A 115,343-nucleotide genomic window follows, 5' to 3' on the forward strand; every position below is an offset into this window, starting at 1 on the left:
CCCCTCACGCTCGGCGAGCACGAACGCAAACGCCGACAACACGCAGTTGGTCTGTCCCTCAACGCCTTCCCGACCCGGATTCACCTCTTTCAACCACGGATAACGCGCATCGAGCGACTCTGCGGTGTGCCCACCCCACAGCAGCGGACCTTCCGACTGAGCCGACTCCGCACCGAACCGTTCGCCACGAAGGAACTGCCATCCCGCCTCGAACGCTGTGGAGAGCCGATTGCTCGACCGCGCCCGCGGCTCTTGGTCCAACTCCTGGCCACTGGGTTCGACACCGTCGTCGCTGTCGGCGTCGGCGTCGGCATGCGGGGGTGCTGTGAAGCTCAGGCCGGGCAGTTCCCGCTCGACCACCTCGGGCCCCCGAGGACCCAGCGGGGCGAACGGCACCGCGTTGGGCAAGTCCGGATCGAAGTTCGGGTTCATCATTCCGGCAGACGGGGACTGCTCGACCCCGGCGGCGGAGGTCTCCGAATTCGCCCACCCGCCAACGATGTTCGCGCTTCGGACACCGCCTGCGAACAAGATGCCGCCATCGACGGTCTCGATCCCACCCGGGGCATCGACGCGGTAGACGAAGCGGCCTGGACCAGACACGTCCAACTGCGACAACGCGGCGTCCAGATCGCGCTCTCGGACGGCCGTCACGAACGAGGGCACTTCGTCGGCCCCGGTGGCGGTCTGCGGCGCGAGTCCCTGCTCGAAGACGACGCCGGGACCACGCTCGTCGACGACGAAGAGAGGTTCGTCGTCGATGCGGAAGGAGGTGGCCTTGCCACTGACGTCGCTGTGATGATTCGAGACCTGCGTGAGGCCGACGCTCAGATCCAACTGAGCGCTCGGACGCAGCGTCGACGGAGCCTTGGACATCACGGCTCGCAACTCAACCCACTTGGCCGCCAGACCGGGATGCAAGTTCAATTCGGCTACTTCGTCCACCGGGATCCAGCGCATGTCCGAATGCTGGCCGTCGCTGGGCCAGACGTCGAGCAGGTATGGAGCGTCGGCGATGACCGTGGTGTGAATCCATCCGCTGGCCCGGTGGCCAGCGGTGACCATTTCATTGCGCTCCGTGATCTGGTCAGCGGTCACACCCGCTTGCTCGTCCGCCGCGCGCTTGACGGCCTCCATGACGCTCTCATCGCCCGATCGGCTGCCACCGGGCAGGCGCCAGGTGCCCGAATCAGGCAGAAGGTCCCGAGGGTGCTCCAGCAGTACGAATTCCGATCCGTCGGGCCCCAGGGCACGCAAGAGAAGTCCAACTCCGTCACCACCATCAGAGCGATAGTGCGCACCGTCGTCGGCCATCAGCCAGTGTTCGGCCGCTTGTGCATCGCCGACGATGGGCGCATCCTGCGCACGGCCACCATCTACGCGCAACGTCTCGTCGGCCGAATCGAGGTCTACGTGATCGCGAACTTCGATGGGACGGGCAGACCCCTGGGTGCCTTCGCCGAAGTCGAGTCCTCCAGCGAAGGACGGATCCCTGAGCCGTTCGCGGGCCGCAACCCGACGCAACCCGCGGCCTCCACCGTTGCCCGCAGCATGCGTGGTCTCTGGCCCGGCGGAACTTGAAGCGTCGGTGGTCTCCCTGGTCTGTTCCGGGGGTGCCCCACCCGGTAGCCGACCCACCTGCCCGGTCTGGATGAACTCCGCGATCCGCCGCGACAACGCCGTCACCCCCTCACCGCGCCACGACGCCAACTCCCCATCGCGGGCCGCCACGATCCGCGCCGCCGACGTCGGCCGATGCACCGCCCGCAGCAACCGGCCCACTTCGGCGACCAACTCAACGTCAGCCGCATCGAGCACCGGCGCCGGCGCCCCCTCGAGGACCTGCACACCCACCGTGCCCATCCCAGCCACCCCCGCAGACCGGCGCACCACGCGCACACTGAACCGATCTGCCGAGATTCCCCGCGCCGCCAACCCCGCCACCACACGGGGCACCAGCACCTCCAACACCGCCCCCGCGTCCCGCGCCCCGCCAGGCTGACCATCCACGGTCACCACCACCTCCGCCGGCCCAGCACCGCCAGCCCTATCCACCACCTGCCCCACCAATTGATCCGACACCACACCCGCCCACGACCCGCCCAGCTCACTGGGCACCGCCAACTCCACCGCACGCGGGTGCGAAAGGTACTCCTGCCCCGACAACCCGGCCGGCTCCACCACGGCCCCTGATTGCGGAGCCTCGACACCACCCCGCCCGATCTCACCCAAACCGGTGCCACCGAACTCCGAGACCGAACCCACCTCGGACACCCCTCCGGAATCGAACGACGACTCCACCACCGACCCCGCGTCCGCATCGGTGCGAGCGTCCGAGCGAGACACCAGCTCCGGTGTCACCGCCACGGACCCGCCGTCACCCACACCGGCAGGTTGCTGCGCGGACACCCGGGCCGGCGCCGCACCCTCGCCGGGCAACCCCTGCAAGACAGTTCGCCGCGGCCGGGAAACCGATACCTCATCCACCTCAGGCCCCGACGAACCCGCGTCCCTCAGCGCGCCCGAGCCAGAGACGGGTTGCGCCAACGAAACATCAGCCCCCTGCGGTGCGCCGGAAACCGACCGATCCCCATAAATGGCAGTACCGACAAACCACGCCTGCACACGATTGCCCGCGTGACCCAAACTCGGCGGCCACATCTCGATCGTGTTCTTCTGCCCATCCACGCCATACACCGCGCGCCCGTCATAGACGACGTTGAACGCATGAGCCTGACCATCCTCGAAGCGCACCGCCACCACACTGTGAGCCCCCGGCCCCTGACCAACCAGGTAATCCGCAATGCCCTCAACGGTGTTGGGGACCAACGCCAACCCCGTAGCCGAGCCGACATCGTCCGGACTCAGCAACTCACCCCCCAACACCGCCGCATCCACCGACCCCGACAACCGCTGAAACACCGCCAATGTCGCGGCGCCACAACCGATCAACCCGCCGGCACCCCCAGCATCGCGAGCATCGCGATCGATCTCACCCAGCCAACCACGGACAGACTCGATGCTCGCACCGGTATGCGGCACCACCGCCAACACCTGCCCATCGACCGGCACCACGGGCAACGGCCGCCGCGCACCCGCCCCCCGCGCCGACGACCCACCCGCAGAAACCTCCCCCCTAACACCCCGAATCGCCGACACCCCAGAAAGCCTGGTGTCCGACTCTGGCACCGCCGAGCTCGCTTCCGCCCCCGCTTGCGCGACCGGCTCGCTAGTCGCGGCACGCCGACCGGCCAGTCGGGCTTTGATGAGCCGTGCCCGGTCGGGCAAGACGCGCCACCGGTCGAAGGGCTCCAACTCCCGTTCCAACTCGATCGCGAGATTCCAATCACGCGCGCCCCAACCCAGCTCGAGCAGTAAAGCCTCCACCTGATTGTCGTTCAAGGGCGGGGCAAGAACAGGGTGTGGGCCCTCGGCTGGCACCGGCCCCCCGAAGGCCTCGTACATCGTGTCCAGCGATGCCGTCGTGGCAGCATCGTGCCGACGGCCTAAGAGTTGACTGGTCGCGTACTCCGCGACGAACTCCAACGGATTCGTCGCGGCGTACTCGCTGACCTCACCCGCATTCGACGCTGGCCCAGACTGGAAGATCGTGCCGTTCAGATGGACAAACATGGGCGTCTGCTGTTGGTAATGCAGCCAGTGCATGACCTCGTGAACGGTGTTAGCGAGTGCGCCTTCCTGCAGGGTGGAACTTAAAACACGAGGGTTGCGAGGAACATTGCCGACAGTCCACTGCGGGGCGACGAAGATGTGGTGCGGCGCAGCGAAAAGGGCCCAAGCATGGCTCGGCAGCTCGCTGACTTGATCTGATCGAAACTTGAGCGTTTGTTGCCCGTCTTTCTCGATTACGCGCCGCACGGTGACGGAGCGGACATACCGTGGCAGGTGCACCTCGAGGGTGTCGGGCAGCGCGAAACCTGCGTCGGACACCACGGACAGCGCCCGCAACAGCGTCTCTCGGCTGTTGCGGATCGACTCGTGGCTGCCCCAGGAGTGGAAGGTGACCTGCACGCCGGCGTGAAAGACGGTCTCGACGATTGGTGCCTCGTTGCGATCGGTCTTCGCTTGCGTGTCGGCACGCTCGAAGTAGGAGTCGAGCTCCGGGTACAACTTAGTAATACGGTCGTCATCGTAAAACCGAGCTGCCAAATCAACATCGTCGAGCGCCTCGTCAACGGTGACCCCGGCTTTGGTGAAGATAGGGTCGAGATATTGCGCCAACCGCCGTTGCCAATACGCGGAGAACTCCGCCTGCGCTGCCTCTGACGCAGTACCGTCCGGTGCATGCGGCAGATGTAATCGATGCCACCTACTCCGTCGATCGATCAGCTCCGACACCACGCGCGGCTCTCGGATCGCGAATTCGCGAACTTTCGGCGCCAGCTCATTGAAAGCAGTGGACATCCGGTGGTCACCCTCTTCCAAGACGATCGCGATCGCCTTGGCTTGCGAACCCAGATCGAGCCACCGCTGCGCCGGGACCAACTGCTGCTCGGCCTGCATCACCTGTTCGACGGTGGCGTCGGAGCGAAGCGGAGTCTTGCGGACCTCGCTCACCAGCGCGTCGAGCTCCGCCTGGCTCGGCGACGGCGCACGCAACACCGGCACGTCCCGGTCGGCCATGGGCCCACCCAGAGTCCGATACAGCTCGTCCAACGCGGACTGCTGATCGTCATCGAACTTCTTGCCCAACAACCGGATGACACCGTATTCGGCGACGAATGCATACGGGTCCCGCGCCGCGAATTCACTGACCAGCCGAGCCACCTCAGCCGCTTCCTCGGTGAATGTCGTGCCCACCAGGTCTGCGAACCACTTTGGGTTGTGCTGATAGTGACTCACGTGGACGAGGTCGCGAAGCATCCTGACGAGGTGCGGCTGCTCCGTCGAGTCGGAGACCTCACGATATCTTTCGTCGTCGCTGGCACGCTGCGCCGCGGGCCTAGACGTCACGTCGAGGCCATGGGGTGGAAGGAATCTCGTGAACCCGGTGTCCGCCACGTCGAGGTACAGCCCGCCGTGAAGCTCGGACAAGTCGATCAGTTCCCCCTCGACGGTGGAAGGTTCGATCATCAAAGACCGAGGCACAAGGTTGACCGTTAGTCTCGCGGGAAGCCGATAGCCGGCACTCGACAATGCCGCCACAGCGTGCAGCAACAACTTTCGGCTTCGTGGCGCCAGCGGATCATCAGCCATGTGCCGGAACTGCACCCGCACACCGGACTCGACTTCCTCGGAAACCGCAACAACCCCGTCGTCTGGGTCGGCCGACGTGCCGCCGTCGGCGCGCGCCAGATAGCGGCGAAGCTCGGGCACCGCCTCGTCTACGAGTGGGTTGTGCGCCAAGACCTGGCGCACCGTCTCGTCGTCGATGCCCTCAGCCTTGACGCGGCTTGGCTCGTCGAATCGTTTCAGGCGGATCTCGCGGTCGCGTTCAGCCCCCGCCAGATACCGTTGCAACGCATCGTCTGACAACCCACCGTCACTCGATCGCGCCTCGGAGAGAAACTCATAAGCCGGGGCGTCGAGCCGCTGGGTCGGCAACGGACTGCGCCGGAGAAATTTCGCCAACGCACTCGGAACGTGCGAATACGTCGACCACCGATCTTCGGTGATCGACCCTATCGGCGAGGGCACCGGCGATGCCGGCGGCGGCGTGACCTCCCGAGCACCCTCGCGCCCCGTCTCCGCGCGCCCCGTCGGAGCATTACGCGCCCCCAACCCTGCCCCATCGGAGGCGTCGTCATCGCCGACCGCGGGTTCGTCGCGTCGATCGGCGACCACCGAGGTGGACCTCGCCGAACCGGGCTGCACGTCAAGGGACGTCAACGCACCGGTGCCGTCGAAATGATCGCGCCCGTTATAGGACACCGCGATCACAGGGCCGCCCTCGGGCCCGGCGATCCGCATCCCACCGAGGTCCACGTTGCGCAGCTGCGCACCCAACGCGTGAGCCACCAAACCGGGAAACATCTCCCCGTAGGCGGTGTTCCAACCGGCACTGGCCGACTGCCAGTTGTCGATCGCCTCGATCAGCGATCGGTGCTCCTCGGCGGTGAGTGGCCGCTCGGCGTTGCTGTCTGCGACAGCCGTGCGCAGGTCGTCGATATCGAGTTCGGCCAAACCCGGCAACAGTCCACGGCGCTGCAGATACTCGAACTGCTCACGCGTGCTCAGCACGGCGTCCACCCCGGACCCACCACTTCCCGCAGACGGCCCATTCTGGGCGTAGAGCCCGGCGATCATCGGTACGGGCAGCCAGTGCGGTTCTCGCACCGTGCTCACTCCGGCCTCTTCCAGCCGAGCCAACAGCGCCTCGTGATCGGCGTTGTCCAAGAACGTACGCAGCTGACCCATCTGGGACTCGCTGCGGCGGAACTGCGCGACCACATCATCGGGCAACCGATCACGGCCGGCCACCCACTGCCGCACCACATCCCGCAAGGCCACCGCCGCCCGACGCAACAGCGGCGACGCCTGCGGCGACCCGCCGACGGCTCGAGCACCCAGACGCGCCGGCCCCGACAACTGCGCCAGGATCGCCGCACGCTCAGCGCCCGCATCCGACCACACCTCCGACGGCAACAGCTGCGGCGGCGCGCTCACCAACACCGAATACAACAAACACCAACCATCAGCGGGCACCCGCACCCGCCCGTAATCCGCAAGATCCTCACCCACCACCGAATCCGCCGAATCGGCCAACCCGGTATCGGGCGCGGCGTCCGCGAGACCGTCTGTGCGCCCGCGCAACGGCATCTCCTCGGTCGGGACGGACGTCGGCGAGGCGCTCGGCACACGGGAGTACGTCGACGATGGATCGTCGGTGATCGGCGACGGCACGGGCAACGTCACCGGCGATACCGGTGGCGTGACCTCCCGAGCACCCTCGTGCCCGACGTCGGCGCGCCCCGCCGAGGCATCGCCCTCATCGGCCGGCTGCGACGTCACCGGCGGTCGAGGCACGCGGGGTGCATCCACACCCCCAACGGGCGTGGTATCACCGGCGATCTCCGACGGTGTGCGGCGATCGCCGGGCTGGGCGTCAGGACCGCCGTCGTCGTTGCGGTGTTGCTCGGCTACATCGGGCAGAACTGCACGCCCGTCCTGGAACCGGATCACCACCATTCGCCGGGCCGACGCGTTCGTCGGTTCGTCGGCGGAGCGGGCAACCCCGTCCGGGATCTCACGCGCCCGCGACTGCGCGCCGGCGAATTCCACGATCTCGGGGGAAAGCCCACGCTCGTCGAGGAGCTTGCGGACTTCCCTAGCCAGGGTGTCGCGGGTGATGTCGGCGCGCGTCAAACCGACACCCCGAGCCCGCGACCGCATGAACGGCCTGCCGTTCCCACCGCCCTCGACTCGAACGAGCAGAACGCGTCCGCCATCGGCGAACCGACGCTGCGCGTCGTCGGCCACCACGGCGGCCAGATCCCGGATCTGCCGTTCCTGTTCGAAATCCAACGACTTGGCTTCCTCGTCGAACCCGACGGCCGCGTCCCACGGCACGAGCTGCACGTCGATCCGCTCACTCGTCGGTGCCAGCAACCGCTTCAACACCGTTGTCCTGTGGGGGTTTTCGACAAGATAGTTGGTAATGGCGGTTCGCAGGGAGGCGATGTGGGTGTGATTCGGGTCGATCTCCATGGCCGTCAGGGCGTCGATGACCGCCCTACCCAGCGGATCACGATCCATCGCATCGACCACGGCGGCATCACGGTCGATGTCGCGCGCCGTGTCGACGATGTGATCGGCTGCCGCCTGCAGCATCCGCTGATCGCTGTAGGAGCCCACCACCGACCCCATCTCTTCCCCAGAACCCTCGCCGATACCACGTCCCCCACCGGGCGCACCACCATCCGCAACCACAGGCGCCGCGACCGGGACGGTCGACGTGCCGAGCGCGGCGGTACTCGCCGGGGCGGAAGCGCGATGGTCCGCACTCGTCTCGCCGCCCTCGGAGTCAGCGTCCTGGACGTGCGGTCGATCCGTGATGTGGTGGGCAAGGGCCAGCACGGCGAGCATCGTCGACCCGGTGCGATGCCGATCCGTCAACGCCGCGTACGCCTCTTTGACCTCGCCGCCGAGACTGCTCCCGCGGCCGGGCAGCATCCTCGCCAGCCTGTCGAGGATCTGCTCGGCGCGGCCGGGGTTCCGAACCGTGAAGGCGTCCCAAGCATGATCGGGCGATGAGCCGCCGGTGAGCGCATCGGCGATCAGCGCCGCCCGGTCCTCGACACGGCGTTGCCGGTCGAACACGGGCAGCCGCCGCTCGGCGTCCGCGATCGCCGCCGCACTGAACTCGACCGTTCCAGACCGCTGACGAACGGCGGCGACCAGCCTGTCCAACCGGTCCGCCGTCGGCGTCGGCGGCGACACCGGCCCGGCCCCAACCCCAAACTCCGCGAATTGATCGCCTTGGTCTGCGATCTCGCCGTCGAACCGTGCCATCTGGAGGGGTGTCCCGGCAGTGGTATCGCCTACCGGCCGCTCGACGGAGTCATCGGATTCGTGGTACTCGGACTGAGCGCCCACCAGCGGCTCCGCGCTCACCGCAGGCTCGTCGGCCAACCGAGCTTCAACGAGTAGAGCGCGGTCGGGCAGGAAACGCCACCGGTCGAACGGCTCCAACTTCGCTTCCAACTCGGCTGCCAGAGCCCGATCCCGGTCGTCCCAGCCCAGCGCCAGGACCAGTGCATCCAGGTGCTCATCGTCCAGGGGCGGGGCGACGAGCGGCCGCGAGCCCTCGGCGGGCATCGGGCCGCCGAAGGCTTCGTACATCGCGTGAACCGACGTCGCCGTCTCGGAATCGTATCGACGACCGAACAGTTGACCCATCCCGTACTCGGCGACGAACTCCCGCGGATTAGTCGCGGCATAGTCACTGACCTGACCCGCCGTCGACTTCGCCGCAGGCAAGAAGTCCGTCAATTCGGAATCTAGGTACTGACCTCCGCGGTGCTGGAAGTGCAGCCAGTGCATCAGCTCGTGGACCGTGTACCCGAGGGCAAAGTCCTCCATCGCGGAAGTTACTGACCCATCACCCTGCGGGGGATTGCCGACCTTCCGACGTGGGAAGACGAAGACGTGGTGCGGCGGCCAGAATTCGGCGATCAGGCCCTGCTGAGCACCGAGTTCCCTTATCTCGACGTCGAGTTTCGTCCGCCCGGCGTCATCGAGCACGCGTCGCCCCTCCTCGTCGAGGACGGGCCGCAGAGTGAGGGAGCGGACGTAGCGCGGCAGGTAGACGTCGAGGGTCTTGGGCAGCGCATAGCCTCCCTCGACCAACGCGGACAAGGCAGTCAACAGAGTCGTTTGACTTCTGCGTATCGAATCGTCGTGACCGCCCAGGTGCATTCTGACCTGCACACCGTCGTGGAGGACTGTCTCGACGATTGGTGGATCGTTGCGGTCTGTATGTGCACTATCGTCGGCACGATCGAGGTAAGACTCCACCTCCGGATACTTCCGCCGGAACTCGGCATCTGCCCGGAAGAGTGCAGCCAGTTCGACGTCGTCGAGATCGCCATCGACGGTGACTCCGGCAGTTGCAAAAATGGGGTGTAAGAACAAATTCATGTGCCGTTGCCCAGTCTTGGCATACTCTTTCCGGGCCGCCTGGGACACTGTGCCGTCAGGCGTACGAGCGAAGTCAATGAGCTCCACGGGGTACTCATACCCGGTGAGTTCTGCTGTCGTGAGCTGCTTCCGAACGATGAATTCGCGAAGGGCCGGGTCCAGGTCCTGGTAGGCGGTCGACACCCGGTGATCGTCCTCTTCGAGTGCGATTGCAATTGCCTTTGCCCGCGGCACGACATCGAGCCACCGCAGCGCGGGGGCCAGTGCCTCGTCGGCCTGCTTCACCTGCTCGGCGGTGACATCGGAACGCAGCGGGGTCTTGCGGACCTCGCCAACCAAGGCATCGAGTTGCTCGTCGGTCAGTGGCGGCGCAGGCAACGCCGGCACGTCGACGTCGGCGAGCGGCCCACCCAGTTTCTCGTACAGCCGATCCAGCTCGACTCGTCGAGAATCGTCGGTGTGTTGACCGAGCAACTTGATCACGCCGTATTCGGCGACGAAGGCATAGGGATCTCGGGCGGCGAACTTACCGACCTGCTTGGCCACCGTGGCGGCCTGCTCGGTGAACGTGGTCCCGAGCAGGTCCGCGAACACCTCCGGGCTGTGCTGGTAGTGACTCACGTGAATTAAGTCACCAAGCATCCCGACGAAGTCCGCGTCCATCATCGCCTCGGCTACACCACCATGCCACCCGTTGTCGCTGGCACGTTGCGCCGCCGGACTGGACGTCACGTCGAGGCCATTGGGGGGAAGGAACCCCGTGAACCCCGTGTCCGCAACGTCTTGGTACTGCCAGGCATGCGCCTCGGAGATCTCAAGCAGCTCGCCCTCGGCGGTGGAGGGCTCGATGTTAAACGACCGGGGCACCAGGTTGACCTCCAGCCTCGCGGGGAACGGATACCCCGCGCTGGACAATGCCGACAAAGCGCGCAGCAACGTTGCGCGACGTCGCGGGGCAGTCGGATCGTCGGCCAGCTGCCGAAACTGCACCCGCACCCCAGACTCGACGACCTCGGAGACCGTGACGACCGACCGGCCGTCTTGGTCGGTGGCCCCACCGCCGTCAGCGCGCGCCAGATGAGTGTGAAGCTCGGGCGCCACTTCACCGTAGAAGGGGTCCTGCTCCAACACCTGGCGCAATGCGTTGTCGTCGATGCCCTCGCTGATGACGTATCTCGCCTCGTCGAACCGTTTCAGGCGATGCGGTCGTTCGAGCTCCGCCCCCACCGAATATTGTTGCAGCGCAACGTCAGACAACCCGCCTTCACTCGAACGAGCGTGCCCCAGGAATTGGTAACCGGGAGTTTCGAGGTCCTGACTCGGCAGCGGGTTGCGCGTGAGGGTGTCAGACAGCGCAGTCGGTACGCGGGAGTAGGTCGACCACAGGTCACCCGAAGCGGTCGGCGGCACCGGACGCTCCAGCGAGGGCGACGCCGTAGGCGTGGACGTAGCCGATGGCGCTTGCGGATCGTCTGCGGAGCCAATCGCCTGAGGTGACTCTGCGTCGGGCTCGGAGCTCAACCCCGCCCGGCTCGTTCCCGAGGGCCCTGCCTCCAGCGTGGACTCCGGCACCACAGGACTGTGGGCGCCGAATTCGTGGTTCTCCGGCGCGTCGAGTAGCGCTTCGTGCGTGGAAACCGCCGCCGACGACCACATCTCCGGAGACACCACCCGCCCACCCGCATCCAGCACCACCGCCGACAACTCCACCCCCGCCGGAAACTCCCTCTCCAACCCCGCCTCATCCAACTCACCCTCAGCGAACACCCGACTCCCCGAACGCTGCGGATCCACCCACCACAACCCCTGCCCTGCAGTGGAATACAACGCCTGCACATGCCCCACCCGACCCCCACCACGGCTGAACATCACCACCGCCGACGAACCCGGCTCATCAGCCAGGGTCTGCTTCAACGCCGCCACATCACGAACCCGACCCCACTCGCCGTTGGCCAACACCCGCTTCCGGGCACCCGCCACCCCACCACGACCCACCACCGAGTCATCCACCGTGCCACCCCGCACACCCTCGGGATGCAACACACCGATCAACCACCCCGCCAACGACTCACACTGCACCTCGGACAACTCACCCCGACCATCCACAAACGCCGGCAACGAATCCGACGCCACCAACCCCTCCAACTCCGACACCGACAACGCACCCCGATGCGACGGCCCCAACCCCCACCGCACCCGCGCCCCACCCGCACGATCGAACACACCACCACGGCCCGACAACCGGGTAACGCCGTCATCCGCTGTCGCACTGCGTTCTTCACCACCACCGGACGACGGCTCCGTGGTCGCCGTGCTTCCGTCTGGTGCGGTGACGGTGATGATCGGGATGGGCGCGGTGGCGGTGTCCCCGGTGTGGGGCTGTGCGGGTTGTGGGGGCGGGGGCTGACCGGTGGTCGCGGCGGGCGGTGCTGCCGGCCGGTCGGTGGCGTCGAGTGTTGCGCGCAGGGTTCGGGCGTGGCCGGCTGTTCGTTGATGTTCGGCGAGGGTTTGGGAGCCGCGCTGGCCTGCGCGTTCGGCTTCGTTGTCCTCCTTGATGAGCAGGTATCCGGCGCGCATGCCTTCGCTGAGTTGTCGGGGCACGCTGTAGGGCGGCTTGACCTCTTTGTTGTTGTTCTTTTGTACGGCGCTCTTGTACTGGGTGGCCGCGCCGATGTAGGCGAACAAGCCCGAGACGACAGCAAGGGCCCCCGTCACGGGTCTGGGGGTGTGGGAGGAGCCGCCGAAGTGGGCCGTTATCCCGCGGGGAAGCAGCACCGATCCCGCTCCTCCGAACATCGCGCCGTGAAAGGTCTGGCTGGTGCGTTGGACGTGCTGCGCCTGTATCTCCGACGCCGTGTACTTGCTCCACGATTCGCGCCCAACCAAGTTCAGCCAGCGTTGCGGGCTACTGGCGGCGAGCATGGCCTCGGCGATGGGGTGGTCGGGGTCCAACTGGTCGAAGCGATGAGCCTTGAGCAGGTCGAGTTGGGCTTGTAAGGCGTCTTTCTGCGCATCGGCCACACTGGCGAGTTGGGACGTGAAGAGCTTGTGGACCACCTTGCCGATCGCTTCCGGCGGTGAGGAGAACAGTTTGCGGACCTGCTTGGGGTCGATGTCGTCCTCGGTGATCTCCTTCCCCTGCTCCCAGTGTTCGCGGCCCTCGTCGTTGAACAGATCGGCGTACATGATGTTCAGCCGGACCTTGAACTTGACCTTGCTGTACTCGTCGCGGGCAGCGGAGTAGTGACCAACCCCCTGCAGTATCAGATTGAGCGCGACAGCAGATCCATACAGCTGAGTCGACGTCAGAATCTGCGTGCGTAACCCCGTGGTGGCGGCCACCTGCGGCGACACCCCCGATAGGAGGCCCCACAGCGTGGACAAGGGGGACCGCAACACCCGCACCGGCAACTGGTTACTGGTGCCTTCCTTCTGTCGCTGCAGTCCGCCCTGAGTGGTGAGCAGCTGCTCTTGTTTGGTGTGCAGGTCAGCCCTGGCGTCGATGACGGCGGTGCTGAGCTGCCGCAGTAGCTCACGCTCTTCGATCGGCAAGGCCGACAAGTATTCCGTCCGCTGCGCCTCCGACATGGCCGCCAAGTGGCCGGTGTGCTTGTTGAACTCCGCCGCGGTGGCCGCGTAGTGCTGACTGGCCGCGTTGGCTTCCGCAGAGGCCTGCGACAACCGCGTCTCATAGTGGATCTTGGACTTGTCGACCTCGATGAACGGGCCGTTGCCCTTGGCGAGATGTTCGGACAGGGTGATCACCGACGTCTGAGCCATCGCGGCGGTGGGGATCGAGAACAATACTGCCGCCGCACTGGCTCCCAGCCCCGCGAACGAGCCGTACGCCGAACTGACGTAAGGGGCCACGACGTATTGCAGGAGGGTGCCTGGAAGCGTCGCGCCCGGATACACCAGACCGGACTTGTAGGTCGTTGCCTTGATCTTGTCGATGTCGGGTTGACTCAGCCCTGCAGCGTGCATGAAGAGGTCGACGTCGGCGTCGGTGAACGCCTCGGCCACCTCGGCGTGGCTGCTGGCCACCCGCCCTGACAGCTCGGCGCGCGGCCCGTAACGGCGCTTGTTGATCAGGCTGGCGACCGTGGCGCGGTCGATGCGGCGTTCACGCGACTCCTCGGCCACCTTGGCCATCCCGGCCAGATCGGAGGGGAATCGGGCGATCGACACCGGCTCTTGAGCACGAGCTTCCACATCCACACCGGTGTCGGGTTGCGGAAAGGCGCCGGGCACGACCGGGTCGGGCGAGACCGACGGATCCGGGGACGCGACCGCAACGGGGTTCGGCATCGACCCGCCCTGGTGCACGTGCTCGTCGCCGGCGGTGTCGACGGGTCGCGAAGGCCCCGAATCTGCGTCGACGCGCGTCGCGCGGCGCTCGACAACCGGATCGGAATCCACTGCAGCACTTCGACCCTCGTCGATCGACCCATCGCGGGGCGGGGTGCCCACCGGTGCGGCGTCGTCATCGCCGATGGACGTCAACGCACCGGTGCCGTCGAAATGATCGCGCCCGTTATAGGACACCGCGATCACAGGGCCGCCCTCGGGCCCGGCGATCCGCATCCCACCGAGGTCCACGTTGCGCAGCTGCGCACCCAACGCGTGAGCCACCAAACCGGGAAACATCTCCCCGTAGGCGGTGTTCCAACCGGCACTGGCCGACTGCCAGTTGTCGATCGCCTCGATCAGCGATCGGTGCTCCTCGGCGGTGAGTGGCCGCTCGGCGTTGCTGTCTGCGACAGCCGTGCGCAGGTCGTCGATATCGAGTTCGGCCAAACCCGGCAACAGTCCACGGCGCTGCAGATACTCGAACTGCTCACGCGTGCTCAGCACGGCGTCCACCCCGGACCCACCACTTCCCGCAGACGGCCCATTCTGGGCGTAGAGCCCGGCGATCATCGGTACGGGCAGCCAGTGCGGTTCTCGCACCGTGCTCACTCCGGCCTCTTCCAGCCGAGCCAACAGCGCCTCGTGATCGGCGTTGTCCAGAACGTACGCAGCTGACCCATCTGGGACTCGCTGCGGCGGAACTGCGCGACCACATCATCGGGCAACCGATCACGGCCGGCCACCCACTGCCGCACCACATCCCGCAAGGCCACCGCCGCCCGACGCAACAGCGGCGACGCCTGCGGCGACCCGCCGACGGCTCGAGCACCCAGACGCGCCGGCCCCGACAACTGCGCCAGGATCGCCGCACGCTCAGCGCCCGCATCCGACCACACCTCCGACGGCAACAGCTGCGGCGGCGCGCTCACCAACACCGAATACAACAAACACCAACCATCAGCGGGCACCCGCACCCGCCCGTAATCCGCAAGATCCTCACCCACCACCGAATCCGCCGAATCGGCCAACCCGGTATCGGGCGCGGCGTCCGCGAGACCGTCTGTGCGCCCGCGCAACGGCATCTCCTCGGTCGGGACGGACGTCGGCGAGGCGCTCGGCACACGGGAGTACGTCGACGATGGATCGTCGGTGATCGGCGACGGCACGGGCAACGTCACCGGCGATACCGGTGGCGTGACCTCCCGAGCACCCTCGTGCCCGACATCGGCGCGCCCCGCCGAAGCATCGCCCTCATCGGCCGGCGCGGGTTCGGGCGCGGCGTCCGCGGGGCGGTCTGTGTGCCCGGGCGACGGCATCCCCTCGATCGGGGCGGACGTGGGTGGGGTGGTCGACTGCGGCGGCTCTGTCGCCGCCCGCCGGCAACCTCGGGTGCGTCGCCGGAGGGTTGTCCTTCGACGGCATCCTCGCCAGCGCGCGGTGGGCGGTGGGTGTCGGCTTCCCGCGCAGTGTCGACCGGGTCACCGTGGTCGTCGATGTCGGTGTCCGCGCGCTCGTCGACCGACGCCGCTTCGGGCGTCGCCGGCGGATAGGGGATGGGAGGATAACCGGCCCCCTCGCCGGGGAGCACCGGATCATCGTGCTGGTCGGCACCAGCGCCGGGGTTCGCCGGTGGCGGGGATGCGTTGTCGTCGTCCCACGCCGAGCTCTCCGTCGGCAACGATGGCGAATCTCCTCCGGAACCTCGCGTGGCCGGGGTGGGCCCGAGCATGGCGTATGTGCCCTGGCCGCCGAATTCGTCGTGATTCGGTGGCCAGGCGGACACCCGCCCCGTCAGCCCGTCGATAACGCGCACGGTGTCACCGTCGTAGAACACGTTGAAGGCGCGAGTTGGCGTGCTACCCATTGCGATTGGAGCGTCTTGAGTGCAGTACATGACGACGTTGTGCGAGCCCGGTCCGTGCTTCTTGATAACACCCTCGATATCGTCGACGCCCTGGTGGATTTCGAACAGGTTCAGCTGCGATGCCCAGTCCGCCAAGGTCATTCGTGATGACAGCGGCGCAACACCGTCAAGGGTCTGGTCACCCGACAGCCAACCGAAGACCGTCAGTGCAACGACATCGGAACCATCACCGCCACGATCCGAATCACGATCGAGTCCCGCCGACACCCGGGCGGCGACGTCAGCAAGATCGGCCATCGACTTCGGAAGATCAGTCCGATCCGAGACGGGCCCGCCGCCAGACCGCGACTTCCACTTCTCGTCTTCCATCCGGACGTTCCGCGCCCCGGGATCGTAATGGGGATTCTCGATCTCGTCCTCATCGCGAACGTCGAATACATAGTCTCCGCGAGTCTGCCGAGCCGCGCTGATGATGTTCTCGCGCCGAATCCCACCCGGGAACGCAACCTCGTGCTCATGCGTATACCGGCTCAAGATGGCGTCGACGATGGGAAGAGTGTTGGCATCGACGCCAGTAAGGGTGGCGTTGACGTCGACGCCACCAGGCGCGTCGATGCGGTAACGATAGGTCGTGCCGCCGTCCTCGACGAAGTTGTCGAGCCTTTCGTGACGGGTGGTGGATACCAAACCACTCTCGCGTTGGGTGACGTGTGTGACGAGGTCCAGATCGTGCGAATAACTGGGAAGACCGGTTTCGAAAACACCATCGCGGCCGTGCGGAGGCCGCTCATCGAATCTGAACAACGCATTGCTGTCCGTACGAAACTGCGGTGGGATACCTCCGGGTGTCACGACCTGACCAGCATCCACGCTTGGATCGAGTTGAGACGTAGGTCTGTCGTCAGTGAAAGTCGGAGGATGCGGACTCGTCGTGCCGAGCTCCGCAGGGTCAGTCGGCTCACCCGAGAACATTGCATCGAGGCCGTCGGGGAGATTGCCGGCCAGCCCGTCCCACAGGTCCATGGGATCCTGCTCCCCTTGACCATCGTCGAGATGGTCGGTCGTTGAGAGGCCGCCGACCTGGGACCCCGACGCCGCTGCAGGCGTCCCGGCTCGCTCCGGTGTCAGTTGACCCGACGACGAGACCCCGGCACTCGAACTGCCGGCCTCCGAGCCGGCCGAGACCGGCCTGGCCCCCCCGCGCCCTCGAATCTTCGACTCCCCGAAGCGGATGACCCTCTCCAACGTCGCAGCCAAAGAGACGGCGTGTTCCTTGCGCTCCACCTCGGTCAGCGAACCGAAAGCCGCCTTGACGTTCTTCTTCACCGCCTCCGTACTACCGAACTCCGGACCCAAACTCGTAGTCACCAAGTCCATTACGTGCTCGGCTCGACCCGCCTCCAGCCCATTCCAGGCATCGAACGGAGACGACGAACCCACCAACGCACCCCCACCACCGACCACGTCATCGAGCACCGTGGGGTCGGGGTGATCGGTGGTTGCGCCGACCAGGCCGGGCTGGTGTGCAGGACTGCCGGCGGTCGCGGCGGCGGGAACCCCGGCGTTGGGCGGTGAGACGCTTTGGACGGCGTCGCGAATGGAGTCGTCTCCTGCAGCCGATGCAGCCGCCGCCCGGAGAGGGTCCGCGGGACCCCAATCCGCCTCAACCTGCTCTTCGTGCAATGCCAGAGCATGTTCGGCGCGGTCGAGCTCCTCCTGCGTCGCCTTCCTGTTGTCCCCGTCTGCCACCGATTCGCTGAGATCCCGATGGTGGCGCCGCAACGCCTCCAGCTGCTGGCGGGCCTGCTGCTCCTGCTCCCGCTCCGACATCGGCGCCTTGCCCCTGCCCCCCGACGACGCCGACCGCGCGGTCTGCCCACCAGGCTCCACCCACGGCCCGCGAGCCCCGGCACCCTGCTCGACGACGGAATCATTGCCCACCACCCGGGAGGGCCCGGCATCCGCCGAGTCCGAGCGATGCCCGTCGACCTCGCCGGGCGCACCGTGCCCCGCCTCGAGACTTGAGGTATCCGATCCGGCGGCTTGACCGGTGCCTCGGTTGGTTCGCGCACCACTGACACCGGACGTACGCACGACAGGATCGTGGTTCAGCACCTGGTGGTGGAGCATGTCGCGCAGCTCGGGGGTGTTCCCGGCCTCGCCCAGCCGCTCCTCGCCGGTCAGCTTTGTGGGGGCCGCCCGAACTTCGCCCGGCACGTCGTCCACCCCCGTGCCGTCCAGCAACTTCTCCACCGACCCCAACCCGGCCTCGCGATAGGTCTCCTGTTCGAGGATCGCCTCGCCCGGGCTCTCACTGAGGGGCACGTCATCAGAGCCCGCACCCACCGCATCACGCGACCCCGCCACGGCTGAGCCCGTCTCACCGGAGCCGATCCGGGGCCGGTCGGTGCCCGTCGACGCACCCGCACCGATGTCCGTCCCGATGTCGGTACCCGATGCAGTCACCGTGGCGCTAACAGTCGGCATCGACGCCGGCGTCGGCGTCTCCAGCCCCGTCAGCGCGGTGTAGAGCTCGTGGACTTCGGCGCCTCCGTCCCCGGCGAAAGTACGGCCCTGCAACAACGCCAGTTCGTACTCGACGATGAAGGCGATCGGACTCGTCGCGGCCTTGACGCTGACCCGCCGCGCCACCGGTTTCACGTCGTCGGCGAGCTCGGCGAACAGCAGGTCGACGTACGCCCCACCGGACCGGTGAAAGTGCATCCACTGCAACATCTGGGACATCACCACACCCAAACCGGGATTCTTCGTCACCGAGCCGGAGTCGCTGGAGGCGGGGTCCGTGGTGTCCAGCGCCACGCTGAATCCGCGCTCCTGCTCTCCGAACGGCGCGGGCGACACCACCAGCGGCAGGATGACCAGGGTTTGGGGTACGGCGAAGTACGCCGCCAACGCGGCGCCGAACCGGGTGTTGAGCGGTTCGGCGGTGACGTCCAACGCCGCCTGACCGGTCTCATCGACCGTGTCGGCGATCCTCAACCGCCGACCGTAGGGCACCAGGATCACCGTCAGCGTCGAGGGAAGCACGTACCCCGCGACGCGCAGCCAGCCCAACGCCTTCGAGACCAGCTCCCGACGGACATAGGCCGACCCGTCAGCCCCGACCGACACGAACGTCACCTTCACCCCGGATTCCCACCGGACCGTCCGCTCGGCCTCCGACGGTCCACCCCCGTGCGCGGTGTAGGTGAACAACTCCGGAAAACCGCGTCCATACCGCTCGGGAGCGCGTCGGAAGCGTTCGCGCACCTCCTCCTCGCTCACACCCGACAGCGATACCGCCTGCTCGCCCGAGGTGTGCATGGCCTCCTGCAGCAACGGGCGGTCCAAGGCCCTCGTCGCTTCGGTGAACTCCTTGACCGCCTCGGGCGCCAGTCCACCGTCGGGCAGACGACCGTGGGCCAGGAACCCCCACGAGGATCCGTCCAGCTCCACCGTCGACACCGCGGGTCGCACCAACCGCCTCGCCCAACCCGGGGTGGCGAGCCGCATGAAACGGCTTCGCCGCTCGGTGAGCGCTTTGGGGACCGGATCGACACTCCACCACACACGCACCTCACGACGGGCGCCCGGACCGCGAACCGACCCCGCATACGGCGACGCACTGGACCCGACCCCGCGATCGCGCACCTCATAGACGATCCTGTCCCGAACCCTCTTGGCCGACACACCTTTCAAGGCATCCCCGACCGCCCCCGCCAAGGCATCCCTGACCGCCTCCGCCCTGACCGAACCCGACGAGCTGCCGTTCCTCGAGCCACCCCCCTCGATGCTCACCCGTACACGATGACCAGCCCTGACCAGATCACTCAACGTCTTCGCCAGCTGCGACACCTCCCCGAGCTGATCGGTCGTCAGAGCACGAACCCTCTCGGCGAAGCCGTACGACACCCCCGCGCCGGCAGACCCCCCCTCCTCGACATCACCGCCCTCACTCAACCGCTGATACCCTGCGACCCGACGGCTCCCGCTGCCCTGCCCGACCTTCGCCTCCTTCCTGCCGGAGCCGAGCGTCTCGACGTGCAATCGCCCGGCCATCAGGAGATTGGCCATCATGTCGTGATGAGCCGTGGTGATGTCCTGCTCCCGCACCGGTGGATCCGGCAGCAACCCGAACGCGATCCGCAGGGACCCATTGGACACCCCCTGCAGCGCTTGGGGCAGCTTGCTGCGAACCGCGGCCAGTAGCTTCCTCGCGTGCACGTCGTCGCCACCGGGGAACACCGCCCGCCAGGCCCGCACCGCCCGCGCACGCAGCACCCCCAACGCCCGATCGGCCACCGTAGGTCCACCATCGACCAACCCGAACTCCTCGGCGTCGGCGTCGGCGTCGGCGTCGGCGTCCACCGCATCCCCGCCGAACCGCCCGGCCAACCACGGCGCCAACTCCTCCAGCACCGCCACCACCTCCCCGCGCTGGGCAACAGTCCAGTCCGCCACCGGCCCCGCCGGCCCCGTCCCACCCCAGTACGCGGGCACCTCCACCGGATCGACGCCGCGGTCGGCCTCCTGGAATCGGTTCCGACGCAGCCGGGTCCGCAACAATCGAGCCGCCTCCTCGCGACGCGCCGCCACCGCTGCAGCACGCACATGAGGATCTTGGGTCAGCACCTGATCGTCGAACTCGACCTCGCCGACGCTCCCCTCCCCACCCGAAGGCGACGGCAGTCCCTCGTCGTCGACGTGTCCGGCGGTCGCGGCGCCCGGCACCTCGGCCGCGGACCGCTGCTGCTCGACGCGCACATCGCCGCCGTCGACGTCGCTGTGCTGGTGGACCGCGCCGAGGTGAAGCGTTCCCTCACCGACGAGATGCTCGCCGGCGTCGACTCCCCCGACAGCCCGGGCCGATGCCCTCGACGAGTTCGTCCCCATCAGACCCTCGCCGCCATCGACGCCGTGGCCCGGATCGGCCGGATGGGACTGACCGCTGACCGGGCCGCCGGCATCCCGTTGCGGTCCGGTGCCACTCGTGACTGGCCCATCGTCGTTGCCGGAGATCGCATCCGGGTTCTGGTTCGTCGTCGGTGGTGGCCGGCGCTCCGGTACCGGTCGATCGCCACGGTCGAGGGTGTCGGTGGAGGTGGCGTGCGAGGGCGGGGCCCGCGGCGGCGGGCCTGTGCGGATCCCCATCCGCGCTGCGGCGTCGTCTTGGGACACCGGTACCGCATCACGCAACCCCTGCCGCGACTGAGCCCGACTCACCTCGGTGCCGGTCTGCACCGCGGTCCGGTACTGGATCACCGCGAGCTGCACCTGCGGATTGTGCGACAACCGGAACAGGTCGTCATCGGGAGACACGTAGAACTTCACACTGCCGCGGTCCCCACTGCGCGCCGCACGGTTCTCGGCCTGAACGTCGATGTCGGCGGACACCTCCGAATGCCCGGTCACCACCACGTGCAGACCGCCCAACGCCTTGGCCGCATCATCGAGGGGAATGTCCACCCCCCGCGCGCCCTGCATGTTGATCACCAACACCGCCCCCGGCGTGCCGGCTCGGGCGACCACCTCCTTGAACGCCTCGTCGCGATCCGCGCCCTGCTTGAGGAACCACTTCGCGTCGATGCTGACGTGGGCGACGTTGCGCTCGTCGAGCTGCGCGGAGAGCTGTTTGACCAGATCGTTGCGGTGAGTCAACACCAACTGCGGGCGCGCGGTGTCCCCCAACCCCTGCATCCGGGCGACGTCGTCGGCGATCGCAGTCAACTTCTCCTTCAGATTGGCGCTCACCCCCATCTCCTCGGTGGCCAACCCCGAGGCGTAGTACCGCGGAACATCGGCGATCTTCGAGGACAAACCCTGCTCGGCGAACACCTCGTTCTTCCCGTTGGCCGTCCCCGACGCGCCGACGACCTTCCCGTACTTCTGATACAGACCCCGTGCGGTCACCTTCTTGTCGCCATCGGAGTCATGGCGCACCGCCAGCCCGTGCTTGGCCTCCAACGCCTGGGCCAACCCGCCGTTCCACCGACTCTCCGAAGACGTCCGCGGGTCGTACAGCACCTGATGGGTGGCCTGATCGATGATGTAGAGCTTCCCGGTCTCGTCGTCGATCACGTAGTGCACGTCCTCGACGTACTCCCAATGGGCCGCCGCCGCCATCCCCAACGCATCCAACCGGGCCTCGACCTGCGCGGGCGCCAACTCCCCGCGCGGATCCAACAGCGCAGTCGCCTTGACGATCCCGGCCTCGGTCAACCGGGCGGGCCCACCCACGGTGTCGGGTTCGCGCCCGAAGTCCGCCTCGGTCAACTCCCCACTGCCGAGCTTGTCGGACAAGAACGTGCGCATCCCCCTGATCGGGTCGGCGACCACCGGTGCCGCGTCACCGGCGGTGCCCTCCGACAGGATGTAGTGCCCGTTGGAATACACCAACGCCTCGTCGATCTCGTCGATCTCGGCGTGAAACCCGAGCCCCTGCGCCCCACGCCCGCCCACCGACCCGTGCTTGAGCAACGTGAACGCCGCATCCTGACTGGTCCCCAGGTACACCGTGGGCTGCCCCGGCTTCGGCGGCGGTGGCGGATCATCGGAATTCAACCGGTGCACCGCGAACCCCAACGGCCCCAACACCGCCCGAAAATCCGGTTCCAACTGCTCGGCCAACACGTCGCGGGTGGTGTGCATGTGCACCGCCCCACCCTGCCCGGCCTTGGCCAACACCGCCGCCTCCAGCGCGTTGCTCATCAGGAACAGATACGACTTGCCCTCCCCGGCAGCCATGTTCACCACATCACCGCGCTCCAACGCACCGCCGGCCGACAGCTGCGTCCACCGCAACGCCACCCCCTTGGTCCGCCGCACCGCCTCATACAGCGCGGCCTTCATGTCATCGGACGTACCACCCAACAACTCCTTGAGCCCGTCGTCGCTCAGCTGCGTCAACCGCGCCGATTCGGGAAGCCGCGCATCCGAACGCCCGGCGATGTCGAACAACGTGCGCGCGGTGTCATGAGCCTGGTTCGCCCCCGCCAGCCACGCCTCATAACGGACCGGGTCCACCGGTGCCGCGGTTTCCTTCCACCCGCCCGACCCGTCCGGAAGCAACACCGCGGGCTGCGCCAACCGCTTCCCGTCGTCGTCCCTGATCCGACGGTAGGCGATCACCTCTGCGGTCTCGGTGTCGACCACCTTCTCGTTGTCAGGGCCCACAACGTCACCACGAGCCGTCTTGACCACCTGGACCTCACCCGGATGCTGCCGGGCCCGCGACCACGTCCCGTCCAGTCCGCGGTCACGACTGCTGCCGTCACCGAGCACGACGTGTTGCAACACGCCGTTGCCGTCGAACACCCCCCGAGCCCCGGCGGGAAGCTCGGCGAACCGATCACCCGAGCCGGGCCCCAGATCGATCCGACCACCCCGCCCAGCACGCAACCAACCCCCGGCATCCCGATGCCAGACCGTCCCCTCGGCGAACCGATCACCACCGCCCACACCACGACGCCCGACACCCCCACCACCGGCCCCCGACCCACCGACCACACCACCGGCCTGCGACCCACCGACCACACCACCGGCCTGCGACGACACACCCCCGGCGACCGGACCCCCCGCCAACCCGGCCACCACCCCACCCTCACCGCGCCCCACCGTCCGGGCCGTCCCGGCCTTCGCCGACGACCCCCCCTCGACGGCCTCACCATCCGACGCACCCGGAGACCCGGAACGAGTTGTCCGCGTAGCCGATTCACCCGAGGACCCGGAACCGGTCGTCCCCCCGACCGATTCACCCGAGGACCCCGACCGAATCGACGCACCCGAGGAACCGGAACGGGTCGTCCCCCCGACCGATTCACTCGAGGACCCCGACCGAATCGACGCCCCAGCCGACGAACCCGAGGCCGACGGCGGCGTCGACGGACCACCGGGCCCCGTCGTCGACGACGGAACAACCGACGCAGCCGGTGCAGAAGCCGCGGCCCCAGCCGCCTCCGACACCCCACCGGCGGTAACCCGCCCCGACCCCGAACCACCACCGACACCCCCCCCGGCACCACCACCGACCGGATCACCCCCGCGGACCGACCCCGACACCGCACCGGCCACCCCCGACGGAGACGACGCCTGCATCGGCGAACCCGACGCCCGCGTCGACGTGGCCGACGAAGAGGAAGCCGGCACAGCCCCGGTCGAGGATGACGGCGGCACAGCACCGGTCGAGGAGGACGGCGCGGTGGGCGGCGCAGCGATCGCGGCCCGGCCCGCATCGGGTACACCCCCACCAGCAGCCGACCCCGACACCGCACCGGCACCCGAACCGACCGACGGGGGCGCCGACCCCGACAAAGTCGGCTCCGAGATCACACCCACCGCGTTTCCGGTCCCCACTGCCGGACCACCGGGCCCCGCCACCCGATCACCACCGGAAACCACCGGACCAGACCCACCCGACACCCGAGCCGAACCCGACCCCGAAGCACCCCCCGAACCCGCACGCGAACCCGACGAACCCGAACCCGAGCCGACGTCGGTGGCCGGCGGTGTCGTCGACCCGGCACCCGCCGGCGTCTCCGCACCCGGAACCCCGCTCACAGCACCGCCACCCACCGCCGGCGACCCGGTGTCCCCCGCCACGCCGCCACCGGGGTCGGCACCGACGCCGCGGCCCGCACCGATGCCGTTGCCGGGGTCCGAGCCCGAGTCGGAGCCCGAACGGATATCGGGGCCCTTGCCCGCGGTCGGGCCGCCGCCGGTGGCCACCAGGACCGGGCCGGCCCCGACCGGAATGGGGTCGGGGTCGGGGTCACCGAACTCCGAGACCGAGTCGGCCACCGAGACCCCGTCGGCATCGAACAGCGAATCCACCACCGACTCCGCATCCGAATCCGTGCCGGAATCCGAATCCGCGGCCGAGTCGGAGCCGGAGCCGGTGCCCGGCGGCGGCACCGCGACCGGATCACCACCCCCGACACCGGGCACCACCGGGTCACCGCCCGGCCCGCCATCGGGCCCGACGCCCGGGGCGGCGGCGGCGTTCACCTCCACATCCCCCACCGACACCGGCGGCGGGGTGTGCCCACCGGCCCCCGGAATCGCCCCCGTCACCACCCCCGTGCCCGCACCCCCCAACACCGACACCGCCGACAGATCCTGACCACCCGACCCCGTCACACCCCCCACCACACCCACCCCGTAATCGGTGAACACCCCCTTCAGAACATGCCCGCCCTTACTCGAGGGATCCCCCACCAGATGACGCAACGGCCCGTGCGCCACCCCACCACCCGCACCACCACCGGCCCCCTGCCCCCCCGCGGTGAAGATCTGCCGCACCGACAAACCACCATGCCCCTCGGCGGCCATGATCCCCTCCACCACCAACTCCTGCGCCAACGCGAACCCCGTCTCCTGAGCCACCTCCACCCCCACCCGACGCGCCAACGCCTTCACCCCCACCACCGACACCGCCTCGGCCAACGCCGCCGCCAACCGCCGCGCCGCCGCCACCGCGATCTGACGCACCACCGCCACCGTCACCGCCTCGATCACCGGAATCCACGACAACGACCCCCCGAACGTCCAATCCGCCATCAACAACGCGTACTGAATCTCCAACAACGCCTCACCCAACGTCACCAGGATCTGCAACTTCGTCGACTCGATCACCACCCCCGCCGAGAACAACACATCCCCCAACCCCGACACCGCCCCCGACAACCCCTCCAACGACGCCTCCCCCGCGAACATCCGCCCGAACTGCCCATCCACTCACCCCGAAACCCTCCCGCGCCCCACCACCCACCCCGGCCCCCCACCGCGGCCACCATCACACTCACACCCACCACCACCGGGCAACCACACCACCACCACACCCACACCACGACCCACCACCACCACGGAGACGCCCCCGACGCCAACCGACCACACCTCTCCCGAACACCCCACAACCGCCGACCAAGCTACCAATTCACCCCACACCCCCCACACCACATGCACACAACGAACACCACCACACCAAAACCCGAATACACCCCGGCCCCACCCACAACCATTCCCGAATGACTGTCACTCGACCGCCCTCAACAGCCAAGTGTTGACGCGGGATCACACGATCCCTCCGGAATTGCGGGACTACAGAACACGTCCCGATGCGGACATCACACACGCAGAATCACAACAGCTCTCGAGCCAACAGTTCGAGTGTGGACTCGTTTGTCGGTGCCGTCGCCGGATCCGTTCCACGCCGCTCCGATGCGACGGGGCACACCATCACCTCGTCGATTTGGAATCGCGCCGCCAAGTCACGCAGTTGTTCGGCCGCCTCCTTGGGTGTGCCGACAACGGCGTGGGCGTTGAACTGCTCGAGCGCAGCGGAATTCGTCAACGGGAGACGGACGTCGTGGTCATCGACGAGTTCCACGCGTCCCAATGGCTGACCCGCGGCCTGCCTCGCGAAGAGCAACAACACGGGGACCATCGCCGCCCGGGCGTCAGCTCGGTTGGGTGCGACACTCACCATCGCCGTCAGAACAGCGGTAGGCCGCGCAAGCGGCGTTCGTGCTGTGAAGTGCTGGCGGTAGCGGGAAAGCGCCTCGTGGGTGCCCCCTCTGCCGAAGTGGTGTGCGTAGACGTAGGGCAGGCCCTTGTCTGCGGCCAGCAGCGCCGACGACGGGGAGGACCCCAGTACCCAGATCGGGGGCGTGTTCGTCGCAGCCGGGGTGGCCCTCAGTCGGCCGCGTTCGTCGCCCGCCTCGTGTTCCATGCCGTCCGCGGTCATTATCGTGGCGACGTCGTCGATGTGCTGCCCCAGCGTATCCGCGGCGCCGTCATCTCTTCGGCCACCTCGCAACGCGGCTGTCGCGAGCAGATCCCGCCCGCCGGGCGCTCTGCCGACGCCGAGGTCGATGCGGCCGGGAGCCAATGACTCCAACAACGCGAACTGCTCGGCGACGACCAACGGTGGGTGATTGGGCAGCATGACCCCGCCGGAGCCCAATCGTATTCTCGACGTCCTGGCAGCGAGGTGGGCGATCATCACCGCCGGACTGGTCGAGGCCAGCGCAGACGTGTTGTGATGCTCGGCCGTCCAGAATCGGGTGTAGCCGAGCCTGTCGGCGGTATCGGCGAGACGAACCGTAACGGACAACGCGTCCCGGCTGGACTGATCGGTACGGACGAATGTCAGATCGAGTACGGACAGCCGCATTTCACCATTGTGCCCTGCGCTCGGTGACCCCGTGTCGATCGGAATTCGTTGCGCAACAGGTCTGTTGCCACAACAACAGCCGACGCCGCCGACTGCGACACACGTCCTGACCGCGCCACAGTGGAATACACCGCATCGAGGTCAGAGGTCACTACTCGCGCACGGTGGGAAAGCGCGAGTCCTCACCGAAGTCACGGTCGCCCGGCTGAGCGCTCGTCGGCGGATGCGCTGACATGGCCTGCCTAGCCTTGGCAAAGATGTCTGCGAATTCGGGCACCGCATTGATTCCCGCCGTGAAGGACGTCGACTCCCGGCGTTCACTCAACGGCGCGATCAACTCGGCGGTTTGAGCGTCGACACGTTCCACAGCGGCGCGCGCAGCTTTAGTGACGTGTTGGGCTAGATCCTCGAATTCGAACTCCTCGAGGTAACGCTCGTCGATCACGGTGTCGGTGACGGCCCGCTGAGCGTCGACGGTCACCTCGACCAGTCCATCAGCCGAGGTTCCCGTCGCGGACAGCGCCGCTCGCTTCGCTTGGACGGCCGCAATCTCGCGCATCTGGTCTTCGACCATTGCGGTGATCTCGGTGACGTCATGCCTTAATGCGTCGTTGTCCATCTCGCGATACCACTCCTCGTTGTGATTCCCCGGTCCGGTCATGCGTCGTCGAGGGCTACGAAGGACGCACGAGATGCCACCGTCTGCTCACCGATGGCGGCGTGTGCGCCGGCCACCATCAGCCCGCTTGCCAGATTGTTCGTTTGCGCCGGAGCGTACGCCACCAGATACGGTGCTCCAATCGGGCCGACTGCTGCGGCAACCGCACCCAACATCGCCGCAGCATCAGCGCTGCTGGCGCTCGAAATCTGCTCTGCTGCAGCCTGGTTAGCGGCGGCGAACGCGTCCAATCCTGCGGGAACGACTGACAACATCATTGACACCTTTCTCCATCTCCATTATCTCGCGAGGGCGGTTTCCCACCGTCTGCTGACATCTACAGCACACCGCGAAATCAACTACTACTGAGGTCGACTGCCTCGACCCCCCGGGCGTGCCGCAGGTGTATCGATTGGCGCGGAGGGCACCGTGTCGTCCTGCGCTGCGAACTGCTTGCCCGCCGTGCCGGCCATCTTTGCCAGTTGGTCGAAGAACTCCTTATCGGCACTGAAGGTTCTGTCTACGAATTCAAACAGTTCCTTGTACTGCTCCAGAAATTCGTGCTGCTCGTTTCCAATTGCGTCCTCCGGCGAACCATAAGCGCGGATCTCGTCTTTCGTGGAACTCCACGTGCCTGCGAACACATCGCCGTATTCCTCGAGACTCTGCTGCAACACTCTGAATTCATCGGTTGCGCCACCGAACGATCCCGTCATAGTCCATCTCCTCCTTCGTTGAGCCAATTCGTCGTCGACGCCGCGGATCGGCGTCGCGGGTCAGTAATCGCGGTACTCGCGCAGAGCTTCGATGTCATCGGCGATGAGTGCGTCGATCCTCTCGCGCAGCAGCCGTCTCGTCATCGGAGTCGCGTGCGACTGGTCGTCGGCGTACACGTAATCGCCATCGCCGTCCACGCCGACCCAGATGAGCGCTGGCTTGCTCGGATCCCGTCCCCACTTCTTCGCGGGCTGCCAGTGACTCTGAATCATCGAGTAGACCACGACCTCAGCCGCCGGTACCAGCACCTCCGTCGACGTAGCGCGCCTGTCGCCGATCACGAACTCGTCACTGTCGAAGACATCCTCAGTCCGCGGTGCGTATTCGGGTACCACGATGGCATGGTGCCCACCCGGCTCGGCCAACGGAACCGCCTCCGCGATGGCGGCACCGAGGTCGTACGGTGACACCGTGTACACGTCGACCACGTCCTGCTCGGGTTGCTGCGTGACTAAGAAGCCGAGTTGCTCTGCCCGGTAGGCGAGTACACGTCCGCACGGGATGTCCGCCGGTATGTGCTGGACATGGCACTCCACCCGGATGTCGGCCGTCGAATACGCGGTGACGCACTGCGTGAACGTCCTCAAGTCGCCGTGCCGGAAGCGATCCGATACCGAGGCGGCGTGGGCCTCCGCTTCGTTCGCGCTCGCGAAGCGACCGGGTCTGGTGAACCTCAGCGGAAAGGGTAGGAAGCCTCCACCGTGCAACTTGTTGAGCGCATCGAGGTCGACGAGATCGAGACTTCCCACTTCCTCCACCAATACCGAGCTCACCTACACCACCGCCACCATCCGCCGAATGCGTACCGCGTCGCCGCATTCGGCGCGCCGCCGACTGGTCATGTCACACTCCGCCCGTGACTTGGCCCTGGGGCACCCGCGTGAGTGGCCGGGAAGCGGCCCGTTGCGGTACCCGCGGAGTCGTCTGAGCCGAGGGGGCCGGAGTGCTAGCCGGTTCGGGCCCGTTTTCGGTGCCGTCGTCCCCGATAACGGGAACAACCGGATCGACATCACCGATGAGCTCCTCACCGTTGGCTTTGCGCCGCAACGCCTTATTGGCCTTGTGCTCCTTGCCGGTCGGGCCGCGCTGGCCCCCGCCACCGCCCCCTCCCAAGGGTGCACCACCCGACTGGGCTCCGCTCGCGCCTCCACCGAGTGGGCCCCCTGCCCCGTTGATCGGTTGCGCGGCCGCTCCGGCGGTGGGAGTCGCCACTGGCACCCCGGCCGGTCGTGCCAGATCGTTGGCCCCGTGCGGACCGATTCCGGCACCCGCGCCGCCTCCTCCGCCGTGCGGTCCGATCGCGCTGGCGTCCGGTAGCCCGCTCGGATGTTTGCCGGCGAAGTCCGGCATACCGGGCGGAGTACCGGACGGTGTGTGCCCGCCGCCGAGGGCCTGTTTGAGGGCATCGCCAACCGAACCCAGCCCGGACGAGGCCTGATTGGCCAGTCCCGCTGCGGGATTGGAGACCCCTGGAGAACCGCCGAGACCGGCACCGTGGTTCGCGAGGAGGTTTCCGGGGTCGCCGCCGAGACCGGCCAGCGGACCCGTCTGGGGATCGGAGATCCCTGCGGGCAGGCCCGTTCGCGGGTCGATGACTCCAGGGGGGAGATCGCCGGAGAGATCCGCGTCGGGGTTCACCGACCCTGGTCCGCCGGGTGGCTTGAGGCTCCCCGTGCCGCCCTTGCCGGGCAGGCTCTTGCTTGGATCGCCCAGTCCGGCGGGCAGTCCCGTGTTCGGATCGATCAGTCCGGGGGGCAGACCAGCCGGCGGAATCGCCGACCCGCCATTGCCGGTGGTCCCGGACAACAGGTCATTCGGAACACCACCCGGAAGCCCTGCCAGCGACGGGTCGTCCGGCCCTCCGGGCAAACCTGGTAGCAGGCCGGGGGGCAACGGCGTGTTCAAGCCCCCGTCGGGCCCGCCCGGCGATCCTGCCAGCGACGGGTCGTCCGGTCCGCCGGGCCCATCGGCCAGGTCGGCCAACGAATCACCGAGGCCATCCGGCAAGCCGCCGGATGACGGATCGTTCGGGCCCCCTGGCCCTTCGGGCAGGTCGGCCAACGGATCGCCGAGCCCACCCGGCAAGCCGCCAGGAGAAGGATCGTTCGGTCCGCCGGACAGATCGAGACCGTTGAGGTTCTTCCCCGGATCTCCCAGTGCTGGTAGTCCACCGAGATCGGGACCACCTCCCGGCGGCCCGGCGATGTCGTTGTTGGGCGCCATGTCGGGCAGCGGACCGATGTTCGGCGGCGCTCCCGAGATGGACGGTGGTGGCGGGTCGATCTTCGGCGGCGGATCGATCTTCAGGTCCGGTTGCGGAATGTCCTTCGGGTCTGGTTTCGGAATGTCCTTCGGGTCTGGTTGCGGCCCGGAATTCGTCGGTGGCGGTTTGGGACCATCCGACGGTGTGGTGATTTTCTGCGCGGAGCTGAAGGCTGGGTTGGCGTCCGCGATGGCCTGGGTGTTGGGTTTGTAGATCTTGTTCATCACGGCGGTAGCCAAATCGTCGAACGCAGCGTCGATGACGTCCCAGGAATGCGGGAACTGCAGCCGCATCCACCACTTGTCGAAGTTGTTGTGGTCGGAGAAGTACCACTTGGTCTGAAACATCGTCTTGTCGAACGCCTCCAACAGGATCCCCAGGGTGTCCGAGCCCTTGGACATGGCGTCCAACTCGACGAGTGACTGAGTCAGATTGGCCATTGCTGCGTCATGGGTCTTGCCTTCCCACTGGTTTACGGTTTCGCCCTTCAGACCCGCCAGCCAGTTGGTCATGTCCTCGTGCACGCCGTTCAGTTCCTTCGCAACGTCACGAAACAGCGCACCACGCGCTGAGGCCACATCACCGTCGACATCCTGAAAGTGGGTGTACATCTCGTCCCATGAGACGGTGCTGAAGTCCTCCATGAAGAGATTTACCGGATTCGGTGCACCCGAGCTGGCCTTCAGATCGTGGGCGCTCGACTCGAAATCCTTAATGTCGTCCCCGTGCCACGTGCCGGTCCAGTCCGTACCCGTGACCCCGCCGGCTCCGGTGGCGTCGTTGCCGGCTCTCTTGTTGTCGGCTTTTCTGTCGGCTCCGAACCGCTTGTCACCACCCATAACCCGTTTCCTTCAGCGCCTGGCAGCCGACGAGGCTGATTCAGCTGTTTTTGATGATTCGGTCAGCGGCCGCGTTCACCGTATTGACGAAGGCGTCCAAATAGTTTAGGTAGTTGGTCATGGTTTTCTGAATTCCGTCGTGACCAGTCACGTCGTTCTCGAGGTTCTTGGCGGTTTGGATCGCCGAACCCAGACTTCCGACTCGCCCCACCTCCGGGGGGTGGGAGATCCGCTGATGCTGAGTTTCGACTAGACCTCTGTAGTAATTGATCGTATCGACGTACCACTTTCTGGTGGCCTCGTTGAGCTTCACGTCCGGCTTGCCGTGCTTCGCCAAGTCGTTGATCACGGTGCCTAGGTCGTCGATATTCGACGGGGCGCCCGGCGGTTTCTGGCCACCTCCCGCGCCCGGCTGCGGCGTGCCGACGCCGGGGGCTGGCGTCCCAGTACCCGGAGGCGGAGTGCTATTGCCGGAGTTGTCGGAATCGGGCTTGTCATCGCTTCCGGAGGAGGTGTCGCTCACGTGATCTCTCTCGTCGTGGTGGCGATCGTAGGTTGGGCCCGGCACTGAGCCGGGCCCAGCCTCCGATCAGAATGCTGCGGCGTTGGCCCGGTCCAGGGACTGCATGGCGTCCTGCTGGTCCTGCGCGAACTTCTGAGTGTTGGACACGTCGTTCAAGGCGTCGTCGAGCATTGCACTGACCTTCTGGTGTGCCTGATTCAGTGCGGTTGCGCCGTCACCTTCGTACACCGTCAGCAGCGTGGTGAACACGTTGTCGATGTCGGTCCGCACCTCCTGAATGGCGTTGATGTTGTGCGCGACGTCACCGATTGACTGATGGTTCTGGGCGAAGTTGTACTGGATCTCGGTCATGAGGGGCGGGCTCCTTAGTTGTTGTCTTGGTTGGAGATCGAACGGATGTGGGTCGAACCCTTTTCGACGACGTCGTTGAGGGTGTTGATGATCTGGTTGAAGTCCTCGTGCTGTTGGGCCGAGGTCTTGCCGTAGTTGGTGGCGCTGTGGCCCATCCAGGCCGCCGCCAGCATGGCCTGCTGCGTGTCCTCGATCTGGCGCATCTTCGCGACGGCCTGATCGCGCGCGTCGGTGATCTGGGAGATCTTGGCGTCGGCGTCCGCTGGGGTGAGTGAAACGGTCATCTTGGTGTCGCTCTTCCTTTCCTGGTGGTGGCCAGACCGGGACGTTCCCGGTCTAATTCCACGTTGTTGTTCCGATGGACGGAGTCCAACGTTGAGGGGACAGCTCGACCAGCTGCTCGATCGCCTGGGTGAAGGCGTGATCCGTTCCCGCTTTCAGCGTCGCCCACAACTCACCGCTCGGGGATGCACTGGGCGACGATATGATTCGACCCCGCCTGGTGTAGAAGACGGCGACGGCACCGGGGCAGCGCGCCATCCTGTCCTCGAAGTCGGTGATCGCGTGGTAGACGACTTCGGCGAACGCCTCGCGAGCTCCCAGCGCGGCGCCCAAGGTCATCGCGGTGGCCGGCTCCACTCCCATGGCGCGGATGGAATCCGCCAACTCGAGCGAGTCGTGGGTTCCGGATAGGCGCTCGGCCATCTCGGTCAGCGGCGCACCCACCGAGGCGACGAGAGCGGCCCGTGCCTTCGGCAATTGGGCCAGCAGTAACGATGCCGCCTTGGTCGCGCCGACGTCCGAGCCGACTGCTCGAAGGACGACGTCGTCGCCGATTCGTCGTCCGAGTGCACACGCGTCGCCGCGACGGGCGACGGTGATGCGGACGAAGCCATCGGGCGTCACGAACCGCATCGCCAACTCGCGGTCCGGCCGGCGAAGTGTCTGCAGGATGCCTGCCAGATCGGGATGAACCGCGTCACCGTCGAGGAGCTTGGCCGTCCGCAGAGCTCGGCACGCGCGGTCGACGACCACCGGCTGTCGCCGACCTCTCGGAATCGCCAGTACCACCGGAAGCGTGTCCACACCGACCAGTGTTGCGGCGGCGGCACACTCATCCACGGTGAGGGTGAACTCGGGCGCAAGGGCGGTTGTCACAACGTCAGCTCCCTGTCTGCGCCGATGACCGCCGGGGCCGCCCAGTGATCCGACACCTGCTCCAGCGTCGAGCCCTGCTGGTGGGCGAACTGGTCCACGTCGGGTCCGCCGGCGGCGAGGCCGTCGTCGAATCCCGTGGCATCCCAACTCACGTTCACGAACGGCGCGTCATGGGACGACGTGACCGGTATCCACGACGCGTCGGATGACGACAACGAGGATCCCGACTCTGCACCACCGTCGGCCGGTCCGCCCACGATCGACGAATGGTGTTCGCGGTCAGCGGAGCCTCGGGCCATGGCCCCCATCGGTCCGTATCCACCGCCGAGGCCCGCTCCGCCGGACGTGGCGCCACTGGCGGCGGTGCTGGAGGTGACGGCTTTGGTGGAGGTGCCCGCCACAGCTTGAGAGCGAAAGGGGGCCAGCGGGATTGGTGCTGGCGCGGGCATTCCCGACGTACCGCCTGCACCACCGCCGGCGGCGGCGTCTTCCGCGTTCGTGTCCGATGCGCGCTCCGCATCCAACGCTCTACTGGTGCACACGTCGGGCGGCGGGGGCTGCAACCAGGGCGCGGCCAGCGCGCTGTTCGCATCCTCGTACTGATACATCACGGCGGCCGCATTGGCCTGCGTCCGCGTTGCGGCTTCGTCGAATTCGGCGAAGCGTCCGTCGAGAACGGCACCGTTGTAAGCCGCGAGTGAACCCATGATATCGCTGACCGTCCTGGCCTGAACGGCCTCGGAAACGCTCGGCATCGCCAACACCGCGACGCTGTAGGCCACCGCGGACTGCTCGGCCTGCTCGCCGTTGCCCGCCGCACTGAGACTCGCGGCCGCAAGCCACTGACCGAAGTCGTCGAGCTTTCGCGCTACGGCGTCTCCGCCCTGGGAAACGAACGCGCTCTTGATCTTTGCGACGGTTGCGACGTAATCGTTGTGAATGGCTGCCAATTCGTCGGCCACGCGCACCCAGGCTGCGCCGGTTTGCCCGATCGACGTCGGGCCCGAGCCCTCGGTCAAGTCCCGAGCCAGTACTTCGGCGCTACGCGACTCCCACGAAACACTGGTGAATGCCATGTCGTTACCTCCTTCCGGCGCCTGGTCGTCCCTTGTCGAGCCGTCTCTCAGACGGCGAAGCCCTCTTCGGCCGCCATCACGGAATCGGTGTGGGCACGCAGTGTCGCCGCCACCTGTCGTAGCTCGACGATGCCTTGGTCGATCGATTCTCCGAACGACGTCGACACGGCCTCGAGGGTCGTCGCCGCGTGCGTCGACACTTCGTCGCGACCCGCCGGCGTCGTAGCCAGGTTGGACCGTTCGGTAGCCATCAGGTCGTCGATGCGATTGGCCAAGTCGTCGAGTTGCCTGGCCGCGTCCGACACCTCCGTCGGCTGCATCTGAAGTCCATCGTTGTTCGCCATCTTCGAACTCCCTTCGTGTTGTTTAAATCCGCAAATCAACATCTGGTCGAGACTTGACCGCCTCGCCGACGACGGCAGGGCCCACCTCGGCGGTGTCGTCGCCGACCAGCGCGTCGCCCTGGTCGGTGGTGTGCAGGAACGACGCGGCGTTGTGGTTGGTGTCCTTGCCCCCGGACGTGCGCTGTCCCATCGGCATTCCGCCCATCGGCATTCCGCCCAGCCCGGCCGATTCCACCGCCGTGGCACCGCGGGTGACATGCGGGCTGGTGCTGTCGCCGTGGGGCGCGGACAACGACGTCGACCGCGCGGGGGTGATCTCGGCACCGCGATGCCCGAGTCCGGGACCGGCCCCGATCCCGCGCGGTGGGATCGCCGCTGCGCCGTCGACTTTGGGCGGCGGAGGTTGACCACCGTCGGGCGGACGCGCCGCCGCACCACCGCTTCGAGTGGCGTCGGTCGCGGCGCCCACCCCTTGCATGATCGGCGAAATCATTCCGGTGGCGGCTTGCATCATCGGCCCCAACGCCCCGGATAGCCCCTGGCCGGCGATCGCACCGGTTGGAGCCGCCAGCGCGGACCGCGCCCCCGTCATCGAGGCTTCACCTGCGCCGTTCGCCACGGCGTTCACCGGCACCTGGTTGCCCACGCCGGCCACGTGTGCGGCGTGGGTGGCGACGGTGCCCTGCGTTTCGGTGATCACCTCGTCGGTCTCGGTGACGGCCTCGTTAGCCGCCTGGATCGCTGCCGCCATGCCCCACGGGAAGACGATGTTCGGGCCGATGGCTGCGATCTTCGCCGTGAACTCGGAGATGATGGTCATCAGGCGCATTCGGGCCTGGGCCACCGTCGCCGCCACGGCCGTAACGCTCTGGCTCAGCTGACCGGATTGGCTGGCCACCTTGGCGCCGTCTTCCATCGCGGTCACCGCCTTGCCGGTGGCGGCCGTTCCGGCGGCGCCCTGCCACACCGAAGCCAACTGTGAGACGGCCGGTCCGATCGACTGTGCCGCCGACTGCAGAGCCTGCGAGAGACCGCCGAAGATCTGCGTCGGGTCCATGCCGCCCAGCTGACCCGAGCCCAGGGTGCCGAGCGCGTCGGTAACCGGTTGGATCAACTGCATGGGGTCGAACGGGGTCTGGGCGCCACCAGCGGGTGGGGGGACGTCGGTATTGCTCGCACCCTGCTCGGGGGCCGGCGGCGGAGCAGCCGGTGACGGCGCAGCGCCGGACGCGGGTAATCCCAGACGTGAAAGGATGTCGCTGACCGGCCGATTCAGATAGTCACCGAGAATCGCTTCGTGTGCGTTGATGAGTGGGTGGGGATCGGGCGCGGGCGCTGCCGCGGGGATGCTCGCGTGCTTGGTGGGACTCAGCGCGTGCGCGTTAGCCGGGGATGACACATCAGCCATGGCGAACACCTGCGCGAGCGGGCCCCGCCGCCGCGAACACGACGACGTCTTTTCTTTGCGGACAACACGTTGTCGCGTTCACGTTGCGTACCAGCAATTCTCGCTGCGCACAGGACACTCCATTCACCTGGTGGCTCACGGACTTCAGATCGAGGAGCAAGGACGAATAGCCCTCCCCCGCTTCGTTGCTCCCCATGTTAGGTCGCGGGAGGACCCGACACAGCCTCCGACATATGCGAATTGTTTCCCTTTGGAATAGACAGATCGAATGTCACCGTATTGACGTCCGTACCGCGGGGCTTCAGAAGACAGTCGCACGACGGCGGTCACTCAGAGCGCGACGCTTTCGATAACTCCCTGCGGAGGACTGTCGTTGGATACCGAGATACGTTGCAGACCAGCCCTTTTCAACAGTTCGTCGTACTCGGTGATGGAACGCTCCCTGCCGCCGGTGACGACCAGCATGTTGAGGTCCATCAGCGCTGCGACGCCGGGATCGTTGCTCTCCCCGACGATCATCTCGATGATCACGACTCGAGCGCCGGGCCGCATCGCCTCACGACAACGGGAGAGGATCTGAACGCACCGGTCGTCGTCCCAGTCATGCAGAATGAACTTCAGCAGATAGAGATCGCCGGCGGGCACACCCTCGAAGAAGTCGCCTCCGATGACCTGGATGTGGTCGCTCTCCCCTGACTCCGCGACCACCGGCGCCACGGCGGTTGCGACGTCAGGACGGTCGAAGACGACGCCGCGCAGGCCGGGGTTGGCGACTCGAAGCTCCCGAAGCAGAGCGCCGTTGGCACCCCCCACGTCGATGGCCAGCCCGACTCCTTCGGTGTCGATGACGCGCGCGAGGTCGATGGCCCACAGACCGGTCAAACTCTCCATGTAGGCAGTGAACTCCTCGGCCTCCACGGGATTCTGCGCCAGGTAGTCGAAACTGGGCATCCCCAGCTTCGCCTCACTTTGGCACTGTCCTGTTCGCGCCGCACCGGGGAGGCCCGACCACGGCGTCCAGTGAGAGTTGTTGGTGGCTCCGAGCGCCATCCCGCGCAGAGATCGCGGTGCTGAAGACTGCAGGGTCTCCGTCAACGGAGTCCCATGATGACGCCCGTCAGCGTCGACCTCGATGAGCCCGTAGACGATTCCCGTCCGCAGCAAACGCGCGACGACCACCGGCTCGGCGCCGGTCCGCTCGGCGATCTCGTCGGTGCTCCGCGGGCCGTCCGCGAGGTGATCGGCGATGCTCAGTTCCACGAAGGTGCGGACGATCTGACTGGCGAAGTAACCGTAGATCATGTCGGCCATCTGTTGATGCGACTCGCGTGACTTCGCCCAACGCCACGGCTTGTTACCCGTAACCTGCTGCACGACTGCGCCTTTCTCGAACGGAGGGTGGGGATCAACCTACGCGCCGTCGGGCGTCTTCTTGCCGCTGCACATGAATGGATCTTTAGTGGCACCCGTCGTCTCGCGAATGACTCGTCGGTGTTTCTTATCGTATTCTCGCCCAGCGTCTTTGCGCGTGGTTGAGTAACAGTAGTGCGCGACGAGCGCTCGAGTCCTCCCGGGCTGACCTCTCAGCCGTCCCCTCGACATGTTTCGGAGCTTCCGTGAGAATACGCGTAATGGGTCTGGGCGCGGTCGTGTGCTTGGGCGTGTTGGTGAGCACCGGCACGGCCAACGCTCAGGACACGACCAGCATGCGCGCCCTTCGCGGCCTGGTGCCCGTGAGTGCGCTCAACACGACCGACGCCGGTCGCGCCGCGCTGGCGCGCAACTTCGAAGTCACCGGCGCCATCCAGAACGGAACGAACGGCCAGCCGACGCTGCTGCCCTTCACCGAGCAACAGCAACTGGCACTGCGCGACGCCTTCATCACGGACGGTAACGCGTTCGAGCTGGCCGACGGTCTGGGTACCAGTCTGGGTGACTCGTACCAGACGGTCACGTCGTACACCCGCGGCGACGACGGGAAGGTCGGCTACACCAATGTCTCGCCCGCCGTCGCCGACCTGATCGCATTCACCTCGGCCACCACCAAGGCGGATTCCAATGCGGGCAAGTACTTCTTCGCCAACGCGACGACCGACGGGACGACGCCCGTCGGCGCAGCGGAGATGGCGATCATGCGGGAAGTGGGCGGAGTCACCGACGTCTTCGGCAGGGCCTACAACACGCCTGCCGGCAGCGAGAACGCCGACAGCCACGGAAATTCCCGTCCTTTCCAAACCGAACCGCACCTACTCACCTTCAGTGGAAAGGACTTCTTCGGCGACGACTCCGACAACGAAACGTGGCTACGCGGTCCGGCCCAGAATCTGGTGGACAGCCCGTCCTATCCCAGCGGTCACACCACGCACGGATACACCGAATCTCTGCTGTTGGCGTTGTTGGTGCCCGAGCGCTACCCGGAGATGATGGCGCGTGCCGCCGAGTACGGCAACAACCGCATCATCATCGGCGCGCACTACGCGATGGACGTACTCGGGGGTAGGACGCTGGCCACCTACGACGTCGCACAGTTGCTGGCGAACAAGTCCCATTACGTCGGCGTCGAGCGGGGCGGCGTCCGGATCGACGACTTCCAACAGGCGCTGACCGCGGCGCGATCAGACCTCACGTCAGCCCTGGCGGGCGCATGCGGGCACCCGGTGGCGGTGTGTGCGGACGACGACCGGAGTCGCTTCGCCAACCCCGACGCCAGCGCCGCATTCGTCGAGACCACCCAGACCTACGGGTTGCCGGTCGTCCACGCGCAGCAAGCTGACGCCGAGGTCGATGTCGGCAAGATCGCTCCCGAGGCCGGATACCTGCTGACGGCGGCGTATCCCTATCTCTCGCTCGAACGGGCCGATGCCATCCTCACCGACACGCTGGGTCCGGGCGGCGGCTTCCTGGATGACGGCAACGCCTTCGGGGTGTACTCGCGCCTCGACCTGTACCGCGCGGCGCGTGAGGCCATCGCGGCCGCACCGCCGCGATAACGCGGCCGGCTTTGGCGATCCGCGCGGACGCCGACTATCGCAAGGGAGATGGTGACATGGGTGTGCAGTTGGGTAGCAGGAACTTCGATCTGCCGCTTGAGGACTCGTTGCTGATCCGGCTGGATTTCACCGACGACGAGGCCTGGCGTGCGGTGTGTCAAGCAGTGCAGAAGCCCACGCCCGACGACGGATTCGTCGGCTTCTTCGACTTCGTCGACGAGCGGGCCCTGGATGGCACCGATGTCGACGAGCTCATCGCGCTGTTGCCGGACGAGACGTTCTACGTGGCCGATTCACGAACCACGTCCGATCCCGAACTTTCGATCCTGGTCGTCGGCTACGCCGCCGAGGACGACTCCGAGGAAGCAGCGCTGGTGCCCAGCTCCTTCCGCGTCATCCCCTCGGCCGCCTGGATGCCCGAGAACAACTTGAGGATCGGCAACATGGACTTCGAGGAGTTCCTCGACTCCGTGGACGAGGACGGGGTGCTCCGCGGCGTCGACTGAGCCTGCGTCGGTGCGTGGATTCGGCCCCGTTTACACCCGATGACGCTGCGGCTCAATAGGTGCACGGCTTCCGAGAAATACTGCGCAAGAATGCGATTAGTTTCATTGAAGGTCGTGTCAGCTACGGTTCACGGCATGGCGACGCTGCGGGCACTCCAATGCCTCGTCGCATTGGTGGAGCACGGTTCGATCAGTGCCGCGGCGGCGGCGTTGGAACTGTCCTTACCGGCGTTGTCGCATCAGATCGCGTCGTTGGAGAAGGAACTCGGCGCTCCCGTGGTGGAGCGGCAGCGGCGAGGCGTGCGCGTCACCGCCGTCGGGCGTGCCACTGCGGAGGAGGCGCGCATCGCTCTGCGTGCTGCCGAGCAGGCGGTCACCGTGGGGCGGCGGGTGGGCGGCGAGGCCGGTGACCGGCTGCGCATCTCCTGCGACGAGACGATGACGGCCTGGCTGCTCGCGCCGATCCTCAGGCGTTGGCGCGCGGCGCGGCCCGACGTCCAACTCGATCTGATGGAGTTCACCGATTCAGCGGCCGCCCTGGCTTCGATCGACGAGGACCGGGCCGACGTCGCGATCGGAGCGCATCACGCCCGCACGACCGGTCTGGTCACCATGTTGGGCGAAGAAGACGTCGTCGTGTTGGCACGGTTGGGGCATCGGTTCGCCGATGGGCCGGACGTGGCCATGACGGAACTGAGCACCGAGCCGTTCGTGCACTACCACCCAGCCGATCCGTTCGCCGAGTGGATCGACCGACACGCCGCACTCCACGACGTCGTCCTCAAGCCCATGGTCCGTACCCGCAGCCCCAATACCGCTGCGCAGCTGGCCATCGCCGGACTCGGGGTGACCATCGTCCCGGTATCCGTACTGCACTCCCTCCGCGTGGGGGTAGCGCGACCGCTGAGCCCCAGGCTCGACCGCGAAGTCGTGGCGGTCGTCTCCCGGACGCCACATGTCCTGGCCCTGGAATTCCTTGAAGACGCCCGCCAGCGGCGCGTCCCCGGCTGGCGGGTTCCCGCATGACGTGGCGGAGACCGGGGTTGGATCCGTCATCGGCACGGCCGGACGCCGCTGCGCGCTCGCGACTTTCGAAGTCCGCGGCCATCGCGCCCCAACGGGTACTGCCGCTGCCCGGTCTACTGGTCGTGCAATGCGCTGCGCTCGCGGGGTTCGCGGCGGCGCTTCTACTGAACGTGTCCGGCTCGTACCTCGCAACCGCAGCCGCCGCCGCGACGGCGGCGGTCGTCATACCGGTCCGCGGGCAGTCGATCGTCGGCGCGGTCCGGGATCGGGTCGCCTTCCTGCACGACAGACGGCGGCGGCGCAGACGTCCCCCACCGTCACACGAGCCGTTCGACGCCGATCAAACCGACGGTACGAAGATCGGATTCCGCTGGGACGGGGAGGTTCTCGTCTCTGTCCTGCGCATCGGGGCCAACCCGCAGACGATGACCGTGCTGGAACCGGCGTCCGTGGTCTCCGGTGAATCGGTGTCGGCGGCCGTACTGGCCGAGTGTCTGGAACAGTTCGGGATCGCGCTGGCGTCGATCGACGTGGTGAGCCAGGGATCCAGGTCTCACGGCCGCAGCCGGATAGCGGCGATCTACGACGCCGTTCTGGGGCCGCTCCCGGCCATCGCCCGGCGATCGGTGTGGGTGGTGGTCCGCTTCGACCCCACGCTGTGTGCAGATGCGATCCGGCGACGCGGCGGCGACTGGCAGGGCATCGTGCGCACGGCCTCCACGGCGACTCGGCGGGTCGCCAATCGCCTGGCCGACGCGGGATTGCACCCGGAGCTCGCGACGGCGAGCGAGATGACCGATGCCGCCGCGGATCTGGCTCACGGAGCCGACCTCGACGAGGTGGACGAGGAATGGCTCACCTGCCGCCACAGGCGACTCCAGCTTCGGAGTTTCGTCTTCGAGCCCGCGTCGTTCACGAATGCCTCCCTGGGCCGATTGTGGTCGGTTCCCAGTCTTTCGACCACGGTCTGCGTGTCGCTGCGGCGCACCGATCGCAACCGACTACTACAGCTGCGTGGCCTGGTGCGGTTCGCCGATCACCAGCAGATCCGTCTCGACCTCGCTGGCCTGGGCCCCCTTCCGGGTAGTCAGTACGCCGCACTGGCGGACACCCTGCCGATACCGGCGCCGCGACGGTCCGTGCGGCACTGGGTGGTCGGCGCTAGCGAGCAGGAACTCCACGACCTGCTGTTGCCGGTTTCGGGCTGCGGACAGGTGATCGGGGCCGATCATCACGGGCGTGCCATCGCTCTTCCGCTGTTCGGTCCTGGGGTTGATCGGGTGGAGATCTGCGGCACACTGCATCTGGCGCAACAGGTGGTGTTGCGATCGATCGCCCTGGGCGCCCGTGTCCACGTGCGCACTCGCCGGCCCTCGTCCTGGCAGGTGATGGCGAACCAGGTCGGCGATCGGGATCGCCTACGCGTCCTGGGCGACGAAGAGGCCGGGGGCGACGCCACAGACGCGACCTCGTCCGAGCGCGATCGTTCGGTCGTGGTGTTCGACGGCACATCCGAACGTCCGGCATCCACCGGTGGCACAGCCGTCGTGGTTCGCCCGGCTCACGCCGTGCCCTCAACGGAGGCCGACGTCAGCCTGGTCCTGCTCGATCACGATCGCGACCTGGTGCGCGTCGGCACCGCGGCGGGGTCCACCGTCGTCACGATGGTGGCGACGGAGGACGAGATGCGATTTCTCAAGCCCGTCGTTCGGCATGTCGGATCGGCGACGCCGATTCCAGCAGGAGGGCCTTCATGACGAATCCGCCGGAGCATCCCGTCCATGCCGGTCCCGCCGACTTCTTCGACTGGACCTCCTCGGCGATCGAGGCGGGCTCGAAGAGGAACCGTCTTCGTGGTTCGTTGTGGGCCGCGGTGGTGGTGCTCGGCCTGGCCGCCTACGGGGTGGATTTCTTTTCACCCGTGTCGCTTGGCATTCCAGTACACCTGCCGGTGTTGGCCGCGGGCATCGCCGCCGTCGGCCTACTGCCCCGGCAGCGGGTGCATGGCTGGCTCGTCGCTCCGGTGGCGGTGACCGCGTTCCTCGCCGCTGTCACGACCTGCGTCACGTCCGGTGGGGTGGATTGGACGCTCGTCGCGATCACCGTGCTCGACGGGCTGCAGTCACTGGCTGCAGTCGGGGCACTGCTACAGCACGACGAGTACACCGAATCCGGCGGACGCAGCGACCATATGCCGGACTACTCGGCCTACGCCAATCTCACGCTCGCCTATCAGGCCTATGCGGCGCATTATCAACGATCGGCGGCGACGCAGAGCACGGCGGGCCAGGGGGCGGGCGACGGCCGGGCATCGGCGGCCGCACCGGCCCGCGCGGCGGGGACCGGGAGCGGCGCGACGACCCACTCCTTCGAGGACCTCCAGGCCAGGTACCTGCAGTACGGCGCAGGCGACTCGCCGCCGCCGGCACGCCATCCCGGGTCCGCCGCCGCCCCGGCCGGGCCGGCGATACCCGGCGCCGATCACGGCAGCGCGACCCCTACGCCGTATCGACGTCAGGACGACTCCGGGGGCCGCGGCGTCGGCCTATCGGGGCATTAGGCCGTCGGCGCGGTGGCGCTTGTGGCCGAACGCATCGGCCATCGAGGCAGCGACGTTCATGTACTGCTGGCGGGTCTTCTCGTTCATCGCCGACTGCACGATCTCACCGCCCTCGGCGAGATGCTGGTCGTAGGGGACGGCGAACACCGAGCGCACCCTCGACTCGAAGTGTCGACTGAGCTGGTCGAGATCGATGGGAACGCCCCCCGGGCGGGCCGAACTGAGTACCACGGTGGCCCTGGCAACCAGCTCGGCGTAACCGTGATAGTGCAGCCAGTCCAGAGTCGCCAGGGCGCTGCGTGCCGAATCGATGGCGGGTGATGCCACGACCACCAGCGCGTCGGCGGTGTCCAAGACACCTCGCATGGCCGAATGCGTCAGGCCCGTACCGCAATCGGTGAGGATGATGTTGTAGAAGCGATCCAGGATGTCGTGGACGACGCGGTAGTCCTCTTCGGAGAAGGACTCGGAGATCGCCGGATCCCGCTCGGAGGCCACGAATTCGAGTCGGCTCGAGCTCTGCGAAGTGTGCCGACGGATGTCCGAGTAGCGCATCAGCTCGCCGTCGGCCATGAGATCGCGCACGGTGGATTGAGTCTGATTCGGCCCCCGTTGCGCCAACGTCCCGAAATCGGGATTCGCGTCGACGGCGATCACCCGGTCGCCCCGCAGCGACGCGAACGTGGTACCCAGACAGACCGTGGTCGTCGTCTTGCCCACCCCACCCTTGAGCGAGAGCACCGCGATGCTGTACGAGCCCCGCACCGGTGCGTTGATCCGCTCGACGAGCGCCTGTTCGTTGACCCGTGCGGACGACTCACCGGGGTTGAGTAGGCCGCCGGTGAAGCGGTGCAGGAGCTTCCGCCAGCCGCGGTGCGGTGTCACACCGCTGCGCCGCTGGAGGCCGAGTTCGTTGGCCGCAGGCGCGATCCCGTCGTGGCGGCCACCGAGACCGGCCGCTCTCGCGGTGAAGCGGGAGTCGATCGGGCCGGTGGACGGTTCGGACGGGTCGGACGCGGTGTGCTCCACGCCTCGGTGCCTACCGGGATTGGATGGCGGATTCGTGGACACGGCGGGGATCCTTCGTCACGTGAGGTTCAGGGTTTGGAGAATGCCGCCGAGCGCGGCCTTCATGTCGCTGAGTTCGATGAGTGTGAGGACGTCTTCGTCGAGGCTGCTGAGTTCCGTATCAACGCCTTCGGTGAGGCGGTAGGCGCGTTCCTCTTCGGCGGCCTCGATGACGTTCCGCACGAAACGGCCGTTGCCCGCCAGATCGATGTTGGAACGATCGTTGCCGTCGTGGTCGACCGACGTCGTGGCGCACAGCTGTGCGCAGACGTTCACCAGTTCGTCGTAAGCGGCCGACGACAACTCGGAGTCTCGGGACTTCGCGGTGAGCCTGCCGATGTCGCCGAGTTCCGCTGCGGTGTAGGACGGAAAGCGGATGCGCTTGGTGAAGCGCGACGACAGTCCCTCGTTGGAGGCGAGGAATCGGTCGATCTCCGCGTCGTAGCCGGCGATGATGACCACGAGGCGGTCGCGGTCGTTCTCCATCCGAGCCAGTAGGGTGTCGACCGCCTCACGGCCGAAGGCGTCACCCCCGGACAAACCGGTCTGAATCAGGGTGTAGGCCTCGTCGATGAACAGCACACCGCCCATGGCGCTGTCGATCAACGCACTGGTCTTGATGGCGGTACTGCCCAGATGCTGGCCGACGAAGTCCTGTCGCTTCGCCTCCACGACGTGGAGTCGTTCGAGAAGGCCTAGCCCGCAATAGGTCTGGGCGACCACCCTGGCGACGGTCGTCTTACCGGTGCCGGGGGGCCCGGTGAAGGCGAGGTGCAGGCTGCGTGACGAGGTTCCGAGCCCCTTGTCCTCTCGTAGCTTCGCCAACCGCACGCCGGATCGGAGTTTCGCCACCTGCATCTTGACGTCGGACAACCCCACCTGACGATCGAGCTGGTCCTGCGCCGCCCGCAGGTGCTCGTTGTTGCGTTCGGTCATGTCCTCGGCATCGAGGTCCGCCGCGGACGACGCGCTGCTCGGATCCCACTTGTCGGTCCGTGATTCGATGCCCTCCTTCGTCGTGACGACGAGGCGGAACTTCGGATCCTGCAAGGCGGTGTAGTTGGCCTCGAACCCCGGCTCCTCGCTGTAGATGCGTTCGAAGATCTTGCGCGCCTCCGCTTCTTCGCCCATCTCGCGAAGCGTGAGTCCCTTGCAGAACTCGGCGGCTCGTCGCGCCGCGGGAATCGGGCCCTGCATCGCCTGGTCGAGGCGGCGTATCCCCTCCCCGAAGAGACCCATCTGCGCACAGGCGGACCCCACCATAAGATGCGCGCCAGCAGCCATGTACTCGTCGACGAACGACGACGAGTCGGCCAGCGCGGTCAGGACGTCGGGCCATCGCTGCGTGGTGAAGTGCAGGATGCCGTGAAGGTAGGCGTGTATCTCGCTGCCCGCCGCGTCGGGCGCGGAGCCGACCTCGAGGAGGGTGCGCTCCGCCTCCCCGTAGTCCTGGCCCTGAATCAGGCTGGCGGCGTAGGCAAGCTTGATCTCGGTCAGCGAGCTGAGCGTGTAATCGAGGTAGAGGCCGGTCTCGAAACGCCCGCTGAGGGTGCGCGGTGCGAGACCGAGGCGGCGTTGCTCCCGTCCGAGTAGCCCGCTGGTGCGGTGGAGGTGGTGAATGACCTCCGGGGTCGACTCACCCGTGGCCGCTCTGCCCAGCCACGCATCGCACATGTCCGGGTCGTACTCGGTTGCTCTGGTGAACGCCATCGCCGCGTACTCGACGTCGCGTTCGACCTCCAAACCGTCGATCGCGATGCCCATGGAGAGCACCCCGGCGTCGAAGACGCGCTGCGCGCTTCCATCACCACTCATCAGTGTTCCAGCTTCCACTCGATCGGACTCGGGCACGTGCGGCATCGCCAACCCGTCTTCATCGTACTAAGTTGACGGTCACAGGATTTCGGCACTTTGCGAGGTATGAGGATGTCATGAACCAACCGCTGCAGTCCCCCAGTGGGGGCATCGTCGTCGTCACCACCGAACGGGGGCTGCCGACCGCGATCAAGCTGGATCGACACCAGCTCAAGACCGCGCCTGCGCACTTGGCGCGTGAGATTCTGGCGCTTTGCCAACTGTCGGCCAAACGGGCCCAGGTCACACGCCGACGGGAACTGACTGCCCGCGGTTTCGGATCGACGGCTCTGGCGCCTCTGAAACTGACCACCGAAGCCGAGCTGGCGGTCGCCGAAGCCGAGGTCTTCGGCGGCACCGAGTTCGAACCCCACCCGAGCGCGGGCACGAGATGACCGACGGGTTGGCCGCCTCGCTGCTCGCGCGCATCGACGAGCAGCGGGACCTGATCCAGGCCCTGCACGACGAATGCCAGTCGATTACGGTGCGCGCCACCAATCGTGATCGCTCCGTCAGCGTCGAAGTCGACGGCATGGCGGCTATGACCGGCCTCTGGCTCGGCGAGACCGCGTATCGCAACGGCGCCGACGACCTCGCACGACAGATCGTCGACACCGCACAGGCAGCTGCCAAGATCGCCGCGGACCGGCAACGCTACCTCCTCGAACGATTCGCCGAACGGCTCTCAGTACTCGAGCGAGCACCGCTAAAGCGCTCCGACGGCAGTACTCACCAGCCGTCCGAGTGACGAGCCGCTAGTCGCCACTCAATGAGCCTGAGGCCACCCTGGACCCTAGCCTGATGCCGTCCGGTCCGACTGCGGCTGCGCCATGAAAGTTTTGACGACCGGCCGTGAATCATGCGAATGTGCGCTTGATCGGCCATGTCTCGCAACGGGTCCGGCTCCTAAGATGAGAAGGACGTCGAGATGTTCCGCAGAGGCTGATGGGGGCCACGAATGCCAGCTCAGGTGACGACCCGCGCCCAGGTCAACGGTTATCGATTCCTGCTTCGGCGATTGGAGCACGCTCTCATCCGTGGTGATTCGCGAATGATCCACGACCCCATGCGGGGCCAGATGCGCGCTCTCCTGGTGGGAGTGGTGATCGCCGTCCTCATCAGTGGTGCGGCAGGCGTCCTGGCGTTCATGAAACCATCCCCGAACTTCGGGCAATCGTCGATCATGCTCAACAAGTCCAACGGCGAGTTGCTGGTTCGAATCGGCGATCGTCTCCATCCCGCCCTGAACCTCGCCTCGGCTCGTCTGATCGTCGGCAAGAACGATCCACCCGGCGAGGTGGACGCCAAGTTCCTCAACACGGTGGCGCTGGGTCCGACGGTCGGCATCGTGGGAGCCCCCAGTGGAATCTACGGCGGGGACCAGTCGTCCACGGCGTGGATGGTGTGCGATGAGACGCGATTTCCGTCGGCCACCGGCGATGACGGAGCACCGTCGACGCGAACGACGGTGCTGGCCAACGACTCTTATCTCGACGGCGGGATCCAGGTGGCGTCGCCACATCAGGCCGTTCTCGCCACGGCCGGCGGCTCGACCTATCTGATCTACGACGGCGTCCGGGCGAGGATCGATCCGGCCAACCCGGTGCTCGTGGCGGCGTTGCGGCTGGACGGTGGGGAAACCCGCCGAGTGTCCCCCGGACTCCTCCAGTCGTTCCCCGAGGTCGATCCCATCGTCCCCGTCGCCATTCCCGAGGCGGGTGCACAAACCGATTATCTTCCGGCGTCTTACCGAGTGGGCTCGATCCTGCATACCAGCGACTCACGGGGCGAACAGCTGTTCGTCGTGCTGCCGGACGGCTTGCAACCGATCTCCGCGCCGACCGCCGACATCATTCGCTACGGAAACCCGCAGGCCGCAACCGCATCGGAGCCGACGTCGATTTCGCCGGCACTGGTCGGCCGGGCACCAATCGTTCACAGAATCCCCGTCGACAGCTACCCGATCACCTCACCGGATCTCGTCCGGTCCGAATCCAACCCCATGGTCTGCATGTCATGGCAGCGGGCCGTCGACGAGTCCGCGTCCACGTCACGCCTGGTGGTGGGTACCCACCTGCCGCTACCCGCCGCCGCCAGCCCGGTGGACTTGGCCACGTCCGACGGTGCCGGCCCCGGATTGGACGGCGTCTATCTGAAGCCCGGCACCGGCGAGTACGTCCAAAGCGTCGGCGGTGGTCCGGCTGACCGCCCCGTCGGACAGTTGTTCTACATCAACGATCTCGGCGTGCGGTACCACGTCGGCGACTCATCGGCCGCGGCGGCGCTGGGCTTGGGCGCCGATCCCCCGAAGCCCGCCCCGTGGACCGTGTTGTCGTTGCTTCCTCCGGGCCCGGAGCTCTCTCAGCAGGCGGCCCTGATGGCCCACGACGGGATACCCGCCGACATCCGGGGAGTCGCGCTCCCCGTCCCGCGGAACTGACGGTCAGATCCGCAGCTCGCGAAAGAACGAGTACAGACTGATGATCGAGCCGAGCAACGGAAACATCAAACCGATGGCCAGATACTCACCGAGCTCGACCCACCGCCGCATCACCGGGGAGAAGTCGACTCGGGGTGCCACCAACCCACAGGCCAACGTCATCACCATGAAGACGACGAGGACGACGGCGGCGTTCACCTGCCATCCGACGGCCAAGGTGGCCGTTTCGACGATGAGCACGAGCCCGATCACGAGGCCTCCGCCGATCAGCACGCCCGACTGTGCGAAATCGTGGTGGCTCCGCCCGCGCAGACAGAGCGCGGCAGCCACCACGACGACGAAAGTCGTTCCTTGCCAGGGTAGGCCCTCCGACACGTCGAGGGCGAAGTAGCAACCGACGACCGCCAGCACGGCCGCACCGGCGACCGTTCCCGTGAGATAGCCCCTGGCCCGCCGGACGCGATCGGCCATCCCCGCTTCGGTCGGGATCACCTGCTTGCCCACGGCGCCCACTCCCTCGACCGCGGTGCCGCCCTGGGTTTCGATGTCGTCGAGCGGCTCACCGGCAGTGGGCACACGGGGCACCGGCAAGCGGGACAACAGGATCGTGGCCCTGGGTGCGAGGTACACGGTCATGACGGCGACCGCCGCCAGGATCGATCCGACCACCCTGGGGTGCGGATCCAATGCCACCTGCGCCAGAACGGCGGGACCGCCGAGTAGCGCGAGCACGATCACCGTGGTGTGCAGCGCCGCAGCGCGGCCGGTAGCGAGCAACTGGATCAAAGCGGCCAGACCCACCACGGCCAGGGCCATCGGCAACGACGGGAATCCGTGTGCACCCGGCAACACGGACAACGCCCCACCGAAGATCAACGGAAGCGAGAGGAACGCGAATCCGTCGGAGACGCCCCGGCGGGCTGGTCGCAGCGAGGTCGCGCACGCGACCACGGCGCAACAGATTCCGACCAACAGAGTTGTGACGGCGGTGACGGGTATCGACCGCACCGCGGGTTCGGCACGACTGGTCAGCGGCACCAACGACGCCACCGCGCACAGCGTCACGCCAAGGCCGAACCACGTTGCCGGCCAACCGTGCTGATCGATCCACCGGTCGATCGAACCCTTTGCTTCGCGGGCGCCGTCGAGGTGGTCGACGAGAACCGAAGCAGCCGGTCCGTCGACTTCCTGGATCACCAGGATGTCACCGTCACGGACCCCTGCCTCTCCCAGCGAGCTGCGCGCGTCGATGACCTCTCCCGTCAGCCGCGCGAAGGTCCATCTCCCATCGGTGTTGTCGAATTCGACGTCCGTGCCGGCGAGCTGGACGCCTGCCATCTCGATGACGTCGCTCACGACCGCGGAAATGCTCACCCCGGCGGAAACGCCGATGTCCAGGAGCTGCTCACCGATGAGGATCGTGATGCGGCTGAGTTCCTCCTCCGGTTCGGAATCGCGATCCGCCGACGTTTGTGGTGACGTCATGCGATCTCAGTACGCCCCGTGTGACGCGCGCGCTCGCGAGAACTTGGCCGCCACGGCGGCGGCTAGCTCCAGATAGGCGGTGGCGGTGCCGGGTTTGAGCAGTTCGAAGTCGAAGTCGGCGCCTTCGGCGAGGTGGGGGTCGAACGGAATCACGTGTATCGAGCCGGAGCGGGCCTCGAAGTGCTCGCACACCTTGTCCAACTTCAACGCGGGCGAGCCGGGCCGGGATGCACTCAGGACGACCTGCGCGTCACGCACCAGATCACCGCGGCCGTGCTCGACCAACCAGTCCAACGTCGCCGACGCGCTGCGGGCCGCGTCGATCGCCGGTGAGGTGACCAATACGATGGCGTCGGCCAAATCCAGCACGCCGGTCATGGCCGAGTGCATGATCCCCGTCCCACAATCCGTCAGGATCACGTTGTAGTAATGGCGCAGAACGTCCATCGTGCGCCGGTAGTCGGTCTCGCCGAAGACCTCGGCCACCGCGGGGTCCTGCTCGCTGGCCAGCACCTCGAGACGGCTCGGTGCCATTCGGGTGTGGTTGCGCACGTCGGCATATCGTCGAATGTTGGGGTCCCGCAACAGATCACGCACGGTCGACGATGTCGACGCGTCCAGCACGCGCTCGGCGAGCGTGCCGCGATCGGGGTTCGCGTCCACCGCGATCACGCGATCGGTGCGGACCGTCGCCAGAGCAGAGCCCAAGCCCAGTGTCGTCGTGGTCTTGCCGACACCGCCCTTGATCGACAGCACCGCCACGCGGAAGTCGCCGACGAAGGGTTGCCGGATCTGCTCGAGTAACTCATCGCGTTCCCGATCCGCCCGCGACGGACCGAAGTTGACCAGGCCGCCGGTGAGCACGTACAGCACGCGTTGCCATCCCGACCGCGGCGTTTGACGATCGCGACTGAAAACCTCGGCTTCGTCGAGCGACGGCGCCGACCAGTGGCGTTGCGCTGTCTCATGTTGCTCCGGTGGGCGTCGAGACGGCCCGTGGCGCCTCCGCGACGAGCCGCGGCGACCCGACTGCCCCGGCGCCGGCGGCGTGGTCGATCCGGCGCCTGCCGGCGTCGTCGACATGTGCTCGTACGGCGGCATCCACGGCGGTAGCCCCTGCCACCCCGGTGGTGGCGGTGGCAGACCAGGTGGCCAACCCTGCGTCGACATCTGCCAGCCGGGTGGGGGAAGCGGCGGCGGGGACTGCCGATGCACCCCCTCCACGTCGGCCGGGTACGCGGGCCCTGGATCCGCAGTCGGTTCTTCTGACGGCGCATCACCCGAGAACGTGCCCGACGGCGTGGCGGCGTCGGGTCGATCGTCTAACGTCGAGCTCATCGAAGGTGCCCCCCGCTGCCAGGGTGGCAAGGCCATGCGCCGTGGGGGCGCGGCGCCGTCCACACCCTCCACATCCCGACCCGACTCGGTCTCGGGCGGCGGCAGTGGCGGCGACGAACCCGTCAGCTCGGTGGCGTCGTCCTCGCGGTACGGCGGAACCTCCTCCGCTTGAAATGAATCCAGAGGGTCGAAGTCGTCACCGAACCCCGTCGGCGGACCGGTCTCGTCCGCGGCCGCGGAGACGGCTTCGCCCATCGGTAAGCCCGGTCGTAACGGGCGTCCGGGTACGGGTGGTCGTGGCGCCTGCTGCGACGTCCGGCGGGCCTCCATCCGAGCCATCAGCTGGGCGGCGCGCCCTTCGACGTCGTCCAAGTCCAACTCCTCGCGTGCCGGCCGCGGGCGTTCCGGCGTCGAATAGTGCTCTGGTTCATCGGTCATGGTCGGAAGCACCTCGGTTCGTGGGTCGAAGCTTCGTGGGGTGGTGGGGTGCGCAGCCGGGGTTCCGTGCGCCACTCGTGGCGGTCTCTTGTCATCTCACCCTTGCCTCGGCTTCTTGATCACCACGACGGCCAGCACTGCGAGTAGCGCACACACGCCCATCACCGCCGCGACGACCTCGAGAGCTCGGCGACTCTCGGCATCTCCCCCTGGCGCGGCAACGATCGGATGACCCGTCATGACGCTGCGGCCCTGAACGTCGGGGAGCACCTCGTCGGTCAACGCGGCGACCGGATCGACCACCCCGTACCCCGTCGCAACGTTCGGGCCGGCGTCCGGGGTTTGGGCGGTTCGCTTGATACGTGTCATGACGTCTGCCGCCGACATGTCGGGGAAACGGGACCGGACCAAGGCCACGACGCCGGAAACCAGGGCCGCGGCGAAGCTCGTCCCGTTGATAGCCACCAGTTCTCCCTGCGCGTTCTGCGTCGCGTTCGTCAGTCCGATGCCGACGGAGTTCAACGACGTCACCCTCTCGCCGGGGGCAGCCACGTCGATCCACGGTCCGTGCAGGGAGAAGCCACTGGGCTGACCGTCGGGGGCCACCGCACCGACGGCCAGCACGTAATCACCGAACCAGGCGGGACTGGCCGTGGTGGATACCGAGTTCCAGGCGTCGGCCGACGACCCGTTGGGGTCGCGCACCTCGTTCTGCGTCCTGCACAGGCCCTGCGCACTGACGTTGCCGGCGGCCGCCACGACGACCACGTTGCGCTCGAACGCGTAGCGAACGGCTTGGCCGAGTGCAATGTCGTCAACCCCGACACCCACTGGTGCGCAGGCGACTTCGGAGAGGTTGATGACGGTGGCCCCCAGGTCGACGGCGTGCACGATCGCCAGCGCGAGGGTGAAGGTGTTCCCGTAGCCCGACGTCAGTGCGTTCGGGTCGTCCCCTCCGGAGCTGTCGCCCTGCACCGAGAACGAGGCACTGTTCTGACGGATGGAGATGATGGTCGCATCCGGCGCAACACCGGCGAAGGCGTCGTCCGGGCTCGGTGACGCTGCGATCAGCCCGGCGACGAGCGTGCCGTGCACGTCGCAGTCGACGAGTCCATCCGTCGTCGACACGTAATCACCACCCGGTTCCAGCGCCGCGAGCCGGGGATTGCGTGAAACACCGGTGTCGATCACCGCCACGCGCTGTCCGGCGCCACGCGAGAAGCGCCAGGCGCCCGTGTAGTCGAGCATCGCGTCGGCTGCCGGTGTCTGCTGGAACTGGCTGCCGGGCGCTACGGCACCCGAGCCGCACATGGACTTCTGCTCGGTCGGATTCGGAGGGACGACCGGTCCGGTCGGGGGCGGGCCCGGCGCGATCACCGGTGGGTCGATGGCGTGCGCCGGCCCCGGAGCCAGTGCCGTCGCGGCGATGAACACCACCACGGAAAGCAACGCAGCGCCGCGCGTCACGATGCGCCCGCCGAGCCGTCGCACCCGATTGCCCACGCCGCCAACGGGATCAGTGCTGCAGCGCTCAGATAGTTCAGATACGCGAGCACGGTCACCATCCGGCGTGACGCCGGGGCGGATTCGGCGCGGGCCCCGATGATCACGAACGCGACGGCAGTCACCAGCAGCAGCGCGAACGCCGCCACAGGCATGGGCTCATCGCCGCCCTGGGCACGCCAGCAGGCCAGCACGACGAGCGCCACCGCCGGGATGCCCAGTCCCATCCGCTCGGCCGCCGCGGCGACGGCGTGCGCGTAGAGGGCCAGGGCGGTCGCGACGCCGAGAGCGAATGCCACGGCGGGCCACTGCAGTGGCACGGGCTCGAGCAGGACCGCCGCCGCACCCAGCCCTGCGCTGCTCGACAGCGCGGTGTACAACGCCGAACGCGTCACCACCGCCTCGCGCACACGCTCCCAAACATCAAGCGGTGTACCGGGAACGGAGTCGTCGTCGGGCCGAGCGACCTCGGTCGGCCGGGGTCCCATACCGTCCAGACCCGACGTGAGGTGTGGCACTGCCCGACAGGCCAGGGTGCTCGCGACGGCCACAACCACACCCACGGTGGCAGCGTCGATGCCCGCAGCGCTGGCCGCGGACGCGACCCCGGTGAGGCCCACCACGCCCCCGGCGGTCAGGTATCCCCAGCGCCCGCTGCCGATGATCCGGAAGAACGCAGCGGCGAGGACCAGCACCACCAGGCACCCCGCAGCAAGCCCGTAGACACCCCATTCCGGGGCCCACGCCGCGATCATCGCCGCCGCGATCGGGAGTGCCGCCCAGCCCAGTGCCGCTCCGATGCTCCGCTGACCGTAGGTCCGGTTCGCCAGCGCGCCCGCACCCACCAGCGCCAGGATCCACGCGATCGATACGCCCGTGATCGCCTTGAGGTTCGGGGCGAACACGGGGCTCAGCAGGAAGTAGATCCACGCCGCTGACGCCATCGTCACCGCGGCGAACGTCATCGCGCGCGCGGCCTCGGCACCCCACCCGACGTGTGCGGCCTTGTTCAGTTGCGCAGCCGCGTCGACGACGTCGTCGAAGAGCGTGGGCACGGTCAGGGCCGACATCGCCCGGAAGCTGAGCAGTTCACCGTCGATCACGCCGGCGTCTCGCAGTGTCGCATCGGGCACCAGCGACTCGTCGGCGTCGGACCGCCGCAGCACCCACAGGTCGCGTGTGCCCTCCTTCGCGGAGCCGTCGCCCGCCTCGTCGGACCGAGCGGTCCCGTCGGACTGCATCAGCTCGACGAGCAACGGTGTCAGGCTGGCGATCGGAATATCGAGGGGCAGCGCCACATCAACCTGGGTGTCGTCACCCCGCAGCGAAAGTCTCACTCGCGCAGGGGCGGGTGTCACCACTCGCGCCGTCTCGGTCTCTCGTCCCGCGCTCACTGGTCGGGCATCCGGGACAGCTGGATGACGTCGCTTCTCGTGGTTCGCGAGCTGAAAATGCCGCGGCCGGCGGGCATCTGCTGGGCCTTGAACCCGAACAGCGCGCCCTCCTCCTTGGTGCCGCTCATGACCAGACCGTTGCAGGAGAGGTCCTTGAGTCGTCCGATGATCGGGTCCATCATCGCGCGACCGGCGCCCCCGATGCGGCGCGCGACGACGATGCGCAAACCGATGTCGCGCGCCTGAGGAAAGTACTCCACCAGCGGGCCGAGGGGGTGGTTCATCGATCCGCCGGGAATCAGATCGTAATCGTCGATCAACAGGAAGATGTCGGGGCCGTGCCACCAGTCGCGCGCCCGGAGTTGCTGCTGGGTGACGTCGCTCGGCGGCAGTCTCTCCTTCAGCGATTCCGCGAGCGCGGTCATCAACTCACTCAATGTCTGTGCGGCGGTGGCGTATCCGGCGAGGTAGTCGTTGTCCACGACACCGAGCAGCGTGCGCCGGAAGTCGACGAGGATGATCTTGCACTCCTGCGGTGAGGCGTTCTCCATCACACCGGTGGCGATGTTGGCCAACAGCCCCGTCTTACCGCACTCGGCGTCACCGAAGACGACCAGATGGGGCTGAGCATCGAAGTCGAGGACGACGGGCGCCAATTCGGACTCGTCGATGCCGATGGCCACCTTCGCCTTGTCCAGCGCACCCGCTCGCCTGGCGGCCTCGACGACCGAGGTGCGATCGACGTCGTGCGGCAACATGCGAACCCGCGGCGCCTCCCGATCCCCGTAGAACTGCCGGACCACGTCGCACGCGTCGGCCACACCGGCGGGCAGGTTCTCGACGTCGGAGCTGGAATCCAGCCGAGGCAACCCGATCAACAGGTGCAGCCGGTCCGGGCTGATGCCGCGGCCGGGTCGACCGATCGGCACCAGGTCGGCGAATTTGCGGCCGATGTCGCTGTCCATCGTGTCGCCCATCCGCAGCTCCACACGGGTGCCGAGCATGTCCTTGACCGCGGGTCGGATCTCCATCCAGCGACTGGCCGTGACGGCCAGGTGAATTCCGTAGGACAGACCGCCGATCGCGATCGCCTGCAGGGCGGGTTCGAGCATGTCGAAGTCACTTCTGATCGTCGCCCAGCCGTCGACCACGAGAACGAGATCGCCGAATTCGTCCGCACTCAGCGGATCCTGCGCGGCGACGTCCGCCGGCATCTGCGCCAGGCGCGCCTTGCGCTGACGGAAGTCCCGCATGGATTCGATCCCGAGATCCCGGAACCGCAGTTCGCGATCTCTCAACAATCCCGTGACCTCGGCGATGGTCCGCCGAATGCGGTCGCCGTCCATGCGCCCGGCGACACCGCCGACGTGGGGCAGCCCGGCCAGACTGCCCAGTGTCCCGCCACCGAAATCGAGGCAGAAGAACTGCACCTGCTCGGGCGTGTGGGTGGCTGCGGCCGCCATGATCAGGGTTCTCATCGCCGTCGACTTGCCCGATTGCGGACCGCCGACGATGGCGACGTTGCCGCGGGCGCCGGCGAGGTCGATGACCAGTACATCGCGCCGCTGATCATAGGGACGGTCCACCACCCCGATGGGGAACAGCAAGCGCCCGTTGGCATTGCGCGGGTCGTTCCACGTCGAGTTCGGCAGCAGCGCGTTGACCGGCGGGCTCTCCTCCAGTGGTGGCAGCCACACCTCGTGTGCGGGCAGCCCGTGCCCACGCAGCCTCCCGACCACGACGTCGAGAAGGGTGGTCTTGGTGGGACCCTGCAGCACCTCGGGTCCCGTGTCGTCGGCGGACTCGACGGGCGTCGCCGCTGGCGTCGGATCCCTGTCCACCGGCGTGGCGGTGAACAGCTTCGGCGCCCGCGCCCCCAGTCTCGACGCCCGTCCCGTGCCGGAGAGCGCCTTCGGTTTCACGTATTCACCGGAGACGTAGGAGGCGTTGAAGCGGACGGGCTGGTCGGCGTCGCACTTGAGGAACGCGGAACCGGGAACGCTGGGCAGGTGGTACGCGTCCGGAACGCCGAGCACGGTTCGCGATTCGCCGGCCGAGAAGGTCTTGAGTCCGATTCGGTAGGACAGGTGCGAGTCCAGGCCGCGGAGCTTGCCCTCCTCGAGTCGCTGCGACGCGAGCAGGAGGTGGATGTGCAGGGACCGGCCGAGGCGGCCGATCATGACGAACAGCTCGGCGAAATCCGGTTTCTGAGACAACAGTTCGGAGAACTCGTCGACGACGATGAAGAGCGCCGGTAGCGGGTCCAGCTGAGCGCCGTTCGTCCTGGCCCGTTCGTACTCCGTGACGTTGGGGAAGTTACCGGCCGCGCGGAGAAGCTCCTGACGCCGGTTCATCTCGCCGGCCAGCGCGTCGCGCATGCGGTCGACCATCGTCAGCTCGTCTTCGAGGTTGGTGATGATGGCGGCGATGTGGGGCGCGCCGTCCAACCCGAGGAAGGTCGCACCGCCCTTGAAGTCCACCAGGACCAGATTGAGAGCCTCCGGCGAGTGCGAGGTGATCATCGCCAGGACGAGGGTGCGCAGGAACTCGGACTTGCCCGAACCGGTCGCGCCGATACACAGTCCGTGCGGTCCCATGCCACCCTCGGCGGACTCCTTGATGTCCAGCTCCAGCGGCTGACCCGACGGGGTGTAGCCCACGGGGACTCGAAGTCGTTCGCGCGCTGTACGTTTGCGCCACACCTCGGCCGGAACGATCTCCGCGGCGTCAGGGATCTTCAACAGCGACATCAGCCCGGGGTCGGTGGCGCGCGCGTCGGCGCCGAGGTTGACGATGTGCGCGGCGCCGCCGGGTCGGTAACGACTCAGCGCGCGGGCCGCGGCGTTCGCCTCGGCGACGGTGATGAGATCCGCGGTGGCGAACCGCTCCACCCCCGCTGCCGTCCGGGCACCGACGTCACCGTCCTCGACCACCAGTTGCAGACCGCGTCGTGACACCACTCCGTCGACAGGACCGTTGAGGTCGAGGACCGTCACGCTGTCGAGACCGGCATCGGTGCTCAGGCGTTCGTCACCGGTGACGTAACCGTCGTCGATGACGACGACCAGATGCCGCAGCCCCGCCGGCATCTGGGCGTTCCGACTGAAACGACCCCGTTCCGCCAAGTCGTCGCCCAGCAGGTTCTCCAGCAGCTCCAGCGAGGGGAAGAGCATCCTCAGGGTGCCGCATCCATCGCGCACCGACTCGTGTTGCGCGTGCGGCAGCCACTTGACCCAGCCCCACGTCTCGCTGTCCGGATCAGCCGTCACCACCGCGACCTGGAGATGGTCGGGACCGTGAAACGTGCACAGCTCCAGAATCATCGATCGCAGCAGCTGCCGACTCAGGTCGCGATCCCCTTCGAAGCTCAGGATCGGAAAGGCGCGCAACGACACCGCTGTCGGAAGAGCGTGCACCACCGAGTGCGCCGTCACGAAACGCCGCAACGCGATGGCGGACACCGGTTCGAGGTCCTCGGGCGGCCCCGTCTCGGGGGCCATCAGCCGAGTGGCCAGCCGGTGGGTGCCGACACCGACGCGCGCGTGGCAGAAGTCGGTATCAGTGGGGCGACGCTCCCACATGCGGCGTGTTCCCGCTAAGTCGGCGAGCGTGCGCGGGTCGGGATGGCTCCACTCCAGCGCCGCCCGCTGGCTGTCACCGGTCTCCTCGGCGTCCCCGCGGAGGTCGGCCAGATAGCTGAAGTAGTCCTTGCGCTCCTCGTTGAGTTCTGCCGCCGCCTTGCCTCCTCTGCCTCCTCCGCTCGCGAACATGCCGGCCATCGACATGACCATCATCATCGGAAAGATGAGAAAGGTGGGATTGCGCGTCAAGTCTCGACCACCGACGGTCACCATCAGCGCGATCATGCCCACCACGGCCACGATCATCACCACGGGCATCAGCTTCGTCAGCAGGCTGCCCGGCACGACGCGCGACACCTCGGGTGGCGCTTGCAGAGTCACTTCGCCGCCGGGCATCCGAGGCGGTGCGATGCGCAGCCTCCGGACGAAGCCTTCGCTAGCCAACCGACGACCTCGGGTACGGACCGATCGTCGGCGAGTCGGTCCGGGTGCCGGCGCCGGCACCGCTGCGATCGAACATGGTTGGGGGCCTTCGAGGTCGAGGGAGTACTTGGCTCAGCGCACCCGCTGCTGCATCTGAACAACCTACCCAGTCGGCCCGTTCCCGCACCCGCCGCGGCATGACGGTTCTTTCTACGCCCCTGCGATTATCCGAATACCGCCTGCATGCGCCGCAGCAACATCATCCTGCGTCGTGCGCAGACCGCCACGGCGCGTCGGCGTGGTGTAGATCGGCGAGCAGCCATCGGACGAGCGGGTCCGACGGGGCCGCGACCATCGCGACCAGATCGCGCTCGACCTTCGGGCGCAGGGACCTGATCACCGCTGCAGGCACAGCCGTCGCCGCCGATAGCGGCGCGATGGTCACACCCATTCCGGCGGCGGCCAGTTGAACTGCGGTACGCGAACTTCGGGTGCGCAGCACTACTCTGAGCCCCGTCTTGGTGCGAGCTGCGAGCGCGTCAACCCACACCGCCATGTCGCTGCCCACGTCGTAGTGCACGAACGGCTCGGCAGCAAGCGTGCGAAGCGATACGGCCGCCACGTCGTCGAACTCGTGCCCCGGCGATGCGACGACGACCATCTCCTCCTGGGCGAAGATCTCGACGGGCACGTCGCCTGCCGGGGCCGGATAACCCATGGCCACGTCGATCGCACCGGACTCGATCGCCGCGATCACGGCGTTGGTGCCGGTGAACTCGGTGAGCTCCAGTTCAACCTCGGGGCGCCGGGATCGCCACCGATCCAGGAGCGGAACGAGCACCCAGCCGGTGATCGACTCGGAACAGGCGATCCGCAGCCGGCCCGCATCGCCCGCGGCAACCCGGCGTCCCACCTCGAGGGCCCGTTCGGCCGCCTGCAGGGCGACACGCGCCTCTGCCGCACTCGCATGCCCAGCCGCCGTCACACGCACCCCCCGCCACAGACGTTCGATCACCGGTGCGCCGAGCTCCCTTTCCAGACCCGCGATTTGATGCGACAGGGCGGGCTGCGACAGATGCAACGAGGCCGCCGCGGCGCTGACCGAACCGTGTTCGACCAACGCGGCCAAACACTCCAACGCGCGCAATGTCGTCATCCCTCGAATATAACGAGGGCTGAAAGGATCACTCGCGTCTCGAAGATTCCGACGCCCGATGAGCAGCGCTCATCAGATGCAGCCGATTGATGCTCGACATAGATTCGACGAATGACATCTCTGCGAATACCGGAGTGCCTGGTGGCGTTGGTGGAACACGGCTCGGTCAGCGGTGGCACCGACCCAGATCGTGACAGGGCGTCAACGTCACGATCGGGATCCGACGTCTCTTACGCGCCTGACATATCCGGTACCGGTTGAATGCGTTGTCGTTCACCAGGTCCCACAGCCGTTCGTAGTCAAGATCGTCGAAGTGGACGACCTTCGCGGTGGCGGGCATGCGATGGCCGGCCACGGTGATCTCGACCCGATGGTCGGCTCTGATGCGGTGGTACCAGCGTGGTGACCACGGTTCGCCGTGGTTCGACGCGACGACGACGTACTTCGAGGCGTCGATCGCGTAGACCAGGCTGTCGGTGTTCATGGGACCGGTCACGGATCTCATCGTGTGCAGGAGCAAGAACGGCGGGCCGACCGACATCCACGGAAGCCGTTGACCGATCCGACCGCGGGTGCCCTTGTGGATCGCGTCGTGCAGTCGCACCAGCGGAACGCCCAGATAGCGCTCCAGCAGCGGGATGTTGCTCATGATGTCTTCTCCTCCCCGACACTTCGAAGCCGGTGGCGGTCGTCCTCACACCATCGGGGTGATGGGCTCGTCGATTCCGAGTAGCGCGCGGCCGTACACTTCGGCGGCGACTGCGGGATTGGTGACCGCGTGTCGGCTCGCGACTTCGCTGTCGCGCCAGATGCGCTGCAGCGGATTGCTTTCGGCGAACGATCCCGAACCCTGAACTGTCATCAGGATGCGTACGGCCTCCCGTGCGTGAACGATCGCCTCGGCGGTGTGCATCTTCAGTCGGGCGCGCTCGAGCGGGCTCGGGGTGGTGGTCGTCGCTCCGGCCTCGTCCACGGCCCGGACGACACCGACGGCCAGCGTCTCCGCGAGGTCGATGTGCTGCGCGGCGTCTGCCATGGCGACTTGGGTCGTGGTGGCGTCCACCGCGCGCTGGTAGATCGTGCCGGTGATCGACTTGCCGTCGAGTCCGTCGCGGACGAGTTCCCAGGCGGCGGCCGCTAATCCGAGCTGGGGACCGACGAGATCGGTCGGTGCTGCCGTGGCGAAGGGAACCCGATACACCGCGCCTCGCGGTGACGAGGCGGCGAGCCGACCGGACATCAGCATGCTCATCGGGATGAACCGGTGCGACGGAATGAACACGTCGTCGGCCACGACGGTGTTGGATCCGGTGCCCCGCATCCCCGCTACGTGCCAGGTGTCCTCGATCGACACCTCTGCGACTGGCAGGACGGCCAGTCCGGGTTGGTCGCGCCCCCGGGGTGCGCCGGCCCCCAGGAAGAGCCACTGTGCGTGCCAGATTCCCGAGCAGTAACCCCAGCGTCCGGTGAGCCGGTAACCGCCGTCGGCCGGCACGACCGCCCCGGACGGGGCGGTGACTCCGGCGATACGGGCATGGGGGTCCGCGTCCCAGATCTCGTCCTGGAGTTCGTCGCCGCACATTCCCGCGAACCAGGCCGCACCGGACATCAGGCTGGCCACCCAGGCCGTCGCGCCGTCCCCACGGCCGAGCTCGCGCATCACGGCGAGCTTCGTCTCGAAGGTCTCCTCTAACCCGCCGTGCCGCATCGGTTGCATCAGCCGGAAGAGTCCGGCGTCCTCCAACGCGCCGATGACCTCGTCCGGTATCCGCCGATCGGCCTCGATCCGGGCGGCGTTACCGCGGAGCAGGGGCACGAGCCCTGAGGCGACCGCCACGAGACCTTCCGACGTCTGCTCGGGACGCTCTGGTCTTTCGGTGGTTCCTGCCACGTCAACCTCACTCTCACGGCCACCGCACCCGCCTCGCGGCGTCGACAGTGGCACCCGACTGCATCCTATTGGGTTATCGACCCCAAATTAGCACCAGTCCCTGGCAGCTTTCCAAGATGCGGCGTCAGATGACCGGCAACAGGTGGCGCAGGATTCCCGCCGAAGTCTCGGCCACTTCCTCGACGAACCGGAGGAAGTCGAACCGGGAATCCCGACCGGCGAGATCGGACAGTCCACGAATCACCAACCAGGGAATGCCGAAGGACTCGGCCACCTGCGCGATAGCGCCGCCCTCCATTTCGACTGCGCGGCCGTTGAATTCGCGGTGCAGTCGGTGCCGGACCGACTCGCTGTGGACGTATTGATCTCCTGTCAGGACCGTACCGTAGGCGATCCGCGGAGTGCGGCCGTTCCCGCCCGCCGCAGCCGAAAGCGGAGCCATCCGATACCCGTCCAGGCGCGCGGCAACCCGCTTCAGCAGCTCGGGGTGAACGCGGTAGCCCAGCCGATCGGTCGGATTGATGAAGGGCACGTGGCCGGCCTGATAGACGTGTGTCTGGGCGTCGTCGACGAGTCCGGCGTCGTGCTGCACCACCCGATCGGCGATCACGACGTCGCCGATATTCAGGTCCGGGTCCAATCCCCCTGCCACGCCGGAGAACAACAGCGTCGTGCACCCGAAGCGATCAGCCAGAACCGTCGCGATGACGGCGCCGTTGACCTTGCCCATACCCGAACCGACCACGACGACGTCGCGCCCGTCGAGGGTGCCTGTGGTGAACTGGGCGTGGGCGACCAGCCGCGGTCGCGGGTGGGTTAGCAGAGTCCGCACGTAAGCAAGCTCCTGGGTTATCGCACAGATCACGCCAACGGACACGGCTCAGTGTGACCACGAACGCCGTTGTCGTGCAACGTCGTGCCGCTTATGGGAAGCCATAACCGTGGCTACCTCCCTCCCGCCGAGCCTATTCCGGCTTGCGTGGTTTGTGGAGTTTGAGTTGCGCTCAGCGCAACCGAGGCTCCACAAATCGCACGTCGCGACTACTCGCGGGCGTTGTTGACGATATCGGCCTCCGGTTGTCGGCCATGACGGCCGGAACCGGGGACACGGGCGTGAATCTCGGTGGCCGTCACCGCCCATCGAGGGGCCCTATCAACCGTGGTTATGCGATGCCCAAAGCAGCGTGCATCGAGCACCTTTAGACTCGAAAGCCATTGGGTGGCACGCTCGTTTTCACGAGGGGCGACGGCTGTGCACGACACCCTCCGACTCGGCACGCCATCGGCGTAGGAGGCTCTCGTGGAATCGACCACCACCGGCTCGACTGGGCAACTGCACGGGCTGGTCGCCTTCGTCGCCGGAGCTACCAGTGGGATCGGCAGACACACCGCCGAGTTGTTCGCAGCCGAAGGCGCGCACGTCGTGGTGGGAGGCCGACGACAGCAGGAAGGCGCGCAGGTGGTTGCCGCGATCAACGCGCAACGGGCACGTGCATCCGCCGTGTACGAGCCGCTTGACGTGACGGATGAGGGTTCGGTTGCAACAGCGGTGGGACACGCCGTGAGCCGATTCGGCCGACTCGACATCCTGGTCAACGCCGCCGGTGGTTCCGGGCCCGCCGACGGGCCGGTCACGACCGCGTCGCTCGATCAGGTCTGGCAGAACATCAACGTCGATCTGTACGGCTGCTTCCTGATGTGTCGCGCCGCCATTCCGCACATCGCGCGATCGGGAGGTGGATCGGTCGTCAACATCGCGTCGCTCGCGGGTCTCGGTGCCACCACCGGGCGTGACGGCTACACCGTCGCCAAGGCCGGCGTACTAGCGCTCACCACGTCCACGGCCCGTGAATTCGCCCCACAGAGGATCAGGGTCAATGCGATAGCTCCGGCGGCTGTGCGCACCGACCGGATAGACGAGTTGATGAAGCAGAGCGCCGAAGTGCGACAGACCATCGCCAAGCAGACCCTCGGCGTCATCGAGCCCAGCGAAATCGCCCATGTGGCAATGTTCCTGGCGTCCGAGCGGGCGCGCAGCGTCACCGGCCAGGTTCTGACCGTCAACGGTGGCCTCTTCGATTAGCAGGCAAGCGACCCGTCGTCCACGACCCGCGAGCCGGGTTCAGAGGAGTTGGACCTGCCCGTTGTCGAGGTTGTAGTACGCGCCGACCAGTTTGACCTTGCCCTGACTCTCCAACGGCCCTATGACGGGTGACTGGCGGAGCTGGTCGCGCACAAGGGCGACGTTCTCGAGGACGGCGTTGGTGATCCGATCGCCTGGTTTCCCGGCAATCCGTTGGACCGCCGGCGACAGGGCGTCCTCGAGGAAGCCGAGATCGTCGGCGTCGGTCTTCTTCTTGTCATAGGCCCCCACGGCCGCGGTCAGGGCTCCACAGCGTTGATGTCCGAGCACCATCAGCAGCGGGGTGTTCAGCTCAGCCACACCGAATTCCAGACTGCCGGTGACGGCCTTGTCCAGCACCTCGCCAGCGCTGCGAACGACGACCAGATCGCCGAACCCCCGGTCGAAGATGAGCTCTACAAGCACCCGCGAGTCCACGCAGCTGAGAATCGTGGCGAACGGCTTCTGTGACGTCCGCACGGCGAGGCGGCGATCCACGTTGTCGTCGGCGCGCTCGAGATGGTCCGCTGCGAAACGTCGGTTTCCGGCGACGAGCAGCGCCAGCGCCTCGTCGCCGTTGGCTGCCAGTGGCGCAACGGTGGCTCCACCAGCCGGTGTCGGGGTCGACGGGTCGGCCGTCTGCGGTACGGCGGCGGTCGTCGAACCTCCCCGATTCGGGGACCCGCACGCCGCTAGCGCGAACGCTCCCGCCGCACCGAGCCCACCGGCCAGAGTGGACAGGAACCGACGACGAGACGGGTCGTTCGACCTGGGCATGAGAACGTCCTCCAAAGATGTTGGCAGTGACCGGTTCCTGCAGTTACAGCATCGTGCATACAGTATCCGATCGAAGTCGGCGGGCCCGACTCCTATGGTGGGCACACGTCCATTCAGACCGCGAATGACGCGGTCGGCGGAGGTCATCGAGCCGTTACGCGCGCACCCGGCACGCAACGGCCGCGAGCGCGTTTTCGAGACCCGATCGTGACGCCTCGGGGCTACCGCAAGGGTTGACGCCGTAGATCGTAAACACCTACATCGCTAATGGTCTAGTTCCTATACAACATTAGCTGGAGGTCGGTGTGATGGCGTCGATTCGCGATGGTGGCACACCCGGCGCCTCGAAAAGGACTGCGATTACTGCGTGCAACCGGTGTCGCGCAGCGGCAGTCGTCGCGCTCGTGCTGGTCGGTGGTTGCGCCGCTCTGCTCGACGCCGATCACGTCGCCCATGCCGAGCCCGCCGGCAGCACAGTGGATCTGGTCGTTCAGGTGGCCGAGTCCGAACAGCGCCTCCACGACCTCGGCGCCTCGATCCAGCAACGGCAGGAGGAGGTGAACCGGGCCATCGCCGATGTCGGTTCCGCCCGCGACACCGCCGCCGAAGCCGGGCGCAGAGTGGCCGAGAGCGCGGCGGCGGTCTCGAGCGCCCGGTCCGCCATTGACGAGGCTCAGCGACGATTCGACCGCTTCGCCGCGTCGACGTACGTGCACGGCCCGTCGGCGTCCTATCTCGCCGCCGGCAGCCCCGATGACCTGATCGCCGCGGCAACGGCGGCCCAAGCCCTTCCGGTGGCCTACACTCAGACGCTCACCGCCCTCCGACGGTCCCGTACCGAGGCAGCGAACGAAGAATCGGCGGCGCGATCGGCGCAGCGCGAATCCGACGCCGCGGCAGTCGAAGCCGTACAGTCCCAAGCGGACGCCGTTGCGGCACTGACGTCGACCCAACGTGATTTCGCTGCCGAACACGACGAAGTGGCAGCCCTCACCGCGCGCCGCGACGCCGCCCGAACGCGTCTTGCGGCGCAGCCGACCGCCGGCCATGCGGACTGGGACGTGGTGGCGGAGACGGATCACCCCGCCGCGAGAGCCGATCAGTGGGACACGACGTTGCCGATGGTGCCGAGCGCCAACGTGTCGACGGATCCGTTGGCGGTCGTCAACTCGGTGTTGCAGATCGCGTCCACGTCCGCCCAGACGACCGCCAACCTCGGCCGGTCGTTCCTCGCGCGGCTCGGCATCAACCTCGGGGGGGTCTCCGGCGCGGACGGGAGCGGAATCACCAACGGCGCGATCCCCCGGGTCTACGGCCGTCAAGCTGCCGAGTACGTGATCCAACGGGCCACGTCCCAGATCGGCGTCTCCTACTCGTGGGGAGGCGGTAACGCCTCCGGACCGTCGCGCGGAATCGACTCCGGTTCGCGAACAGTCGGTTTCGACTGCTCGGGAATCGTGCTCTACGCCTTCGCCGGAGTGGGCATCAAGCTACCCCATTACTCCGGTGATCAGTACAGGGCCGGACGCATGGTGCCGTCATCCCAAATGCGCCGTGGTGACGTCATCTTCTACGGCCCGAACGCCAGCCAACACGAGGCCCTCTACCTCGGGCAGGGCATGATGCTCGAAGCGCCCTTCACCGGCTCCGACGTTCACGTGTCACCGGTGCGGACGTCCGGAATGACCCCGTATGTCACGCGTTTCATCGAGTACTGACCTCGGCCTCATACCGCTCCCGTCAGGTAGTCCTCCAACGCCTCCCTGATGGCGGCGCGCCCTCGATGAAGCAGTACACGTTGATTCGCCGTGCTGATCTCGAGTAGCGCGCACGCGTCGGCGGCCTCCAGCCCCAGCATGTCACGCAGCGTGACCACGGCCCGCTGCCGCTCGGGAAGCCTGTCGAGTTCGCGCCGCGCCACTGCGATCAACTCGTTACCGAGAACGAAGCCCTCCGGCGTGTCCGGAAAGGCGACGAGCGGGTGGGCGGTCCGCCAGTGCCCGGAATAGGCGAGCCCGGAGGCGCGAATGCGGGCGGGATCGACGACCCCCCCGGTGAAGGCCAGCATCGCGAGGTCCGCGTGGCGCCGCTCGCGCAGCCCGCGTCGTTTGGCGACGTTGGTGAGAACCGCGAAGAGCCAGGTACGCAACGACGACCGGCTCTCGAATGAGACGATGCCCCTGAGCACTGCGATCCACGTCTCCTGCACGACTTCCTCGGCGATTTCACGGCTGGGCACGTAAATTCGTGCGGCCCGGAGCATGGCCGCCGTGTGCAGGTCGACGAGGTCGGCGAACGCGGATTCATCGCCGCCTCGCAGCGCGGCGACCAGGGCCGCGTCGTCTGCCTCCGATGCCCTCGTCATAACGGTCGAGATGCTAGCCACGGAGGGATCGCGGCGTACTCCTCGGCCGATGAGCCCGGTGAATTCCGCGCTTTCGCCGCGCGAACCAACGCCGCGGGCGGCGCGATCAGTAGGACCCGTCGCAGCGCCCATATGAGCGATCCCCGTTGCCACGCAATGCTATTCACCTGCGCATGTCGAGCCGGCCCACACGCGCGATCCGACGGCCGTCGACTAGCCTTCACGGCATGCTCGAGTCTTTGTGGGACGCTGCCACGCGCCACCCGTTCCTCACCCACGTGCGCGAGGGCACCATCGCCGACTCGGATTTCGATCGATGGCTGGCGCAGGACGCGCTGTTCGTCGCCGACCTTCTGGCTTTTCAAGCACGTCTGCTCGCCCGCGCGCCACGGTCGGCTCAGCCGGTGTTGGCGCGGGGGTGCGTTGCGGTCGTCGAGGAACTCGAGTGGTTCGAGTCGCACGCCGCTCGACGTCGGATGGATCCGGCCCAGCCCCCACTCGACGCCACTCTGGCCTACCGCGCGCTGCTGGGAAGGCTCGACGCGGCACCCTACGAAGCCGCCGTGACCGCGCTCTGGGTGCTCGAGCAGGTCTACCTGCTCGCCTGGCAACACGCCGCCGCCGACGCCTCCCCGTTCGCGACGTTCATCGAACACTGGACGGCGCCGGAGTTCGCGACCTACGTCGGCGACCTCGCCGGCCTGGCCAGTCCCCGTGGGCACGACGATCTGACCGCGGAGGTCCTGACTCACGAGGTGGCCTTCTGGGATATGGCACTGACCTGATTCGGCGCTCCGCAAGCCGGCTCCCCATGACGAGCCGGTATGGTCTGGGTTGACCGTCCCACCGCTGATCGCGACGTCGCGACCGCTCGGTACCGGCAATCAACGCGGCGAATCGCTGCCATGCGGAAGATTAATGAAGCATCCGTCGATCCTCTGCGCGCTCGCCCAATCGGCACCGAATGCCGCCCGGCGCCTCCTAACATCGAACGATGAGCGCAGACATGCTGGCGGACCTGAACGCCGAATTGCCCGACGGCACCGTTGTCACCGACCCGGACATCGTCGCCTCCTACCGGCAGGACCGTGCCGCCGACCCGAACGCCGGGACGGCGGTCGCGGTGGTGCGGCCGCGCCGCACCGAGGAGGTGCAGACCGTCATGCGATGGGCCACCGCGCACCGGGTGCCGGTGGTGCCCCGTGGAGCGGGCACCGGATTGTCCGGCGGCGCGACGGCTCTCGACGGCGGCATCGTGCTGTCGACCGAGCGCATGCGCGACATCACCGTCGACCCCGTGACCCGCACCGCCGTCGCCCAGCCGGGCCTGCTCAACGCCGAGGTCAAGAAGGCCGTAGGCGAGTACGGACTCTGGTATCCCCCCGACCCGTCGTCGTTCGAGATCTGCAGCATCGGCGGCAACATCGCGACCAACGCCGGCGGCCTGTGCTGCGTTAAGTACGGCGTGACCACCGATTACGTGCTGGGGCTGCAGGTCGTGCTCGCCGACGGCACGGCGGTGCGGCTCGGCGGACCGAGACTGAAAGACGCCGCGGGCCTGAGCCTGACGAAGCTCTTCGTCGGCAGCGAGGGCACGCTCGGCATCGTCACCGAGGTGACGTTGAAACTCCTTCCCGCGCAGCCTCGGGGGTGCACCGTCGTCGCGTCGTTCGACGACGTGGACGCCGCCGCCAACGCGGTCGTCACCATCACGGGCAAGATCCGGCCCTCGATGCTGGAGTTCATGGACAAGGTGGCAATCAACGCGGTCGAGGACAAGCTGAAGATGGGCCTGGACCGCAACGCGGCCGCGATGATGGTCGCCGCCTCCGACGACCGGGGTCCGGCAGGCGCGGAGGACGCCGATTTCATGGCGAAGGTGTTCACCGAAGCCGGTGCTACGGAGGTGTTCTCGACCGACGACCCGGACGAGGGTGAGGCCTTCGTGGCCGCTCGCCGCTTCGCGATTCCCGCGGTCGAGACGAAGGGTTCACTGCTCCTCGAGGACGTGGGGGTGCCGCTTCCCGCGTTGGCGCACCTGGTGTCCGGCGTCGAGAAGATCGCCGAGCGACACTCCCTGATGATCTCGGTGATCGCGCACGCGGGCGACGGAAACACCCATCCGCTCATCGTCTTCGACCCGTCCGACACCGGCGAGGCGGAGCGCGCGCAGGTCGCGTTCGGCGAGATCATGGACCTGGCAGTCGGACTCGGCGGCACCATCACCGGCGAGCACGGCGTCGGCCGCTTGAAGCGACCGTGGCTCGAGGGCTACCTGGGGCCCGAGGCCATCGAGCTGAACCGGCGGATCAAGCACGCCCTCGATCCCGACGGCATCCTCAACCCCGGCGCGGCGATCTAGTTCAACGCGGCCCGTGACGGCCGGAGGGTGTGGGCGACGCCATTCGCAACGGGTCGCTCAACCCACAATCAAGATCGAAGCCGGGTTGCGGGTATCGGCGGAGGTGTCCCGGCACTAAGGTTCTTCCATGGGTTCTTCCACGGGTCCTTCAGCCGCCCAGAACCACCTTCGCGTGGAAAGTCTGCACCGCTACCCGGTCAAATCGATGCTCGGCGAGAGCGTCGACGTTCTGTTCGTCGACGACCAGGGCGCCGAAGGCGATCGCCGCTTGGCGCTGATCGACGCGACCACCGGCCGGGTGGCCAGCGCCAAGCAGGCCCGACTGTGGCGCGACCTGCTCAAGTGCAGCGCGACGATCGAGGGCGACCGGGTGCACATCCGACTGCCCGACGGCACCACGGCAGTGGCCGACCAGGACGGTATCGACGAGATACTCTCCCGGCTGCTCGCGAGGCCGGTCCGCTTGCTGGACAGCCGCCCCGACGGAGCCACGCTCGAACGCGCCGACCCGGATCAGGTCCTGGAACGCGGACTCGACGCCGAGGTCGACGCGCCCCTTCTGGAGTTGGCCCAGGCGACTCCGGGGGACTCCTTCGTCGACCTTGCGCCCCTGCACGCGATCACCACCGCGACCCTCGCGCAGATCGGCACCGAGGCGCAGCGATACCGGCCGAACCTCGTGATCACGACACCGCCCGGTTACCCCGCCTACGCGGAGAACGAGTGGACGGGACGCACGCTGATGGTGGGCGGCGTGCAAGTCACCGCGCTGGGTCCCACACCTCGCTGCGTCATTCCGACGCTGGAGCACGGCCGACTTGCTCGGGCCCCGCACGCGCTGCGCACCCCGGTGACGGAGAATCGCGTGCAGGCCTTCGATTTCGGCGTGTTGCCCTGCGCTGGAACCTATTTAGCGGTGAAAGTCGAGGGCGCCATCCGCACCGGCGAGCAGGTATCGCTCGGTTGACGCTGTCCGAATCCGAAGACACGAACGGGCAGCCCTACCCGGATGAACTCGTTCACGGACGATGCGACGAGCGTTTCGGCGCCGTCTGCACCGCACCGGGCGTCCTCGATTCGGACCCGTTCTCCTTCGCCGTCACTCGGCGGCCGGGGCGCTGACGGCCGCGCCTGCCGGTTTCTGGAACGAGGTCACGTAGTCCACCGCGGCGACCAACAGCACGGTGGCCGGTTCGACCGAACCCATGGCGTGGCTGAGTGTCGCACCGCCCTGGTGCGCCGTCAGCAGGCTGACCGCCAGGTGTCGCACATTCGCCTCGGCGGATAACTCGCCGCGTCGCACCATGGACGTGAGGCCGTCCCGAAGTCGTTGCAGCCACTCGTCGTAGCCGTCGACCAGCGCGTCGACGAGAGCGCCGTCGGAGTCCAGGAGCTCGGCGGCAAGAGAGCCGTAGGGGCATCCGCCGGCCAGGTACACCGTTCGGGCTTCTCCGATACAGTCGTCGCGCCAGGCGCGCAGGTCGTGCATCGTGGCCAGCGCCCCGAATTCCACGCGGCTCAAGCAATCCTGCACTCCTGCGCTGCGCACCGCGATGACCTGCAATGCCAGATCTCGTTTGTCGACGAAGTAGTGGGACAGTTGGGATCCGCTGACGCCGACGCTCTTACGTACATCGTCGAGGCTGGTATTGCGGACACCGCGCTCGAACATCAGCTCGGCGGCGCCTTCGACGATGCGCCCCCGCGTCGCCAGACCCTTGCGGGTGAGTCGCGGCTCCGCCGGATGAGCTCGTGCCGCTCGCGGTCCTCGCGGTTCCCACGGTTGGCGGAATCTCCCTGGTGCGCGTTCAGTTGGGTCGCTGGCGAACATACGCAGGTAATTGACGATGAACCGCAGCGTGCTCGCCAACGGCCAGGCCCGGCGGTGGGTGAAGCTCACCAGGCACCCGCCCTGGTGCGCGGCGACCACGACCAGCGCTAGCCGGCTGGGATCGGCGGTTGATACCAGAACACCTTCGGCCTTCATGCGGCTGAGCCGATCTTCGAAGAACTGCACCCACCGCCGGTATCCTCGGGCCACGGCCGCACGGGTGCTGTCATCCGACTTCGCGAGTTGACCCGCTAACCCGTGATAGGTGGGACGTCCGCAATAGCCGAACCTCCGCAGGGATCGCACGTTGACCTCGACCCAGTTCTCCCATTCCTCCCACGTTTCGAGGTTTCCCAGACTCGGCGTCTCGTGAATGCTCATGACCAGGTTCATCTGACGGTCGAGGACAGCTCGAATCAACGACTGCTTGCCGTCGAAGTAGTGGGTGAGCTGCGACCCACTCACTTCGGCGCGAAGACGCACTTTGTCCAGACTCAGCCCCACTAGACCGTCAGCGAGGATGATCTCGGCGGCGCACGTCAGGATTCGCTCACGGGTGGCCACCCCCTTCAAGGTCAAACCATCTGTCCGAGTGGGTTGTTCGGCGGTCATCTCGATGCGACGCCGATGCCGCGAGGGACGGCGCCGGCGGCGTCCGCCTCGGCGCCCCATGCACGCAGCGCCCGTCTCGCCCGATTCATCATCCCTCCTGGACGTGTACGCGGATCCGTGTCGCCGATACGAGTGGGGTCATATACCCATTCTTCTAGCTGGGCGACACCGGATAGTTTAGTACCGACAGGGACGTGCGTTCACGGAAGTCGATCGTGTTCACCGTCGGGTGAATGACGCATGAGACACGTGGTTATCGGCCGCCATGCATGCTGCACCCCCGCGCTCGCAGACGCCCAATCGAGCCCGGGTTCGACAGTGGTTCGACCCGAGCAATGGGTTGGATTGCCCCATTCACAGAGGAGAGTCGACGGTAGCGCTCGACGGCTCGGCGACGCGGGAGGACAAGCGAGCATCGGACACCCGAACCGGGTGTCCGATGCTCGTGCCGCGTTGCGGCGTCAGTGATGAACGGTCGTGTCCACGTGCGGTACGTACACGTTCGGCTGAGTGATGATGACCCAGCCGTGGTGTCCGATGTCGGCCTGAGCGGGCCCTGCAAAACCCAGCAGCCCGGCGGTCAGGGCACCGGCAACCATGGACGCGATCCCGAACTTCTTCATGGGGACTTCTTCAACTCGTGTGTTCAGTTGTGCTGGCGGAACCGGCAACCGTGGTGGCCGACTCTCAATCGGTGGGAAGGCGATCCGTTCGGATCTACTAATGGTAGCAGCACACCTTTAGCATTAATTCCAACGCGGTGACTTCCCGATTCACAGCGCTGACATGCTGCGTGGTTGGCGTGCACCCTCGACTGCAGCACCGCCTGGAGGTGCATCCGCACCGAATGCGCACTTCAGAGGTCGATTACCGCGACGATCACGGCGGTAAATCAACCATCCGGGCGACGAAGGCCCGCCCTCAGCGGCGATCGATGATGGGCGCAACATCCCTAACGGTCACAAACTGGCGTATCGTTACTAACAGTTCCATCACCAAGTCAGCCCGGCTGCTCCGAGACCACGTCTGGAGGGACGATGTCACCAACCTCAACGAGCTCGCATTCGTCCGAACCGCTGCCCATCCTGTTGGCGAACACCGTCTCCATCGCCCGCGGCCGTGTCGAAGACGCCTTGGCCGACCCGTCGAAGGTGAACGGGTGGGTGGGTACGACCGGCGAGCAGTTCGCGCTGTTCCCGCCACCGTCGAGCACCGAGCACATCGACGAGTCCGACGCCGTGCGCCTCGTGTCCCTACGCGACGCCGTGCGGCGGCTGGCCGCGGAGAAGACCAGGGACCCCCGGACGCTCGGGCAGTCGCCCGTCACCGATGTGGCCACGGCGACGTCGATCCTCAACGCGAGCGCCGCGCTCGGCTCGGTGTGGCCGGAGTTGCAGTGGCACGGTCCTGAGGCCTTTCGCCGCGACGTGTGGGCCGACGGAACGTACGTCGATGCGCTCACCACGATCATCGCGCGTCAGACGATGGAGTTGATGACGAGCCCACAGTGGGATCGGCTCCGGCCCTGCCTTGCTCCCGGTTGCGCGTACTTCTTCGTCAAAGACCATCTGCGGCGCCAATGGTGCGCGGCGGCCTGCGGCAACCGCGCGCGCGTCGCCCGTCATGCGCAACGACACAGCACGGACTGAGCGGCTACCGCCCCGTCGCGGCCATCACGTCGTCGCCGTTGCCGAGCACCCAGATGCCGTCGTCCTCGTCGTAGAACGCGTCATCGCCGGTGAAGTACCAACTGCGGCCGGCGAATCGGGACCAGTAGGCCTCGACGAAGCGCTCGTCGTCGCACCAGATACCGCGGGGCATGGCCGGCCACGGCCGGTCCAGGACCAGACTGCCGCGCTCGCCCGGTGCCACCAGATCCGTCTGCCGGTCGACGATGTGAGCGCTGATGCCGGGAAGCGGCTCGACCGGAGAGCCCGGTTTGGCCGAGTTCAGGCCCGGCAGCGGTGCGATCACGATCGCTCCCGTCTCTGGCTGCCACCACGTGTCCACCACAGGACAGCGGTCCCTACCGATCACCTCGCGGTACCAGCGCGACGCCGCAGGGTCACCGTGCTCAGTCATCGTCGCGAGCAGCCTCAGCGACGAGAGGTCGTGAGCATCGGGCACGTCACGCCCCCACGACATGAACCTGCGGATGACACTCGGTGCGACGTAGTAGACCGTCACGCCGTAGTCCTCGATGATCTGGAAGTGTCGGTGCTCGCTGGGGAACCCCGCCGCACCCTCGTACAGCACCGTGGTCGCTCCAGCGGACAGCGGGCCGTACACCTGATACGTGTGCCCTGCAATGGATCCGAGGTCGGCACCACACCAGAAGACGTCCTCCCCCTCCTTGTGGTCGAAGACGTAGTGGAAGGTGTAGCGGGCTTGCGCCAAGTACCCGCCAGAGGAGTGCAGGATGCCCTCGGGTCGCCCCGCTGCGCACCCGGCGTAGAGCACGAACAGCGGATGTTCGGCGTCGAACGACGGGGCGGCGTGGCGGTCCGGGGCGGTCTCGACGGTGTCGTACCACCACACGTCGCGCCGGTCGACCCAGCTGCCTGCGACGTCGTGTTCGGTACGACGAACCACGACAACGGTTTCCACCGTCTCGCAGCCACCTGCGGCGAGAGCGTGGTCGACCGCACACTTCAGCGGTACCGACTTCCCCCGGACGTAGTGCCCATCCGAGGTGATCACCACCTTCGCCCCGACGTCTCGGATCCTCGACCCCAGTGCCGTCGCGGACAGGTCGGTGGACAGGAACACGTGCAGCACGCCGATCCTCGCACAGGCCAGCATCGCGAAGACGGCTTCGGGAACCGTCGGCATGACGAGCACAACCCGGTCGCCGGCCGCCAGGCCGAGTTCGGTCAGGTAATTGGCGACTTTCGCGACCTCACTCAGCAGGTCGCCGTAGGTGATGTCACGGGCGTCGCCGGGCTCCCCCACCCAGTGGATCGCGACCCGATCCCCCTTGCCCGCATCGACGTGTCGATCGACGCAGTTCACCGAGACGTTGACGGTGCCCCCCACGAACCACCGCGCGAACGGTGCGTTCGACCAGTCGAGCACCTCGCTGAAGTCGCTGTCCCACAACAGTTCGCGTGCCTGTTCGGCCCAGAACTCGAGACGATCGTCGTTGGCCCGATCGCTCAGCTCCCGACCGGCGTTCGCCTGCGCGGCGAACAGGGCCGACGGCGGGTAGGAGGTTGTCTCGGGCTCGATGAGGGTGACGTCGGCCCGCCCAACCACGTCCACGACGGACCGGTCGACTTCGTATCCGGCGAGGGCATCCTCGAACAAGTTCGTCACCCCGCGTCCACCTTCCCCGGCTCCCCTGTCAAGGAACATCCGCTACGGCACAGGCCACCTCGATGTGCTTACCAGGCTCGCAGTGCCCGACCGCCGGGTCCATTGCACGGCGGGTAATCTTTTGCCTTGCGAAGGGTTACGGATAGTTATTGACGCTCGTCGCGCTCACAGCCAGGCCCCGGGCACTGGCTTTAACCCGGCAGGACCTTGAGCCTCGCCCGCCGGGCTATGGCGCCACCTCCTCTCGAGTGCCAACGTCGGAAGCTGCCATGTCTTGTCCGAACGAGCAGGAGGCGACGTCGTGATGACCGATCCTGCTGAAGGACGCTCAACAAACTCAGGGGGTACGGTTCCCGGCAGAACTCACTGAGCCGTCACGTTGACCGAAGCGCTCTCCAGGGCGACCCGACGGCGTCACCCGCACTGAATCGAGCCTGCGCGCTCACTGCTACATCGCCAGCCCGGTGTGGCATAGTGGGTTCGTGCACCCATATGTGTGGGGCGACGACGTGACGGTGCGATCATCCCGCCAGGTCGAGGTGCATCTAGCGCGGGAGGTGAGTTGGTGACCACGGGCCGGCATCGGTGCGCGATTAATGGATGGTGTCACCCACTCGCGGTGCAATCGGTCTGGTCGCCAGAGCGCCGCGGTCCACGGCCACGACGAGCAGCACAACGCTGAACGCCGACTCGACGCGGGATGCCTTGGACGGAGGACGCGCTGCGCCCATCCGTGGGCGCAGTGCGGAGCTGGCCGTCCTCGACGAGGCGATCTCCGCCGTTGCGAGCGGCCACGGCAGCGTGCTCGTGCTGGAAGGCCCTCCTGGCATAGGGAAGAGTCGCCTGCTCGCCGAGGCGTGTCAGCGAGCCGGGAACCGAGGGGTCCGGGCTCTACACGCTCAGGGCTTCGAGTATCAGCAATCGGCGCCCTTCTACGCGTTGTTCGCGGCGACGTTGCACGCCGACCCGCCGGTGGGCGATGCCGAGTCGTTGCGGCGATCCGGGGACGTGACCGACCTGCGTTACTGGGTCGTCCACGACCTGCGCGCCGCCATTCACGCGGCCGCCGCGAGCCAACCCCTGATGATCGTTCTCGACGACATCCACTGGGCGGACAACGCCACTCTGCTGGCATTGCGCTCGCTGGCGGTGGGAGACCAGGCACCCGTGTTGTGGGTCCTGGCGACGCGCACTGGCGCCGGCGGCGCGGCCGCTCGGCAGGCCATGGCCGAATTACGCCGCGCGGGAGCGACCCTCGTGCGGTTGGCTCCGCTAGCACCCGAGGGCGTCGTCGAGATCGTGCAGGATGCGGTGCGCGCCCGAGCGGATCGCTCGTTGTTGGATCTCGCCGCCATGGCTCACGGCAGCCCGTTTCTGCTGATCGAGTTGCTGCGAGGACTCGATGAGGAAGGGCGTCTCGACGTCCGAGGTGGACGCGCAGGCGCCGAGGGAGACCAGCTTCCGCGCAGACTGGCACTCGGCATGGAACAACGCCTCGACGAGCTCGCCCCGGACACCGCCGCCGTCGTTCGTGTCGCCGCGACGCTGCCCGACCACTTCTCCGTCGCGCTTCTCGCCGCGGTGCTGGACCGTCCCCCCGCTGCGCTCATGCCAGACGTACAGGCGGCGATACGCGCCGACCTGTTGGCCGAGCACGGCGACGCCCTGACCTTCCGGCACGAACTGCTGCGGAGCGCCACACGCGCGTCGATGCCGCGGTCGTTGTGCAGAGCCATGGAGCGACAATCAGCCGGTGCGATGCTGGAGATGGGTGCGCCCCCGGAGGAGGTCGCCACCCAGCTGGCGCGCAGCGCCGAGGCCGGCGACCAGACGGCCGTCGGGGCGCTGCGGGACGCCGCACGCTCGGCGGGACGCAGCGATCCCAGCGTGGCCGCCGACCTCAGCAGGCGTGCGGTCGAACTGCTGCCACCCGGAGATCCCCAGGTGGACTCGCTGGTAGCCGAGACCGTGCTGATGTTGAACCGTGCGCACCGCTACCGCGAAGCCCAGGAACTCGCCGACACCACGCTGTCGAGCCCCGCGTCGCAGGAGGGCGAGGCTGAGATCCGCCTGCGCATCGCCGCGGGCAACGAGGCTCCGGAACAACGCATCGCCGAGAACCGACGTGCACTGGAACTGAGCATCATCGACGACGTCACCCGGGTGCGGCACACGGCGTGGTTGGCCTACTTCGAGACGGTCAACGGCATCCACACGGACGCCTCATCGGCCGGTCGGGCCATGGACGCGGCGACCGCCAACGGCGACCTGGAGGCCAGGATCGTCAGCGCCACCGCTCTCGGCATGGTCGATCTCCAGCAGGGGTACGCCCTGCGGGCGATCCGGCGCATGGACGAGGTCGCCGCACTGGCCCGCCTCGGCGAGCCGACCCTGGGGCACATCGTCGCCGACATCCACCGGGTGCGGCTCGTCGTGACCGTGGGCTGTCTCGAGGAGGCCGGCGCGGAGGTCGCGGACTGCGTCGAGCGCGCCCGCCGCGACCGCTATGCGATGGCACTGCCGCCGTGGGCGGTTCTCGAGGGCACAACGCATGCGGCCGCCGGTCGACTCGCCGAGGCCCGCGCGGCCGTCGACGCGCTGCCCATGCGCGAATGGGGAACCGTCACGGAGAACAACCTGATGCGCATGGTCGTCCTCTCCGAGGTGGGCGTCCGGACCGATGACCGAAACATGCTGCAGCAGTTGCTCACTGATGCCCACGCACTGTCGACGAGCACCTCGCCGTTGCTCGCCGGCGGTGCCGCGTACTTGATCGCATTGGTGGCGTGGCATCGCGGTGACGTATACGAGGCAGCGCGCCGGCTCGGCGGCCCGCAGGCGTCGGCCGTCACGCCGCTGTGGCTCAACGTCTTCGATCAGCTGCTGTTGACGGCTCGCGTGGCGGTTGCCGCCGACGACGCCGCGCTGCGGGTTCGAGCGGCCGACGGCATCGAGGTGCTGGAGCGCGAGCGTCCCGGCGCCCCGCTGTTCGCGGCAGTGGCTTCGTATGGCCGCAGCATCCTGGAACGAGATGCCGATGCGCTGCTGGACGCCGCGAACTCGCTGCATCCGTCGCGGCCGCTACTCCATGCCGGAGCCGCCGAGGACGCGGGCCGAGAACTCGTGCGGGCCGGGCGCCGGCGGGAAGGCGTCGAGCAATTCAACGTCGCCTTCGACACCTTCGCGACGTGCCAAGCCGTCGCCGACGCCCGCCGCGTCGGCCGCCTGCTGCGCGGGCAGGGCGTGGAACGACGGATCGTCGTGCAACCGCGCAGCAAGTCGGGCTGGGACAGTCTGACCGATGCCGAACTCCGGGTGGTCAACGCGATCGCCGACGGCGGGACCAACCGCGAGGTGGCCGCACAGCTGCAACTCTCCCCCAACACCGTGAAAGCCCATGTACGCAACGCATTCGCCAAACTCGGCATCAGGTCTCGCCGCGAGCTGGCGCGGTCCATCGACGACGGGGAACCCGGTCCCAAGGCCGAAGTCCCGCCCGGCTAGCGACCTCCCGCTGGGGAGTAGCGGTACTCCGATGCACACCAGTCACTTTCGCGGATCTAAACCAGATCCAAGGCCTTCAGATCCTCGCGGTACTTGCGGATCAGTTCGATGTCCAGCCGCGGGATGCTACCCGCGTCTCCGATTCCGCTGCGCTGGACCGCTTCTCGGAAGCGCGCGCTCGGCGCGACCGCGCCCCGGATGGGCACTTGAGGCTCGCGATAGGCGTCGAGCAACGTCAGCACCGAAGCGCGTCGACGCGACTCCGGCAAACCCTTCAGTGCAGAGGTGAATCGGGAGAGCCACTCGTCGTAGTCGGCTATCCGTGTCATGGTGACGCCGTCGCCGATCAACCAGTCGACGAAGCTGTCCAGCGAGATCCCGTCGTCGTGTGGGTTCACCACGTCGAACGACTCCATGCCGACGAGGTTCGAGGAGGAGATCGAGGCGATCGCCGACGCCACGAAGTCCACGGGCAGGCCGTCGTAGTGGGCTCGCGCCTGCTCGCCGGAGCCGTCGGTGGCGTAGAAGCTCGCCGGCGCGACCCCCGTCACCATCAGGCTGATCATCAGCCGTGTGAGGGCGTCGGTCACGTTCAGCTGTCCGCTGTAGGTGCGGTGCGCCAGAATCATGTCGGATCGAAACACCTTGACCGGAACTCCGCACAGGTCGTGCGCTTCGCGCAGCAGCACCTCGCCCGCCCACTTGCTGTTCGCGTAACCGTTGGCGTAGGTGGTGGTGATCGGCCGCGACGGACTGACCTCGCGGATGTCCCCGTCTTCGGAGAAGTCGTCCACGCCCATGGCGACCGCCACGGTCGACAGGTAGACGATCGGCTTGAGCCGCTGGCTGATGGCAAGTCGGATCACCTCCGCGGTCCCGACCACGTTCGGGCCGAACAGCTGCTCGTAGGGCAGAACGTGGTTCACCAGCGCGGCGGGGTGCACGATCAGGTCGACGTCGTGAGTCAGCCGCCGCCAGGTCGCATCGTCCAGGCCGAGGTTGGGCGCGCCGACGTCACCGGCGACGACCTCGAGGTGCTCGGCGGCCAGCCGGTGGAACAGGTCGTACATCGCCGTGTCCGTCTCGAAGGACTGCTCGAGTCTTCGACGAGCCGCGTAAGCGTCGGTGCCGCGCACCAGCGACACCAGCCGCCCGCCCGTCTTGGAGAGCCTCTGAAGCCATTCGAGCGTCAGGAACCTGCCCAGGTAGCCGTTACCGCCGGTGAGCAGGACGGTCGTCGGGTCGGGGGTCGGCGCCGCAGAGGTGGGCGCGGCGTCGAGCGTGGCGCCGTCGATGAACTTGTCCAAGGTGAGGTCAGCGGCCGCGAGTGTGCCGGCGTCCATGCGATGGACGTCTGTCGCCGACACGCGGCGGCGACCACTGGACCCGTCGCGGGCTTGGGATTCGACGTAGTCGGCGATCGCGGCAAGATCCGCCGAGGGATCGATGATCACTCCCACCGACACGTCGACGCCGAAGATCTCGCCGAGCAGATGCGAGAAACTCACCGCCGAAAGCGAGTCGCCGCCCAGGGCGATGAACTGATCCAGGGGCGCGGGCACTGCAGGAAGACCGAGCAAGGCGTGCGCGGCACGGGTGACGGTGTCGATGACCGGTTGCGCTTCAGCTGTGTCGCACAGATCGCGCAGTTCCTCTTCCTGGTCCCTGTCCCGCTGGGCGTACAGCTGGTCGAGACGAGGCTTGTAATGGTCGATCAGCTGCCTGCGCAACAGCTTTCCCACACCCGACAACAAGCCGTTGTCCGTCGTGAACGGTTCGGTCTCGATGACGACGTCGACGGGGATCTCGTAGGACTGCAGCTCCGCGGACTGAGCGGTGCCACGCAGGGCTGCCAGTAGTTCGGGCTTCAACGAGTCGTCTTCGCCGACCCGGTCGAGTACTTCGGCGGTGGGTACAACCACCGCCGCAAGTGCTGAGCGTTCGCTGTCGCCGTAGAGGAAGATCTGGTGAATCTGCGGCGTGCGGGCGTAGATCGCCTCGAGCCGTGCCAGTGCGACGAATTCCCCTTGGGACAACTTGATCACGTTGTTGCGCCGGTCCAGGTAGATCAGGTGATCGGGGGCGACCTCGGCCATGACGTCCCCGGTGCGGTAGTAGCCCTCGGGGTCGAAGACCTCGGCGGTGACATCGGGCCGCTGGAAGTAACCGGTGAACGTGGTCTCCGATCGAACCAGGAGTTCGCCTCGGGGATGGGGTTTGTCACTGGTGTGGTAGCCGAGTTCGGGAACGTCCACGAGCTTGTAGTCGATGACCGGGGGGCGGACGACGACGCCGTTCTGCAGGACGCCGCCGATCTCGCTGGTGCCGTAGCTGTCGGCCACGGGCCGCCCGAGACACGAGTCGAGGAAGGCGCGCATGTTAGCGGCAAGCGGCGCGGTACCCACCCCGGCGCGCAGTACTCGGCCTCCGAGAACGTCCTCCCGCAGCTCCGACATTGCAGCCGCATCGGCCTCGTCTGCGGCCATCCCGTTCCTCTGGAAACGCTGCACAGCCATCTGGTGCCGCTGGTAGAGCATGTCGACGACGCGGGGAACCAGCGCCAAATGGGTTGGGCGGACCAGCCGCCAGTCCTCGAACAGTGTCGAGAGGTCGCTCTTGGCCGTGAAGTGACTGACCCCTCCGGCCTGGAACGCCGCCACCAGGCTCAGGCGTCCGAATAGGTGGTTCAGCGGCATGAAGTTGACGTTGAACACGGGGACCGAGGCGCCGCCGGTGAACGTGGTGGTCCACAGCGAGCTCATCATCGCCTCGGTGTACATGGCTCCCTTGGGCGCCCCGGTGCTGCCCGAGGTGTAGAAGATCGCCGCCAGCCGCGAGGGAGCACCGTCGACGTACATGGGCGGCTCGGGCAGAGCGCGGCCGCGTGCGACGACATTCGACATCGATTCCACCGATATCCCTCGGCCCGCCAACCGAGTACGCGCCCTGGTCACGGCCTCGCGTTGATCGTCGACTGCGGAGTCGTAGTCGAAGACCAGCAGTCGACGGAGCTTCTTACCGTCCTGCGCGGACTCGACGGCTCGGTCCAGATAGGCGGCGCTGACAGCGATCACCGCGGGATTCGTTTCGCCCAGAATCCGGCGAAGCTGATCCGGTGACGAATTGTGTTGCAGGGGAACCGTCACCAAACCGAGGTAGGCACAGGCCATGTCGATCGTCACGTAATCGGCACTGGCGAAGCCGATGGTCGCCACGAAGTCGCCCGCGCAGACAGGTGCCGGGTCCCCCGCCCAGGCGGCCGCGACGGCCCTGACGTTGCTCCAGAGTCGGCCATAGGTGATGGTGTCGAAGGCCGGTTGCAGGCGATGCTTCATCCGCCCGCTCTCCTCGTCGGCCAGCAGCACGGTCGACCGAGTTCCGAGCGCGGGACGGTCGGCGTAACCCTCGAAGAAGGTCGCGAGGACTTCCGACAGTCGAAGACCCGCTGATCGTGCGCGGGACAGAACCTCCGGATCCGGTCGTGCAGCGGCGAATTCCCGATCGCACCCGTAGAGCAGCGCTTCGCGGTCGGACTCGTCCGTGACCTCATTCATCTGTTGTCTGCCTTCCTCACTGATCGAACGGGTGGGCCGAAATCGACATCAGCGTGCGCTTGCCGCTGCGATCGTGCGCCGTACCCTCGTACCGAGCCCCGTCACGCGCCTCCGGTCTACCCGTGTCGTAGAGCCGCCGGTACGAGCACCGCTTATCGCCGCCATCAGGACGACGAATTACGCTGAGTGACAGGTCGTTCGAGCAAGCGCCTACCGTTCGACGTATGACGATCCGACTCGGCCTGCAGATTCCGAACTTCTCCTATGGACGCGGCGTCGGGGAGTTGTTTCCATCGGTGATCGGTCAGGCTCGGGAGGCGGAATCGGCTGGCTTCGATGCCCTGTTCCTCATGGATCATCTCTATCAATTGCCACAGGTGGGCGCGCCCGAGGATCCGATGCTGGAGTGCTATACCGCGCTGGCGGTGCTGGCGAGCGTCACCGAGCGAATTCAACTCGGCACGATGGTGACGGGCAACACCTACCGCAATCCCACCATGCTGGCGAAGATCATCACGACGCTGGACGTCGTGAGCGCCGGCCGCGCCATCTTGGGTCTCGGTGCGGGATGGTACGAACTCGAGCACATCCAACTGGGCTACGAGTTCGGCACCTTCACCGAGCGGTTCGAAAGACTCGAGGAGGCATTGAGCATCATCGCCCCGATGCTGCGCGGTGAGCGACCCACCGTCGCGGGCAAGTGGTACCGCACGGAGAACGCCCTTGCCGCACCGCGTTTCCGCGATGACATCCCGATTCTGCTGGGCGGGGGTGGTGAGAAGAAGACGTTCCGATTGGCCGCTCGCTACGCCAGCCACCTGAACGTCTTCGCGCCGCTCGATCAGCTCAAGGCCAAGCTCGACGTGTTGTCTCGGCGATGCGAGGAAGTGGGACGCGACCCCGCCACGCTGGAGACGAGCGCTCTCGTCGGAGTACACCTCGACGGCGTCGGCGAACCGGCCGCGATACCGGCGGGGATGGAGGGCTTGATGATCACCGGCACCGCCGACCAGATCGCGGAGCGATTGCGGACCGGCGTCTTGGACGTGGGCATAACATCGATCGTCATACACGCCGCGAATCAGGGCCACCTTCCCGGAGTGATCACCTCACTCGGCGAAGCCCTCGGCGCAGTCATCAACACTTAGACTCGATCTTCGTGAAGGTGGTCGATCGTGGTCGATGCCATCGGCGCGGCCTCTACCGGAGACCCACAACTTACCCCCAACGTGCAACGACGGCCGGCAGATTGTCGTTTCAAATGCTCGATCGAGGCGCGAATGGCTTGTCAACCAACACTTCACGCTGAAGTTGTTGCGGATGGTGCCGAGGTCGAGTCCGAGGACTGTGTCCGTGCCACTACCAGCGGCGGGCCGACGCCACAACGCTGGCCCCGCCGCCCTCAGACCACGTCGCCGGCTCGACCGTTTCACCGCACACGCAAACAACAGCCCAAAAGTGATCGCGCACCCTCGCCTGCGACTACCGCTGCTCCCCCCGAGGCGGACCCTGTCAGCAAGCACACCCGGCAATAGAACCGAGCCCCCCGCCCCGTTGTGGCCCCGCGCTCCACTCGCGTTGCGCCACGCTCACCCCAACACCTGAACAGCCCACCGCCGCTCCGTCACCGACGAGTTCTCCGCCCGACTCTCTTCGACAGCGGCATCGGCTTCCCCGGAACACCATCGCAGCCGTTCACTTCGTCGCTACATCTCATCGAACACGTCCCGCGACGTGGAAGGCGCCGCATCGCCGAAAAACCCCGGCCCGAAGTCGGACGGACCCCGCAGCATGTCGAGGAAGGCGGCGAACTCGTCGTCGGTCATCGGGGGGCCCAACCCCGCATCAGTAGCAGCAAGTGCCACCGGAGCATCGGTCCCGTCGAAGACCCCATCCGGACCCTGCACCCCATCCGGACCCTGCACCCCCGCCGGGCCCGCGCCGGTCCACGGCACCGCGTCGAACCGACCGAACGGCACACCGTACGGCGGCGCCCACACCGAGAAGTCCGCACCCGCCGTCCCGACACCCGCACCGAGCCCACCAACACCGGAGACACCGGCAGCGGGGGCTGACACATCCGACCCCTGCTGATCGGGCCGCACGACGTCGATTCCGTCCCCCCCACCCGGCTGCGGGTACGAGCCCGGCTGCGCCACCACCGTCGACGGCCACGGCGACAACCCGACATCCGGACCCCGCCTTGCCGCGTCCCCGACAACCCCCGTCGTAGCCGAACCCGCACCACCGCCGAACCGCCGATACACGGACTCCCACGACGGCCCCGACGCCGCCTCCTCGAACGCCCCGCCGACCCCGCCCCCCCGGATGGCCTCACCACCCGCACCCGGCGGCCCCACCTGCCCCGCCGGCGCCGGGATCGCCACGGCCGCCGACTCACTGCCGCCGACCCCCTCACCGGACCCACCGGCACCGACCACCGGCCGCCGCGCCGACGCCGAGAGCGGCTTGCGGGTGAGTCGCACGCCGTCGGCGAAGACTTCGATGTTCGCCCCGTCGACCTGAACCCGCACCTGCTGTCCCGCGTACCTTGTGCTCAACCACACGTTGTTTTGGTTGAGATCGCCCCGCTGCTCCTGCACATGGATGTAACCGTTCTTGCTGACCTTCTGTATCCACGATGTGACCGCCGAGCGATGCGGGATCGGCTCACCGGTCTCGGCGTCCACGACGGTGACGTCCGCCTTGTCGACGCGCATCCGGACCCGCCGTCCCGTGTACGTCGCGTCCACCGACACCTCATGGGTGTATCGGCCCACCCTCACCTCGATCCGACCCCCACCGACACCGGCGGTGACCTCCGAGGGCCACCAGACGCGGCGGCGGGGGGGGTCAGTCACGGAGTAGTAAAGGATCTCCGTGTCTCCGCCGGCGTCGAACACGGTGACGCCCGCCTCGTCGACGTGCACCGGCAGCTCCTGCCCCAGGTACGACGCGTCCACCGGCACCGAGTACGTGACCCCGTTCACCTCCAGGTGGACATAACCCTTTTTACCCCTACCAATGGTGTCGACTTCCATCAGCCGGAAACCCCGGCTGTCGCTCTCGGCCAGCGCACGGCGGTCGACCCGCTCACCGCCCCCGGCATCACCGGCGCCACCCGCCGGGTCGATCCACATCCGGCCCTGTTGCCCCCCACCACCCGCGGCCTCCTGCACCCCCACCGCCGGCCCCGCGACCGCCGCCTGCCGGGGGTGGCTGCCGTCGTAACGATTGTTCTCATATCCCGCGGGGGGATGCACCTGCGCCTCCGAGCCCACCGCGGACCCCGACCGGCCCCGCAGGTCGGGCAAGGCAGGCCCGAATATTTCCCACAAGTCCTCGTCGGACATCCCCGCTGCCGCAGAACGAATCTCCGATGAGACAGGCCACCCGAGACCCTCCCCCACCACACCACCCAAGCCCGCCGTCGTCGTGCCGATCCCCGCGCCAAAGCCGTTTCCATCGAACGGCTGACCCGCCCCCCCTGCCACGAGTCCCCCTGCTTGCCCCCGCCTCTGCGGCACGGCGTATCCGTCGACGTCCGACGGCACACCGACCGGATCGCCCCCTAAGCCCACGCCCGCCTCCAACGACAGCGCAGGCACCCCCTGCTGACCCGCCACCGGCAGACCCCCCGGCTCGATCCGCCGCCGCTGCCGAACCGGCCCCCCCAACAGCTCACCCTCATCGACCACCGACCGCACCCGAGCCACACCCTCGGTGATCAACGCCTGCACCAGACCCCCCGCAGCAGAACCACGCCTACCGAAGGCGTTCAACCGCTGCACGGCCACCTGCGCCGGCGATTCCCTTCCCGCCAACTCGTCCATGCGGACACGCCGAAACTCCTCAGCACCCACCGCATCCCGCGGCTGCTGACTCCACGCATCCGTCCACGCACGCGCCTGCGCGAACTCGCCCGGACTCAACGCCCACCACGCCCTGGCCACCTCCAGGACCCCCGAATGCGCCGACACCGAAGCCACCAACCCCTCGACCTCACCCACGTCCTCAACCAGACCATCCGGCCGCCGACCCAACACCACCTCACGCACCCGCCGTCGCACCCCGCCATCACTAGCCCGCCACCGCGCAGCCACCTCCTCAAAAACCCCACCCGAACCCACCCCCGGCTCAACCGTACCCACCCGACGCACCGTCGGATCACCGTCGCCCGAACCCCACTCAACAACTGACCACGACCCCGGCACGGGAACGTCGGCACGCTGCCCACCAGCACCGGGACCGACCCTCGCCGGTCCCTGATCGGCCGGATCGCCATCGACGTCAGGCGCCGCCACCGTTGTTGGCTGCGGACCCGCCGACGGCATAACCGGGCGCGGCACGCCACCCCCCGGCTCGGCCGCGTGCTCGTCTCGGCGCCGCCAGGGATCTAGCACACCCGCAACCCCGTCAGCACCCGCGTCGACTATCAGCTGGAAACTCCGGCGGCCGCCTGCGGCCTCCTGCACCCCCACCGGCACCACCCGCGACGACCCCGCCGCCGACGATCCCGCCGCCCCCGACACACCCGACGCGTCCGCGCCGTGACCGCCGGCACCCGCACCCCGATCGGGCCGCACGACGTCGAACCCGCCCCCCCCACTCGGCTGCGGGTACGAGCCCGGCTGCGCCACCACCGTCGACGGCCACGACGACAACCCCACATCCGGACCCCACCCCGCCGCGTCCCCGACAACCCCCGTCATAGCCGAACCCGCACCGCCCCCCCGGACGGCCTCACCACCCGGACCCAGCGACACCTCACCCACCACCACATCCCCACCCACCGGCCCCACCTGCCCCGCCGGCGCCGGGACCGCCACCGCCGCCGACTCACCGGCGCCGACCCCCTCACCGGACCCACCGGCACCGACCACCGGCCGCCGCGCCGACACCGGGTACGGCTTGCGGCGGATCCGCGCGCCGTCGGCGAAGACCTCGATGTTCGCCCCGTCGACCCGAACCCGCACCTGCTGTCCCGCGTACTTCTTGCCCATGGACACGTTGACACGGTTGAGATCGCCCCGCTGCACGTACATCTGACCGCTCGGCGCGACCTTCAACATCCACGAGGTGGCCAACGAGCGATGCGGGATCCGCTCACCGGTGTCGGCGTCCACGACGGTGACGTCCGCCTTGTCGACGCGCATCCGGACCCGCCGTCCCGTGTACGTCGCGTCCACCGACACCTCATGGGTGTACCGGCCCACCCTCACCTCGATCCGACCCCCACCGACACCGGCGGTGACCTCCGAGGACCACCAGACGCCGCGGCCGGGGGGGTCGGTCAGGGAGTAGTAGACGATCTCCGCGTCTCCGGCGGCGTCGAACACGGTGACGCCCGCCTCGTCGACGTGCACCGGCAGCTCCTGCCCCAGGTACGACGCGTCCACGGGGACGTGAAGTTCGACCCCGTCCACCGTCCGCAACTGGACCTGACCCCCTTTACCGTAGTAGTTGGGGAAGACTTCCATCAGCTGGAAACCCTGGCTGTCGCTCTCGGCCAGCGCACGGCGGTCGACCCGCTCACCGCCCCCGGCATCACCGGCGCCACCCGCCGGGTCGATCCGCATCCGGCCCTGTTGCCCCCCACCACCCGCGCCCTCCTGCACCCCCACCGGCACCACCCGCGACGACCCCGCCGCCGACGATCCCGCCGCCCCCGACACACCCGACGCGTCCGCGCCGTGACCGCCGGCACCCGCACCCCGATCGGGCCGCACGACGTCGAACCCGCCCCCCCCACTCGGCTGCGGGTACGAGCCCGGCTGCGCCACCACCGTCGACGGCCACGACAACAACCCCACATCCGGACCCCACCCGCCGCATCCCCACCCACCGGCCCCACCTGCCCCGCCGGCGCCGACTCACCGGCGCCGACCCCCTCACCGGACCCACCGGCACCGACCACCGGCCGCCGCGCCGACACCGAGAGCGGCTTTCGGCGGATCCGCGCGCCGTCGGCGAAGACCTCGATGTTCGCCCCGTCGACCCGAACCCGCACCTGCTGTCCCGCGTACCTTGTGCTCAACCACACGTTTTGTTTGAGATCGCCCCGCTGCACCTGGACGTAACCGTCCTTCTTGACCTTCTGTATCCACGATGTGACCAACGAGCGATGCGGGATCGGCTCACCGGTCTCGGCGTCCACGACGGTGACGTCCGCCTTGTCGACGCGCATCCGGACCCGCCGTCCCGTGTACGTCGCGTCGACCGACACCTCATGGGTGTACCGGCCCACCCTCACCTCGATCCGACCCCCACCGACACCGGCGGTGACCTCCGAGGGCCACCAGACGCGGCGGCGGGGGGGGTCGGTCACGGAGTAGTAAAGGATCTCCGTGTCTCCGCCGGCGTCGAACACGGTGACGCCCGCCTCGTCGACGTGCACCGGCAGCTCCTGCCCCAGGTACGACGCGTCCACCGGCACCGAGTACGTGACCCTGTTCACCACCAGGTGGACATAACCCTTTTCACCGTTACCGAGGGTGTCGACTTCCATCAGTCGGAAACCCTGGCTGTCGCTCTCGGCCAGCGCACGGCGGTCGACCCGCTGACCGCCCCCGGCATCACCGGCGCCACCCGCCGGGTCGATCCGCATCCGGTCCTGTTGCCCCCCACCACCCGCGCCCTCCTGCACCCCCACCGGCACCACCCGCGACGACCCCGCCGCCGACGATCCCGCCGCCCCCGACACATCCGACGCGTCCGCGCCGTGACCGCCGGCACCCGCACCCCGATCGGGCCGCACGACGTCGATACCGTCCCCCCCACTCGGCTGCGGGTACGAGCCCGGCTGCGCCACCACCGTCGACGGCCACGACGACAACCCCACATCCGGACCCCACCCCGCCGCATCCCCGACAACCCCCGTCATAGCCGAACCCGCACCACCGTCATCGGCGCCGCCGAACCGCCGATAGGACTCCCGCCACACCCCCACCGCCGGCCCGTCGACCGCCGCCTGCCGGGGGCGGCTGCCGTCGTAATGATTGCGTTCATGGTCGTAGAACACCCTGATCACCCGCGCCCCCGGATGAACAGGCCCCAACCGCGCACGTTCACTCCCGTCACCGTTGAGCACGACCAACCGCACCCCCAACGCCCACGCCACCAACGCCGCGAACGCCTCCCCCTCCTCACTGGCCCACCTCGACCCCCAATCCCTCACCGCATCCCTCAACGCCGCGACCTCACCCTCGACCAGGCTCAGGTCGTTATCCAAGTCCGCCAGGACCATAGTGATCAGCCCGTCGCGATCCAGGAGGTGCAGCGGCCACTCCGGCTCACCACGCGCCTGCTGCCGACCACGCAGGAAATCACGCATCCCGTCGAGGTCGGCTCTCTTCAACCGCTCCCGCTCGCCTCGGGCCCGCGCTCGGCGATACAGCGCCAACGCCTCCAGCGGCACGCCCTGCGCGAGGCGATCGAGCACCAGCTGCGGCAACGCCACCACGGGATCGACCCCGCCCCATCCCGCCTCGCCAAGACTGTCCTCCACCCACCCGGGATCACTGGCCACCACCGCACGCACCAGACACCACCCGTCCCCCTTAACCTGCACCCGCTCCAACCCACCACCATCGACCCCGGCACCCGAAGACCCCGCCGACCCACCGGCGCGGTCGAGCTGCTCACCGCCCCCAGCATCACCGCCGCCAGCCGGCGGGTCGATCCACATCCGGCCCTGCGGCCCCCCACCACCCGCGGCCTCCTGCACCCCCGCCGGCTCCACCCGCGCGGGGGCCCTCTTCTGCCGAGCGCCTCCGGGCAGACGGGTCCGATGATCGCCCGTCAGCACCTGCTGATACAACATCTCGGACAGCTCCTTGGTGTTGGCGCGCAGCTCCCGCTCCCCCAACGCCGCCCACGCCGACTCCACCCGCCTCGCCAAGTGCGCCAAACCCTCTCCGGTCAACCGCGCACGCACCACCCCCCGAACCCCCTCATCCCACCTGAGCCGGTCCGCGCCCGCACCGACGTCGAGGACTGGGCCGGCGCCGCCCGCAACGTTAAACCCCGACTCCTCAACGGTCGGAGTCCACTCCGGCGGCCACGAGCGCTCCACCGCCCTGCGGACGTGCTCCGCGGGGGCGACCTCATCCCGGTCCCGCTGCCGCTCGAACGCCTGCTGCTCACCTGAAAGACCAGCGGGGTCCGCGGGGCCCCGATCCGCCTCAACCTGCTCCTCGCGCAACGCCAGAGCATGCTCGGCGCGGGCGACTTCCTGCGTCGCCTTCCGATTGTCCCCGTCGGCCACCGATTCGCTCAGATCCTGATGGCGGCCCCGCAGCGCCTCCTCATTGCGGGCCAGCTGCTCGTGCTCCCGCTCCGGTGCCGGCGCCAGATCCCGGAAGCCGAACGGATCCGAACCCAACCGATCCTCGTCGACCGCCGAGTCCTCGGCGCCGCTTCGCCTTCGCCTGACCGCGGCCGCCCGTTCCCGCAAGTCGGTCAACGTTGGTTCGACGTCGAGAACGTCGGGCACACCCGCCTGCTCGCCGGCGGAGTCACGACGACCAACCGAGTCGACGTCCCGCCCCGACGACGAATCCGAGCGCTTCGACGAACCGGGCGGTTCGACAGGCGTTGATACGTCAGGCGCGGCCCCGCTCGGCGATTCCGCCACCGAACCCGCCTCGCTGACGCCGACATCCGAGCCCGACTGGCGCGCGGAACCGTCATTCGGAGAGCCGATGACAGCCTGCTCGAGGTCCTCCACGTCGAAACCGGTACGAGGAGAGTCGACTGTACGTTCGCGCTCGGAACCGGCATCAGCGCCTCGCAGATCAGCGACGTGGCGGTGCGCAACCGGGGGGGTTGCTCGAACAGGGGAAGCCTCGGTGGGGGCCGCGCTCCCAGAGTCGCTAGCGGTGATCGTTGCAGCAGTGTCACCGGTGCCCATCCGAGCACCACCAGAGGGGAGCGGATCCTCGATTTGATCGCCGAGATCAGGGCCCACCGACATTCCGCCGGACTCCTCGCCGGCGGGCTCGCCACGACCCGGCACCTCGATGCCCTGCCCGAACGTCGGATCCCGGCGAACCGCCGAACCCGACGGCCTCGCCTGCCAACGCGATCCCGGCACGTAATGAGCTGCCTCAGTGGATGACTGCGACCGGAAGCCGATCCGAATCTGCACCACCCGACGCGCCGCGGCATCGACATCCTCATCACCGGTCTCCGCCACCCCCACCGGCAACGCCCGACCCCGAGAACTCGCCACCTCGAACACCACCGCATCCACCGGCAACACCCGACCCGAACGCACCGGCAATTCGGCGAGCTGCCGAACAACCTCCCGACGCAACGCCGCACGCGTCACCTCAGCCCGACGGTGCCCCACCTCATTAGCACGGCCCGCACTGCCCCACCACCCGTTACCGCCGCCCTGCACACGCACCACCACCGCCTCACCCGCCACCACCCTGGCCACCACCGCCGCCGCAGCCTCCCGGATCCCCTCCTCACGCCCACCCAGGCTCTTGCCCCCCTCCTCGAACCCGACCGAGAACACCTCATCCCCAGAAACCTTGCCGAGACCACGGCGCCCGCTGTCCGGGGGAACGAGCTCTGCATGTGCCGTCGGCGTCTCGATGTGGGCCGTAACGAATTCGAGCGGCGCCACGCTGTCATCGTCGGAATCGTCGTCCCGCAGTGGATTCACGTCCTGGCCGGTAGCGAATCCGAGCGGTGCCACGCCGTCATCGTCGGATTCAACGTCCGGCAGTGAGTTCCTGATGTGAATGACCATGGCCAGGACGACGTGCATCGTCGAACCGGTGCGTTGCCGATCCGACAGCGCCGCAAACGCCTCTTTGACCCCGCCTTGGAGGCTGGGAACCTTACTCTTCATCGTGTCCAGGATTTCGCCGGCGCGGCGGGGACTGCGCACCGCGAAGGCGTCCCAGGCATGATCGGGCGATGAGCCGCCGGTGAGCGCATCGGCGATCAGCGCCGCCCGGTCCTCGACACGGCGCCACCGGTCGAACACAGGGAGCCGCTGCTCAGCATCCTCGATCTCCGCGTCACTGAAACTGACGGCTCGAGAACGCTGCTTAACGGCGGCAACCAGACTGTTCAACCGGTCCGTCGTCATCGTCGGCGGCGACACCGGCCGGGCCCCGTCCTGAGGCAACGGGCCACCCAGAGCCACATAGAGTTCCTCCAGGCGGGCCTTCAACACCGGATCGTCGTAGGACCGGTGCAGTAATCGGCCCACGCCGTACTCGGCGACGAACTCGAACGGGGCGAGGCCCACGTAGGAACTGACCTCGGTGACCCGCGGCATGTCGGCGGTGTCGACCAGCTTCGTAAGGGCCAAGTCCACGAATCGTTGCCGATGCTGCTGGAAGTGCAGCCAGTGCATCATCTCGTGAAGCACGTCCACGAGCGCCGTGTCCTCCATGACATCCGCAACGGAGTGTCCCCCCGTATCGTCGGTCGGAGAGTCGGCCAAGGTCGTCAGTAGCAGCTCTCCCGGCGCCGTGAACACCCCCGCGACACCATCGAGGATCGCGGTGCCCGGATCCACCTTGATTCGGAGGCGGCCGTCGGCGTCCGCGCTGACGACGAGCTTGCGGTGATAGCGCGGAAGACGGACATCCAGTGTCTCGGGCAGATCGAAACCCCCTTCGCGCAACACCGTCAGCGCGCGAAGCACCATATCTCGCCGGGAGTCCGCCGGGTCGGTTCCGGTGATGTGGTATCGGACGTCGACCCCTTCGTGCCGTACGTCCTGCACGACCCAGCCCGGATTGCGGTCCACGCGGGTCTGCTTATCCGGGCGGCTCAGATACGTCCGTAACTCGGGATACTTGGCGCCAACGCCCTCATCCTCGGCCAACAGACGCTCGAGTTGTTCGTCGTCCACCCCCTCGACGACCACCGCCGTCTCCTGCAACACCTGTGAATAGGTGTCGCGTACCCACGCCGACGAACCCTGCACGTAGTCGTCGATCGCCTCCTGGGACAACTCACCGTCGGCGGTACGGGGGAACGCCGTGAACGGCCGATACTGAGGATGATCGGCATCCCACCGCATCGGTTTGCGCGTCACGAGACCGGCCAGATCCGGGGCCACCGTGCGATACGCAACAGCCGGGTCCGGGCGGCCGCGCTGCCCGTCGTGACCCTCACCCCCCAGACCCGACACCACCGTCGAGCCCAGTCCCGTCCCGCCGTCCCGGACGGGCCCGTCGGCATCGACCGAGCGAGCCGCGGGCGTACCGACCCACCAACTCGTCACCGGATTCTCCGCACTACCCAACCCCGGCGGCCACGCCGTGACCGTGCCGTGCTGCCCGTCGATCGCCCACGTGTTCTCACCGTCGAACAACGCGTTGAAACTGTGCGCCACCCCGTTGCCGAACCGAACAACCACCACCGTGTGCGCACCCGCACCCCCACCCCGCAACAGCTCGGCGATACCGTGAGGATCGCTGTCTTGCAGCGGCAAACCCGTCGCCGCACCCACATCCACAGCCCCCATCCGGCTCCGATGCGCACGCCCGAAACCGGGGATCCCCGACAACCGATCGAACACCGCCCACGTCGTGGGACCGCAATTGGTCAACCGATCTCCGACCGGAACCACCGAGGCGTCCCCGTCGTGGTTGACATCCCCGATCCAGCCCTTCACCTCCCCCACCGACAACCCCGACACCGGCAACGCCTCCCGCACGTCGGCAACCCCCACCTCACCGATCGAATCCCCAACCGAGCCGGAACGACCCGAAAGACCCGCCTCGACAGACTCCGATCCACCACCCGCCTGCCCACCGACCACCACATCCCCCTCGGACTCCAACCCCGCCCGTTCATCGCCCGCCGACCCCACGACCCGCCGCTCGGACGTCGAGGAGGCGACCGGCAACCCTCGAACCGAGTCGCCGTCCGAGAACCACTGCGACGGGAGCATCTCAGCGGACAGCCGCTGCGGCGGTTCAACCTCCGCCCCGGCCTTGTGAGCTGATGCGCCGAGTCGAAAGTCACCGTCGACCCGCATCACGACGGTCCGGTGTGCTGCCGCCACGGACGCCGGACTTCGATCGCTCTCAGTCGTTGCGAACCGCAGGTCCTCCACCGGTGCTCTACCGCGGGAGCCCGGTTCGGTGAATTTCACCAAGTCGATCGACTCGCCGCGCTGAAGCAGTTCGCGCTCGACCGCGCGTCGCACGACGGCCTGGACAGCGGCGGCACGCTTGCGGCCGACTCGGTCGGCTCCTCGACTCAGCCGTCCGCCGTTGCCGCCGCCCTCGGCGCGAACCGCGACGGCACCCAGGCCGGCTGCACGTCGGCGAACCGCGAGTTCGGCGACGTAGACGGCGTATCGAGTCAGTGCCGGCATCTCCTCCGGGTCGACTGTCTTCGCCCCTTCCGCGAACGGGACGCGCACAGCGCCATCCCGCATCCGCGAGTCGATGTCGCGTACCACGCGCCCGATTTCGTCGTAGAAACCCTGGATGTCGTGGGTGTCCTGAATATGTCGCTTGCCGTGCGCACGCAGTTCGACGACGGTGAGGTCACCGTCCATGGCGTCGAAATCCTTCTTAACGAGGAGCGCATGGCTCTGGCTTATGGGAACCGTTTGGTGCGGGCTCCGGGTCGCATTCGCCAGATAGAGACCCGCAGTGACGCCCTGTTTCTTCCCATCTCGGGGGACGTCGAGCAAACTGCCGAAGGTGATCTGAGCCGACTCCGTGATCTCGCCGTTGTCGATCGCGAATCGGTCGTGAAGTAGCTCCTCAACCACTTCAGCGTTGGTGTCCAGCCAGCCTTTCACCGCCTCGGGCAGCGCTGCGCGCATTGCTCCCAAGGCGGTACGCATGATGACGAGCGTCCGGTTCTTGGCGAGGGTTTGATCGGGCGCCAAGGCGTGGTCCAGAAACGCGGCAAGCTGGGTGTAGACCCCCGCTGCGAACCCGCGAAGCTCGGCGATCTCGTAGTCGTGCGCCGCCAGGGCGTCGAGCCGAACGGCCACACTACGGTCGTTCGGCACCCCCGCGAAGGTGGCCGCTACTTCGTCGCCGAACCGCAGTGCACTCCGCAAGTGGTGCGCTGGGGGAGAATTCGGCCCGGCGAACGTGCGATTCGCGACGAACTTCATGAACTCGTGCATTCCCGCCATAGGAATTCCGGCACTGTAATGGGTGTTCATCAACCGGGGGAAGACCTCGCCGATGACCTTCCAGTCCGCGAAATCGGGGTTGACCCTGACCGGTTGGGAGGCGGGAAAGATGTCCCCGAGCCTGGTGTGGGGATCAGCCGCACGCAGCCGGTTCACAGCGGCGCGGATGTGGTCGAACGCTTCGTCGGCCCCGACGGCGCCACCTTGGCCCGGCTCTTCACCAGTCCGCATCGCCGCGGGTACGGATACCAACTCGAGGATCTTCCAGACCTTGCCGTCAGCACCCGTGACCACGTCTATCACGATCTTGAAGTACGGGGACTCGGCGATAATCGCGGACGCATTCCGCAGAACTGTGCTATCGCTGACGTCGAGTGCGAATCCGGACTCGATCTCTATGCCGCCGCGCTGATACTTCAGTGTGGGTGCGGGATCCAACAGTGCGTTCACGGTGCTGCCGGGGGTCGCCGTCGTACTGAGCGTCAACGGCACCGGCTCGCCAGCGGGTCCGATGACGATGGCGCGCGCATCAGTCGTGTGCACCAACGGCATTTCCGACACCGGGACGACGCGGCTACCGGTTCGATTCTGCGTTTCGATCCACAGCAGCTCACCGCCGACGTTGCGGATCGCCACAGCGTGACGCGCCCGCGCCGAGGTGCCCGGCGAGGTGAGGATGAAGGCCATCGCCCCGTCGCCCAGCGTGCGAAGCTGGTCGGTGACCGTCCTCAGAGTGTGGTCGACGGGTTGCCAATCACCGCCCAATCCCGCCGCCAGCACGTCCTGATCTCGTTTGAGACCCACCGCCCAATCGTCGCGAGCACCCGTCCTCGGCCGCACGTTCGGCGAACCGGCCGACGATCCGGCGAAGTGCGCCCGCAACATGTCCAGACGCAACACGCAATCCCGAGCGTTACCCGCATACGGCGGAAGCACCGACTCGAGTTCCGCCTCGAGGTGATCACGATGGCTGCGAACACCCGAGACCGGCTGCCGGGATTCACCCGGTGTCGGCAGAGCGGAAAGATCCGACTGCCCGCCGACGGGCGCCTGTTCCTCGAGTTGCACGGCGGAGCGACGGCTCGAAGGGCCGGCCGGCACTGACGCGTCGGTCGGGGGCGTTCGCAGCGCCTCCACATCGTGTGCCAGCCCGGTGTCATCGGCTGCCCGTCGCGAGCCGGTCGATTCGACGGACGTCGCTTGGCCACCCGCGCCGACGGGACCGGCCACACCGCCGTCAGACGAATAGACCAGCGTCTCCAGGCTGTCAATGTCGGATTCGTCATCCGAACTCCGTGAATCGCTGTCATCACCCCGCTGCTGGTCGAAGACCACGTCTCCGAGTCTGCCGAGCGCCGCGGAACTCGCCGGGGCGGGAACACGTTCCGCGAGTGGGGGGGACAACTCACCGTCGGCGGTACGGAGGAAAGCCGTGAACGGCCGATTCTGAGGATGATCGGCATCCCCCCGCATCGGCGTGCGCTTCACGAGACCGGCCAGATCCGGGGCCACCGTGCGATACGCAACAGCCGGGTCCGGGCGACCGCGCTGCTCGTCGTGACCCTCGACCCCCTCCCCCGACGCCACCGAGAACTCCGCGGACGCCGGATCGTCGGGCAACTCGCCGCCTGAGGGCACCGCGATGTCGACGTCGGACTCGACTCCGTCCTGAACGACACCGGCGAGCCAGGTTCGCGTCTTGTCCTGCGCTCTGGCTTGCTCTGCCGCAGTGGGCACCGACTCCGCCTTCAAGGAGCCCGCGGTCACCGACCCCGAGGTCGGTGAGGCCGTCGGCTCCCACCGGCGTTGAAACGTCGAACGAAGCGACTCCAGCCGTTCCTGCGCCGCAGCCACGGCCGGCACCCTGCGCGCGTGCGCGAGCGCGAACTGCGCCCTGATCAGTACGTCGACATCGTCGCGGTACAACGCGGCGATCAGCTTCGCGCGTTCGTCGATGTCCAGCAGCCACTGCTCTGGCTGCAGCCGCATGTCCGCCTCGACGACCAGCTCGGCGTTCATCTCGGCCACCCCCGACGCACGCCGCACCGCCTCCACGAGTCGATCGCGCTCCCCGGTCGACATCTGCGGATCGATCTCGACCCGCAACACCACCGTCCGCCGCACCTGCTCCACGGACCCGGCGACACCCGCGGCCAGGGCCCTACCACGAGACGTCGGATCGGCGACCGTCACGAAATCCTCGGGAATCCCCTTCGCCCGCAGAGCATCCGCAATCCGCGACCCCACCGCGTCCAGCGCCGCCCGCGCCCGCCTCAACCCGACGACATCCGCCCCCTGACTGAACAAACCACCGTTGCCCCCACCCTCCGCCCGCAGAATCAGACCCCCCCGCCCCGCCCGATGCACACGCTCGGCAGTCGCAACCACACCGGCCACGATCGCCGCGACATCGGAATTCGCATGCACCTCAACCGACTCCACCCCCCTGTCGAAGCGCAGGTGAAGATCGCCGCTCCCGGAGGCGGCCGGTGTCGTCGCGGCCATCGCTCCGGTCGCTTGACGTGATACATCCAGTTCGGCCGCATCGCGGGAGTCTCGACCGTCGCGATCGGACACCAGCGGCTCACCACGACCGCCACCGGCACGCTCAGGCATTTCACCGGGCTCATCGCCGGCGGGCTCGCGACCACCCGGTAAGTCGATGCCCCGCCCGAACGTCGGATCCCGGCGAATCAACGAACCCGACGGCCGCGACCGCCAACCCGACCCCGGCACGAAATGAGCTGCCTCAGTCGACGATTGCGACCGGGGACCGATCCGAATCTGCACCACCCGACGCGCCGCGGCATCGACATCGCCATCACCGCTCTCCGCCACCCCCACCGGCAACGCCCGACCCCGAGAACTCGCCACCTCGAACACCACCGGCGACACCCGACCCGGACGCACCGGCAATTCGGCGAGCTGCCGATTAACCTCCCGACGCAACGCCGCACGCGTCACCTCAGCCCGACGCTGCCCCACCTCATCGGCACGACCCGCACTGCCCCACCACCCGTTACCGCCGCCCTGCACACGCACCACCACCGCCTCACCCGCCACCACCCTGGCCACCACCGCCGCCGCGGCCTCCCGGATCCTCTCCCGAGGCCCACCCAGACCCTTGACCCCCTCCCCGAACCCCACCGAGAACACCTCATCCCCAGAACCCTCGCCGAGACCACGCCCATCGCCATCCGCACCGCCACCCTCCCCGCGCGGCGATTCGCTGACCACCGAATCATCCGAGGCGAACCTGACAACACGGCGACGGTCCAGCGGCCGAGACCGCCCGCGACTAACCGCACCTTCGTCGACTGGTCGATCGCCGCCGACGTCCCCGCCCTCGATCCCATGAGCCTCGCTCAGGGAATCGCCGTCAAGAGGCGTCCGCACCGCCGAAAGGTCACTGGCCCTTGTGGTCTCGACCACCGAACCGGACCGCCGCCCGTGACGCGAATCCGGTGCGGAATGGTCGGCGTCCGGCCGCTCGGGCTCGGCGGCCGCAACCAAGCCACCCTCACCTGAGCCGCCATCAGCAGACTCCGCGGCGATTCCCGCATCCCCCGCGAGGACCGAAGGTTCACTCGAGGCGCCGCGCTCGATCGGAAGCCGTGCGTCGTCAAGGGCTCTTCTCGCCGATTCGTCGTCGCTGTCGGTGCGGGAATAGCCGTCAGCGGCCGAGAACGCGCTGGGCACCGGTGACGGCGAGTTCGTCCGGAGGTCTTCCATTGGCGTGCCGGGTGGTGCGGAAACCCTGCCATCGGACCTTTCATCATCCTCACCCCCAACACCATCCCCCGATTCGGCGACCGTTTCCAATGCCGCGGCCACTGCATCGAGATCGACGTCTCGCCCCCGATCGGCCGCGCCGGCCTCCGAACCTTCCGACGGGCTGGCCGTCCCGATCGTGAACACACCCTCCACCCCGTCACGCTCGCCGACCGGTTCCTCATCACCGCGGGTGTGCGCTGCCGAGACAGCACTGGACGCCGCAGGCTCGACAACCAAGCGAGAGCGCTCCGCATCACGCGAACCCGATTGCGCATCAACGGATTCGGACCGCTCGGAGTCGACGGAGCCCGTCCCACTCCCGCTCAGGTCACTACCGGAAAGCGTCCCAACCGTTTCCGCCTCCGCCGCACGCACCGGAGGTTCGCCTGAAGCGCCACCCTCGACATGCGCGCCGACCACCGTCGACGACGGCCTCACACCATCACCGGCCGTCGCCGGCGTGGACGTCTCACCCCCAACACCATCCCCCGATTCGGCGACCGTTTCCAATGCCGCGGCCACTGCATCGAGATCGACGTCTCGCCCCCGATCGGCCGCGCCGGCCTCCGAACCTTCCGACGGGCTGGCCGTCCCGATCGTGAACACACCCTCCACCCCGTCACGCTCGCCGACCGGTTCCCCATCACCGCGGGTGTGCGCTGCCGAGACAGCACTGGACGCCGCAGGCTCGACAACCAAGCGAGAGCGCTCCGCATCACGCGAACCCGATTGCGCATCAACGGATTCGGACCGCTCGGAGTCGACGGAGTCCGTCCCACTCCCGCTCAGGTCGCTACCGGAAAGCGTCCCAACCGTTTCCAGCGCCGCGGCCACTGCATCGGGATCAACGCCTCGCCCCTGCTCGACCGCACCGCCTTCCGAATCTTCCGAGGGGCTGGCCGTCCCGATCGTGAACGCAACCTCGCGGTCGTTCCTGGACACGACGTCCGAGCTGTCGATGTCAGCGGGTTCGCGCCCGTCGAATCGGGCATCGACCCGTTCCTTCGCGAGCATCCAGACTCGGCGGGTCCGCCGAACTTCCTGCTCGGCGGACAGCACCGCGTGATGCGCATCGAGGAGTTGGAGCCGGCGCTCGATCTCCTCCTTCTCGTCGAGGTGGGGCAGGTCGCGTTCCAGCGCGAGCGCGAGATCTGTTCGTGCAGTCGCCGCGACGTAGCTGGCGGCCCACGCCGCGCGGTATTCAGCCAGCTCGGCGACAGGCTGGCGGTCGCCGGGCGGCGGGGCCCGGTAGCCCATGAACTCGAATGCGATGTCCGGGGTCATCCGCAGGAACGTCCCCTTGGGCACAATCATTTCGGAGACCTTGTCTCCCGACACCATGAGCACGTGCAGGTCCATCTGCACCAGGACCGTCGCCCCGTAGGGTTTCAGCATGTGCAGAAGGGAACCGGAAGCTTGCTCCGATTGCTGCCGCTGGGTGCCGAATAGAGCACGTGCGTTCGCCTGGAAAGTTGAGCGAACGGCTCCGGTCGTGTGGGTAGTGCCGAGCCACTCACCGAGCGCCGTGTTCTGGCCGGCCGTGACCTGTCGCTGCGCGGTTGCCCGCGGCTTTTTCGGCGCGTACAGGCCCATCGGGTCATCGAGTTCAAGACCGACGTCGTTAGCCGTACTGACGACTGTCGGCTTGCGAAAGGACGTGTAGATCTGAATTCCGGCTACCGGCGCCTCCTGGCCATCCGGGTCCACCGCGGCGATGCGAGACCACGTTCTGACGAGGTTGTTGGTGCTGAACGCCCGCGCGTTATGCCGGTCCTCCAGGGTCATGGATTTCCCTGTGGCTGCTGCCATAAGAGTCAGCTGGTGGTGGATGCCTTCGGTGCCCACCAGGCCTTCGAGGTGGGATTGCGCGGGCAGCGCCATTCCGTCGGAGAGGAATTGCTTGACGTGTTCGGCGACGTTAGGGGAAGTCTGTGGCTGGCTCGAGTGCGGTGACGCATCGGGAACGCGGGGGCCTCGACCTCGGGACGGCGCTGGGCCACCGTCATCCAACCGCAGGGGGCTCGCCACGACCTCGATCCCGAGCTTGGGGAGCTGGTGCGGTGGCGCGCCTACGGCGCTTTGCTTCGGCCAGACGACCGTGATGGGGATGTCCCTACCGGGGAGTTCGACGGTTAGTACGGCTCGTCGTATCGGCACGTCGAACTTGGCGTAATTGCCCTGCGCGACGCCTGCGGTGCTCGCGCGGGCGATGGTCGATCCTTGATGGGCCGCGTCGTTGTGCCAGCTTTGGTTGGCCACGCTGATCGTCGTGATGATCGGGTTGAGTTCGCCGATGTTCGTGAAGTTCGTGCCGTGTCCCGGACGGGCGCGCAGGATCCTGGTTGACGACGTGTTCCTGGTCTGTGCGTGTGTGACCGAGGCATCCGTGGTGATTTCGAGTTCGCCGCCATCGGCAACGGCGTCGACGAATTCGGCGGTGCCGAGCTCGAGCTTCAGGTGCGCGAAGGCCGGCTTGATCGTGGGGGTGGGGTTGAAGGGGTGGACCGTGGCGGGGGCGTAGTAATGCAATTTCACGGGTGCGCCGGAGTCGATGGCGTTTTCGATGAGCGACGCGACCGACAGAGGCGTGAGGAACTCGTGGAGCCGACCGCGGTTCTCCCGTGAATCGTTGCGCTCCGGGAAGAGGGTGTCGGCGGCCGGCCCCAGCTCTGCGATCAGGTCGTCGACCATGCCGGTGAGATCGGGAGCGCGCGATACATCGCCGAGACCGAGGGACGACGAGGAGCCGCCGCGCAGGGTGACGGGCGGAAAGAACCGAGGCGGATTCGTGGAGAGGACGGGAGGCGCAGCAGGCACCTCGACGCCCAGCTTTTCGAGTCGGTCGACGTTGGTCGCATTCAGCTCGTCGATCTTTTGGAGTAGCCCCTCGTCTCGCGCATCGCTTTCCGGCACCGATCGGTAGGCGCCGTTTTCGATGAGGATGCCCTCCGCGGCGTGGACCGGAGCCTGGGGTGCGCCCATCGCTGTCCGAAACCTGTCCCACCTGTCGGCGGTCGTACTAGTACCGCGTTGGACCGCGACGTCCCAGACCAGGTCGTATTGAACGAGCACCGACGGTAAGGACGTACTGGCGACTCGGTCGAACTGAGTCGCTCCCGAGAGGGTGACGCTGGTGCTGAGCGACGTCATCTGGCCGCCGCCTGCACCGAACCGCAGCGTCGGGTAGTTGACGCTCTGGCCGCCCCGCCAGTTCAGCCCGGCATCCATGCTGAGCGTCGCGGCGCCACTCTGCGCGATGCTGATTGCGTATCCGCCGTAATCCATGCTCTCCGACTTGCCTCCGGCAAGCAGAGTCTTGAACGGCCGCGGGTTGGTCAAGCGCGGCCGTACGCTCACGTTGATATCGCCGTAGTAATAGTTGCTGTACGTGCGGGTCCACCCGCGAGTGGTGAAACCGGTATCCATGTACTCGGGGCCGAAGTCCGTGGCTAGCCGCTGGTCGTAGTCGCGAACGAAATCGGCCCCGGCGACCTGCGTTGCCAGTTTCTTGATCGAATCGAGCACCGCACCGGGGGCGGCGACGTGGAACACGGTCTTGTTCGTCGCCTCGGGGTAGTCGTGCCGGACGCCTTTGTTGGACACCACCTGATGGCGGCCGAATCCGGCGGAGGCGGGTATCGGGACCGGAGTTGAGGGCGGCTGCGGCTGGTGGGCGGGCTGGTCCCGGTTGTCGAGTTCGGGATCGGTGAGCGCGCTCGAGACGGCGTCGATCACCGGCACGGTGATCGGTTCCGGTGAGGATGACGTTCGTAGCGTCCGACTTGAATCCGGCGGGGTTACGCCGGTGATCATCCGATTCGCCGTAGCTCTGTACATGTTCGACCAATCGTGCCCCCGCCGCTCGACGGCGACGGTGACGGTGAACGAGACCTCACCTCTGAACAGATCGAGTTGGGGATCGCCGATGCGCAGTGCGTCGAGCTTGTACGTCACACGCGACGACCAGGTTTTCCGATGCTCGTGCATGAACGACAGATCGGCCGAGGGGCCCGCCGAGATCGGGCCGAACCGCGGGCGGAATTCGAACCAGGTGCCCAAGCCGCGAAAGGTCGAGCGACCCGAGGTTATCGACGTCGTCTTCGACGGCCGCGAGCGTAGCGGTAACTTGTGGTAGAAGCCGATATAGGGGTCCGACGACGGGTCGGGCGACGAATGTCGCGGGGTGACGACGATGCGGACCACGTCCTTGTAGGGCGATAACGACGTGGCGTCGGCGATCCGGCTCATATTCCGGCTGACCGAGTTCTCTTGCTCAGCGGTCGATTTCGGCAGTTCGAACTCGATGCTGCGCACCTGCAGCGCGGCCAGCGAACTCAGCGACGTGAGGTTCCGCAGATTCTGCTCGGCGGCAAGCCTTTGATCTGGGCTGAACGCACTTATCGGTTGACCGCCGCCGCCGAGGTCGGACCCGGCTAACGCCGGCAACAAGCCGGGCTGGTCGATCACTTCCAGCTGGGCGCGGATGTCCTGCATGATCCGCTGTTGTGTGTCGGCTGGCAGGGTGACGTCGTTGAGCGCTCCCGACCGGCTGCCTCCCAACCACGGGGGTGGTAGCCGGCGGGGTCCCTTGTTGATTCCGGTGGCCGGTGAGCCGTCGGAGTTCTCCGCGCCGGGTAAGCCGAATTCGGCGGCTTCGTGCACCGACAGACTGACAACGGCGGTGATCCGGACGTTGGTGTTGCCCTCGACGCGCCATGAGGACGTCTGGTGATCAAACCATTGCTCTGCGACCGTCATTCGCGCTTCGTAGAGCACCCGATCGTGGTTCACCTGAAATCCGCGGCGGTTCTGGTTCGACACCGCGAGTTTATCGCTTGACGAGCCTCCCCTGTGGCCGTTGAACCACATCCACCGGCCACCGACGAACTGACCGTCGAACGACGCACCGGCTTGCGGGCCCAGCGATAAGGTGAGGGTGCTACCGGACGACCGGTCGTCGCCACCTGCCCGCGTTACGTTGCGGTCGGCTCGCAGCTGCTGATTCGCCACCGTGCCGATCGGCTTGAGCGTCTCAAGCCTCGCGGACGACTTCAACGCCGTCCACTGGCGCGCACTGCTAACGATACGACTCGAGATATATTCCTGCTCAAGCATATTCGGCAGTTGCTGTTGCAGACCAGTCTGAGTGGAGAATTGCTGCAGGTACTCGCGTCCGGGACTTTTGGGTGCGTGCGTCGCGAGGGGAAGCGCCTGTCGACGCGCGAGGTATAAGTCGCCCACATCGGTGACCGCATCCACGAAGAAAGATCGCGATGTGACGATGTGATCGGCTTGTTCTCGCGTGACGGAGACAGTGGGCGCGTCCGGTCGCGCGGGACGCCAGGTGTGGTAGTCGTGGGGGCCGCGCATGGCCACACTGGCGTGGACCACCGCCGTCACCGCTCGAGTGGCCTGTACATGCTCCGACAGTGGTGCTGCGGCGGCGGGTGCGACGGTGATGTGCCATCTGGCCGGCCCGCTCACCTTGTCCGATCGCGCTCCGCCGCGCAGTGTGCGGTTCTCACCGCGGACGAAGTCTGTTGTGCGGTTGTGTGATCGCCGATAGCTTGCCGCCACCTCGGACATGAAGCCGATGCCGGGAGCGGTTATCACATCGAACCGGAAGGGGATGTGGATGCCCGCGTTGGTGCGCTTCGCGTCGCTTACGCCGGATGTATGTCGCGCTCCGAGGTCGGACCGAAACACTTTCTCCTCGTCCTTGATTCGCTCGGTCGGTTCGCCCACCTCGACCCGGACTGTCAGATCGATCGCTAGATCGGCGTTGTTGGTGGCCGCGAACGTCCAACGGCGGCCGTACTCACCGAAATGGCTGCCGAATTCGTGAGTCATCGCCTCGCCCACCCGCGCGAGATCGTCATCGGCGATCACGGCGTCGAGGCTGGTCGCGAGCGCTCGGATCCGTTGGATCGAGTCCGGAACACCGCCGACTTCGGTGGCCGCGATCTGACCGAGGGAGTGGGGGAAGTACGCGGTCAGAAAGCCGATTGGAGGTTCGGCCGGAGACGGTGAACCATCTTCTGCCGCGGGTGGCTCCAACTGCTCCGGCGTACGCTCGTGTCGCTGTGCTGATTCCGCGCCCTCGCTGGTTGAACGTGAGCTCTCCTCGACGCTTGGCCCCGAAACGTCAACGGAAGTCACGCGTTCGACGGGCAGCTGCACCGTCGGCGACGTGGGGCCCGGCCCGGCGGATTCGTCGCGCGGCGTCGTACGGGCGCGGTCTTCGGAGCTGAGTGGTGAAGGTCGGGGCGGGTCGGCACCGGCGTCCGGGCCGTCGGGTCGAGGGTCGGGGGAAGGTTGGCGGACGCGATCATTTGGCGCCATAACCGATGTGGCCGTAGACGACGCTTCCTTCTGACCTTCCGGTAGGATCTCGGGGCCGGCTTCGTTCGCGGTGCTCGAACGCCGCGACACCGGCGCGATTCCCGGCGCCGGCGGCCTCGACTCATCAGGGGACGGCGATCGAGTGGGCAATGCCGCGGACAGAGAGTCTTGGATGTCGCTACCGGCTGATGAGGCGCCCTCAGCCACGGCCCCGACGTCACTGCTTCTGCCCGCCTCGACCGGCTTGATGACAGGCTCCGACCTGGCCCCGCCGGGTAAGCCGATCAAGGGGCTACCGGACACGATCAGCCCGTGCAATGCGTCGGCCACCGCGCTGACGGTGCGGGCGCGAACACGCTCATCGAGGCGGCCGTAGGCCCGTTTGACCTCATCTCTGAAAGCGGCTGCGGCCTCGTCGTTACCCGTACCGACATAATCCGCACCCCAACTGTTCGCCACCCGCGAGCGCACCGACACCAGGATCAAATCGGCATGCGTCTGATCCAACCCGTTCCACAGGTCGTACGGCGTCGACGGCGTCACCATCCCAGCGGTCGACGACTCATCGGGCACCCGGGGACTTCCGAGATCAACCGCCGACTCACCCGCACCGCTCGGCGGATCACCGATACCGCGGCGCGTGATCGGATCGGCCGTCGAGGAGGGGAATGCCTCGGCACGCACCGTGCCCGACCCAGGACCAGCCGCCGACGCTGTCGATGCCGAAACGGCCGCGGCAGGCGCGGATTCCATCGACACCGGCCCCGCCGAGGTCGGTCCAAGCCGATCCGACCCGCTCACACGGGCAGTGCCCCCGACGCCCGGATCGGGATCACGACCCGACCCTGACGCGACCGACAGCGACGGACTCGATGCTGTGCGTGTCGTCGTCGGCGACACAGGCCCCGAGGCAACGCCCTTAATGGAATCCGGTCGCCCACCGCCGACGGTCCGCTCGCCACTACCCGACACCGCGGCACCCGAGGACAGACCAGACGGCTGCGATGGTGACGACGGGGTGACCCCCCGCGTCGGATCCGGTGCGCCCCCACCCGCCAACCGACCCGACCCCCCGCCGGTACCGGTCGCGGTGCGCGCGGTCCCCTCCCCGGTTCCGCCACCCGGGGTTGACCCCGCGACCCCGTGAACTCCCGAGAATGCCTGCGCACCAACAGAACCCACCGCTGGCGTCTCCGCACCCGGAACCCCGCTCACAGCACCGCCACCCACCGCCGGCGACCCGGTGTCCCCCGCCACGCCGCCACCGGGGTCGGCACCGACGCCGCGGCCCGCACCGATGCCGTTGCCGGGGTCCGAGCCCGAGTCGGAGCCCGAACGGATATCGGGGCCCTTGCCCGCGGTCGGGCCGCCGCCGGTGGCCACCAGGACCGGGCCGGCCCCGACCGGAATGGGGTCGGAGTCGCCGAACTCCGAGACCGACCCCGCCTCGGAGCGTCCGTCGGCATCGAACAGCGAATCCACCACCGACTCGGCATCCGAATCCGTGCCGGAATCCGAATCCGCGGCCGAGTCGGAGCCGGAGCCGGTGCCCGGCGGCGGCACCGCGACCGGATCACCACCCCCGACACCGGGCACCACCGGGTCACCGCCCGGCCCGCCATCGGGCCCGACGCCCGGGGCGGCGGCGGCGTTCACCTCCACATCCCCCACCGACACCGGCGGCGGGGTGTGCCCACCGGCCCCCGGAATCGCCCCCGTCACCACCCCCGTGCCCGCACCCCCCAACACCGACACCGCCGACAGATCCTGACCACCCGACCCCGTCACACCCCCCACCACACCCACCCCGTAATCGGTGAACACCCCCTTCAGGACATGCCCGCCCTTACTCGAGGGATCCCCCACCAGATGACGCAACGGCCCGTGCGCCACCCCACCACCCGCACCACCACCGGCCCCCTGCCCCCCCGCGGTGAAGATCTGCCGCACCGACAGATGACCATGCCCCTCGGCGGCCATGATCCCCTCCACCACCAACTCCTGCGCCAACGCGAACCCCGTCTCCTGGGCCACCTCCACCCCCACCCGACGCGCCAACGCCTTCACCCCCACCACCGACGCCGCCTCGGCCAACGCCGCCGCCAACCGCCGCGCCGCCGCCACCGCGATCTGACGCACCACCGCCACCGTCACCGCCTCGATCACCGGAATCCACGACAACGACCCCCCGAACGTCCAATCCGCCATCAACAACGCGTACTGAATCTCCAACAACGCCTCACCCAACGTCACCAGGATCTGCAACTTCGTCGACTCGATCACCACCCCCGCCGAGAACAACACATCCCCAACCCCGACACCGCCCCCGACAACCCCTCCAACGACGTCTCCCCCGAGAACATCCGCCCGAACTGCCCATCCACCGCATCACCGGTCTGCCCCGAAACCCCTCCCGCGCCCGCTTACGCACCCCACCCAACCCCGGCGCCAACCCCGCCACCCGCGGCGCCGCCCGATGAAACACCCCCGCCATCACATAACAACGCGACTCATCACCCTGAGGCCACGCCGACCCCGCCAAATACGCCACCGGCTGCAACACCACCGGCAACTCAATCGTCACCACCACCACCCCCCACCCACACCACAACCGACGACAGCCGATGTGGATGGCGCCGGCAGCGGCGCACCCAGCGAGCTCCGCACCGCCACGGACAACCCGCTCCTCGTGAACCCCGCGATCAAAGGCCCGCGTCGGCATTCACCGGCTCTCGCCGAACTCAACCACCACGCGAACTCCGTGCGAAACCCGAATACTCGGACTCGCCGCCCACTCACCGACGACAACCCGACCACACAACGACGGTAAGGGCGGAAGTTCGGCTACACCTACGTTTAAGGATTCGTATTTTCTTGGTTCGCATTCAATTTGATGCATCGCATGTCTTTTCGTCCACAAATGACCTGGTTGTGCAATTGGAGGACGCCATCGTCGGATCGAGGAACGGAATGTCACGAAGGCAGGTTGAGGCGGTGGCCGGCTTTGTGCGCGATCCGAACCTTCAGGTGGCGAGCTCGACCTCGTCGGCGGTCTGCCACCGCCCGGGCGATCTCAAAGATGGGAACACCGGAGCCGCGCAACATAGTTGCTGCACGATGGTTTTGAAGATATCTGATGCTTGCCACTTGGAATTTTCGGTAGTGCCGCGGCCGAGGGCGGAGCCAATCCGGTGTTTCGCGTGGCGTGGATGTGGTCTGCCCCTGACGGTCGGTCGAGTCGGACACCATCGTCTCCGACCCCCCGCCCAAATGGTTGTTCGAGGCCGGCAAGCACCGACGTACGAGCCCGCGCCGGTTTCTTGCGAGACCTGACTCATTTGGCTATGCGGCCGACGTTCAATGCTGTAACTTGATCCGCCGTTGGTCACTTCGTCAAAGGCGACTGTTTTCACACCTATTGGAAGACCTACCAACTCAGCAGTGCACCACTGCCTGACTACGTCAGCAGAGCCATGTGCTGTTCCGCAGCCACGTCAGCGAAAGGCTTTGATTTCATGATGCTAGGCCCTGGGTATCGACCCGATCTATTCTGCGGCCCGAGCCCACTGCTGATGCGCGCTTGCGTATCAGCTCGTCAGCCAGATCGTGAAGTGCGATGACTGAATCCGTTCCGATGGTGTCAATGCACGGCGTTGACAAGCACTTCGGTAGCTTGCACGTCCTCAAGGGCATCAATTTGGACATAGCACGCGGCCAAGTTGTTGTGGTCCTGGGCCCATCAGGGTCGGGCAAATCCACGTTGTGCCGCACCATCAACCGGCTCGAGCCGATCGACAGCGGCACCATCGCGATCGACGGTGAGACCCTGCCCGCGGAGGGGAAGAAGCTCGCACAGCTCCGCTCTGACGTTGGCATGGTGTTTCAGTCCTTTAACCTGTTCGCGCACAGAACAATTCTTGAGAATGTCACGCTCGCTCCGACGAAAGTACGTAGACAGTCCAAACAACAAGCCCGCGAGTCGGCGATGTCACTGTTGGAACGGGTCGGCATTGCCAACCAGGCCGACAAATATCCATCTCAGTTATCTGGAGGGCAGCAGCAACGCGTCGCGATAGCCCGCTCCCTGGCGATGAAACCGAAGGTGATGCTGTTCGACGAGCCCACCAGCGCTCTGGATCCCGAGATGATCAACGAAGTCCTGGCGGTGATGACATCGCTCGCCGAGGAGGGCATGACGATGGTGGTAGTGACCCATGAGATGGGCTTCGCACGCCGTGCCTCGGATCGGATCATCTTCATGGCAGATGGCGCGATCGTCGAAGACGCCGAACCGGAAGCTTTCTTCACCGATCCCCGATCCGATCGCGCCAGGGACTTCCTCGGCAAGATCCTCAACCACTAACACCTCAGCGAAAGGAAGACAGTGATCTCGACACGTAGGTTCTTCTCCAGATTGCGGATTGCCGCTGCCATGACACTGGCCACCGGGCTAGCTCTCTCGGCGACCGCCTGCGGCGGCGGATCCAGCAGTGATGACGGAACAATCGTCATCGGCACGAAGTTCGACCAACCCGGGCTGGGGTTACGCAACCCGGACGGCACGTTGAGCGGGTTCGATGTCGACGTAGCCACCTACATCGCAGGGCAACTGGGCTTCGCACCCGACAAGATTGAGTGGAAGGAAGCCCCTTCGGCACAACGCGAAACACTGATCCAGAACGATCAGGTCGAGTTCATCGCCGCGACCTATTCGATCACCGACGCACGCAAACAGAAAGTCTCATTCGCCGGGCCCTACCTCGTCACCGGTCAGAGTTTGCTGGTCAACGCCGACAGTACAGACATCACTGGAGCTGACTCACTGCAGAACAACAAGAAGCTGTGCTCCGTGGCGGGCTCCACCCCCGCCCAACACATCAAGGATACGTACGCCGGCGTTCAGTTGCAGCAGTACGACACTTACTCGGCCTGTGTGGAAGCGCTGAAGAACGGTGCCGTAGACGCCGTCACAACCGATGAAACGATTCTGGCCGGTTACGCCGCCCAACGGCCTGGCCTATTCAAAATCGTCGGTAAGCCCTTCTCCGAGGAGCGCTACGGCATTGGTCTGAAGAAGGGTGACACCGAACTGCAGGCCAAGATCAACAACGCCATCACCAAGATGCAAGCCGACGGGGAGTGGAAAGCAGCCTTCGACAGGAACCTTGGCGCAGGAGGCGTCACTGCACCGGTACCGCCACCGCTAGACCATTAACCAACCATCCTGGCATCGGGAGAGAGCATTGGAAATATTCTCCACCTATTCTGACCAGATCTTCCAGGCGTTTTGGACCACAATCCAATTGACCGTGTGCTCGGGCGCGGGAGCGCTGATCCTCGGCACTGTGCTGGCCGCGATGCGTCTAGCACCGGTCCCCACGCTGAACTGGCTGGGCTCTGCGTACGTCAATCTCGTGCGCAACACACCCTTGACCCTCATCACTTTGTTTTGCTCGTTCGGCCTGGCTCAAACACTGGGCATGACCCTGGTAGATGCACAGTCCTTGACCTCGATCGAGGACAGCAACTTCCGGCTGGCGGTGCTGGGATTGACGATATACACCGCCTCGTTCGTGTGCGAGACCGTCCGTGCCGGCGTCAACACCGTGCCGTTGGGTCAAGCTGAGGCCGCCAGGTCGTTGGGGTTGACCTTCGGTCAGAATCTGCGAATGGTGTTGCTACCGCAGGCATTCCGAGCGGTCATCATTCCGTTGGGTTCCGTACTGATCGCGTTGACCAAGAACACGACGATCGCCTCAGCCATCGGCGTAGGCGAAGCCGCTCTATTGATGAAGGAGATGATCGAGGACACCGCCGCACTGGCCATTGTCGGCACAATCTTCGCGCTGGGGTTCGTCATCCTCACACTGCCAATGGGCTTTCTATTCGGCTGGCTCGGCAAGCAATTCGCGGTGGTCCGATGACGACGAGCAACGACAAGAAGGAAACGCCATGAGCGGCACGTCGAACCTTTTCGACATCCCGGGACCGCGCGCCCGTGTACGCAACGCGGCGGTCGCCGCGGCCACCATCGTCGCAATCTTGGTCGCGGTTTGGCTCGTGTACTCACGACTGGATGCTAAGGGCCAGTTCGACGCGAGCAAGTGGTTGCCATTCGGGACGGCGAACTTGTGGTCGACCTATGTGCTGCCAGGCGTGCGGGGCACTTTAACCGCGGCATTTGCATCAATAGCGCTGGCTCTGTTGCTGGGTTTGTTCTTCGGGGTCGGCCGACTCTCGAGCAACAGAGCAATCAGCCGAGCTTGCGCGACCTACGTCGAATTGTTCAGAGCGGTCCCAGTTCTGATTCTGATGATCTTCACCTACTACCTCTTCGCCTCTTACGACATCTTCCCGTCTCGCCATCTCGCGTTAGCCGGAGTGATCACCGGACTGACGTTGTACAACAGCGCCGTGATCGCCGAGATCATCCGATCCGGCATCACGGCATTGCCCCGCGGACAGTCTGAGGCTGCCGAGGCACTTGGCCTTCGCTGGAGTCAGATCATGCGTTTGGTTCTTCTGCCGCAGGCCATTACGTCGATGCTGCCCGTACTGGTCTCGCAGCTTGTAGTGGTTCTTAAGGACACCGCGATCGGCTATCAGATCACATACGTGGAAATGGTGCGCCAGGGCACCGTCATCGGGTCGTCCTACGGTAACTTCATCCCTGCCCTCATTGTGATCGCCGTATTGATGGCTGCCGCCAATTTCACTTTGTCTGCTTTCGCAACTGCGTTGGAGAAACGCCTACGGCGATCCAGTCGCGGGCCGAGGCCGCTGGATGCCGAGGCAATCGAGCAAGAAGGAACACCCGCCGCGGCAGTCCGTTGAGTCAGATAACGCGTGTCCGCGAATTCCCGTGTCGGGAGTCGCCGGCATCCGCACGACTTCGTCAGCTGAGACGCCTGCGCTGATCTGCCTCAGCAGGCGATCGATCCACCACGAGTTTAGGAGCTTCATCATTCAAGGCAAGATCCGCGTCGAGCATGATCTACTGGGGGACAGAGAAATTCCCTCCGACGCGTACTGGGGTGTCCACACCGCACGGGCGGTCGAGAACTTCCCGATCACCGGGATACCAGTTGGAAAGTACACCGAGTTCATTGCCGCGCTGGCGGCTGTCAAGCAAGCCGCGGCGATAACCAACGGGGCGCTGGGGCTGCTCTCCTCCGAGCAGGCCGGCGCAATAGTCCAGGCGTGTGAGGAGATTCGCACCGGGAAACTGTCTGATCAGTTCCCGGTGGACGTGATACAGGGGGGCGCGGGCACTTCCACCAATATGAATGTCAATGAGGTCGTCTGCAACCGCGCATTGGAGATCTTGGGCCATACCAAAGGAGATCACCTGCTCCTCCACCCGGCCGACCACGTGAATATGGGCCAGTCCACCAACGACGTGTATCCAACGGCCCTGCGCATCGCAGTCATCGACTGCTGCGAGAAACTCGATGCGGCAATGGGCAACCTGATTACGGCGTTCACGGCGAAAGCCGAGGCCTTCGCCCGCATACTCAAAGTCGGCCGCACGCAACTGCAAGACGCCGTGCCGATGACCCTTGGCCAAGAGTTCCAAGGGTATGCGGTTACCATCGGCGAAGATCGTCTCCGCCTCGCTGAATCCATCGCTCTACTTCACGAGATCAATCTAGGTGGGACCGCGATAGGAACGAGTCTCAACGCCCCCCCGGGCTACGTTTCGTCGGTATGTGCGAACCTGAATCTGATCACGGGCCGACAGTTCACCACGGCGGCGGATCTCATCGAAGCCACGTCCGACCCTGGAGCGTTCGTACAATTGTCCGGGGTGCTGAAGCGCATCTCGGTGAAACTGTCCAAAATCTGCAACGATTTGAGACTGCTATCGTCGGGTCCCCGCGCCGGACTCAATGAAATCAATCTTCCTGCTGTACAGGCAGGATCGAGCATCATGCCGGGTAAGGTGAACCCGGTCATCCCCGAGGTGGTCACTCAGGTCTGTTATGCGGTCATCGGACGGGACCTTACCGTTACGATGGCGGCCGAGAGCGGCCAATTGCAGCTCAACGCGTTTTTCCCGGTGATCGCTTACTCGGTGCTCGACAGCGTCGCCTCTCTTACCGCGGCGACGAACACACTCACCACGCAGTGTGTCCGGGGAATCACCGCCAACATCGAGACGATGGCCAGCCATGTCCACAACTCCATCGGTCTCGCCACAGCTCTCAACCCACACATCGGCTATGCCGCCGCGTCGGACATCGCCCGCGAGGCCCTCCTCACCGGCCGGCCAGTCGTCGACATCACCCTAGCCCGCGGTGAGCTGTCGGAACACGAACTCCGTCACATACTCTCACCCGAGAGATTGGCCAATCTCGTTGTCGAGCCTGGCCCGAATCCGCTCGACATCGAAGCTCACGACGGGAGCCGGCTTCCCAGCGAACTGCACGACTGACGCAACCCGAGCTCTTCAAGCAATCGGTGTTGGAAACGGCGTTCGGGTGCGCACCCACCCGGCCAGGCATTCCCGCTGGCAGTCCCCACCGCGGTGGGTCGTGGAACTCGACCCGAACGAGGCGCACTATCGTTGTCAGATAATAGGTTTCAGAACGTCTCGGACGCGCTACCTTCGTAACCAACCGCGCGTACCGCGCTCGGGGCTGTTCCAGCTGACCATTGATCTCGTGTGCTGACCGCCGTACGACGGTGCGCCGTTCGAGTAGTGTTCCTCTGTGGGAAAACGCTTTTGGGCGGCCATATGCCGGACGCTGACGGCAAGCCAGCGGGCCCGGGCAGCGTCGATCAGCATGTGCTCGCTGGTCAGTCCAGCGGGCCGTCATCCCGATTGGTCATTCTAGGTCTCAAATACAGTGTAGTGAGGCTGCTTTTGATCCGGCCTGTGCCTATTTGCGGAACCAGCGTCGCTGCTCCCCGGCCGACGGGACCGCATCCGGTAACGAGCCACTGGCAGTCCTTTGATGTTGTCGCGGTTCGTCTTCCGACACCGCCGAACCGACCCGCTAAACCCGTCGCAGCGCCCGACACCGCCTCCGCCGATGGTTACCCGGGCGGCGTGAGCTGCTCGCAGTTCGCTGCATGGCTGGCTTGAGAGATCCGAATGGTCGAACTGTTCCACGAACGAGCCGCGGACAGCATAATGAGTTCCACCGAAGCCAACCAGAGCACACCGGCCACCCCCCGCCCGGTGTGCTCTGCCGGTTTGCAGTAACTCAGACCGGTTGCCGCTGGCGCGGCTCGTCACCCCCCCGGCGAGCCGTGCCAGCATCTCGCTCGAATCGCTCCATTCCGCCGTGAACGAGAGGAGTGACTCGACTGGCCCGGCTGCTCGTCTTCCGCGGCCGGGACCCGCCTTCCGATCCGCGGACTGGCTTACCCGCCCCCTTTGATGTGTCGGCGGATCCGGCCGGCCGATGACAACGCACGACGGTGACGACGACCTGCGCCTGCTCCAATAGAGCGTCTCAGTGAGCGTAGGGGCGGTGCCCGTCGAAAACAGACCCGAATCGTGTTCAGCAGCTCAGGACGAGCAGTGTCATTGCGCTTCGTGGCAGTGGAGGCAGATTGCTGCGCATCAGTTTCCGAGGGCGCAGTCTGCTTTCAGGCGGTATTGATGGGC

Annotated in this window: 54 protein-coding genes and 2 pseudogenes (1 of these 56 cut by a window edge); 21 read left to right on the plus strand and 35 right to left on the minus strand. The window is 67.0% G+C overall.

Translation table 11 applies throughout. The annotated features are described in order from the left end of the window. From G6N61_RS00700 to G6N61_RS00780, 17 genes are all read right to left on the minus strand, one after another. A protein-coding gene (locus G6N61_RS00700) for a toxin glutamine deamidase domain-containing protein (protein ID WP_163916029.1) crosses the window boundary here: on the minus strand, positions 1-14,559 show its 5' portion. It extends 13,746 nt beyond the left edge of the window; only the first 14,559 of its 28,305 coding nucleotides appear in the window; its start codon is at positions 14,557-14,559; its stop codon lies beyond the left edge, outside the window. Next, positions 14,556-15,128 carry a hypothetical protein gene (locus tag G6N61_RS00705; RefSeq protein ID WP_163916265.1) on the minus strand — a complete coding sequence of 191 codons (573 nt, stop codon included), beginning with the start codon at positions 15,126-15,128 and terminating at the stop codon, positions 14,556-14,558. The genes G6N61_RS00700 and G6N61_RS00705 overlap by 4 nt, the downstream gene beginning before the upstream one ends. Beyond that, positions 15,125-25,546: a scabin-related ADP-ribosyltransferase gene (locus G6N61_RS00710; protein WP_163916267.1), complete on the minus strand. Its 10,422-nt coding sequence runs from the start codon at positions 25,544-25,546 to the stop codon at positions 15,125-15,127. Before G6N61_RS00710 ends, G6N61_RS00705 begins: the two co-directional genes overlap by 4 nt. A gap of 403 nt (positions 25,547-25,949) precedes the next feature. Beyond that, positions 25,950-26,984, minus strand: a complete 1,035-nt coding sequence (locus tag G6N61_RS00715; RefSeq protein ID WP_163916269.1) for an MsnO8 family LLM class oxidoreductase — start codon at positions 26,982-26,984, stop codon at positions 25,950-25,952. Positions 26,985-27,135: 151 nt separating this feature from the next. Then, positions 27,136-27,603 carry a YbaB/EbfC family nucleoid-associated protein gene (locus G6N61_RS00720; protein ID WP_163916271.1) on the minus strand — a complete coding sequence of 156 codons (468 nt, stop codon included), beginning with the start codon at positions 27,601-27,603 and terminating at the stop codon, positions 27,136-27,138. Positions 27,604-27,641: 38 nt separating this feature from the next. Continuing rightward, positions 27,642-27,917, minus strand: coding sequence for a type VII secretion target (locus tag G6N61_RS00725; protein WP_235887126.1), 276 nt, complete (start codon positions 27,915-27,917; stop codon positions 27,642-27,644). 87 nt (positions 27,918-28,004) lie between these two features. After that, positions 28,005-28,358 (minus strand): hypothetical protein, encoded by a 354-nt coding sequence (locus G6N61_RS00730; protein WP_163916276.1) that lies wholly within the window; start codon positions 28,356-28,358, stop codon positions 28,005-28,007. Between the two features lie 60 nt (positions 28,359-28,418). Then, a complete protein-coding gene (locus tag G6N61_RS00735; protein WP_163916278.1) occupies positions 28,419-29,192 on the minus strand; it encodes an ESX secretion-associated protein EspG in 774 nt (257 codons plus the stop codon). Between the two features lie 70 nt (positions 29,193-29,262). Continuing rightward, positions 29,263-31,521: a hypothetical protein gene (locus G6N61_RS00740; protein ID WP_163916280.1), complete on the minus strand. Its 2,259-nt coding sequence runs from the start codon at positions 31,519-31,521 to the stop codon at positions 29,263-29,265. Positions 31,522-31,561: 40 nt separating this feature from the next. Further along, complete coding sequence (locus tag G6N61_RS00745) at positions 31,562-32,044, minus strand: hypothetical protein (protein WP_163916283.1); 483 nt, start codon at positions 32,042-32,044, stop codon at positions 31,562-31,564. Between the two features lie 66 nt (positions 32,045-32,110). Then, entirely contained in the window at positions 32,111-32,395 is a 285-nt protein-coding gene (locus G6N61_RS00750) for a hypothetical protein (protein WP_163916285.1), read from the minus strand. 14 nt (positions 32,396-32,409) lie between these two features. After that, the gene (locus G6N61_RS00755) at positions 32,410-32,679 is read right to left on the minus strand and encodes a WXG100 family type VII secretion target (RefSeq protein ID WP_163916288.1); all 270 of its coding nucleotides are present in this window, start codon (positions 32,677-32,679) and stop codon (positions 32,410-32,412) included. A gap of 52 nt (positions 32,680-32,731) precedes the next feature. Then, positions 32,732-33,553, minus strand: a complete 822-nt coding sequence (locus G6N61_RS00760; RefSeq protein ID WP_163916290.1) for an ESX secretion-associated protein EspG — start codon at positions 33,551-33,553, stop codon at positions 32,732-32,734. Continuing rightward, positions 33,550-34,629 (minus strand): PPE domain-containing protein, encoded by a 1,080-nt coding sequence (locus G6N61_RS00765; RefSeq protein ID WP_163916292.1) that lies wholly within the window; start codon positions 34,627-34,629, stop codon positions 33,550-33,552. Before G6N61_RS00765 ends, G6N61_RS00760 begins: the two co-directional genes overlap by 4 nt. 47 nt (positions 34,630-34,676) lie before the next feature. After that, entirely contained in the window at positions 34,677-34,973 is a 297-nt protein-coding gene (locus G6N61_RS00770) for a PE family protein (protein ID WP_163916294.1), read from the minus strand. Positions 34,974-34,995: 22 nt separating this feature from the next. After that, entirely contained in the window at positions 34,996-36,381 is a 1,386-nt protein-coding gene (locus G6N61_RS00775) for a hypothetical protein (protein ID WP_163916296.1), read from the minus strand. A gap of 330 nt (positions 36,382-36,711) precedes the next feature. After that, positions 36,712-37,755 carry a methyltransferase gene (locus G6N61_RS00780; RefSeq protein ID WP_456152511.1) on the minus strand — a complete coding sequence of 348 codons (1,044 nt, stop codon included), beginning with the start codon at positions 37,753-37,755 and terminating at the stop codon, positions 36,712-36,714. 242 nt (positions 37,756-37,997) lie between these two features. On the opposite strand from G6N61_RS00780, the gene G6N61_RS00785 reads away from it, so the two are divergent. From G6N61_RS00785 to G6N61_RS00805, 5 genes are all read left to right on the plus strand, one after another. Further along, a complete protein-coding gene (locus G6N61_RS00785; RefSeq protein ID WP_235887127.1) occupies positions 37,998-39,371 on the plus strand; it encodes a phosphatase PAP2 family protein in 1,374 nt (457 codons plus the stop codon). 56 nt (positions 39,372-39,427) lie between these two features. Then, entirely contained in the window at positions 39,428-39,877 is a 450-nt protein-coding gene (locus tag G6N61_RS00790) for a DUF6924 domain-containing protein (protein ID WP_163916300.1), read from the plus strand. Positions 39,878-40,012: 135 nt separating this feature from the next. Beyond that, positions 40,013-40,903 (plus strand): LysR family transcriptional regulator, encoded by an 891-nt coding sequence (locus tag G6N61_RS00795; RefSeq protein ID WP_163916302.1) that lies wholly within the window; start codon positions 40,013-40,015, stop codon positions 40,901-40,903. Further along, the gene (gene eccE, locus G6N61_RS00800; RefSeq protein ID WP_163916304.1) at positions 40,900-42,660 is read left to right on the plus strand and encodes a type VII secretion protein EccE; all 1,761 of its coding nucleotides are present in this window, start codon (positions 40,900-40,902) and stop codon (positions 42,658-42,660) included. Before G6N61_RS00795 ends, eccE begins: the two co-directional genes overlap by 4 nt. Beyond that, complete coding sequence (locus G6N61_RS00805) at positions 42,657-43,463, plus strand: DUF5336 domain-containing protein (protein ID WP_163916306.1); 807 nt, start codon at positions 42,657-42,659, stop codon at positions 43,461-43,463. Before eccE ends, G6N61_RS00805 begins: the two co-directional genes overlap by 4 nt. Here G6N61_RS00805 and G6N61_RS00810 read toward each other — a convergent pair. Further along, positions 43,449-44,534: a MinD/ParA family ATP-binding protein gene (locus G6N61_RS00810; RefSeq protein ID WP_407666233.1), complete on the minus strand. Its 1,086-nt coding sequence runs from the start codon at positions 44,532-44,534 to the stop codon at positions 43,449-43,451. The genes G6N61_RS00805 and G6N61_RS00810 overlap by 15 nt on opposite strands. Positions 44,535-44,549: 15 nt before the next feature. Then, entirely contained in the window at positions 44,550-46,346 is a 1,797-nt protein-coding gene (gene eccA / locus G6N61_RS00815) for a type VII secretion AAA-ATPase EccA (RefSeq protein ID WP_163916308.1), read from the minus strand. 116 nt (positions 46,347-46,462) lie between these two features. Between eccA and G6N61_RS00820 the strand changes: the two genes are divergently transcribed. From G6N61_RS00820 to eccB, 3 genes are all read left to right on the plus strand, one after another. Next, on the plus strand, positions 46,463-46,780 hold the full coding sequence (locus tag G6N61_RS00820; protein ID WP_163916311.1) for a hypothetical protein: 318 nt from the start codon (positions 46,463-46,465) through the stop codon (positions 46,778-46,780). An 8-nt stretch (positions 46,781-46,788) separates the two neighbouring features. Next, positions 46,789-47,133 (plus strand): YbaB/EbfC family nucleoid-associated protein, encoded by a 345-nt coding sequence (locus G6N61_RS00825; RefSeq protein WP_235887081.1) that lies wholly within the window; start codon positions 46,789-46,791, stop codon positions 47,131-47,133. Positions 47,134-47,343: 210 nt separating this feature from the next. Further along, positions 47,344-48,825 carry a type VII secretion protein EccB gene (eccB, locus tag G6N61_RS00830; protein WP_163916315.1) on the plus strand — a complete coding sequence of 494 codons (1,482 nt, stop codon included), beginning with the start codon at positions 47,344-47,346 and terminating at the stop codon, positions 48,823-48,825. A gap of 3 nt (positions 48,826-48,828) precedes the next feature. Here the strand turns inward: eccB and eccD (G6N61_RS00835) are convergent, their stop codons facing one another. The 9 genes and pseudogenes from eccD (G6N61_RS00835) to G6N61_RS00875 form a co-directional block, all read right to left on the minus strand. Further along, positions 48,829-50,310 carry a type VII secretion integral membrane protein EccD gene (eccD, locus tag G6N61_RS00835; RefSeq protein ID WP_163916317.1) on the minus strand — a complete coding sequence of 494 codons (1,482 nt, stop codon included), beginning with the start codon at positions 50,308-50,310 and terminating at the stop codon, positions 48,829-48,831. 6 nt (positions 50,311-50,316) lie between these two features. After that, positions 50,317-51,726, minus strand: a pseudogene (locus G6N61_RS00840) (AAA family ATPase); the annotation flags it as partial. Between the two features lie 456 nt (positions 51,727-52,182). Further along, the gene (gene mycP / locus G6N61_RS00845; RefSeq protein ID WP_235887082.1) at positions 52,183-53,589 is read right to left on the minus strand and encodes a type VII secretion-associated serine protease mycosin; all 1,407 of its coding nucleotides are present in this window, start codon (positions 53,587-53,589) and stop codon (positions 52,183-52,185) included. Continuing rightward, the gene (gene eccD, locus G6N61_RS00850; protein WP_163916322.1) at positions 53,550-54,926 is read right to left on the minus strand and encodes a type VII secretion integral membrane protein EccD; all 1,377 of its coding nucleotides are present in this window, start codon (positions 54,924-54,926) and stop codon (positions 53,550-53,552) included. The genes mycP and eccD (G6N61_RS00850) overlap by 40 nt, the downstream gene beginning before the upstream one ends. Positions 54,927-54,979: 53 nt before the next feature. Further along, the gene (gene eccCa, locus G6N61_RS00855) at positions 54,980-59,008 is read right to left on the minus strand and encodes a type VII secretion protein EccCa (protein WP_163916325.1); all 4,029 of its coding nucleotides are present in this window, start codon (positions 59,006-59,008) and stop codon (positions 54,980-54,982) included. A 238-nt stretch (positions 59,009-59,246) separates the two neighbouring features. Further along, the gene (locus G6N61_RS00860) at positions 59,247-60,143 is read right to left on the minus strand and encodes a LysR family transcriptional regulator (RefSeq protein WP_163916327.1); all 897 of its coding nucleotides are present in this window, start codon (positions 60,141-60,143) and stop codon (positions 59,247-59,249) included. Positions 60,144-60,309: 166 nt separating this feature from the next. Continuing rightward, entirely contained in the window at positions 60,310-60,792 is a 483-nt protein-coding gene (locus G6N61_RS00865) for a nitroreductase/quinone reductase family protein (protein WP_163916330.1), read from the minus strand. 45 nt (positions 60,793-60,837) lie between these two features. Then, the gene (locus tag G6N61_RS00870; RefSeq protein ID WP_163916332.1) at positions 60,838-62,034 is read right to left on the minus strand and encodes an acyl-CoA dehydrogenase family protein; all 1,197 of its coding nucleotides are present in this window, start codon (positions 62,032-62,034) and stop codon (positions 60,838-60,840) included. A gap of 124 nt (positions 62,035-62,158) precedes the next feature. Then, positions 62,159-62,911 (minus strand): 5'-methylthioadenosine/adenosylhomocysteine nucleosidase, encoded by a 753-nt coding sequence (locus tag G6N61_RS00875; protein ID WP_163916335.1) that lies wholly within the window; start codon positions 62,909-62,911, stop codon positions 62,159-62,161. A 423-nt stretch (positions 62,912-63,334) separates the two neighbouring features. Here G6N61_RS00875 and G6N61_RS00880 point away from each other — a divergent pair, with 423 nt between their 5' ends. Next, positions 63,335-64,117 carry an SDR family NAD(P)-dependent oxidoreductase gene (locus G6N61_RS00880; protein WP_163916337.1) on the plus strand — a complete coding sequence of 261 codons (783 nt, stop codon included), beginning with the start codon at positions 63,335-63,337 and terminating at the stop codon, positions 64,115-64,117. A gap of 39 nt (positions 64,118-64,156) precedes the next feature. On the opposite strand, the gene G6N61_RS00885 is transcribed toward G6N61_RS00880, so the two are convergent. Further along, positions 64,157-64,933, minus strand: coding sequence for a carbonic anhydrase (locus G6N61_RS00885; protein ID WP_163916339.1), 777 nt, complete (start codon positions 64,931-64,933; stop codon positions 64,157-64,159). 404 nt (positions 64,934-65,337) lie between these two features. Here G6N61_RS00885 and G6N61_RS00890 point away from each other — a divergent pair, with 404 nt between their 5' ends. Beyond that, positions 65,338-66,651 carry an NlpC/P60 family protein gene (locus G6N61_RS00890; RefSeq protein ID WP_235887083.1) on the plus strand — a complete coding sequence of 438 codons (1,314 nt, stop codon included), beginning with the start codon at positions 65,338-65,340 and terminating at the stop codon, positions 66,649-66,651. 8 nt (positions 66,652-66,659) lie between these two features. Here the strand turns inward: G6N61_RS00890 and G6N61_RS00895 are convergent, their stop codons facing one another. Then, the gene (locus G6N61_RS00895) at positions 66,660-67,298 is read right to left on the minus strand and encodes an RNA polymerase sigma factor (protein ID WP_163916343.1); all 639 of its coding nucleotides are present in this window, start codon (positions 67,296-67,298) and stop codon (positions 66,660-66,662) included. A gap of 227 nt (positions 67,299-67,525) precedes the next feature. Between G6N61_RS00895 and G6N61_RS00900 the strand changes: the two genes are divergently transcribed. The 3 genes from G6N61_RS00900 (at position 67,526) to G6N61_RS00910 (ending at position 70,627) form a co-directional block, all read left to right on the plus strand. After that, the gene (locus G6N61_RS00900; protein WP_163916345.1) at positions 67,526-68,083 is read left to right on the plus strand and encodes a TenA family protein; all 558 of its coding nucleotides are present in this window, start codon (positions 67,526-67,528) and stop codon (positions 68,081-68,083) included. Between the two features lie 209 nt (positions 68,084-68,292). Then, on the plus strand, positions 68,293-69,660 hold the full coding sequence (locus G6N61_RS00905; RefSeq protein ID WP_163916347.1) for an FAD-binding oxidoreductase: 1,368 nt from the start codon (positions 68,293-68,295) through the stop codon (positions 69,658-69,660). A 127-nt stretch (positions 69,661-69,787) separates the two neighbouring features. Continuing rightward, a complete protein-coding gene (locus G6N61_RS00910; RefSeq protein WP_163916349.1) occupies positions 69,788-70,627 on the plus strand; it encodes an MOSC domain-containing protein in 840 nt (279 codons plus the stop codon). A 132-nt stretch (positions 70,628-70,759) separates the two neighbouring features. Here the strand turns inward: G6N61_RS00910 and G6N61_RS00915 are convergent, their stop codons facing one another. After that, positions 70,760-72,055, minus strand: a complete 1,296-nt coding sequence (locus tag G6N61_RS00915; RefSeq protein WP_235887084.1) for a TetR/AcrR family transcriptional regulator — start codon at positions 72,053-72,055, stop codon at positions 70,760-70,762. A gap of 509 nt (positions 72,056-72,564) precedes the next feature. Next, positions 72,565-72,726 (minus strand): hypothetical protein, encoded by a 162-nt coding sequence (locus G6N61_RS00920; protein ID WP_170314443.1) that lies wholly within the window; start codon positions 72,724-72,726, stop codon positions 72,565-72,567. A 414-nt stretch (positions 72,727-73,140) separates the two neighbouring features. Here G6N61_RS00920 and G6N61_RS00925 point away from each other — a divergent pair, with 414 nt between their 5' ends. After that, a complete protein-coding gene (locus G6N61_RS00925; RefSeq protein WP_163916353.1) occupies positions 73,141-73,752 on the plus strand; it encodes a CGNR zinc finger domain-containing protein in 612 nt (203 codons plus the stop codon). Positions 73,753-73,762: 10 nt separating this feature from the next. On the opposite strand, the pseudogene G6N61_RS00930 reads toward G6N61_RS00925, so the two are convergent. Next, positions 73,763-75,331, minus strand: a pseudogene (locus G6N61_RS00930) (AMP-binding protein); the annotation flags it as partial. A gap of 687 nt (positions 75,332-76,018) precedes the next feature. Here G6N61_RS00930 and G6N61_RS00935 point away from each other — a divergent pair. Continuing rightward, a complete protein-coding gene (locus G6N61_RS00935) occupies positions 76,019-78,922 on the plus strand; it encodes a helix-turn-helix transcriptional regulator (RefSeq protein WP_163916358.1) in 2,904 nt (967 codons plus the stop codon). 56 nt (positions 78,923-78,978) lie between these two features. Here G6N61_RS00935 and car read toward each other — a convergent pair whose 3' ends face one another. After that, positions 78,979-82,476 (minus strand): carboxylic acid reductase, encoded by a 3,498-nt coding sequence (car, locus tag G6N61_RS00940; RefSeq protein WP_163916361.1) that lies wholly within the window; start codon positions 82,474-82,476, stop codon positions 78,979-78,981. Between the two features lie 224 nt (positions 82,477-82,700). Between car and G6N61_RS00945 the strand changes: the two genes are divergently transcribed. Then, positions 82,701-83,624, plus strand: a complete 924-nt coding sequence (locus G6N61_RS00945) for an LLM class F420-dependent oxidoreductase (protein ID WP_163916363.1) — start codon at positions 82,701-82,703, stop codon at positions 83,622-83,624. Between the two features lie 4,331 nt (positions 83,625-87,955). Here G6N61_RS00945 and G6N61_RS00950 read toward each other — a convergent pair. After that, on the minus strand, positions 87,956-108,031 hold the full coding sequence (locus G6N61_RS00950) for a hypothetical protein (RefSeq protein ID WP_163916365.1): 20,076 nt from the start codon (positions 108,029-108,031) through the stop codon (positions 87,956-87,958). A gap of 1,330 nt (positions 108,032-109,361) precedes the next feature. On the opposite strand from G6N61_RS00950, the gene G6N61_RS00955 reads away from it, so the two are divergent. From G6N61_RS00955 to G6N61_RS00975, 5 genes are all read left to right on the plus strand, one after another. Continuing rightward, on the plus strand, positions 109,362-110,090 hold the full coding sequence (locus G6N61_RS00955) for an amino acid ABC transporter ATP-binding protein (protein WP_170314447.1): 729 nt from the start codon (positions 109,362-109,364) through the stop codon (positions 110,088-110,090). Between the two features lie 69 nt (positions 110,091-110,159). Then, positions 110,160-110,942, plus strand: a complete 783-nt coding sequence (locus G6N61_RS00960; RefSeq protein ID WP_163916369.1) for a glutamate ABC transporter substrate-binding protein — start codon at positions 110,160-110,162, stop codon at positions 110,940-110,942. Positions 110,943-110,970: 28 nt separating this feature from the next. After that, a complete protein-coding gene (locus G6N61_RS00965) occupies positions 110,971-111,651 on the plus strand; it encodes an amino acid ABC transporter permease (RefSeq protein ID WP_163916371.1) in 681 nt (226 codons plus the stop codon). Positions 111,652-111,679: 28 nt separating this feature from the next. Next, positions 111,680-112,561 carry an amino acid ABC transporter permease gene (locus G6N61_RS00970; RefSeq protein WP_163916374.1) on the plus strand — a complete coding sequence of 294 codons (882 nt, stop codon included), beginning with the start codon at positions 111,680-111,682 and terminating at the stop codon, positions 112,559-112,561. 127 nt (positions 112,562-112,688) lie between these two features. Continuing rightward, positions 112,689-114,161 carry an aspartate ammonia-lyase gene (locus tag G6N61_RS00975; protein ID WP_235887132.1) on the plus strand — a complete coding sequence of 491 codons (1,473 nt, stop codon included), beginning with the start codon at positions 112,689-112,691 and terminating at the stop codon, positions 114,159-114,161. Positions 114,162-115,343: the final 1,182 nt, after the last annotated feature.

Source organism: Mycolicibacterium arabiense (assembly GCF_010731815.2).
In the GTDB taxonomy this organism is placed as follows: Bacteria; Actinomycetota; Actinomycetes; order Mycobacteriales; family Mycobacteriaceae; genus Mycobacterium; species Mycobacterium arabiense.

Coding starts and splice junctions, on each gene's coding strand:
- G6N61_RS00725 (WP_235887126.1), bottom strand. CDS start 27,917: ATGTTGTCAGTCGTTCCCGCAGGATTGGACGCGTTCGCCGCCGCTAAC.
- eccE (WP_163916304.1), top strand. CDS start 40,900: ATGACGTGGCGGAGACCGGGGTTGGATCCGTCATCGGCACGGCCGGAC.
- car (WP_163916361.1), bottom strand. CDS start 82,476: ATGAATGAGGTCACGGACGAGTCCGACCGCGAAGCGCTGCTCTACGGG.
- G6N61_RS00755 (WP_163916288.1), bottom strand. CDS start 32,679: ATGACCGTTTCACTCACCCCAGCGGACGCCGACGCCAAGATCTCCCAG.
- G6N61_RS00970 (WP_163916374.1), top strand. CDS start 111,680: ATGAGCGGCACGTCGAACCTTTTCGACATCCCGGGACCGCGCGCCCGT.
- G6N61_RS00900 (WP_163916345.1), top strand. CDS start 67,526: ATGCTCGAGTCTTTGTGGGACGCTGCCACGCGCCACCCGTTCCTCACC.
- G6N61_RS00765 (WP_163916292.1), bottom strand. CDS start 34,629: ATGGCATTCACCAGTGTTTCGTGGGAGTCGCGTAGCGCCGAAGTACTG.
- G6N61_RS00935 (WP_163916358.1), top strand. CDS start 76,019: ATGGTGTCACCCACTCGCGGTGCAATCGGTCTGGTCGCCAGAGCGCCG.
- G6N61_RS00865 (WP_163916330.1), bottom strand. CDS start 60,792: ATGAGCAACATCCCGCTGCTGGAGCGCTATCTGGGCGTTCCGCTGGTG.
- G6N61_RS00910 (WP_163916349.1), top strand. CDS start 69,788: ATGGGTTCTTCCACGGGTCCTTCAGCCGCCCAGAACCACCTTCGCGTG.
- G6N61_RS00925 (WP_163916353.1), top strand. CDS start 73,141: ATGTCACCAACCTCAACGAGCTCGCATTCGTCCGAACCGCTGCCCATC.
- G6N61_RS00790 (WP_163916300.1), top strand. CDS start 39,428: ATGGGTGTGCAGTTGGGTAGCAGGAACTTCGATCTGCCGCTTGAGGAC.
- G6N61_RS00955 (WP_170314447.1), top strand. CDS start 109,362: ATGGTGTCAATGCACGGCGTTGACAAGCACTTCGGTAGCTTGCACGTC.
- G6N61_RS00775 (WP_163916296.1), bottom strand. CDS start 36,381: ATGGCTGATGTGTCATCCCCGGCTAACGCGCACGCGCTGAGTCCCACC.
- G6N61_RS00945 (WP_163916363.1), top strand. CDS start 82,701: ATGACGATCCGACTCGGCCTGCAGATTCCGAACTTCTCCTATGGACGC.
- G6N61_RS00730 (WP_163916276.1), bottom strand. CDS start 28,358: ATGACGGGATCGTTCGGTGGCGCAACCGATGAATTCAGAGTGTTGCAG.
- G6N61_RS00805 (WP_163916306.1), top strand. CDS start 42,657: ATGACGAATCCGCCGGAGCATCCCGTCCATGCCGGTCCCGCCGACTTC.
- G6N61_RS00895 (WP_163916343.1), bottom strand. CDS start 67,298: ATGACGAGGGCATCGGAGGCAGACGACGCGGCCCTGGTCGCCGCGCTG.
- G6N61_RS00715 (WP_163916269.1), bottom strand. CDS start 26,984: ATGCGGCTGTCCGTACTCGATCTGACATTCGTCCGTACCGATCAGTCC.
- G6N61_RS00770 (WP_163916294.1), bottom strand. CDS start 34,973: ATGGCGAACAACGATGGACTTCAGATGCAGCCGACGGAGGTGTCGGAC.
- G6N61_RS00920 (WP_170314443.1), bottom strand. CDS start 72,726: ATGAAGAAGTTCGGGATCGCGTCCATGGTTGCCGGTGCCCTGACCGCC.
- G6N61_RS00820 (WP_163916311.1), top strand. CDS start 46,463: ATGAACCAACCGCTGCAGTCCCCCAGTGGGGGCATCGTCGTCGTCACC.
- G6N61_RS00885 (WP_163916339.1), bottom strand. CDS start 64,933: ATGCCCAGGTCGAACGACCCGTCTCGTCGTCGGTTCCTGTCCACTCTG.
- G6N61_RS00740 (WP_163916280.1), bottom strand. CDS start 31,521: ATGGGTGGTGACAAGCGGTTCGGAGCCGACAGAAAAGCCGACAACAAG.
- eccA (WP_163916308.1), bottom strand. CDS start 46,346: ATGAGTGGTGATGGAAGCGCGCAGCGCGTCTTCGACGCCGGGGTGCTC.
- eccD (WP_163916317.1), bottom strand. CDS start 50,310: ATGACGTCACCACAAACGTCGGCGGATCGCGATTCCGAACCGGAGGAG.
- G6N61_RS00905 (WP_163916347.1), top strand. CDS start 68,293: ATGAGCGCAGACATGCTGGCGGACCTGAACGCCGAATTGCCCGACGGC.
- G6N61_RS00795 (WP_163916302.1), top strand. CDS start 40,013: ATGGCGACGCTGCGGGCACTCCAATGCCTCGTCGCATTGGTGGAGCAC.
- G6N61_RS00720 (WP_163916271.1), bottom strand. CDS start 27,603: ATGGACAACGACGCATTAAGGCATGACGTCACCGAGATCACCGCAATG.
- G6N61_RS00960 (WP_163916369.1), top strand. CDS start 110,160: ATGACACTGGCCACCGGGCTAGCTCTCTCGGCGACCGCCTGCGGCGGC.
- eccB (WP_163916315.1), top strand. CDS start 47,344: ATGCCAGCTCAGGTGACGACCCGCGCCCAGGTCAACGGTTATCGATTC.
- G6N61_RS00750 (WP_163916285.1), bottom strand. CDS start 32,395: ATGACCGAGATCCAGTACAACTTCGCCCAGAACCATCAGTCAATCGGT.
- G6N61_RS00860 (WP_163916327.1), bottom strand. CDS start 60,143: ATGACGACATTGCGCGCGTTGGAGTGTTTGGCCGCGTTGGTCGAACAC.